The sequence below is a fragment of the Brevundimonas sp. C43 genome, from assembly GCF_030732185.1.
GTDB lineage: Bacteria > Pseudomonadota > Alphaproteobacteria > Caulobacterales > Caulobacteraceae > Brevundimonas > Brevundimonas diminuta_C.
Genome location: NZ_CP132231.1, coordinates 446,080 through 559,564 on the forward strand (window position 1 = coordinate 446,080; position 113,485 = coordinate 559,564).

General features: G+C 67.0%; 104 protein-coding genes and 1 tRNA gene (2 of these 105 running past the window's edge). 68 read left to right on the forward strand and 37 right to left on the reverse strand.

What is annotated here, in order from left to right; all coding sequences use genetic code 11:
- Together Q9R14_RS02250 and Q9R14_RS02255 are read right to left on the reverse strand one after the other, a co-directional pair.
- On the reverse strand, positions 1-1,638 hold the 5' portion of the coding sequence (locus Q9R14_RS02250) for a glycoside hydrolase family 15 protein (protein WP_306003342.1). It extends 210 nt beyond the left edge of the window; only the first 1,638 of its 1,848 coding nucleotides appear in the window; its start codon is at positions 1,636-1,638; its stop codon lies off the left edge, out of view.
- On the reverse strand, positions 1,635-2,624 hold the full coding sequence (locus tag Q9R14_RS02255; protein ID WP_306003343.1) for an SDR family oxidoreductase: 990 nt from the start codon (positions 2,622-2,624) through the stop codon (positions 1,635-1,637). The genes Q9R14_RS02250 and Q9R14_RS02255 overlap by 4 nt, the downstream gene beginning before the upstream one ends.
- A gap of 295 nt (positions 2,625-2,919) precedes the next feature.
- On the opposite strand from Q9R14_RS02255, the gene Q9R14_RS02260 reads away from it, so the two are divergent.
- The 3 genes from Q9R14_RS02260 to Q9R14_RS02270 are packed head-to-tail and all read left to right on the forward strand — an operon-like array spanning position 2,920 to position 7,801.
- On the forward strand, positions 2,920-4,431 hold the full coding sequence (locus tag Q9R14_RS02260; RefSeq protein WP_306003344.1) for a TolC family protein: 1,512 nt from the start codon (positions 2,920-2,922) through the stop codon (positions 4,429-4,431).
- A complete protein-coding gene (locus Q9R14_RS02265) occupies positions 4,428-5,489 on the forward strand; it encodes an HlyD family secretion protein (protein ID WP_306003345.1) in 1,062 nt (353 codons plus the stop codon). Before Q9R14_RS02260 ends, Q9R14_RS02265 begins: the two co-directional genes overlap by 4 nt.
- Positions 5,474-7,801 carry an ABC transporter permease gene (locus Q9R14_RS02270; RefSeq protein ID WP_306003346.1) on the forward strand — a complete coding sequence of 776 codons (2,328 nt, stop codon included), beginning with the start codon at positions 5,474-5,476 and terminating at the stop codon, positions 7,799-7,801. Before Q9R14_RS02265 ends, Q9R14_RS02270 begins: the two co-directional genes overlap by 16 nt.
- A 30-nt stretch (positions 7,802-7,831) precedes the next feature.
- Here Q9R14_RS02270 and Q9R14_RS02275 read toward each other — a convergent pair whose 3' ends face one another.
- The 3 genes from Q9R14_RS02275 to Q9R14_RS02285 form a co-directional block, all read right to left on the reverse strand.
- The gene (locus Q9R14_RS02275) at positions 7,832-10,303 is read right to left on the reverse strand and encodes a TonB-dependent receptor (RefSeq protein ID WP_306003347.1); all 2,472 of its coding nucleotides are present in this window, start codon (positions 10,301-10,303) and stop codon (positions 7,832-7,834) included.
- Positions 10,290-11,246, reverse strand: a complete 957-nt coding sequence (locus Q9R14_RS02280; protein WP_306003348.1) for a FecR domain-containing protein — start codon at positions 11,244-11,246, stop codon at positions 10,290-10,292. Before Q9R14_RS02280 ends, Q9R14_RS02275 begins: the two co-directional genes overlap by 14 nt.
- Positions 11,247-11,355: 109 nt before the next feature.
- On the reverse strand, positions 11,356-11,883 hold the full coding sequence (locus tag Q9R14_RS02285; RefSeq protein ID WP_306003349.1) for an RNA polymerase sigma factor: 528 nt from the start codon (positions 11,881-11,883) through the stop codon (positions 11,356-11,358).
- Between the two features lie 196 nt (positions 11,884-12,079).
- Between Q9R14_RS02285 and Q9R14_RS02290 the strand changes: the two genes are divergently transcribed.
- Complete coding sequence (locus Q9R14_RS02290; protein WP_306003350.1) at positions 12,080-13,045, forward strand: hypothetical protein; 966 nt, start codon at positions 12,080-12,082, stop codon at positions 13,043-13,045.
- A 3-nt stretch (positions 13,046-13,048) separates the two neighbouring features.
- Positions 13,049-14,200: a glycosyltransferase family 4 protein gene (locus tag Q9R14_RS02295; RefSeq protein WP_306003351.1), complete on the forward strand. Its 1,152-nt coding sequence runs from the start codon at positions 13,049-13,051 to the stop codon at positions 14,198-14,200.
- A 16-nt stretch (positions 14,201-14,216) separates the two neighbouring features.
- On the opposite strand, the gene Q9R14_RS02300 is transcribed toward Q9R14_RS02295, so the two are convergent.
- Positions 14,217-14,813: a class I SAM-dependent methyltransferase gene (locus Q9R14_RS02300; protein ID WP_371929751.1), complete on the reverse strand. Its 597-nt coding sequence runs from the start codon at positions 14,811-14,813 to the stop codon at positions 14,217-14,219.
- Between the two features lie 118 nt (positions 14,814-14,931).
- On the opposite strand from Q9R14_RS02300, the gene Q9R14_RS02305 reads away from it, so the two are divergent.
- The 5 genes from Q9R14_RS02305 to pyk all read left to right on the forward strand — a co-directional run bounded on the left by Q9R14_RS02305 (position 14,932) and on the right by pyk (position 22,642).
- Complete coding sequence (locus Q9R14_RS02305; protein ID WP_306003353.1) at positions 14,932-16,965, forward strand: TonB-dependent receptor; 2,034 nt, start codon at positions 14,932-14,934, stop codon at positions 16,963-16,965.
- Between the two features lie 163 nt (positions 16,966-17,128).
- Positions 17,129-18,337, forward strand: coding sequence for an LL-diaminopimelate aminotransferase (locus Q9R14_RS02310; RefSeq protein WP_306003354.1), 1,209 nt, complete (start codon positions 17,129-17,131; stop codon positions 18,335-18,337).
- 2 nt (positions 18,338-18,339) lie between these two features.
- A complete protein-coding gene (locus tag Q9R14_RS02315) occupies positions 18,340-19,284 on the forward strand; it encodes a DUF808 domain-containing protein (protein ID WP_306003355.1) in 945 nt (314 codons plus the stop codon).
- 72 nt (positions 19,285-19,356) lie between these two features.
- Complete coding sequence (locus Q9R14_RS02320; protein ID WP_306003356.1) at positions 19,357-21,060, forward strand: alkaline phosphatase family protein; 1,704 nt, start codon at positions 19,357-19,359, stop codon at positions 21,058-21,060.
- A 136-nt stretch (positions 21,061-21,196) separates the two neighbouring features.
- Entirely contained in the window at positions 21,197-22,642 is a 1,446-nt protein-coding gene (gene pyk, locus Q9R14_RS02325; RefSeq protein WP_055753148.1) for a pyruvate kinase, read from the forward strand.
- Here the strand turns inward: pyk and Q9R14_RS02330 are convergent.
- From Q9R14_RS02330 to Q9R14_RS02340, 3 genes are read right to left on the reverse strand one after another with little or no spacing between them, the layout of a single operon-like run.
- On the reverse strand, positions 22,639-23,676 hold the full coding sequence (locus Q9R14_RS02330) for an oxidoreductase (protein ID WP_306003357.1): 1,038 nt from the start codon (positions 23,674-23,676) through the stop codon (positions 22,639-22,641). The genes pyk and Q9R14_RS02330 overlap by 4 nt on opposite strands.
- A gap of 7 nt (positions 23,677-23,683) precedes the next feature.
- Positions 23,684-25,120: a short-chain fatty acyl-CoA regulator family protein gene (locus tag Q9R14_RS02335; RefSeq protein ID WP_306003358.1), complete on the reverse strand. Its 1,437-nt coding sequence runs from the start codon at positions 25,118-25,120 to the stop codon at positions 23,684-23,686.
- Positions 25,113-25,250: a hypothetical protein gene (locus Q9R14_RS02340; RefSeq protein WP_306003359.1), complete on the reverse strand. Its 138-nt coding sequence runs from the start codon at positions 25,248-25,250 to the stop codon at positions 25,113-25,115. Before Q9R14_RS02340 ends, Q9R14_RS02335 begins: the two co-directional genes overlap by 8 nt.
- Here Q9R14_RS02340 and Q9R14_RS02345 point away from each other — a divergent pair.
- The 8 genes from Q9R14_RS02345 to tdh all read left to right on the forward strand — a co-directional run bounded on the left by Q9R14_RS02345 (position 25,249) and on the right by tdh (position 36,087).
- Positions 25,249-26,784 carry an acyl-CoA carboxylase subunit beta gene (locus tag Q9R14_RS02345; RefSeq protein ID WP_306003360.1) on the forward strand — a complete coding sequence of 512 codons (1,536 nt, stop codon included), beginning with the start codon at positions 25,249-25,251 and terminating at the stop codon, positions 26,782-26,784. The two genes, Q9R14_RS02340 and Q9R14_RS02345, sit on opposite strands and share 2 nt — an antisense overlap.
- Positions 26,785-26,792: 8 nt before the next feature.
- Entirely contained in the window at positions 26,793-28,772 is a 1,980-nt protein-coding gene (locus Q9R14_RS02350; protein WP_306003361.1) for an acetyl/propionyl/methylcrotonyl-CoA carboxylase subunit alpha, read from the forward strand.
- Positions 28,772-30,154, forward strand: coding sequence for a methylmalonyl-CoA mutase family protein (locus Q9R14_RS02355; protein WP_306003362.1), 1,383 nt, complete (start codon positions 28,772-28,774; stop codon positions 30,152-30,154). The genes Q9R14_RS02350 and Q9R14_RS02355 overlap by 1 nt, the downstream gene beginning before the upstream one ends.
- On the forward strand, positions 30,151-32,310 hold the full coding sequence (gene scpA / locus Q9R14_RS02360; RefSeq protein ID WP_306003363.1) for a methylmalonyl-CoA mutase: 2,160 nt from the start codon (positions 30,151-30,153) through the stop codon (positions 32,308-32,310). Before Q9R14_RS02355 ends, scpA begins: the two co-directional genes overlap by 4 nt.
- Complete coding sequence (mce, locus tag Q9R14_RS02365; protein ID WP_306003364.1) at positions 32,307-32,729, forward strand: methylmalonyl-CoA epimerase; 423 nt, start codon at positions 32,307-32,309, stop codon at positions 32,727-32,729. Before scpA ends, mce begins: the two co-directional genes overlap by 4 nt.
- A gap of 52 nt (positions 32,730-32,781) precedes the next feature.
- Positions 32,782-33,696, forward strand: a complete 915-nt coding sequence (locus Q9R14_RS02370) for a DUF4232 domain-containing protein (RefSeq protein ID WP_306003365.1) — start codon at positions 32,782-32,784, stop codon at positions 33,694-33,696.
- A 42-nt stretch (positions 33,697-33,738) separates the two neighbouring features.
- Positions 33,739-34,929: a glycine C-acetyltransferase gene (locus Q9R14_RS02375; protein WP_306003366.1), complete on the forward strand. Its 1,191-nt coding sequence runs from the start codon at positions 33,739-33,741 to the stop codon at positions 34,927-34,929.
- Between the two features lie 117 nt (positions 34,930-35,046).
- On the forward strand, positions 35,047-36,087 hold the full coding sequence (gene tdh, locus Q9R14_RS02380) for an L-threonine 3-dehydrogenase (protein ID WP_367269514.1): 1,041 nt from the start codon (positions 35,047-35,049) through the stop codon (positions 36,085-36,087).
- 17 nt (positions 36,088-36,104) lie between these two features.
- Here the strand turns inward: tdh and Q9R14_RS02385 are convergent, their stop codons facing one another.
- Both Q9R14_RS02385 and Q9R14_RS02390 read right to left on the reverse strand, forming a co-directional pair.
- Positions 36,105-37,127: a DNA topoisomerase IB gene (locus Q9R14_RS02385; RefSeq protein WP_306003367.1), complete on the reverse strand. Its 1,023-nt coding sequence runs from the start codon at positions 37,125-37,127 to the stop codon at positions 36,105-36,107.
- Positions 37,127-37,471: a hypothetical protein gene (locus tag Q9R14_RS02390; RefSeq protein ID WP_306003368.1), complete on the reverse strand. Its 345-nt coding sequence runs from the start codon at positions 37,469-37,471 to the stop codon at positions 37,127-37,129. Before Q9R14_RS02390 ends, Q9R14_RS02385 begins: the two co-directional genes overlap by 1 nt.
- 91 nt (positions 37,472-37,562) lie before the next feature.
- On the opposite strand from Q9R14_RS02390, the gene rlmJ reads away from it, so the two are divergent.
- The gene (gene rlmJ, locus Q9R14_RS02395; RefSeq protein ID WP_306003369.1) at positions 37,563-38,378 is read left to right on the forward strand and encodes a 23S rRNA (adenine(2030)-N(6))-methyltransferase RlmJ; all 816 of its coding nucleotides are present in this window, start codon (positions 37,563-37,565) and stop codon (positions 38,376-38,378) included.
- A 22-nt stretch (positions 38,379-38,400) separates the two neighbouring features.
- Entirely contained in the window at positions 38,401-39,132 is a 732-nt protein-coding gene (locus Q9R14_RS02400; RefSeq protein ID WP_306003370.1) for a type 1 glutamine amidotransferase, read from the forward strand.
- Here Q9R14_RS02400 and Q9R14_RS02405 read toward each other — a convergent pair.
- Complete coding sequence (locus Q9R14_RS02405) at positions 39,129-40,187, reverse strand: YeiH family protein (protein ID WP_306004109.1); 1,059 nt, start codon at positions 40,185-40,187, stop codon at positions 39,129-39,131. The two genes, Q9R14_RS02400 and Q9R14_RS02405, sit on opposite strands and share 4 nt — an antisense overlap.
- A gap of 79 nt (positions 40,188-40,266) precedes the next feature.
- Here Q9R14_RS02405 and Q9R14_RS02410 point away from each other — a divergent pair, with 79 nt between their 5' ends.
- Entirely contained in the window at positions 40,267-41,142 is an 876-nt protein-coding gene (locus Q9R14_RS02410) for a LysR family transcriptional regulator (RefSeq protein WP_184277428.1), read from the forward strand.
- Here Q9R14_RS02410 and hemF read toward each other — a convergent pair.
- Positions 41,139-42,020, reverse strand: a complete 882-nt coding sequence (gene hemF, locus Q9R14_RS02415; protein ID WP_306004110.1) for an oxygen-dependent coproporphyrinogen oxidase — start codon at positions 42,018-42,020, stop codon at positions 41,139-41,141. The genes Q9R14_RS02410 and hemF overlap by 4 nt on opposite strands.
- 103 nt (positions 42,021-42,123) lie before the next feature.
- Here hemF and Q9R14_RS02420 point away from each other — a divergent pair, with 103 nt between their 5' ends.
- Positions 42,124-43,383 (forward strand): dipeptidase, encoded by a 1,260-nt coding sequence (locus Q9R14_RS02420; RefSeq protein ID WP_306003371.1) that lies wholly within the window; start codon positions 42,124-42,126, stop codon positions 43,381-43,383.
- On the opposite strand, the gene Q9R14_RS02425 is transcribed toward Q9R14_RS02420, so the two are convergent.
- Positions 43,374-43,829: a tRNA (cytidine(34)-2'-O)-methyltransferase gene (locus tag Q9R14_RS02425; protein WP_039245600.1), complete on the reverse strand. Its 456-nt coding sequence runs from the start codon at positions 43,827-43,829 to the stop codon at positions 43,374-43,376. The two genes, Q9R14_RS02420 and Q9R14_RS02425, sit on opposite strands and share 10 nt — an antisense overlap.
- Before the next feature lie 194 nt (positions 43,830-44,023).
- Here Q9R14_RS02425 and petA point away from each other — a divergent pair, with 194 nt between their 5' ends.
- From petA to Q9R14_RS02450, 5 genes are all read left to right on the forward strand, one after another.
- The gene (gene petA / locus Q9R14_RS02430) at positions 44,024-44,581 is read left to right on the forward strand and encodes a ubiquinol-cytochrome c reductase iron-sulfur subunit (protein ID WP_039245599.1); all 558 of its coding nucleotides are present in this window, start codon (positions 44,024-44,026) and stop codon (positions 44,579-44,581) included.
- Positions 44,582-44,597: 16 nt separating this feature from the next.
- Positions 44,598-45,902: a cytochrome b/b6 gene (locus Q9R14_RS02435; protein WP_306003372.1), complete on the forward strand. Its 1,305-nt coding sequence runs from the start codon at positions 44,598-44,600 to the stop codon at positions 45,900-45,902.
- A gap of 5 nt (positions 45,903-45,907) precedes the next feature.
- A complete protein-coding gene (locus Q9R14_RS02440; RefSeq protein WP_200918537.1) occupies positions 45,908-46,783 on the forward strand; it encodes a cytochrome c1 in 876 nt (291 codons plus the stop codon).
- A 152-nt stretch (positions 46,784-46,935) separates the two neighbouring features.
- On the forward strand, positions 46,936-48,603 hold the full coding sequence (locus tag Q9R14_RS02445) for a M28 family metallopeptidase (protein ID WP_371929752.1): 1,668 nt from the start codon (positions 46,936-46,938) through the stop codon (positions 48,601-48,603).
- A gap of 72 nt (positions 48,604-48,675) precedes the next feature.
- Positions 48,676-50,316 carry a M28 family peptidase gene (locus Q9R14_RS02450; RefSeq protein WP_306003374.1) on the forward strand — a complete coding sequence of 547 codons (1,641 nt, stop codon included), beginning with the start codon at positions 48,676-48,678 and terminating at the stop codon, positions 50,314-50,316.
- 3 nt (positions 50,317-50,319) lie between these two features.
- Here the strand turns inward: Q9R14_RS02450 and Q9R14_RS02455 are convergent, their stop codons facing one another.
- Complete coding sequence (locus Q9R14_RS02455) at positions 50,320-51,750, reverse strand: short-chain fatty acyl-CoA regulator family protein (protein ID WP_306003375.1); 1,431 nt, start codon at positions 51,748-51,750, stop codon at positions 50,320-50,322.
- A 156-nt stretch (positions 51,751-51,906) separates the two neighbouring features.
- Here Q9R14_RS02455 and aceA point away from each other — a divergent pair, with 156 nt between their 5' ends.
- A complete protein-coding gene (gene aceA / locus Q9R14_RS02460; RefSeq protein WP_306003376.1) occupies positions 51,907-53,187 on the forward strand; it encodes an isocitrate lyase in 1,281 nt (426 codons plus the stop codon).
- Positions 53,188-53,206: 19 nt separating this feature from the next.
- A complete protein-coding gene (locus Q9R14_RS02465; RefSeq protein ID WP_045810109.1) occupies positions 53,207-53,416 on the forward strand; it encodes a hypothetical protein in 210 nt (69 codons plus the stop codon).
- A 71-nt stretch (positions 53,417-53,487) separates the two neighbouring features.
- On the opposite strand, the gene Q9R14_RS02470 is transcribed toward Q9R14_RS02465, so the two are convergent.
- Both Q9R14_RS02470 and Q9R14_RS02475 read right to left on the reverse strand, forming a co-directional pair.
- On the reverse strand, positions 53,488-54,621 hold the full coding sequence (locus Q9R14_RS02470; protein WP_306003377.1) for a hypothetical protein: 1,134 nt from the start codon (positions 54,619-54,621) through the stop codon (positions 53,488-53,490).
- A gap of 83 nt (positions 54,622-54,704) precedes the next feature.
- Positions 54,705-55,640 carry a ribose-phosphate pyrophosphokinase gene (locus Q9R14_RS02475; protein WP_039245590.1) on the reverse strand — a complete coding sequence of 312 codons (936 nt, stop codon included), beginning with the start codon at positions 55,638-55,640 and terminating at the stop codon, positions 54,705-54,707.
- Positions 55,641-55,830: 190 nt separating this feature from the next.
- Between Q9R14_RS02475 and Q9R14_RS02480 the strand changes: the two genes are divergently transcribed.
- Both Q9R14_RS02480 and recN read left to right on the forward strand, forming a co-directional pair.
- Entirely contained in the window at positions 55,831-56,685 is an 855-nt protein-coding gene (locus Q9R14_RS02480) for an outer membrane protein assembly factor BamD (protein ID WP_039245588.1), read from the forward strand.
- 76 nt (positions 56,686-56,761) lie between these two features.
- Positions 56,762-58,462 (forward strand): DNA repair protein RecN, encoded by a 1,701-nt coding sequence (recN, locus tag Q9R14_RS02485; protein WP_306003378.1) that lies wholly within the window; start codon positions 56,762-56,764, stop codon positions 58,460-58,462.
- A 9-nt stretch (positions 58,463-58,471) separates the two neighbouring features.
- On the opposite strand, the gene Q9R14_RS02490 is transcribed toward recN, so the two are convergent.
- The 4 genes from Q9R14_RS02490 to Q9R14_RS02505 all read right to left on the reverse strand — a co-directional run bounded on the left by Q9R14_RS02490 (position 58,472) and on the right by Q9R14_RS02505 (position 61,813).
- Positions 58,472-59,377 carry a cobalamin biosynthesis protein CbiG gene (locus Q9R14_RS02490; RefSeq protein WP_306003379.1) on the reverse strand — a complete coding sequence of 302 codons (906 nt, stop codon included), beginning with the start codon at positions 59,375-59,377 and terminating at the stop codon, positions 58,472-58,474.
- 88 nt (positions 59,378-59,465) lie between these two features.
- Positions 59,466-59,981 carry a hypothetical protein gene (locus Q9R14_RS02495; RefSeq protein ID WP_306003380.1) on the reverse strand — a complete coding sequence of 172 codons (516 nt, stop codon included), beginning with the start codon at positions 59,979-59,981 and terminating at the stop codon, positions 59,466-59,468.
- A gap of 5 nt (positions 59,982-59,986) precedes the next feature.
- Complete coding sequence (gene xth, locus Q9R14_RS02500; RefSeq protein ID WP_306003381.1) at positions 59,987-60,772, reverse strand: exodeoxyribonuclease III; 786 nt, start codon at positions 60,770-60,772, stop codon at positions 59,987-59,989.
- Between the two features lie 102 nt (positions 60,773-60,874).
- Positions 60,875-61,813: a hypothetical protein gene (locus tag Q9R14_RS02505; protein ID WP_306003382.1), complete on the reverse strand. Its 939-nt coding sequence runs from the start codon at positions 61,811-61,813 to the stop codon at positions 60,875-60,877.
- Positions 61,814-61,939: 126 nt separating this feature from the next.
- Between Q9R14_RS02505 and Q9R14_RS02510 the strand changes: the two genes are divergently transcribed.
- The 6 genes from Q9R14_RS02510 to Q9R14_RS02535 are packed head-to-tail and all read left to right on the forward strand — an operon-like array spanning position 61,940 to position 66,801.
- Positions 61,940-63,025, forward strand: coding sequence for an MBL fold metallo-hydrolase (locus Q9R14_RS02510; RefSeq protein WP_306003383.1), 1,086 nt, complete (start codon positions 61,940-61,942; stop codon positions 63,023-63,025).
- A complete protein-coding gene (locus tag Q9R14_RS02515; protein WP_306003384.1) occupies positions 63,022-63,795 on the forward strand; it encodes an enoyl-CoA hydratase in 774 nt (257 codons plus the stop codon). Before Q9R14_RS02510 ends, Q9R14_RS02515 begins: the two co-directional genes overlap by 4 nt.
- 60 nt (positions 63,796-63,855) lie before the next feature.
- A complete protein-coding gene (locus Q9R14_RS02520; RefSeq protein WP_306003385.1) occupies positions 63,856-64,350 on the forward strand; it encodes an N-acetyltransferase in 495 nt (164 codons plus the stop codon).
- Positions 64,351-64,388: 38 nt separating this feature from the next.
- Positions 64,389-64,934 carry a DUF1285 domain-containing protein gene (locus Q9R14_RS02525; protein ID WP_306003386.1) on the forward strand — a complete coding sequence of 182 codons (546 nt, stop codon included), beginning with the start codon at positions 64,389-64,391 and terminating at the stop codon, positions 64,932-64,934.
- Positions 64,931-65,593, forward strand: a complete 663-nt coding sequence (locus tag Q9R14_RS02530; protein WP_306003387.1) for a CoA pyrophosphatase — start codon at positions 64,931-64,933, stop codon at positions 65,591-65,593. Before Q9R14_RS02525 ends, Q9R14_RS02530 begins: the two co-directional genes overlap by 4 nt.
- Positions 65,590-66,801, forward strand: coding sequence for a CCA tRNA nucleotidyltransferase (locus Q9R14_RS02535; RefSeq protein ID WP_306003388.1), 1,212 nt, complete (start codon positions 65,590-65,592; stop codon positions 66,799-66,801). Before Q9R14_RS02530 ends, Q9R14_RS02535 begins: the two co-directional genes overlap by 4 nt.
- On the opposite strand, the gene Q9R14_RS02540 is transcribed toward Q9R14_RS02535, so the two are convergent.
- Positions 66,776-67,732, reverse strand: coding sequence for an endonuclease/exonuclease/phosphatase family protein (locus tag Q9R14_RS02540; protein ID WP_306003389.1), 957 nt, complete (start codon positions 67,730-67,732; stop codon positions 66,776-66,778). The two genes, Q9R14_RS02535 and Q9R14_RS02540, sit on opposite strands and share 26 nt — an antisense overlap.
- A gap of 68 nt (positions 67,733-67,800) precedes the next feature.
- Here Q9R14_RS02540 and Q9R14_RS02545 point away from each other — a divergent pair, with 68 nt between their 5' ends.
- From Q9R14_RS02545 to Q9R14_RS02640, 20 genes are all read left to right on the forward strand, one after another.
- A complete protein-coding gene (locus Q9R14_RS02545; RefSeq protein WP_017504140.1) occupies positions 67,801-68,262 on the forward strand; it encodes a DUF4112 domain-containing protein in 462 nt (153 codons plus the stop codon).
- A gap of 143 nt (positions 68,263-68,405) precedes the next feature.
- Positions 68,406-69,842 carry a DUF2793 domain-containing protein gene (locus Q9R14_RS02550; RefSeq protein WP_306003390.1) on the forward strand — a complete coding sequence of 479 codons (1,437 nt, stop codon included), beginning with the start codon at positions 68,406-68,408 and terminating at the stop codon, positions 69,840-69,842.
- On the forward strand, positions 69,839-69,994 hold the full coding sequence (locus Q9R14_RS02555; RefSeq protein WP_306003391.1) for a hypothetical protein: 156 nt from the start codon (positions 69,839-69,841) through the stop codon (positions 69,992-69,994). The genes Q9R14_RS02550 and Q9R14_RS02555 overlap by 4 nt, the downstream gene beginning before the upstream one ends.
- Complete coding sequence (locus tag Q9R14_RS02560) at positions 69,991-70,260, forward strand: hypothetical protein (RefSeq protein ID WP_306003392.1); 270 nt, start codon at positions 69,991-69,993, stop codon at positions 70,258-70,260. Before Q9R14_RS02555 ends, Q9R14_RS02560 begins: the two co-directional genes overlap by 4 nt.
- Positions 70,257-70,640 carry a M15 family metallopeptidase gene (locus Q9R14_RS02565; RefSeq protein WP_306003393.1) on the forward strand — a complete coding sequence of 128 codons (384 nt, stop codon included), beginning with the start codon at positions 70,257-70,259 and terminating at the stop codon, positions 70,638-70,640. The genes Q9R14_RS02560 and Q9R14_RS02565 overlap by 4 nt, the downstream gene beginning before the upstream one ends.
- Positions 70,637-71,257 carry a hypothetical protein gene (locus Q9R14_RS02570; RefSeq protein ID WP_306003394.1) on the forward strand — a complete coding sequence of 207 codons (621 nt, stop codon included), beginning with the start codon at positions 70,637-70,639 and terminating at the stop codon, positions 71,255-71,257. Before Q9R14_RS02565 ends, Q9R14_RS02570 begins: the two co-directional genes overlap by 4 nt.
- Positions 71,258-71,475: 218 nt before the next feature.
- Positions 71,476-72,297 (forward strand): flagellin, encoded by an 822-nt coding sequence (locus Q9R14_RS02575; protein WP_306003395.1) that lies wholly within the window; start codon positions 71,476-71,478, stop codon positions 72,295-72,297.
- Between the two features lie 286 nt (positions 72,298-72,583).
- Complete coding sequence (locus tag Q9R14_RS02580; protein ID WP_306003396.1) at positions 72,584-73,402, forward strand: flagellin; 819 nt, start codon at positions 72,584-72,586, stop codon at positions 73,400-73,402.
- A gap of 111 nt (positions 73,403-73,513) precedes the next feature.
- Positions 73,514-74,341, forward strand: a complete 828-nt coding sequence (locus Q9R14_RS02585; protein WP_306003397.1) for a flagellin — start codon at positions 73,514-73,516, stop codon at positions 74,339-74,341.
- Positions 74,342-74,425: 84 nt separating this feature from the next.
- Positions 74,426-74,707 (forward strand): hypothetical protein, encoded by a 282-nt coding sequence (locus Q9R14_RS02590; RefSeq protein WP_306003398.1) that lies wholly within the window; start codon positions 74,426-74,428, stop codon positions 74,705-74,707.
- 134 nt (positions 74,708-74,841) lie between these two features.
- On the forward strand, positions 74,842-75,720 hold the full coding sequence (locus Q9R14_RS02595; RefSeq protein ID WP_306003399.1) for a flagellin: 879 nt from the start codon (positions 74,842-74,844) through the stop codon (positions 75,718-75,720).
- Positions 75,721-75,780: 60 nt separating this feature from the next.
- Entirely contained in the window at positions 75,781-78,489 is a 2,709-nt protein-coding gene (locus Q9R14_RS02600) for a transcriptional regulator (protein ID WP_306003400.1), read from the forward strand.
- Between the two features lie 81 nt (positions 78,490-78,570).
- Entirely contained in the window at positions 78,571-79,242 is a 672-nt protein-coding gene (locus Q9R14_RS02605; protein WP_306003401.1) for a hypothetical protein, read from the forward strand.
- A complete protein-coding gene (locus Q9R14_RS02610; protein WP_306003402.1) occupies positions 79,242-79,664 on the forward strand; it encodes a hypothetical protein in 423 nt (140 codons plus the stop codon). The genes Q9R14_RS02605 and Q9R14_RS02610 overlap by 1 nt, the downstream gene beginning before the upstream one ends.
- Before the next feature lie 168 nt (positions 79,665-79,832).
- Positions 79,833-80,330: a single-stranded DNA-binding protein gene (ssb, locus tag Q9R14_RS02615; protein ID WP_017504124.1), complete on the forward strand. Its 498-nt coding sequence runs from the start codon at positions 79,833-79,835 to the stop codon at positions 80,328-80,330.
- A 10-nt stretch (positions 80,331-80,340) separates the two neighbouring features.
- On the forward strand, positions 80,341-80,796 hold the full coding sequence (locus tag Q9R14_RS02620) for a thiol-disulfide oxidoreductase DCC family protein (protein ID WP_306003403.1): 456 nt from the start codon (positions 80,341-80,343) through the stop codon (positions 80,794-80,796).
- Complete coding sequence (locus Q9R14_RS02625) at positions 80,793-82,094, forward strand: SDR family oxidoreductase (RefSeq protein ID WP_306003404.1); 1,302 nt, start codon at positions 80,793-80,795, stop codon at positions 82,092-82,094. The genes Q9R14_RS02620 and Q9R14_RS02625 overlap by 4 nt, the downstream gene beginning before the upstream one ends.
- Positions 82,091-82,561, forward strand: a complete 471-nt coding sequence (locus tag Q9R14_RS02630) for a DUF2269 domain-containing protein (RefSeq protein WP_306003405.1) — start codon at positions 82,091-82,093, stop codon at positions 82,559-82,561. Before Q9R14_RS02625 ends, Q9R14_RS02630 begins: the two co-directional genes overlap by 4 nt.
- Positions 82,562-82,625: 64 nt before the next feature.
- Positions 82,626-83,564, forward strand: coding sequence for a DMT family transporter (locus Q9R14_RS02635; protein WP_199060327.1), 939 nt, complete (start codon positions 82,626-82,628; stop codon positions 83,562-83,564).
- Between the two features lie 29 nt (positions 83,565-83,593).
- Positions 83,594-84,127, forward strand: a complete 534-nt coding sequence (locus Q9R14_RS02640; protein ID WP_306003406.1) for a DUF1003 domain-containing protein — start codon at positions 83,594-83,596, stop codon at positions 84,125-84,127.
- A gap of 39 nt (positions 84,128-84,166) precedes the next feature.
- Here Q9R14_RS02640 and Q9R14_RS02645 read toward each other — a convergent pair whose 3' ends face one another.
- Entirely contained in the window at positions 84,167-84,742 is a 576-nt protein-coding gene (locus Q9R14_RS02645) for a superoxide dismutase family protein (protein WP_045810201.1), read from the reverse strand.
- 122 nt (positions 84,743-84,864) lie between these two features.
- On the opposite strand from Q9R14_RS02645, the gene gyrA reads away from it, so the two are divergent.
- The 5 genes from gyrA to Q9R14_RS02670 are packed head-to-tail and all read left to right on the forward strand — an operon-like array spanning position 84,865 to position 90,833.
- Complete coding sequence (gene gyrA, locus Q9R14_RS02650) at positions 84,865-87,642, forward strand: DNA gyrase subunit A (protein ID WP_306003407.1); 2,778 nt, start codon at positions 84,865-84,867, stop codon at positions 87,640-87,642.
- 34 nt (positions 87,643-87,676) lie between these two features.
- Entirely contained in the window at positions 87,677-88,516 is an 840-nt protein-coding gene (locus Q9R14_RS02655; protein ID WP_306003408.1) for an aminotransferase class IV, read from the forward strand.
- 53 nt (positions 88,517-88,569) lie between these two features.
- The gene (gene coaD, locus Q9R14_RS02660; protein ID WP_017504115.1) at positions 88,570-89,055 is read left to right on the forward strand and encodes a pantetheine-phosphate adenylyltransferase; all 486 of its coding nucleotides are present in this window, start codon (positions 88,570-88,572) and stop codon (positions 89,053-89,055) included.
- Positions 89,056-89,068: 13 nt separating this feature from the next.
- On the forward strand, positions 89,069-89,932 hold the full coding sequence (locus Q9R14_RS02665; protein WP_306003409.1) for a peptidylprolyl isomerase: 864 nt from the start codon (positions 89,069-89,071) through the stop codon (positions 89,930-89,932).
- A gap of 25 nt (positions 89,933-89,957) precedes the next feature.
- Positions 89,958-90,833, forward strand: a complete 876-nt coding sequence (locus Q9R14_RS02670) for a peptidylprolyl isomerase (RefSeq protein ID WP_306003410.1) — start codon at positions 89,958-89,960, stop codon at positions 90,831-90,833.
- Here Q9R14_RS02670 and Q9R14_RS02675 read toward each other — a convergent pair whose 3' ends face one another.
- Complete coding sequence (locus Q9R14_RS02675; RefSeq protein ID WP_306003411.1) at positions 90,834-91,934, reverse strand: Ppx/GppA phosphatase family protein; 1,101 nt, start codon at positions 91,932-91,934, stop codon at positions 90,834-90,836.
- A gap of 145 nt (positions 91,935-92,079) precedes the next feature.
- Between Q9R14_RS02675 and hspQ the strand changes: the two genes are divergently transcribed.
- Together hspQ and phhA are read left to right on the forward strand one after the other, a co-directional pair.
- Positions 92,080-92,388: a heat shock protein HspQ gene (gene hspQ, locus Q9R14_RS02680; protein ID WP_017504111.1), complete on the forward strand. Its 309-nt coding sequence runs from the start codon at positions 92,080-92,082 to the stop codon at positions 92,386-92,388.
- Positions 92,389-92,443: 55 nt separating this feature from the next.
- A complete protein-coding gene (gene phhA / locus Q9R14_RS02685; RefSeq protein ID WP_306003412.1) occupies positions 92,444-93,319 on the forward strand; it encodes a phenylalanine 4-monooxygenase in 876 nt (291 codons plus the stop codon).
- Positions 93,320-93,325: 6 nt separating this feature from the next.
- Here the strand turns inward: phhA and Q9R14_RS02690 are convergent, their stop codons facing one another.
- The 5 genes from Q9R14_RS02690 to Q9R14_RS02710 are packed head-to-tail and all read right to left on the reverse strand — an operon-like array spanning position 93,326 to position 99,625.
- Positions 93,326-94,612 (reverse strand): MFS transporter, encoded by a 1,287-nt coding sequence (locus Q9R14_RS02690; protein ID WP_306003413.1) that lies wholly within the window; start codon positions 94,610-94,612, stop codon positions 93,326-93,328.
- Between the two features lie 7 nt (positions 94,613-94,619).
- Complete coding sequence (astB, locus tag Q9R14_RS02695) at positions 94,620-95,957, reverse strand: N-succinylarginine dihydrolase (protein ID WP_306003414.1); 1,338 nt, start codon at positions 95,955-95,957, stop codon at positions 94,620-94,622.
- Positions 95,954-97,369: a succinylglutamate-semialdehyde dehydrogenase gene (astD, locus tag Q9R14_RS02700; RefSeq protein WP_306003415.1), complete on the reverse strand. Its 1,416-nt coding sequence runs from the start codon at positions 97,367-97,369 to the stop codon at positions 95,954-95,956. Before astD ends, astB begins: the two co-directional genes overlap by 4 nt.
- The gene (locus tag Q9R14_RS02705) at positions 97,366-98,373 is read right to left on the reverse strand and encodes an arginine N-succinyltransferase (protein ID WP_306003416.1); all 1,008 of its coding nucleotides are present in this window, start codon (positions 98,371-98,373) and stop codon (positions 97,366-97,368) included. The genes astD and Q9R14_RS02705 overlap by 4 nt, the downstream gene beginning before the upstream one ends.
- A 1-nt stretch (position 98,374) precedes the next feature.
- Entirely contained in the window at positions 98,375-99,625 is a 1,251-nt protein-coding gene (locus Q9R14_RS02710) for a hydrolase (RefSeq protein WP_306003417.1), read from the reverse strand.
- Between the two features lie 96 nt (positions 99,626-99,721).
- Here Q9R14_RS02710 and Q9R14_RS02715 point away from each other — a divergent pair, with 96 nt between their 5' ends.
- Together Q9R14_RS02715 and arsC are read left to right on the forward strand one after the other, a co-directional pair.
- Positions 99,722-100,264, forward strand: a complete 543-nt coding sequence (locus Q9R14_RS02715) for a hypothetical protein (RefSeq protein ID WP_306003418.1) — start codon at positions 99,722-99,724, stop codon at positions 100,262-100,264.
- Positions 100,264-100,605: an arsenate reductase (glutaredoxin) gene (arsC, locus tag Q9R14_RS02720; RefSeq protein ID WP_306003419.1), complete on the forward strand. Its 342-nt coding sequence runs from the start codon at positions 100,264-100,266 to the stop codon at positions 100,603-100,605. The genes Q9R14_RS02715 and arsC overlap by 1 nt, the downstream gene beginning before the upstream one ends.
- Before the next feature lie 21 nt (positions 100,606-100,626).
- Here arsC and Q9R14_RS02725 read toward each other — a convergent pair whose 3' ends face one another.
- From Q9R14_RS02725 to Q9R14_RS02740, 4 genes are all read right to left on the reverse strand, one after another.
- Positions 100,627-104,865 carry a translocation/assembly module TamB domain-containing protein gene (locus Q9R14_RS02725; protein ID WP_306003420.1) on the reverse strand — a complete coding sequence of 1,413 codons (4,239 nt, stop codon included), beginning with the start codon at positions 104,863-104,865 and terminating at the stop codon, positions 100,627-100,629.
- Complete coding sequence (locus tag Q9R14_RS02730; RefSeq protein WP_306003421.1) at positions 104,862-106,652, reverse strand: autotransporter assembly complex family protein; 1,791 nt, start codon at positions 106,650-106,652, stop codon at positions 104,862-104,864. The genes Q9R14_RS02725 and Q9R14_RS02730 overlap by 4 nt, the downstream gene beginning before the upstream one ends.
- 44 nt (positions 106,653-106,696) lie before the next feature.
- Positions 106,697-106,960: a hypothetical protein gene (locus Q9R14_RS02735; RefSeq protein ID WP_306003422.1), complete on the reverse strand. Its 264-nt coding sequence runs from the start codon at positions 106,958-106,960 to the stop codon at positions 106,697-106,699.
- 73 nt (positions 106,961-107,033) lie between these two features.
- On the reverse strand, positions 107,034-108,116 hold the full coding sequence (locus Q9R14_RS02740) for a CaiB/BaiF CoA-transferase family protein (RefSeq protein ID WP_306003423.1): 1,083 nt from the start codon (positions 108,114-108,116) through the stop codon (positions 107,034-107,036).
- Positions 108,117-108,210: 94 nt separating this feature from the next.
- Between Q9R14_RS02740 and Q9R14_RS02745 the strand changes: the two genes are divergently transcribed.
- Positions 108,211-108,287, forward strand: a tRNA-Lys gene (locus Q9R14_RS02745).
- Positions 108,288-108,332: 45 nt separating this feature from the next.
- Here Q9R14_RS02745 and Q9R14_RS02750 read toward each other — a convergent pair.
- Positions 108,333-110,762 carry a PAS domain-containing protein gene (locus Q9R14_RS02750; protein ID WP_306003424.1) on the reverse strand — a complete coding sequence of 810 codons (2,430 nt, stop codon included), beginning with the start codon at positions 110,760-110,762 and terminating at the stop codon, positions 108,333-108,335.
- 112 nt (positions 110,763-110,874) lie between these two features.
- Between Q9R14_RS02750 and Q9R14_RS02755 the strand changes: the two genes are divergently transcribed.
- Positions 110,875-111,414 carry a hypothetical protein gene (locus tag Q9R14_RS02755; protein WP_306003425.1) on the forward strand — a complete coding sequence of 180 codons (540 nt, stop codon included), beginning with the start codon at positions 110,875-110,877 and terminating at the stop codon, positions 111,412-111,414.
- A gap of 3 nt (positions 111,415-111,417) precedes the next feature.
- Here the strand turns inward: Q9R14_RS02755 and tgt are convergent, their stop codons facing one another.
- The 3 genes from tgt to Q9R14_RS02770 all read right to left on the reverse strand — a co-directional run.
- The gene (gene tgt, locus Q9R14_RS02760) at positions 111,418-112,530 is read right to left on the reverse strand and encodes a tRNA guanosine(34) transglycosylase Tgt (RefSeq protein ID WP_306003426.1); all 1,113 of its coding nucleotides are present in this window, start codon (positions 112,528-112,530) and stop codon (positions 111,418-111,420) included.
- Complete coding sequence (locus Q9R14_RS02765) at positions 112,531-113,004, reverse strand: hypothetical protein (protein WP_306003427.1); 474 nt, start codon at positions 113,002-113,004, stop codon at positions 112,531-112,533.
- Between the two features lie 63 nt (positions 113,005-113,067).
- On the reverse strand, positions 113,068-113,485 hold the 3' portion of the coding sequence (locus tag Q9R14_RS02770) for a tRNA1(Val) (adenine(37)-N6)-methyltransferase (protein ID WP_306003428.1). The gene runs 341 nt beyond the window's last position; only the last 418 of its 759 coding nucleotides appear in the window; the start codon falls outside the window, past its right edge; the stop codon is at positions 113,068-113,070.

Consider the following 113,485-nt stretch of genomic DNA (forward strand, 5'->3'; position numbering starts at 1 on the left):
CGGTTCGCCGAGCGTCGCCCAGGCTTCGGCGATCCAGAAGGAACAGGCGATGAAGCAGCCTTCCTCGGCCTGCATGCCGGAATAGCGATAGTGGAAGGCGCCGGCGCCGAGATGGCGATCCAGCGCTTCGAGGGTCGCGCGCAGTCGATCCTCGCCATCGAACCGGAACCGCACGGCCAGGGCCAGGGCGGCGTCCAGCTTGTCGCTGCCCGGATACATGACGAAGGCCTGAAGGCTTTCGGACCAGCAATGGGTCTCGACCCAGTCGAAAATCCGGTCGCGCTCTCGCCGCCAGCGGTCCCGGCATGTCGTCGGCAACTGTCCGGCGTCCGCCAGTTCGACGGCGCGGGCCAGGGCCTGCCAGCAGCTGATCTTGGACATGGTGTAGTGCTGCTGATCCTCCAACTCCCACATGCCCGCGTCCGGCTGTCGCCAGGCGTCCGCGCACTGGTCCGCCAGTTCCGAGAGCTGCTGGGCACTGGCGCTGTCGAGGATGTTGCCGCAGCCGACGAAGCGCGAGGCGGTCTCGAAAATGTCGCCGAACACGCCGTGTTGGGCCTGCTCTGCGGCCCGGTTTCCGGTGACGACCGGACGCGAGCCTTGATAGCCCGGCATGTCCCAGTGCGTTTCCGGCGGCACGAGCGCGCCGTCCAGGCTGTAGCAGACCTTGGCACCATGGCGCTTCAGCTGCATCAGCAGCCAGCTGAAGGCGGCCTTGGCCTCCGCCTGAGCGCCCGCCGCCAAGAAAGCCTCGATCGTATAGCCGGCGTCGCGCAGCCAGGCGTAGCGATAGTCCCAGTTCTTGTCGCCGCCCAGACGCTCGGGCAGGGACGTCGTGGCCGCCGCGGCGATGGCGCCCGATGGGGAGTACAACAGCAGCTTCAACGCCAGGGCGCTGCGAATGAAGTCGTCGCGATACAGGCCGGGACAGTTCAGGCGCGCCGCCCAGTCCCGCCATTCCTGATCCGACAGGTCGATGCGGGCGTCGATCTCTTCGATGGACGGCACGACCAGCGGCTCGTCCCGCCCGGCGACGATGGCCACCGTGCGCCGCTCGCCCGCGCCGACAACGATGGTTCCGACAATGCCCTCATCGGACCACTCGCATGAGATGCGCGGATCATGGACGAACAGGCCAAGAACCCGTTCGACATGGAAGACGGTGTGTTCGCCGATCTTGGAATGATACGGATTGGCCGTGTCGCCCCGACGCCCCAGACGCATGTCCAGGGCGAAGGTCACTTCGCCCTCCAGGCCATCAATACGGCGGGCCAGTTCGCACCAGGGCAGGCGGCCGGCCGTGCCGCTGTTCAGGCTTTCGGTCAGACGCGCGCGGCCGGTGGCGGTGGCGAACTCCGTCTCCAGCACATTGCTGTCCGGGCGATAGCGGCGGGTCGCCGTGAAGGCCCCGGTCGGCGTGATCGAAAACCGGCCGCCCTCCGGATCCAGCAGGCGGTCAAAAAGTGGCGGCGCATCGATCGCCGGCACGCACCACCAGTCAATGCCGCCATCCAGCGCTGACAGGGCCACCGTTCGGCCCTCGCCCAGAACGCCATAATCTTCGAGGGCGACGTAGCCATCGGGACGGAGCGCTTGCGACGAGCGCGCTGGATGGGGCGTGAAGGTCGTCTCTGTCATCGTTTGGACGATCCGATCGCAAGGCCAGCCGTTACGGCAAGGCCCGAGAGCACGCCGACCGCCGCGACCTTAAGCGCCGCGATCTGGCGGCTGGACACGAAACCGATCAACGGTCTGATCACCCGTTCGGTGTCCGGGCCGTCGATCGCCGCCGGACCGTCTTCGGGTTGATCGAGATTGCCGAGACGCGGCAGTTGCGGGTCGCCCTGCTGCGCTGTGATCATCCTGGCGGCCTGCCGATCCGCCAGCGCCGGTGCGAACTGTTGCGCCAGCGCCATCAGCCATGTCGTGCGACCCACGAAAACCTTGCGGCTGGGGCGCTGCACGGCCGACCAGACGGCGTCTGCACACAGGCGGGGATCGAACAGGGGACCTGGAATGACCTGCGCCCGGTCGGTCCGGTTGCGTGACCACAAAGGCTGGGGCGTGTTGACGGCCGGCAGATAGACTGTGGTCAGGGTGACGTTGGAGGCTGAGGCGATCAGTTCGGCCCGAATGGCTTCGGTAAACCCGTCGACGGCCGTTTTGGCGCCGCAATAGGCGGCCTGCAGCGGGGCGGGGCGCAGCGCCAATCCCGAGGAAATCTGGATCACCGCCCCTTTGTCCGCCGGCCGCATGACCCGAAGCGCCGCGCGCGTTCCGTAGACCTGAGACAGATAGGTCGTCTCGACGACGCGGCGGTAATCGGCGTCGGTCAGGTCTTCATCGCGTCCGATGACTGTGGACATCGCGTTGTTGACCCAGACATCGATGCCGCCGAAAGCGTTCACGACATCGCGGCCAACCTGCTCGACGAACTCCGGATCGGACACATCACCCGCCATGCCGATCACTCGGTCGGCCGAACGCTTCAGCTGTTCGACGGCGTTGGACAGCCGTTCAGCTTGTCTGGCGATCACCACGACCTGCCATCCGGCTCGGGCGAACCTATCGGCGATCGCGAGACCGATGCCGGCGCTCGCGCCTGTGACGACGATGACCGGCATGGCGATCTCTCTGATTTGGATTGCGGAATGACGATCGCGGTTGCGGCCGAAGGGAAGAGGCTCTGACAACGACACGTCCGGAGGAAGGTTGCCGTCTTTCCGGCGACCGGCGCTTAAGTCGCTAGTCAGCATTTTGATGCTGGCGCAAATCTTCGCCCATAGAGATGGACGGGCACGAGCATGCGAGAGGGCGGCAAACACAGTGCAACGTCATTCGCCGTCGAGCGGTGCGGTGCTGCTGGACCGAGCGGCTAAGCTTCGGATAGTTTCTCTCTGCTGAAGGCGGGGTGAAACGATGCGTGCAGCTTGGATCGGGGCGGTTGCTGTGGGCATTTTGGCCGGATCAGCGTCGAACGCCCTTGCGGCGGTCTCCCAAGTTCAGGCGGCGGCCCAAGGCGACGCTACAGTCGCTCTGACCTATGCGGCCGCTCAACAACGTGTTCGCTCCAATTCCAGTCTCGGTCGCGCTGCGGGCTATGGGATGCAGGCCGCCAGGGCCCAGGCGGATGTGGCTGCCGGGCTGAATCGGCCGACCGTAGCGCTCGATGCTCAGTTGATCCGTTATCGCAAGACATTCGATCTCTCGCTGGGCGACACGCTGGACCGCGCACAGGCCGAGCTCGGCGCCGCCATTCCTGGGCTCATCGCGGATTTGCCCGGTGTGCCGGGTGAGGTGTTGCAGAGTGTCGGCCAGCGGCTGGAAGCGGCGCTTCCCGAAATTTTCGCCGCCTTGCCGCAAGACGTCCGATTGCAGGTCGACGACACGACCTTTCGCCCCACGGTGACGGCGCTTCAGCCGATCTATACCGGCGGCGCAATTCCAGCCTTACGACGAGCGGCGGCGGCCAATGTGGATCTGGCGCAGGCGAAGCAGCAGGAAGCGGTCAGTCTGGAGGACGTAAATCTGGCGCGGGCGTACTTTGGCCAGGTGCTGGCCGCCGAAGCGCTGAAGATCGCACGCGAGACCCGTGACGGCTTCGATCTGCATTTGCGCAACGCTCGACTGTTGGAATCGCAAGGCGTGCTCAGCCACGCCCAGACGCTTCAGGTCGAAGTCGCCCGCGATGCGGCTCAGCGGCAGGTCAACAGGGCTGAACTGGAGCACGACAACGCCGTGGCGTCCCTCGCCAGGGTTGTTGACACCAATGGCCCCGTCGTTCCAACCACGCCCCTGTTCGTAAACCGTGACCCAATCGGTCCAGCCGGCGTGTTTCTTGACCAGGCAAGCCAGGCGAACGCTCGCCTTGCGCAGGCTCAAGCGGGGCGCGATCTGGCCGAGGCAGGCGCCGATCTCGCGGCGTCACGAATGAAGCCGTCCGTCTATGCATTCGGAACCTACAACCTGAACCCAGACGACGCTCTGCCGACCGAGCCGGATTGGGCGGTTGGGATCGGCGCCCGTTACACTCTGATTTCGACGGTGGATCGACGACGTATGCTGGGGGCCGCACGCGCCCAGGCCTCGGCTGCTGCGGAGGTGGAAAGACAGGCCCGAGACGACGCCCGATTGCTGGTCACGCGAGCCTATAATCAGGCGGAGTTGGCGCGTCGTCAGTTTCTGAGCATGGACAGCAGTCTGGAGGCCGCCAGCGAGAATCTTAGAGTTCAGGAGGTTGGGTTCCGTGAAGGCGAGGCCACAGCCGCCTCGGTCGTGGACGCCCGCAATCTTCTGGGGGCCGCGCGTTTGCAACGCGCAGCAGCAGCTTACGAATATGATCTCAGCCTGGCCGCCTTGCTGGCGGCGTCGGGAAGCGATCTGACCTTGAACGACTATCTGCAACGCGAAGACCGGATAAGCGCGCCATGAGCGAGACGCCTCCTTTTGCCGATGCCCCGACAAACGGTGCGCCAACCATCGCGGCCAGTCGTACGTCTGCACGGCGACGTATTCTGCCTGTGATCGTGGGCGTCGGCCTCGTGCTGCTGATCGGCTTCATCATCGTGGGCCTCTTCCTCGCGGCCCGTCCTGCCAGGGATCAGGTTCAGGGCATGGTCGAGGCGGAGACCTTCACTGTTGCGACCAAGGTGCCCAGTCGCGTGGAGCGCTTCCTGGCTTCAGAGGGCGATCAGGTGAAGGCAGGTCAAGAGTTGGCTCTGATGAGCAGCCCGGAGGTTGCAGCAAAGGAGGCTCAGGCCCGGGCCCTGCTTCAGTCGAGTGAGGCCATTCAGTCGATGAGCCGCGAAGGCGCTCGCCGCGAGGATGTGCAGTCGGTCGAGTCCGTCTGGCGCGCCGCCCAGGCGACGGCTCGTTTGGCGGACCAGACTGCGCGGCGGGCGGAGACCCTGTTCGCCGAAGGCGTGATTTCCGCCCAACGCCGTGACGAAGCCGTGGCCGCTCGCGCTGCTACAGCCTCGCAGTCCGAAGCCGCCCGTCAGCAGTATCTGAAGGCGTTGGCAGGGACACGGCCGCAGGAAAAATCAGTTGCCGACGCCAATGTGCAAGGCGCGCAGGCCGCCGTCGCCGAGGTCCAAAGCCTCCAGGGTGAGACACGACTGCTTGCGCCAAACGACGGCGAGGTTGCGGAGCGTTTCGCCAATGTCGGCGAGCTCGTGCTCACGGGCGTGCCAGTCTTCACAATCGTGGACATCGGCGACCCGTGGGTTACCTTCAGTGTGCGCGAGGATCAGTTTCGCGATCTGAAAATCGGCGCGATCGTGCGTGGCGACGTGCCCGCACTCGGCCTCGCTGACGTCGCCTTCCGGATCACCGCCATCAATCCTCAGGGCGAGTTCGCCACCTGGCGCTCCACCCGGCAGTCCAGCGGCTATGACGTGCGAAGCTTTCAGGTCAAGGCCAAGCCTGTTCGACCTGTCAGCGGCCTGAGGCCTGGCATGAGCGTGCTGTTCGATTGGTCCGCACGGTGAGACGCCTCGCGGCCGTCTTCGTATCGGCCGTTCGGGACGAGGCGCGCGTCCTGATGACCCGACGGTGGGACGCGTTCGTCGCTTTTGGCCTGCCGCTGCTCCTGCTGATGGTCATCGCGGCGATGCTGGCCCCTGGAGTGATCCGTCAGGCCCCGGTCGCCGTGGTCGATCAAGACAATTCGGCCTTCAGCCGCGCCGCAATTCGCAACATGGAGGCGAGCGCCGGTGTTCGCGTGACCCATGCTCCGGCGACGATGACGGAGGCCATGGCCTTGATGCGACGGGGCGAGATTTACAGCGTCGCTCATTTTCCAGCAGATTTTTCTGACGGGGCGTTTCGTCGGCCGGAACAGGTGACCGTGTCGTTCAATGGCGCCTTCCAGACGGTCGGCGCCTTGTCGGCCTTGGGGCAGAGCGCGGCCATCGCATCAGCGGCCGGCCAGCAGTTGCAAGAACGCGCGCGCCAGAGAGGATTGCCCGAAACCGCATTGCAACTCCCGGCTGTCCAGGTGTCGATCGTCGGCAATCCGCAGCTCAGCTTCGAGCTTTTTCTCGGCGGACTTCTGGCGCCGGGGGTCCTTCATCTGCTGGCGGCTTGTTCCGCGGTGTTGGCGGTTGGTCGGCAAATGCAGGGCGGCTCTTTCAAGCGCTTCAAGGCCGAGACGGGCGGCTTCACGACAACAGCTCTGATCGGGCGACTCATTCCGCACTTCGTGGTCTTCAGCCTGTGGGGGTTGGCCTGGATCGCTTGGCTCAGCGGCGTCCGGGGCTGGGGTGTAGCAGGCTCTCTCCCTTTGCTGATCCTTGGCATACTCGCCTTGATGGCGGTGAGCGTTGTCTTGTCGGCTTTTCTGGTCGCCGCGCTTGGCGAGGTGGATATGGCGTTCTCGGCCACCGCCATATATTCGGGTGCGGCTATCGCCTTTTCCAATGGCACTCTCCCGCTGGACCATGGGCCGCGCTTCGCCCGGATCTGGAGCGATATCCTTCCCTATACGCACTATCTACGGCTGCAGACGGGTCAGCTCGTCACGGCAGCGACTTCCGCATCGGCATGGCGAGACTTGATGATTCTGAGCGGCGTCACCGTGCTCGGTCTGATCGTTTCGGCGCTTTTCATCCGGGTACGAGCGCGTCTTGTCCCCAAGCCGGAGAATTTGAACTTTCCGCTCCCGCAACAGGGCGTTATCGCCGCCTTCGCCGCGACGTTCCGGAACCTGCCGCGTGCGCGGCCGGTCAGCAGCCTGCTGATCCTGGCCGTCGTCCTTTACGCCTTTTACTATCCGGCCGCCTATGCCGGACAGGCCGCGACGGGACTGCCCATCGCCATAGCGACACCGACGCAGACAACGCTGACGCGCACTCTTGTCGAAGACCTGAATGCGTCGCGCGAGATCGAGGTCGCCGCCGTGATTTCATCCCCTACTGAGGGCTTTGAACTGATGCGGCGCGGCGTGGTCGACGGGGTCGTCGTCCTGCCTCAGCGTTTTGAGGCCGATCTGTTGAGGGGGGCGCCGACGGGCGTGGCCATCTGGCTGAACGGCGGCTATCTGGTTCGTGTCACGGCTGTAGGCAAAGCCGTCGCCGCCGCAACAGCGCAGGTCGCCGAGGCGCAGTTGAAAGGGCTGCCTGATATCGCCCGCGCCGTCAGATTGGCGCCGACCCTGAAGCAGGTTTCCCTCTTCAACCCGACGGAGGGCTACGGCGGTTACGCCGTGCCGGCGGTCAGTCTTATCATCTTGCAGCAGACGCTATTGCTGGGAGCCGGCGTGATCACAGCCGTGCGTCGAGAAACCGGCGCACCTAGGCTGAAACGCAGCGCGCGCTTGGGTCTGTGGCTGGCGCTTACGGCGATTGGGACAGCCTCCAGCCTCTTCTATTTCGGTTTCGTGTTCTGGTTTCAGGACTATCCCCGCGCGGGCAACCTGATCGGCGTCCTACTGCTGGCGCCCATATTTTCAGCGGCGGTCGCCGCTGTGGGTCTGCTTCTAGGCGCGCTTTTCGATCGCCATGAACGGGTCTTGCAGGTTCTGGTCGGCACTTCCGCGCCCTTGTTCTTCCTGTCAGGCGCTGCGTGGCCGCATTTCATGATGCCTGAAGGTCTCGTCTGGCTCGCGCATTTTTCACCGTCCACCGCTGCCGTTCAGGCCTTTGTTCGCCTGAACGCCATGGGCGCCAGCCTTTCAGAAGTCTCAGGTTTGGCAGCCATTTTGACAGGCCTTGCCTTCGTCTACGGCGGCCTGTGGGTGGTGTGCGGCTCTCTGCGCGTGACGGCGGGGGCGTCATTGTCGCAAAGCGCAACACGAGAATAGAGACCAACTGAAGCGCAGGGGTGGGTTTGGCTATCGAGACGTCCACCTCAGCGTCAGGCCGATCGTGCGAGGACGCAGAGGTGTGATGGCCTGGGCGTCGGGGAGGCGGAAAGGGTCGCTGTAGGCGAAGGTGTTGGCTTCGGTGTCGAACAGATTGTCCACGAAGACCGTCGCGGTCCATGCCGACGCTTCCACGCCAAAGGCCAGTCTTCCCGTGCCGTAATCGCCCATTCGATATTGCTGACGTCCGTCGAACGTCAGGCGCGACGCACCGACGTAGGACAGGCCGCCGTCGGCCAGCAGTTGAAGACGCTCGCCCAGCGGACGATGCCAGCTGAAGCCGACATTCGCCGAAGCGCGAGGCACCCCGGGCAAGCTCGCGTCGCGACGGGAATCAAACCGCGCGCTGGGCGAGGTGATGCGCGGGTCGGCGACGAGCCCGTTGGCGAAAAGCTCAAGCGTCTCGGTGGGACGCCAGTTGGCCTCGACCTCGAAGCCCTTGTCCGCGCCATCGCCGACGTTGACGACATAGGCCAGGCCGCTGGGCAGAAACTGGTCGCTCTGCACATTGCGCCAGCGCGCGGCGTAGACGGCGGCGCGGAGGCGGGCGCGGCCGTCCGCCGATCGGTACTTGGCCCCCAACTCGGCATTCCACAGGCTATCCGGCTTGTACTGGCGCGCGGGTGAATCTGCCAGGCCGCTGAAGTCCTGACCGATGACGCCGGCGGTGTTGAAGCCGCCGGCCCGGTGGCCACGACTGACGAGGGCGGACAGGTTCAGGCGATCGCTGGGCTGCCAGACGAGGGCGATCTTGGGTGTGAAGCCGGCGGATTCACCGCGTCCGTCGAAGGATCGCGATCGGGTGAACTGTCGAACCAGGGAGGTGGTGTCGTATTCAAGGGCGTAGTAGCGGGCCCCGGCGGTCAGGGTCAGGTCGTAGGGCAGGTCCAGCGACGCTTCGCCATAAACGGCGGCCTCGTTCAGCCGGTCGCGCCGCGCCTCGGAATAGATGGCGCGAGGCTCGGGCGTCAGGGCGGACAGGACGGGATTGGTGCGTGTGGTGTTGGACGATACCAAGCCGCCGGCCAACCAGCGCCAGCGACCGATGTCGGGAGAGGCGAAGTTGGCCTCGCCGACGATCAGATGGATGTCCTTGCCTTCGTCCAGCGCGCCGATGCGCCAGCCCGATCCAAAGCGACGAAGGGCGCTGGAGGCATCGTAGCGGCTCTTGAAGCCATGCTCCACGACCGAGACCGATGCATTTAGCCGGCCCCAGGCACCACGTCCCTCGATCGAGGCCGAGCCCTGGTCGAAGCGGTTCTGGTGCGGTTCTCGGACCAGATTAGCGCGCCTCAGTGGGCCGAGGCCGCGATAGACGTAGTGGGTGTCCTCTGTGACGATGGATTGGTGGACGACGCCGGCGCGCGCCGTCCAGCCGGGCGAAATCTCCAGCGCAGCGGACAGCCGGCCGCCGCGCCGCGTGCCGTCGTTGACTCGCCGCAAGTTCAGTTCGACGTCGTTGATATAGCCGCTGTAGGTCTCGCCATAGAGGGCCGCGCGGATCGCGGCGCGGTCGCCGGCGATCGGCAGGTTGGCGACCAAGCCATAGTCGGAGTTCCAGCCGCCGCCGTCGGTGCGCGACCGGGTCGCCGAGAGCGACAGCGATTCTTCGCCCATCGCCGGAGCCCGCGTGACGATGCGTACGACGCCGCCGATCGGGCCGGTGCCGTAAAGCGTGCCTTGCGGTCCGCGCAGCACCTCGACCCGGTCGATGTCGATCAGCTTCAGATCCGGGTCCGGTGCGGCGTATGTCACCGGCGTCAGGTCGAGGTACAGGCCGACGGTGGATTGGGTCAGGCCGGTGAAGACGCCGTCCGATATGCCGCGTAGAAGGATCTTGTTCCGGCCGGGGCCGAGATTGGTCACCGTCATGCCGGAGACGAGGCTGTCCAGTCCCTGCATGCCCGTGACCCCAGCACGAGTGATGCGTTCGGCGCCGACCGCCGTCATGGCCGACGACGAGGACTGGATCAGTTCGGGGCGGCGCGGGGCGGTCACGACGACTTCGCTGACCTGCGCCACGTCTTCGGGCGGCGTCACGGGAGCGGGGCGTGGGGCGACCGGGCGAGCGGGAGCGGGCGGCGCGCTCGAGTGCCTGCTGATGATTACAGCGCCATCCTGGCGAATGGCGTGGCGACATCCGCTGCCCGCCAGCAATCGCGTAAGGGCTGCGTCCAGCGACATCCGGCCGCTGATCGCGGGGCTGACGCCGACGCACGAGGTGAGGTTGCCGCCCAGTGAAACGCGGGCCTGAAGCGCCAGGTCGAGCAGGGCGTCGTCCACGGATTGGCGGGGGATATAGATGTCGAGCAGGCGCGCATCCGCCTGCGCCGGCGTGCTTAAAGCCGTCGTGGCGAGCAGAAAGAGACTGGGAAGAAGGGCGGCGGCGTGTGGCTTGGACAGGGCGAGGCGTTGGGGCCGCCCGGCCTTAACCGGCCTCACGGGCGTTGACGCGGACTTCGCGCGTCGAGGCGTCCACGCGGACGGGGGCGAAATCCTGCAACTGCTTCAACATCACGGCCTCGTCGCCAATGCGAAGGGCGCCGGTGAACCGCAGCGCCCGAGCCGATGTCGATAGCACGACAGGCTTGTCGAGATAACGTGAAAGATCGTCCGCGACATCGGTCATCGGGCGGTTGCGATAAACGAGAACGCTTTGTCGCCAGGGCGAAGTCTGGTCCGGCAAAACCTGAGACAGGGCCGGGGTCTGCTCGCCGCTCTGCGCCAGCGCCTGACCGGCCAGCAGTCGAACCTTGGGTGCGTTGACGGGGGTTACGGCGACGACGCCCCGTTCGACGGCGACGGCGAAACGGTCGCCGTGGTTCAGGACATTGAATGCGGTCCCCAAAACCTCGACCTGATGATCGCCCGCGGCCACGATGAAAGGATGGGCCGGGTCGTGGGCGATGTCGAAGGCGGCCTCGCCCTCGGTCAGCGAGACCGAACGTTTGTCGCCGTCGAACCGGACGTCCAAGGTGGAATGGCGGTTCAAATAGACGTACGAACCATCCTCGAGCGCGACCGTCAGGGGGGCGTCGTTGGTGGCGTAAACCTGCGAGCCCGGCGTCAGCCACAGGAACAGACCAACCGCCAGCGTCACGCTGGCGGCGATGCCGATCGCCGTGCCCAGCCAGGGCGAACGCGGCTTGGCGCGGCGTGCACGCGCGGCGGCGAGATCGATGACCGGGGTCTCTGTTGCTGCGGGCGAGGCAGGGGCGTCCAGATCGACCCACAGACGCTCGACGGCGTCATAGGCGGCGGCGTGTGCCGGCGACGCCTCCAGCCAGTCCTGGAATTCCAGCCAGGCGGATTCGGGCGTCTCGTCGTCACGCAGGACGACGAACCAGTGGAGCGCCTTTTCCTCAATGTCGGTTTGTGCGGTCATCCGATCCCAGCCTGGAGGAACGTCGTGCAACGCGCCTCCTGATAGCAAGACGGCGCCGCCAAGCTTTCACCTTCAGACAAATTCCCCCAGGGCGTGAAAAGAACGGGCATCACGGTTGAACCTTGCGGGAAAGAACGCGCAGCGCGTCCATCATGTGCTTCTCGACCGAACTGCGCGAAATGCCCATTTGGACCGCGACATCGGCATAGCTGACCCCATCGAACTTGTGCAGGCGAAAGACTGTCTGCGTCTTGGGCGGCAGGGTGTCCAGGGCGGCTAGAAGGCGCGCCAGCTTCTCGCGCCCGGCCACGACCGCCTCTGCCGAAGGCGCAGCATCGAGATCTTCGGCGGCGCCGGTTTCATGGTTCAGTTGTCGCCATTGGGCGTCGCGGTTCGCCGACCGTTGCCCGGATCGCCAGCGGTCCATCAGCAGGTTGGAGGTCAAGCGAAATAGAAAGGCGCGAGGATTTTCGGGCGGCGGGTCGGGGTCGAGCGTCGAGATCTTCAGATAAATGTCCTGCAGCACGTCATCGACATCGCCCGACGCGCCGCCCAGCCGCGCGCGGCAGAACCGGGCCAGATCCTCGCGCTGCTCAAGATAGGCGGCGATCAGGGGATGCGCGGAAGGCGCGGTCAAACGGGCGAAATCCTCTCGTGCAGCCACACGGCCAAGACCTTCAATGCCGTGACGATTTTCCTGAGGCAAGGGCCGGTCGGCGGCGTCCTTGTCATGAAGGCGCCGTGTCGCGGCGACGAGCAGGACCCAGATGCGCGCGTTTGCAGGACATGACGGCACGACGGCCCCGGTTCTTCCGGTCGGCTAGGGCGTCATCATGTTCGATATCTGGCGCTCGGGCTTCATTCGCCGTCCCTTAAGCAGCTTCATTGACCATGAGCCGCGCGCGGACGAGATCGTCTGGCTGCCGGACTGCGGCCCGCATGCCTATGTCGCGGACCCGTTCGGCATCACGCGCGACGGCGTGCTGACCGTCTTCGTCGAGGCGTTCGACTATCATGTACGCCGCGGCGAGATTCACTATCGCCAGTATGACGCCGACGACCGGCTGGTGGGGCAGGGCGTGGCCCTCTCCGAGCCCTGGCACCTGTCCTATCCCAGCCTGATCGAGGACGGCGGCGAACTCTACATGCTGCCGGAAGGCTACAAGAGCGGCGGGCTGATCCTGTATCGCTGTGACCGCTTCCCGGATCAGTGGGAGGCGGTGGCCCGCATCGGCGAGGCGGCTGCGATCGACGCGACGGTGGTCAAGCACGACGGCCGGTGGTGGATGTTCCATGCGCTTCCCGGACCGGACGACCGGGCGATGCGCGAACTGCATGTCGCCTGGGCCGACAGCCTGACGGGGCCTTGGACGGCGCATCCCGGCAATCCGGTGCTGAGCGGTTTTCAGACCTCGCGGCCGGGCGGGTCGGCGTTCCTTCACGACGGCGCGCTTCATCTGCCGGTTCAGGACTGCGCCGCGACCTATGGGGCGGCCATCAATCTATTGCGGATCGATGCGCTTTCGCCGGAGGCGTTTTCGGCCGTGGTCGTCAAGCGGTTCGAGCCGGGCCGTCTGCTGGACGGATACGGCGACGGTTTTCACACCCTGTCCGGTCACGGCGACGTCACCTTCATCGACGTGAAGAGCATCCGCCAGTCATCGGCAGAGCCTTGGCTCAAGGCCGGGTTCAAGGCGCGTCGCCTGCTGGGCCTGAACGGGCCGCGCGGTCGCCGCGCCACCGGCGCCGCCGTTCATCCCAAGATTTTCGAGACCGCTTCCGTTCGGAAGGAAGGCTAGACCATGCGTATCGCCGTCGTTCTGCCGCGAGGCTGCACCTTCTGTCCGGACAAGACCAACTCGATGGAGACGGTGGTGCGCACGCTGTCGGCGCACAGCCGTTTGAACCGGCTGGTGACGATGATCGCCGACGCCGGCGGGCCGACCCCAGCGGGCGTGCAAATGGTGACGGTGCCGGCCGGACTAGGCCGCAAGGCGCGAAATGCGGCGGTGGTTGACGTTCTGAAGAAACTGTCGCCGGACATTGTGGAATACCATCAGCAGCTGAAGGCGGCGTCGGAGTTGGCGCGGCACTCGCCGGACGCGATCCACGTCCTTTATCGCCACACGCGGATCAAGCCGTCGCGCAACCTGATCGAGCGCTTCCGCTATGGCCGTCGCCTCTCGCGGTTCGACCGTCTGGTGTTCGTCAGCCGGGCGGCAGGTGAAGAGTTCGCAACGGATTACCCGCGTCTGGCCGGGCGTGTTTCGTCGGTCTGCAATCCGATCGAAAGCGACGCCTGGCGCGCATCGCCCGAGCAGCGCGAGAACCTGATCCTGTTTTCGGGCCGGGCGATGAAGGACAAGGGGCTGGATCTGTTCTGCGCAGCCCTGGCCGAGACGTTGGATCGTCATACCGACTGGCGCGGCGCACTGATGCTGGGCGACTGGGACAAGCATCAGGATTGGGCCACGCCGCAGGTGCAGATGCTTGAGCGGTTCGGCGACCGGGTCGAAATCCACAAGTCGGCGTCGCTGGACGCGGTGCGAACGATGACGCAGCGCGCCGCCATTGCGGTCACGCCGTCGCGCGTGCGCGAGGCCCTGGGACTTGCCGCGCTGGAGGCCCATGCGGCGGGCGCGGCGCTGATCTCGTCGGGACGCGGCGGCTTGCGCGAAGCCAGCGGCGAATATGCGCTTTATGTCGACGTCGAGGAGGCCGGGTCGCTGACAAGCGCCATGATGCGTCTGGTCGAAAATCCCGATGAACGTCGGGCCCTGGCGCGTGGCGGGCAGGCCTATGTCGAGCGGGTGCATTCGCCGGCCGCCCGCGCCGCCGAGCTGGACGCCTTGCGCGAGGCCTTGGTCGACAAGGCGTTCGTCACGCCGAAGCCGACGCTGCGCCGGCGTCCTCTGTTCGGGCCGGCGGCGTCGCTGACCCGGCTTCAGGGCTAGGGCTTAGGGTTAGGCTTCAGCCCCTTCGGATGAGGCTGTCGTAAACGTGGGTGACCGCGTCGAACCGCACGCGCGTCGGTTGGTCGCCTAGGGGTGTGGCTTGGAAGTCGGCGTCGGTCAGGCCGGCGGCGACGGGATCGGCGATCTTGTCGGTGTTCCAGCCCAGCAGCAGGCGGCCGCCCGGGCGTAGGATGGCCGCCAGCGCCTTCAAGGCGCGCTGCTGCTGGGCGGGACTGTCGACGCCATAACCCAGCACCCCGTTACAGACGATGGCGTCGAAGGTTAGGTCCGAGAACAGCCGATCCGCCTCGCAAACGTCGCCGGTGCGGTGGTGCCCCTCGCGGCCCCAGCGTGCGGCGGCCGGATCGATGTCTGTGGTCCAGACCTCGCCGCCCTGCGCCTCCAGCAAGGCGTAGTCGTCCAGCGTGTATTCGCGGCATCCGACCCACAGGATGCGCCCGCCGTCGGCCGCCAACGCGGGGACATAGCTGTCGGCCATCACCCGTCGGTCGGGCAAGGCGCGGATTCTGACCGCCTTGGCGGATCGTCGCCTGCGGTCGGCGTCCTTGCCGAAGATCAGGCCCCTGACGAGCGTTCTCAGACCCACGCGCATTCCCCTCGGACTGTTCGATACGGTTGTTATCGAGGGGGCGGCGATCTGTCTCGCGCTTTTCCGGGCGTTTCCGGTCGCCGGGCTTTGATGTGGTCGAACGACCGCCTACTGACGGCGCATGATCCAGGACGTTCCTCCCCCCGTCACGCCCACCGCCTTGCCCGAGATCGTCGTCACAGCCGCGCGTCTGCCGCCGGCAGCGGCCGATGCTGCGTTTTCGGTGGTGCGGATCGATGAGACGGTGCTGTCGCGGTCGTCTCGTCTGGATGAGGCGTTGCGATCCGTGCCCGCGGTGTCGCTGTTTCGGCGCACCAGCAGCGCAGCGGCCAATCCGACGACGCAAGGGATTTCGCTGAGGGCCATCGCGCCGTCCGGGGCAGGACGGACGCTGGTGCTGCTGGACGGCGTGCCGCTGAACGATCCGTTCGGGGGCTGGGTCATCTGGTCCCAGGCGACGCCGGAATCCCTGGAGGGCCTGGACGTGATCCGGGGGGCGGGGGCGGGCCCCTATGGCGCGGGCGCTTTGACGGGCACGATCACCCTGCGTGAACGCGCGAAAGGCGGCGCGCTGGATGTGTCCGCGTCCGAGCGGGGCGGTTTGCGGGCGGCGGGGTCGGCGTCCACGCGTGTGGGGCGGGTGGCGGTGACGCTGAGTGGGTTGCGCGAAGTGAGCGACGGCTATGTGCCGGTGCGCGGGTCGGCGGCCGGAGCGGCGGACACTCCGCTTGATCTCGATAGCCGAAGTGCGGCGCTCCGGGTCGATACGGCCTTGGGACAGGCGAACCTGTCGGTGCGGGCCGCGACCTGGGAAGAGGATCGCGGATCGGGTCTGGCCGGAACGCGCGCCAACGCCAGCGGGCACAGCCTGAGCGCCACGGCGGCGCAGACGCCGACCGCGAACGGCTATGGATGGCGGCTGCAGGCGTGGCGGATCGACAGTAATCTGGCCAACAGTTCGGCTTCGGTATCGGCCGACCGCTCCACCACGACGCCGGCCAACGATCAGTTCAAGACGCCCGCGACGGGGTGGGGGCTAAATGCAGCGCTGCGCCGCCGCATGGCGGATTTCGCGGGCGGACGACTGGAATGGGAGTTGGGCGCCGATGCGCGCTTCAACGACGGCGAAACCAACGAACTGTTCAGCAATCCGACCGGGGCGGGCTTCACCCGCATTCGGCGTGCGGGCGGGGAGACAACAGTGGCCGGGGCCTATGGCGATGCGTCCTGGAGCGCGGCCGACTGGCTGGTGGCCGGCGGACTGCGGGTGGATCGGTGGGAGAACACGGGAGGATTTCGTCAGGAGAACACCCTGGCGACCGGCGCCGTCCTGCTGAACGAAAGCGACACGGATCGGTCGGGCGAGGTGGTCAGCGCGCGTCTGGCCCTGCGGCGTGATCTGGGCGGCGGCTATGCGGCGCGAGCGGCGGCCTATTCCGGGTTCAGGCCCGCCACGTTGAACGAACTGCATCGGCCGTTCCGTGTCGGCAACGACATCACCGAGGCCAACGCCGCCCTGACGCCCGAAACGCTGAAGGGCGTGGAGACGGGCCTGGCCTTCGACCGCGAGGGCGTGCGCTGGGGCGCGTCGGTGTTCTGGAACCAGATCGAGGACGCCATCGTCAATGTGACGATCGGCGCCGGGCCAGCAACCTTCCCCCGCGCCGGGTTCGTGCCGGCGGGCGGGGTGCTGCGGCAGCGCCAGAACGCGGGAACGATCGACGCCTGGGGCGTGGAACTGACGGGGGCGCTGGATCTGTCGTCCGCCGTGTCGCTGAACGCCGCTGCGTCCTGGACAGACGCCGAGATCGACGGCGGATCGTCCGCCGCGCAGCTGACCGGCCTGCGTCCCGCCCAGGCGCCGGAATGGAGCGCGACCGCTGGGTTGGATTGGCGCGCGACCGATCGACTGACCCTGGCCCTGGCGGCGCGTTATGAATCGAGCCGGTTCGACGACGACCTGAACAGCCGGGTGCTGGACGCCGCCGTGACGCTGGATGCGCGTGCGGAGTGGGCCTTCACGCCGAACGCGACCCTCTGGATGGCGGCGGACAATCTGTTCGACGAGGATGTCGAGGTGTCAGAAACGGGCACGGGCGTCGCCGGGTACGGCCCGCCCCGAACGGTTAGCGTCGGTTTGCGATTGAGCTATTGAGACCGCTGACCGGCGGTCTTATCGACCAGGTTTTTGCGCGACGCACAGATTTCGTCCGCCCAAAGGGTGAAAATGACCTTCAATGCTGTTGCGCGCGGCCGCTGGCGCGCTAAGCGCTAAGGGCGGTCGATCCACGGCCGCAGATCCCAACGACGAGCCTGTCATGTCCGAAGAATTCTACCGCATGAAGCGGTTGCCGCCCTATGTCATCGCCGAAACCAATGCGATGCGCGCGGCGGCCCGTGCGGCAGGCGAGGACGTGATCGACCTGGGGATGGGCAACCCCGACCTGCCGCCGCCGCAGCATGTGATCGACAAGCTGATCGAGGTGGCCAGGAAGCCCGACGCCCACGGCTATTCGCAGTCCAAGGGCATCCCGGGGCTGCGCCGCGCCCAGGCCAACTATTACGGTCGCCGCTTCGGCGTCGATGTGGATCCCGAGACCGAGGTAATCGTCACCATGGGCTCCAAGGAGGGCTTGGCCAGTCTGGCCACCGCCATCACCGAGCCGGGCGACGTGATCCTGGCGCCCAATCCGTCATATCCGATCCACACCTTCGGCTTCATCATCGCCGGGGCCGCGATCCGCAGCGTGCCGACCACGCCGGACGAGAAGTATTTCGAGGCGCTGGAGCGGGCCATGGCTTTCACCGTGCCGCGGCCCAAGGTGCTGGTGATGAACTATCCGTCGAACCCGACGGCGGAGACGGTCGATCTGGCCTTCTACGAACGGGTCGTGGACTTCGCCAAGGCGAACGATCTGTGGATCATCAGCGACCTGGCCTATTCGGAGCTCTATTACGACGGCAAGCCGACGGTCTCGATCCTGCAGGTGCCGGGCGCCAAGGACGTGGCGATCGAGTTCACCTCCCTGTCCAAGACCTACAGCATGGCCGGCTGGCGGATGGGATTTGCGGTCGGCAACAAGAAACTGATCGCGGCGATGACGCGGGTGAAATCCTACCTCGACTATGGCGCCTTCACGCCGATCCAGGCGGCGGCGTGCGCCGCGCTGAACGGGCCGCAGGACATCGTCGAGCAGAACCGCAAACTCTATCACCGCCGTCGCGACGTGCTGGTTGAGAGCTTCGGCCGCGCGGGCTGGGAGATTCCCAAGCCGGCCGCCTCCATGTTTGCCTGGGCGCCCTTGCCGCCGGCGCTGAAGCATCTGGGCAGTCTGGAGTTTTCCAAGCAGTTGCTGACCCACGCAAAGGTCGCGGTGGCGGCGGGCGTCGGCTATGGCGAGAACGGCGAGGGCTTTGTGCGCATCGCCATGGTCGAAAACGAGCAGCGCATCCGCCAGGCCGCGCGCAACATCAAATCCTATCTGAAATCGCAGGGCGTCAACGTGCCGCCCAGCCGGGAAGACTGACTATGCCGTCTGGACTGATCGCGCTGCTGGACGACGTCGCCGGCATCGCAAAGCTGGCGGCCGCGTCGCTGGATGACGTGGGAGCGGCGGCCGGCAAGGCCTCGACCAAGGCCGCCGGCGTGGTGGTGGACGATGCGGCGGTGACGCCGCGCTATGTCGTGGGCCTGTCGCCCAGCCGCGAACTGCCGATCATCAGCAAGATCGCGCTCGGGTCGTTTCGCAACAAGTTGATCTTCATCCTGCCGGTAGCCCTGGTGCTCAGCGCCTTCGCGCCCTGGGCCATCACGCCGATCCTGATGTGCGGCGGCACCTATCTGTGTTTCGAGGGGGCGGAAAAGCTGCTGGAGGCGATGGGGCACGGCGGGCATGAGGATGCCGCGCCGGTCGCGCGCGATGCGGCGGCGCTGGAGAAGACGACCGTGTCGGGCGCGGTGCGCACCGATCTGATCCTGTCAGCCGAGATCATGGCCATCGCCCTGGCCGATGTGGCGGCGCAGCCGATCCTGACCCAGGCCGCTGTGCTGGCGGTGGTCGGCATCGCCATGACCGTGGTCGTCTATGGCGCGGTCGGCCTGATCGTGAAGATGGACGACATCGGCCTGCATCTGGCTCAGCGGCCCAATGGCGGGGTTCGCGCCTTGGGGCGGGGGCTGGTCAAGGGCATGCCGATGGTGATGAGCGCCCTGTCGGCGATCGGCACGGCGGCCATGCTGTGGGTCGGCGGCGGCATTCTGCTGCACGGTTCCCATACGCTGGGGCTGCACTGGCCGGCGGTACCGGTCGAGCATCTGTCGCATGCCGTCGGCGCACTGTTCGGGCCGCTGGCGGGGGTCATGAGCTGGCTGACCACGGCGGTGGCCTCGGCCGTGATCGGGCTGATCGTCGGCGGGGTGGTGGTGCTGGTCCTGCATCAGGTCTCGCGCCTGCGGTCCAAGGAATCGCACTAGGAGCGAGCCGGGCTGTCACGCGGGCGCCATCCGCTACGGCTAGAGGCCGCACGGCCGTTGTTGGAGTTGTTCATGTCCCTGTCGCGTCACGTCGCCGCCGCGTGTCTGGCCATCTTGTCGATCACGGGCGCCGCCTGTGCGGGCGCGCCGGTCGCCCAGCCGGCGGTTCAGGGGGCCGCGCCTCAGGCATCGGCTGCGGCCCTGACGCCGCCCAAACTGATCGTGACCATCGTGGTCGATCAGTTCAGCGCCAACCTCTTCAACCAGTATCGCAGCCGCTACAGCGGCGGCCTGCGCCGGCTGGCCGACCAGGGGCTGGTGTCGATCAACGGCTATCAGACCCACGGTCTGACCGAGACCTGCCCCGGGCACTCCACCGTTCTGACCGGGATGCATCCGGCCGAGACCGGCATTCCCGCCAACGACTGGATCGACGGCAAGACCGGCAAGGAGGTCTATTGCCTGGCCGCGCCGCAGAACCACCTGGCGCACGGGCGCGACGACACCGATAACGGGCCGGTGGGGCCGGATCAGCTGCGCGCGACGACGCTGGGCGACTGGCTGAAGAACGTCAGCCCGGACAGCAAGGTGATGGCTGTGTCGGGTAAGGATCGCGGGGCGATCAATCTGGCCGGTCATCAGGGGCAGGCCTTCTGGTTCACCGACGGGTTTGGACTGACCACCTATGTCGAGCCGGGTCAGACGGCCGAGGCGAAACTGGCGCCGGTCGCTGCGTTCAACGGTGACTTCAACGCCTGGACGGCGGCGACGCCGACAACCTGGGACTATCAGAATGCGGACTGCCGGGCGCTGGCGGGCGACTGGACCATTCGCGGCCAGACCTTCCATTCGGTGCTGCCGCCGGCGGGGCTGAAGTTCGACACCTCGCCATTGCTGGACGAGCAGACGCTGAAGGCGGCGGAATATCTGCTGGACAGCCAGAAGCTGGGGCAGGGGACGGCGACCGACATGCTGGGCGTCAGCCTGTCGGCCACCGACCGGATCGGCCATATGTACGGCACCCAGGGCCCGGAAATGTGCGAGCAGATGCACCGGCTGGATGCGGCGCTGGGCACCTTCTTGGACAAGCTGGCCCAGGTTCCGGGTGGGGCGCTGGTCGTTCTGACGGCTGATCACGGCGGTTCGGACTTCGTCGAGCGGCTGCACGAGCATGGCTATCCGCAGGCGCACCGCGCCGACACCGATGCGATCAAGGGCGTCAACGCCGCGCTGAAGGCGCGCTTCAACCTGCGCGCCGATCCGCTGCAGTCCGGCGGAAGCGGCTGGATGGTCGCCGATGCGGATCACAAGTCGCTGCCCGATCCGTTGCGGACACAGGTGGCGGAGGCGGCGGTCGAGATGCTGCGCGCCCTGCCGGACGTGGCCTTCGCCGAGACGCGCGACCGGCTGCTGGCCGAGCCTCTGCCGGACAGCCGTCAGCCCGAGATGATGACAGTGCGCGAGCGGATGCGGCTGTCGACCGTCGCCGAGCGATCGCCTGACATCCAGTTCGCCTGGACCCAGAACACCACCTCGGGCGGCCGCGTCGGCTCGACCCTGGCCGGCCACGGTACGCCGTGGGAATATGACCGGCGCGTGCCGATCATCTTCTGGTGGCCGGGCGCCAAGGCCGAAGAGCGGTTCCTGCCGATCCGGACCGTCGATATCGCCCCGACCCTCGCCCATGTGATCGGCGTCCCGGCGCCCCAGGTCGAGGGCCGATGCATTGATCTGAACGGGTTTGCCGTGGCGGCTTGCGGGGCGGCGGCCAGATAAACTCCTGTTTCCGGCCGTCAACTCATGTTTCCTGAGAGGAAGGCGGCCTTACGCAGCGCGGGTTTCGTTGGCAGAAGAGGGCGAAATCGCCCAGGCGGCCCCGTTTTGCCGTCCGAGAGAGCCAACAGGAAACGTCATGAACCGAGCCCGTCGCGCGCGCATCGTCGCCACCCTGGGACCCGCCAGCCGTGCGCCCAGCACCGTCAAGGCGCTGGCCCAGGCGGGGGTGGACGTGTTCCGTCTGAACTTCAGCCACGGGTCGCATGAGGATCACGCCGCGGCATTGAAGGCGGTGCGCGGCGCTGAGATGGCCCTGCAGCGTCCGCTGGGCGTACTGGCCGACCTTCAAGGGCCGAAGCTGCGTCTGGGCCGGTTCAAGGACGTCGAGATCTCGGTCAAGCCGGGCCACACCATGCGCTTCGACCTGGACCCGACGCCCGGCGACGAGACGCGGGTGCAGATGCCACATCCGGAAATCTTCAAGGCGCTGCGCAAGGGCATGCTGCTGCTGCTGGACGACGGGCGGGTGCGTCTGCGGGTCGGCGAGCGGACCGATGAGTGGGCGGATGTGACGGTCGAGAGCGGCTCGAAGCTGTCGGACCGCAAGGGCGTGGCGGTGCCCGAGGCGGTGATCCCGGTCTCGGCCCTGACGCCGAAAGACCGTGAGGACTTGGCCTTCGCCCTGCGGATGGGCGTGGACTGGGTGGCGCTCAGCTTCGTGCAGAAACCCGAGGACATGGCCGAGCTGAAGCGGATCGTGAACGGGCAGGCGGCCTGCCTCGCCAAGATCGAAAAGCCGGCGGCCCTGGCCGATCTGGAAGCCATCCTGGACTATTGCGACGGGGTTATGGTGGCGCGCGGCGATCTGGGCGTCGAACTGGATCCCGAGGATGTGCCGGTGGCGCAAAAGCAGATCGTGCGCGCAGCCCGCAATCGCGGGGTGCCTGTGATCGTGGCCACCCAGATGCTGGAATCGATGACCAGCGCCCCGGCCCCGACACGCGCCGAGGCGACCGATGTGGCCAATGCTGTCTATGAGGGCGCGGACGCCCTGATGCTGTCGGCCGAGACGGCGTCGGGCGACTATCCGCTGGAATCCGTCGGCATCATGAGCCGGATCATCGAGCGGGTCGAACGCGATCCGATGTGGCCCAGTCTGATGGGCGCCGAACATGCCGGCATGGATGAGCATGATGTGGACGCCCTGGTCGGGGCGGCGCGGATGGCGGCGAATGCGCCCTCGACCGGCTGTCTGGTGGTGTTCACGACCCTGGGCGGCACGGCGCGGCGGATGGCGCGCGAGCGGCCGTTGAAGCCGATCCTGGTGCTGACGCCCAATCCCAACACCGCGCGCCGGCTCGCCCTGGTATGGGGACTGGAGCCGCGTCTGGGCGAGCAGCCGGACTCGCTGGAGGCCGTGACGGACGACGCCGTCAACAGCGCGGTCAAATATGGTCTGGCCGAGCCGGGCCAGCGCATCCTGATCCTGGCCGGCACGCCGTTCGGAGCGCCCGGTGCGGCCAATCTGCTGCGACTGGCCCACGCGCCTGCGGCGACGTCGAAGGGACGTAAGAAGAGCTAGAAGGCGATCTCGCGACGCTCCGCCGCGCTGCGCAGACCGGCGTCGAGGATGCGCATGACGGTCAGGGCCTGATCGGCGGGGACGGGCGGCGGTCCTTCGCCGAGGATCGCCTCGCGCATGGCGGCGTAGAAGGCGGGATAGTCGCCGCGTGCGGGCGTCGGCGTGGTGCGGACGGTGTCGCCGTCGATCTGCTTCGTCAGCTCGCCGGGCGAAGGATCGAGGCCCCAGTCCGCGTCGCCGGGACGCAGGCCGGCCTTGGACTGGCCCTCCTGGGCGTCGAGACCGTGTTTGATGAAGCTGCCGCCTATGCCGTGGACGGCGTAGCGGAGGCTAGCCTCGGCGGCGAGGTGGCTCATGTTCAGGATGACGCGCAGCCGGCCGTAGCGCAGCAGGACGTGGGCGTAGTCGATGGCCGTGGCGCCGAGACGTTGGGCCTGGAGATCGGCATAGATGGCCAGCGGCGGCCCAAACAGCTGGACCGCCTGGTCGATCAGGTGCGGGCCCAGGTCGGCCCAGACGCCGCCGTCGCGTTTGTCCTTCCAGCGATCGGTGACGGTCGGGCGGAAGCGGTCGTAGTGGCTTTCGAACACGGCGATCTCGCCGAGTTCGCCCTGGTCGATCAGGCGGCGCAGGGTCAGGAAGTCGGCGTCCCAACGGCGGTTTTGGAAGACGCTGAAAACGCCGGGCGATGACGCTGCGACGGCGGCGACGGCTTCGGCGTCAGCCAGGGTCGCCGCGAAGGGCTTGTCCACCACCACCGACTTGCCGGCCTTCAGCGCGGCGATCGACTGTTCGGCGTGCAGGGCGTCCGGTGTGGCGACGACGATCAGGCCGATGTCGTCACGGGCCAATGCGGCGTCCAGGTTCGGCAGCACCTCCACATCGGGCAGGTCGGCGTGGACCGCTTCGGGTCGGGACGAGACGACGGCGGCCAAGCGCAGGCCGGGGGTGGCGGCGATCAGGGGGGCGTGGAAGGTCTGGCCCGCCAGGCCGTAGCCGACGACGGCGACGCCGATGGGTGCATGTGAGGTCATGCCCCGATCAATAGCGGTCGGGGCGCGGGCCATCCAGCACATAGGGCACCACGCCGCGCTCGTTCTCGGGCACGTGCAGGGTTCGGTCGAGGGGTGGGAAGGCGCGTTGGGTGCAGTCGGTGCGCTCGCAGATGCGGCAGCTGACGCCGATCCGCGCGGCGGGGCCGTTCAGATCGAGGCCGGCGGCATAGACGAGCGCGCCCGCATGTTCGACCTCGCATCCCAGGGACAGGGCGTAGCGGCGGTCGTTGGCCAAGTAGGAGCCGCTGGGCTTGGACACGCTGCGGGCGATGGAGATGTAGCGCGAACCGTCCGGCATCTCGGCCAACTGCACCCCGATCCGGTCGGGCGCCGCGAAGGCTTCGTGGACGTTCCACAGCGGGCAGGCGCCGCCGAAGCGGGCGAACTGGAAGCGGGTGGCGCTGTGGCGCTTGGTGATGTTGCCGGCCATGTCCACGCGGGCGAAATAGAAGGGCACGCCGCGCCAGCCGGGCCGTTGCAGGGTCGAGAGCCGGTGGCAGACCTGTTCGAAACTGACCTGGAACCGGGTCCGCAGCCGGTCGATGTCGTGCTTCTCCTCGCGCGCCGCCTCCAGAAAAGCGCGGTAGGGCAACAGCAGCGCGCCCGCCGCATAGTTGGCCAGACCCACGCGGGCCACGTCCCGCGCGGCGTCGGTGCGGAAGGCGGCCTGATCCAGTTCGGCCTCGATCAGGTCGCGGAAGGACAGCAGGGCCAGCTGATGCGCCAGCTGGAACGACCGCGTCGCGCCGGGCTGCCACGCGTCGAGCGTCAGGACGCGGCTGGCGGGATCGTAGCGACGCAGGGCCTCCTGACCGGCGACATAGGCGACGCGGACGCCGTGCGCCTGGCTCAGCGCGGCCTCCAGCGCCCGCTCGATCTGGCCGTCCTGCACCAGCGTTGCCGCCAGCGCCTCGGCCGCGGTGTCCAGCGTGTCGATATAGTTGTCCCGATAATGGAAGAAGTCGCGCACCTCCTCGTAGGGCAGCAGGGCGACACTGGCGCCGTGTTCGTCCCGGCCCAGGGTGTCGTCCAGCGCCTTCACCCGCTCTTCCAGACGACGGAAGGTTTGGTGCAGGGCCAGGAACTGGCGGGCCAGGCGCGGGGTGTTGGCGACGGCCTGTTTCAGCTCGGCGGCCGTGGGTGGTTCGGCCTCACCCATCATCGGGCCCGCAATGTCGGTGGTGGCTTCGCGCAGGTCGGCGATCAGGCGGGCGTCGCCCTCCAGATCGAACAGGCTGGCGTCCACATGAAAGGCGCGGGTCAGGGCGATCAGGACACGCGCGGTCGCCGGGCGCTGATTGGTCTCAATCTGCGACAGATAGGACGGCGACAGGCCCAGCCGCTCGGCGCAGGCCTCCAGCGTCCAGCCGCGGGCCTCGCGCAGCTTTCGCAGTTTGGCGCCCAGGAAAAGCTTCTCAGCCATTCGCAACTTTGCAGATCATATTGCCATCCTTTGCAAGCCCGCGCAGTTCCACACTTTTTGCAAAGTTGCGTTTGCCATTTTGCGATGAAGGCGCCACGCGTTCTTTGAACGAGAGGCGAAGATCCATCATGACTCAAGCCATCCTTGAAGAACTGGAGCGCCGTCGCGCCGCCGCCAAACTGGGCGGTGGGGAAAAGCGTATCGCCGCCCAGCACGCCAAGGGCAAGCTGACGGCGCGCGAACGCATCGACGTGCTGCTGGACGAGGGCTCCTTCGAGGAGACCGACATGTTCGTGGAGCACCGCAGCCACGACTTCGGCATGCAGGACCAGCGCATCCCCGGCGACGGGGTGGTGACGGGTCGCGGCACGATCGGCGGACGGTTGGTCTATGTCTTCTCCAAGGACTTCACGGTCTTCGGGGGATCGCTGTCGGGCGCCCATGCGGCCAAGATCGTCAAGCTGCAGAAGATGGCCCTGACCACCGGCGCGCCGATCATCGGTCTGTTCGACGCCGGCGGCGCGCGTATTCAGGAAGGGGTGGAGAGTCTGGCGGGTTACGCCGACATCTTCCTGCAGAACACGCTCGCCAGCGGCGTCATTCCCCAGATCAGCGTGATCATGGGCCCGTGCGCGGGCGGAGACGTCTACTCGCCCGCCATCACCGACTTCATCTTCATGGTGAAGGACACGAGCTACATGTATGTGACCGGCCCCGACGTGGTGAAGACCGTCACCAACGAGGTCGTCAGCCACGAGGACCTGGGCGGCGCCCGCGTCCACGCCGGCAAGTCGGGCGTGGCGGACGGGGCGTTTGAGAACGACCTGGAGGCCCTGTCGGAGGTGCGCCGCCTGATCGGCTTCCTGCCGCTGTCGAACCGCGAAAAGCCGCCGGTGCGCGAAAGCTATGACGAGCCGGAGCGTGACGAGCCGTCGCTGGATACCCTGATCCCGGCCAATCCGAACCAGCCCTATGACATGAAGGAGTTGATCCTGAAGGTGGTCGACGAGGCCGACTTCTTCGAGATCGGCACCGACTTCGCCAGGAACATCATCTGCGGCTTCGGCCGGCTGGACGGCCAGACGGTCGGGATCGTCGCCAACCAGCCCCAGGTGCTGGCGGGCGTGCTGGACATCGATTCAAGCCGGAAGGCCGCGCGGTTCGTGCGCTTCTGCGACGCGTTCGACATTTCGCTGGTGACGCTGGTGGACGTGCCGGGCTTCATGCCGGGGACCAAGCAGGAATACGGTGCCCTGATCAAACACGGGGCCAAGCTGCTGTTCGCCTATGCCGAGGCGACGGTGCCGAAACTGACCCTGATCACGCGCAAGGCCTATGGCGGCGCCTATGACGTGATGAGCTCCAAACACCTGCGTGGCGACGTCAACTACGCCTGGCCCACCGCCGAGATCGCGGTCATGGGCGCCAAGGGGGCGGTCGAGATCATCTTCCGCAAGGAGGCCGGCGATCCCGAGGCCCTGGCCGCGCGCGAGGCTGAGTACAAGGACCGGTTCGCCAACCCCTTCGTGGCGGCTGGTCTGGGCTATATCGACGACGTCATCATGCCGCACGGCACGCGGCGGCGGCTGGTGAAGGCGCTGCGGACGCTGAAGAACAAAGTCCAGGAGAACCCCTGGAAGAAGCACGACAATATTCCGCTGTAGGCTCAGACATGTTCTCCAAAATCCTCATCGCCAACCGGGGCGAGATCGCGGTTCGGATCATCAAGACCTGCCGCAAGATGGGCATCCAGACGGTGCAGGTCTATTCGGAGGCCGACGCCGGGTCGCTGGCGGTCGAGATGGCCGACGAGGCGGTGCTGATCGGGCCGGCGCCGGCGGCGCAGTCCTATCTGCTGGCCGACAAGATCGTCGAGGCGGTGCGCCAGACGGGGGCGCAGGCGGTGCATCCGGGCTTTGGGTTCTTGTCTGAGAACGCGGGGTTCGCGCGGCGGCTGAGGGACGAGGGGATCGCCTTCATCGGCCCGAACCCCGAGGCGATCGAGGCCATGGGCGACAAGATCAGCTCCAAGAAGCTGGCGGCCGAGGCGGGCGTCTCGACCGTGCCGGGGCATATGGGCCTGATCGAGACGCCGGAGGAGGCGGTCAAGATCGCCAACGAGATCGGCTATCCGATCATGATCAAGGCCTCGGCCGGCGGCGGCGGCAAGGGCATCCGCGTGGCCCATTCGGACGCCGACATGGCCGAGGGGTTTGCGGCGGTGAAGGCCGAGGCGCTGAACGCCTTCGGCGACGACCGGGTCTTTTTGGAAAAGTTCATCGTCGATCCGCGCCATATCGAGATCCAGGTGCTGGGCGACAAGCACGGCCACGTCGTCCATCTGTTCGAGCGCGAATGCTCGATCCAGCGCCGCAACCAGAAGGTCATCGAGGAGGCGCCGAGCCCCTTGCTGGACGAGGCGACCCGCATGGCGATGGGCGCGCAGGCCGTCGCCCTGGCGCAGGCGGTCAACTATGACTCGGCCGGCACGGTCGAGTTCGTCGCCGGTCAGGACAAGAGCTTCTACTTCTTGGAGATGAACACCCGGCTGCAGGTCGAGCATCCGGTGACGGAGCTGATCACCGGCGTCGATCTGGTCGAACAGATGATCCGTTCGGCTTGGGGCGAGACGCTGGCCTTCGAACAGAAGGACTTGAAGATCGACGGCTGGGCCATCGAGAGCCGCATCTATGCCGAGGATCCCTATCGCGGCTTCCTGCCGTCCATCGGGCGGCTGGTCCGCTACGAGCAGCCGGAAGAGGGCGATCAGGAGGACTATACGGTCAGGAACGATTCTGGCGTCCGCGAGGGCGACGAGATCAGCATGTTCTACGACCCCATGATCGCCAAACTGTGCGCCTGGGGTGAGACGCGAGAGGCGGCGGTCGAGGGCATGGCCCGCGCGCTGGAGGACACCCACCTGTCGGGCCTGGGCCACAATGTGCCCTTCCTGGCGGCGGTGATGGATCAGGACCGGTTCAAGTCGGGCAATCTGTCGACCAGCTATATCAAGGACGAGTTCCCGGACGGCTTCCACGGCGTGAAACCAACGCAGGACCAGGAGCGGATTCTGATCGCCTCGGCCCTGGCCATGCACGAGGTCATCGCCGAACAGGACGGCGACCCGTCGGACCGGACCGACTGGATCGTGATGATCGACAAGACGCCGCACGGCGTCGGCCTGTCCTATGACGAGGACGAGGAGATGATCCTGACCCTGACGGGCGGGGGCGACATCCGACTGTCCGACATCGACTGGCGGCCGGGCCTGGCCCAGTTCAAGGCCGATCTGAACGGCGAGCCTTTCACCGCCGAGGTCAAGCGCGTCGCCGACGGCTTCGACATCCGCCACCGCGCGGCCAAGGCGCGGGTGCGGGTGCTGAGGCCGCACGTCGCCGAACTGTATGCGCGCCTGCCGGAAAAGGTCGCGGCGGACACCTCCAAGATGGTGCTGTCGCCGATGCCGGGTCTGGTGGTCTCGATCCCGGTGGTCGTCGGCCAGGAGGTCAAGACCGGCGAGACGGTGGCCATCATCGAGGCCATGAAGATGCAGAACATCCTGAAGGCCGAGCGCGACGGGGTGGTGAAGGCGGTCGGCGCCAAGGACGGCGATCCGGTGGCGGCGGACGACGTGCTGGTGGAGTTCGGGTGATGACGGGCTTTCCCGCGCCCACGCCGCTGGAATGGCGCGAGGCGGCCCAGAAGGCGCTGAAGGATCGACCGATCGAGTCGCTGATGCATCTCGACGCCGATCAGCTGGTGACGCGGCCGTTGTATGCGGGCGCGACTGGCGTGCAGCCGATCTTCGCCCCGCGTCCATCCGACTCCGAAGGCCGGGCCTGGGATCTGCGGACGCTGGTGGAGGGCGACGATGCCGAGGCGGTCAACGCCGCCGTCCTGACCGATCTGGAGAACGGCGCGGCGTCGGTGGTGCTGAAGGGGCGGGTGCTGGCGGATTCCGCGCCGCTCAGCCGGGCGCTGGAAGGCGTGGCGCTGGAGCTGGCGCCGGTCGCGCTGGACGCCGGGATTGACGGGCCGGATGCGGCCAATGCCCTGGCGGTCGTCGCCAAGGGCTCGCCGCGCGCCAAGCTGCGATTTCATATGGACCCGGTCTCGGCCTTCGCCGAGGCGGGCGGGGCGCCGCGTTCGGTGGAAGAGCATCTTAGCCTGGCGGCCAATACGGCGGCGCGCCATGCGGGCGCCTATCCCGACGCGACCTTCTTCATGGCCAGCGGGCGTGTAGCGCACGAGGCCGGCGGATCGGCGGCGCAGGAGCTGGCCTTTGCGGCCTCCAGCATCGTGGCCCATGCGAAGGCGGCGGTCGAGGCCGGGATGTCGGTCGAGGCGGCGTTGCGCGGCACGGTCGTCGGCCTGTCGGTCGATGCGGAATATTTCGACAGCCTGGCCAAGATGCGGGCCATGCGGCTGATCTGGGCCAGCCTGACCAAGGCGTTCGACTTGGATGTTCCGGCGGTTATCGAAGCGCGCTCGTCGCGGCGGATGCTGTCAGCGCGCGATCCCTGGCCCAACTTGCTGCGTTTGACGGCGGCGGGGTTCGCCGGCGCGGTCGGTGGGGCGGACGTGGTGGTGCTGGACGGCTTCACCCGCGCCTCCGGGACGTCGGACGTCTTCGCCCGGCGTCAGGCGCGGAACACCCAGCTGGTTTTGATGGAAGAGGCCAATCTGGGTCGGGTCGACGATCCGGCGGCCGGCTCCTGGTATCTGGACGCCCGCACGCGGGACCTGGCCGAGGCCGGCTGGGCCGAATTCCAGATGATCGAGGCCGAGGGCGGCCTGGTCGAGGCTTTGAAGGGTTCGGTCATCCAGCCCCGCATCGCCCGCGCCCGCGCCGTGCACGAGGCCGCGCTGACGAACGGCGCGGCTCAGATCATCGGCGTGACCAAATATGTCGATGCGGACGTCCGCTCCGCGCCGGTCGAGGCGGCCGACGCCGCGCCGTCGTCGGTGCAGCGCGTCTGCGAACCCATGACGCCGATCCGGTTCGCCGCGTCCTTCGAGGAGGCGGGCCAATGAGTTTCCCGGACTTCAGCAAGATCGCCCTGAGCCTCGACGCGACGGGGCAGGGGCCGACGCGCGATCCGTGGCTGACGCCCGAGGGGCTGACGGTCGAGACCGCCTATGGTCCCGACAGCACGGACGCGCTGGATCACCCGCATGGTCTGCCGGGGTTCGCGCCGTTCGTGCGTGGTCCTTATCCGACCATGTATGCGGGCAATCCCTGGACGATCCGGCAATACGCCGGCTTCTCGACCGCAGAGGAATCCAACGCCTTCTATCGCCGCAACCTGGCGGCCGGTCAGAAGGGGCTGAGCATCGCCTTCGACCTGGCGACGCACCGCGGCTATGACAGCGACCACCCGCGGGTGAAGGGCGACGTCGGCATGGCGGGCGTGGCCATCGACAGCATCTATGACATGCGCACCCTGTTCGGCGGGATCCCGCTGGACCAGATGTCGGTGTCGATGACGATGAACGGGGCGGTGCTGCCGATCCTGGCCCTCTATGTCGTCGCGGCCGAGGAACAGGGCGTGCCGCACGCCAAGCTGACCGGAACCATCCAGAACGACATTCTGAAGGAGTTCATGGTCCGCAACACCTACATCTATCCGCCCGAGCCCTCGATGCGGATCATCGCGGACATCTTCGCCTGGACCGCGCAGGAGACGCCGAAGTTCAACTCGATCTCCATCAGCGGCTATCACATGCAGGAGGCGGGAGCCTCGGCGGATATCGAGCTAGCCTACACCCTGGCGGACGGGATCGAATATCTGCGCGCGGGCGTCGCGGCGGGCATGCCGATCGACCGGTTCGCGCCGCGCCTGAGCTTCTTCTGGGCCATCGGCATGAACTATTTCATGGAGGTAGCCAAGATGCGCGCCGGCCGCCTGCTGTGGGCCGAGGCGGTGCGCAAGGAAGGCGGGGTCGATCCCAAGTCGCTGTCGCTGCGCGCCCACTGCCAGACGTCGGGCTGGTCTCTGGCGGCGCAGGACGTGTTCAACAATGTGCCGCGCACCATGGTCGAGGCCATGGCGGCGGCGGGCGGTCAGACGCAGAGCCTGCACACCAATGCGCTGGATGAGGCCTTGGCCCTGCCCACCGACTTCTCGGCCCGGATCGCGCGCAACACCCAGATCCTGTTGCAGCAGGAGACGGGTCTGACGCGGGTCATCGACCCCTGGGGCGGCAGCTTCTATGTCGAGCGGCTTACCCACGAACTGGCCGAACGCGCCCGCGGCCACATGGCCGAGGTCGAGGCCCTGGGCGGCATGGCCAAGGCGATCGAAGCCGGCATCCCCAAGCTGCGGATCGAGGAGTCGGCCGCCAAGACCCAGGCGCGGATCGACACCGGCCAGCAGACGGTGGTCGGGGTGAACAAATATCTGAACCCCGTCGTGGACGACATTCCGATGCTGAAGGTCGACAATGCGGCGGTGCTGGCCGCCCAGATCGACAAGCTGCAACGCCTGCGCGCCGAGCGGGATCAGGCGGCGACCGATGCGGCGCTGGACGCCCTGACAAATGGCGCACGCGGGAACGCCAACCTGCTGGAGCTGGCGGTTCAGGCCGCCCGCGCCAAGGCGACGGTGGGCGAAATCTCCGATGCGCTGGAGGCTGCCTTCGGCCGCCACGTCGCGACGGTCCAGACCGTGTCGGGCGTTTATGCCAAGGAGGCCGGCAAGGACGCCCGCTTCGCCCGCGCCCGCGAGATGGTCGCGACCTTCGTCGAGAACGACGGCGGGCCGCCGCGCATTCTGATCGCCAAACTGGGCCAGGACGGGCACGACCGGGGCCAGAAGGTCGTCGCGACCGGATACGGCGATCTGGGCTTCGACGTCACGGCCGGCAGCCTGTTCCAGACGCCATCCGAGGCGGCCCAGGAAGCGGTCGAGAAGGGCGTTCACGCAGTCGGCGCATCGTCGCTGGCGGCCGGCCACCTGACGCTGGTGCCCGAGCTGAAGGCCGAGCTGGAGAAGCTGGGCCGGCCCGACATCATGATCGTGGTTGGGGGCGTAATCCCGCCGTCCGACGTTCAGCCTCTGCTCGATATGGGCGCGGCCGCCGTCTATCCGCCCGGTTCGGCCATCGCCGACACGGCGGTCGATCTGATCGAGAAGCTGAACCAGCGTCTGGGATACGCCCAGCCCGCCCCCGACAAGGACAAGTCATGATCGGCGCCCTGAACCACGTCGGCGTCGCCACGCCGTCCATCGCCGACTCGATCAAATTGTATCGCGATATCCTCGGCGCGACGAAGATCGGCAAGCCGTTCGACCTGCCGGCGCAAGGGGTGAAGGTCTGTTTCGTCGATACGCCGACGGCTCAGATCGAGTTGATCGAGCCCTATGACGAGAACAGTCCTATCAACGGCTTCCTGGCCAAGAATCCCAAGGGCGGACAGCACCACGTCTGTTTCGAGGTCGCTGACATCCACGCCGCCATCGCCGAGATGCGCGCCAAGGGGGTGACGATCCTGGGCACAGGCGAGCCGCGCATCGGGGCGCACGGGACGCCGGTGGTCTTCCTTCATCCCAAGGAGATGGGCGGCGTGCTGATCGAACTGATGGAGACGCCGAAAGCGGGGCATTAAGCGGAGCCTTTGGTCAGGTTGGGCCGTTGAAGGCGAAACCAGAGGACATGACATGATGTCGCACCGCCTGACCGCCTTCGTCGCCATCGCCGCCCTGACCGGCGCCGCAGCCTGCTCGCGCACCGAACCCGAACAGCCCGCCGCGCCGGTCGAGCCAGCGGCCGCGCCTGCATCCGACGCGCCCTCGGTCGGCTATGCCTGCGAAAGCGGCGCGACGCTTCAGGTCCAGTATGTCGACAGCGACAACGCCAGGCTGACCCATCAGAACCAGACCTACGCCCTGCGCGCGGTGCAGGCCGCCAGCGGCGCGCGCTATATCGGCGGCGGGGTGGAATGGTGGACGGCGACGCGCGATGGGCAGGAGAGCAGCACGCTGAGTCGATTGGGGCCGGACGGCACGACCAGTGTCGCGGTGCTGGAGCGCTGCTCGCGGCCGATTCCCGGGGCGGATGCGATGCCCGGACCGCTGCCAACGCCGGGTCAGACGCCGACCGAGGCGGCCGGCGGGGTCGTGCCCGCTGCGCTGCCCTGCAAGGGGCCGCAACTGACGCTGGCGACCGGCGACGGGGATGCGGGCGCCGGAAATCGGGTCACCAATTTCAGTCTTCAGAATATCGGAACCCAGGCCTGCAGCCTGACCGGCTATCCCACAGTGACCCTGCAGGACGCGCGCGGGCGCACCCTGTCGTCCATCCGCGCCGAACAGAGCCCAGGCAGCTATTTCCGCCAAGGCCAGGCCCCGACCCCGGTGCAACTGGCGCCCCGGGCCAAGGCTTATTTTGAAATGGCCTGGAGCGTCGTGCCCAATGAAGCGATGCAAAAGACGTGTCCCGACGCGGCCACGATAAAGGTCACCGCGCCCAGCGATACGGCCGCCGTCAGTCTGCCATTCTCGTTCAGCCCCTGCGGCGGTCGCATTCGCGTCAGTCCGATCCGGGCCGAGGCCAACCCGTCTCCGGCGACCTGAGGCGGGTGGAAACCGATCGAAAATCGGCGTAGGTCGCGGCCCATGACCCAGAGCTTCTACGACCGCGTCGCCGGCGAACTGTCCGAGATCGACGCCCAGGGCCTGACCAAGCCCGAACGCATCATCGCCTCGCGCCAGGGGCCTGTGATCCAGGTCGCCGGACGCGACGTGCTGAACTTCTGCGCTAACAACTATCTTGGCCTGGCCGGCGACGAGCGCGTGACCCAGGCCGGGATGGCGGCGCAAGCGAAGTGGGGCGCGGGCACCGCGTCCGTGCGCTTCATCTGCGGCACGCTGGAGATCCACAAGGAACTGGAAGCGACGATCGCCGCCTATCTCGGTTTCGAGGACGCCATCCTGTTCGCCGCCGCCTTCGACGCCAACGGCGGTCTGTTCGAGCCGCTGCTGGGCGAGAACGATGCCATCGTCTCCGACAGCCTGAACCACGCCTCGATCATCGACGGAGTTCGGCTGTGCAAGGCCAAACGCTATCGGTTCGCCAACTCCGATATGGACGAGCTGGAGAGCCGTCTGAAGGAGGCCCGCGCGGCCGGCGCACGCGACATCATCATCGCCACGGACGGCGCCTTCTCGATGGACGGCTATATCGCCAAGCTGGATGAGATCCGGGTGCTGGCCGACAGATACGACGCCCTGATCATGGTCGACGACTGCCACGCGACGGGCTTCCTGGGGCCGCAAGGCAAGGGCTCGTTCGCCCATCACGGCGTCGAGGTGGATTTCGTCACCGGCACCTTCGGCAAGGCCCTGGGCGGCGCCATGGGCGGCTTCATCTGCGCCAGGAAGTCGGTAGTCGAACTGCTGAAGCAGCGGGCCCGGCCCTATCTGTTCTCCAACGCCCTGGCGCCGGCCGTGTGCGGGTCCAGCCTGGAGGCGATCCGCATCGCCCAAGGGACGGAAGGCGATGCATTGCGCACCCGCTTGTCGGCCAACGCCCATCGCTATCGCGGGGCCATGTCGGACGCAGGCTTCACCCTGCTGGACGGCGAACATCCGATCATCCCGGTCATGCTGGGCGACGCCAAGCTGGCGCAGGATTTCGCGGCGCGGGCGCTGGAGCTGGGCGTCTATGTGATCGGGTTCAGCTTCCCGGTGGTTCCGCGCGGCCAGGCTCGCATCCGCACGCAGATGTCGGCGGCCCATACCTTCGACCAGATCGACCGGACGGTCGAAGTGTTCACCCAGGCGGGACGTGAACTGGGCGTCATTTAGCCCCGTTCGCCCGCCATCGGCGAAGACCAAGCGGCGAGGAGGCGTGGGGCCTCAGCCGCAGGTTTCGGGATGAACCCGGAGCCGTGATTTCAGGGAGTTGAGACTATGACCGACACGATGAAAGCCCTGGCCAAGACCGCGCCCGGCGTCGGCCTGGAACTGATCGACGCCCCGATCCCCGAGGCGGGACCGGAAGACGTGCTGATCCGGGTGCATCGCACCGCCGTCTGCGGCACCGACATCCACATCTGGAACTGGGACGAATGGTCCCAGAAGAACGTCCCGACCCCGATGATCACCGGCCACGAGTTCGCCGGCGAGATCGTCGCCATCGGCAAGGACGTCGATCGTCCGCTGAGGATCGGCCAGCGCGTCTCGGCCGAGGGCCACGTCATCGACCTGAACTCCGAAGCGGCCCGCGCCGGACATTTCCACCTGGACCCCAAGACGCGCGGCATTGGCGTGAACCGCCAGGGCGCCTTCGCCGAGTTCGTGGTGGCGCCAGCCTTCAACGTGATCGAACTGCCGGACGACGTGCCCTATGAGATCGGCTCGATCCTCGATCCGTTCGGCAACGCGGTTCACACCGCCCAGCAATTCGACCTTCTGGGAGAGGACGTGCTGGTCACCGGCGCCGGCCCCATCGGCATGATGGCCGCCGCCGTGGCGCGTCATGCGGGCGCGCGGACCGTGGTCCTGACCGACATCAACGACTTCCGGCTTGAGCTGGCGCAGAAGGTGGCGCCGGGCGTTCGCACCGTGAATACGACCAAGGAAGACATCCATGATGTCATGAAGGAGCTGGGCCTGAAGGTCGGCTTTGACGTGGCGCTGGAGATGTCGGGTTCGCCCATCGCCTTCAAACAGTGCGTCGACACTCTGATCATGGGCGGCGGCATGGCGCTGCTGGGCATTCCCGGCAAGCCGATGGAAACCGACTGGGGCGCGATCATCCTGAAGGCCCTGACGATCAAGGGCGTCTACGGCCGCGAAATGTTCACCACCTGGCGTAAGATGCTGGGCCTGCTGAAGGCCGGTCTGGACCTCAGCCCGCTGATCACGCACCGCCTAGGCTACGCCGACTACCGCGAAGGCTTCGAAGCCATGAAGTCGGGCCAGTCAGGCAAGGTCGTGCTAGACTGGGACAAGGCCGCCTGAGAGACGAGCGCCGCTGATCAGACAGCCAGCAACTGTTTGATCAGCGCCTTTTCGAACCCCTTGGTCTCCGAGCCCGGCAAAACCTCGCTGATTTCGCCGCTTTCGAACAAGGCGAAGACCTTGGGGTGGACGTAGGAGGCGCGGCAGACGGTGGGGGTGTTGCCCAAGAGGCCGGCGACGGCCTTCACGCAGACGGTGATCTTTCGCTTGGCGTCGGTGGGCGAGGTCGGGGCCTCGGTGTCGCGCAGCGCCCGCGCCGCCGAGACGGTGCCGGCCCAGGTGCGGAAGTCCTTGGCCGAGAACTGCTCGCCCATCGCCCCGCGAATGTAGGCGTTCACATCATCGGAATCGACCGGGCACAACGTGCCGTCGGCCGCGCGGTATTTGAACAGTTGCTGGCCGGGCAGGCCTTCCAGCTGCCGTACGACCTTGGCAAGGCGCCGGTCCTTGACGCTGACGCTGTGATCCTTGCCGCTCTTGCCGCGAAACTCGAACGTCAGGGCCGCGCCGTCCACGTCGATGTGGCGTTTGTGCAGGGTCGTCAGGCCGTAGCTGCGGTTCTGTTTGGCGTAGATGGAGTTGCCGACGCGGATCAGGGTGATCTCCAGCAGGCGCACGGCGGTGGCCAGCACCTTGTCGCGACAGACGCCGCGAAGGGCCAGGTCATGTTCGACCTTGTCGCGCAATTTCGGCAGATTGCGCGAGAAGGCGGGCAGCTTGTCGAACTTGTTTTCGGAGCGGGCCGTGCTCCAGTCGTTGTGATAGCGGTATTGCTTGCGGCCCTTCACGTCCCGGCCGGTCGCCTGGATATGGCCGTTGGCCTTGGGACAGATCCAGACGTCGGTCCAGGCGGGCGGAATGGCCAGGGCGCGGATGCGGTCCAGGGTCTTGGCATCGGTGACGGTCTTGCCCTTGGCGTCGCGATACGACCAGCCCTTGCCTGCGCGGCGGCGGGTCAGGCCCGCGAACTCGTCGCTGCAATAGCTGAGGCCTTGGGGGACTTCGGCGGCGATGTCGAAGGCGTGTGATCCGTCGGCCATCACCCGTTCGCCTTTTCGAGGCGGTCATGAAGGCGTTTGATCCACCGCTCTGCGGGATCGCCGCCCCAAAGCAGCCAGGCGATGTAGCCGGCCGAAGGATCGGTGCGGCTGCCCCAGCCCTTGCCGTCCTTGTACACGGTGTGGCGGGCGAAGTAGCTGTAGATATCCTTGATGTCCTTGTCCGAGACGGGCTTCTGATCCGCCAACTGATGGGCGCGGCGTACGCCGACCTCGGTCCCGCCCCGGTCGTGCTCGTCGCGCAGGTCGAGACCGCGTTTGGCCTGGGTCGCGACTCCCTTTGGCGGGGTGCGTTGCGCGTCGGTGAGAGTGGTTTTGGCGGCCATCGCATCTTTCCGTACAAGGACTTGGGCCGAACGCCGTGTCTGGCGCGCGAGTTCCGCTTGACCGCGCGGGCCGGGCGCGAGACGAGGCGGCATGAACTATCGCCACAGCTTTCACGCCGGAAACTTCGCCGACCTGGTCAAGCATGCCCTGGTGCTTTGGTTGGTGAAGGCTAGGCAGGCGGCGGGGCCGCTGACGGTTTTCGACACCCACGCGGGGGCGGGGCTTTACGATCTGTCGGGGGATGGCGCGCGGTCGAAGGAGGCCGAGGCCGGCGTGGCGCGGCTGATGTCCGCGGAGGGGCGGACGCCCCTGATGGACGCGCTGGCGGACGAGGTCGCGGCGCTGAATCCTGTGGGCGGGGCTCGGTTCTACCCGGGGTCGCCGTTGTTGATTGCGGACGCGCTGACGCCCGGCGGTCGCTATGTCGGGTTCGAGCTGAACTCGCCGGTGCGGGCCATGCTGGCCGAGGCGCTGGCGGGGCAAGCGAACGCCGAGGCGCGCGAGGGCGACGGCTATGCGGCGGTGGCGGTTGAGGCGGCGAAGGCGCGCGGTCCGCTGGTGCTGATCGACCCGCCGTTCGAGAAGCCCGACGACTATATCCGTTCGGCCGAGACCGCGATTTCGGTGGTGAGGCGCGATCCAACGGCGACGGTGGCCATCTGGACGCCGTTGAAGGATATGGAGACCTTCGACGGCTTCATCCGGCGGCTGCAGGGCAAGGCGGGGCCGACCCTGGTCGCCGAGGCGCGGCTGAGGCCGTTGACCAATCCGATGAAGATGAACGGCTGCGCCATGGTGGTGGTCAATCCGCCGGCGGGCGCGGAAGCGGCTGCGACCGAGATCTGCGGCTGGGTCGCGGGGGCGCTGGGCGAAACGGGCGGACGGGGCGAGGTCTGGACCTTCTGACGCTAGTCACTAGGTTGGGTGCATGACGCGCATCGCCATTCTGGAAACCGGACACCCGCCGGAGCATCTGAAGGACGATTTCGACGACTATCCGGCGCGGTTTCGGGCCTTGCTGGGCGAGGGCGTGCCGACGACGCGGTTCGACGTGCAGTCGGGCCAACTGCCGGGCGATCCCTCGGCGTTTCAGGGGGCCATCGTCACGGGGTCGGCGGCGGGGGTCTATGACGAACTGCCGTGGATCCCGCAGTTGATTGACTGGCTGAGGGCGGCGCGGGGTCAGACGCGGCTGGTCGGCATCTGTTTCGGGCATCAGGCGCTGGCCCATGCGTTCGGCGGCGTGGTGGAGAAATCGTCCAAGGGCTGGGGCGTGGGGCTGCACCGCTATGACGTGCGCGAGGATGCGCCGTGGATGCATCCACGGGCGCGGACGATCGCCATTCCCGTGTCGCACCAGGATCAGGTCGTCGCGGTTTCGGACGATGCGCGGGTGATCGCCTCCAGCGGCTTTACGCCTTACGCCGGTCTGGCCTGGGGCGACGATGCGATCTCGTTCCAGTGCCACCCGGAGTTTCAGCCGGACTACGCGGCGGCGCTGATAGAGGGGCGGCGTGGGGCGCGCATCCCGCATGATGTGGCGGATCAGGCGATCGACAGTCTGAAGCGGCCCAACGACCGGGCGGTGCTGACCGCCTGGATCCGCGCCTTCCTGCTGCTGACCCCGCCGCCGGTCGAGGATGACGGCAGCGGGATCTAGAGGCCCAGCAGCCGGATCAGCGCCAGCGTCAGCGCTACAAGGGCGCCCAGCGACAGGATGACGGCGGCGACGACGCGGCCGCCGGCGCGGGCGACGGCGCGGATGTCGGTCTGGAGACCCAAAGCGGCCATGGCGACGACGGTCAGCAGGCTGGAGGCGGCGGCCATAGGCGCCAGCGCGGCCTGCGGGATCAGGTCAAACGAGCGCAGGCCGATCATGACAAGGAAACCGATGATGAACCAAGGCAGCAGGCGCGACAGGCCGGGCTTTGCAGCGCCGGGCGCACGCTCGCGGAAGATCAGCGACAGGGCGAGGATGACGGGGCCGAGCATCAGCACTCGCACCAGCTTGACCACCGTGCCGGTTTGCGTGGCGACGGCGCCGAAGGGCGCAGCGGCGGCCAGAACCTGCGGCACCGCATAGACGGTTAGACCGGCCAGGGCGCCGTATTGCAGGCCGTTTAGATGGATTAGCCCGCCCAGCAGGGGCAGGGCCAGGACAACGATCACGCCGAGCACGGCGGTGAAGGCGATGGAGGCGGCGACCTCTTTCCCGTCGGCGTCGATGACGGGGGCGACGGCGGCGATGGCGGAGTTGCCGCAGATGGCGTTGCCGCAGGCGACCAGCAGGGCCATGCGCGTGTTCAGGCCCAGTGCGCGGCCGACGCCGAAACCGACGACGATGGCGAGCGCGACCAGGGCGAAGATGCCTGGGACGAAGCCGACGCCGAGCGACGACAGGGTGGCGGCGCTGACCGAGGCGCCCAGCAGGACAACCGCAACCTCCAGCAGGGTCTTGGCCGAGAAGTCGATGCCGGCCTTGAACCGCGTATCGGGCGTCCAGGCGGTGCGGACGGCGGCGCCCAGCAGGATGGCCAGCACCAGCGGCTCCAGCCAGACATGGCCGATCACGTCGCGCTCGATGCTTGTCAGGCCGATGGCCGCCAGCGTCACCAGCAGGCACAGCATGACGCCCGGCCGGATCGTGCGCCCGAACGCCGTCGCTGACGCCGTGGGCGGTGTGTGCGCGGACGCGGGCAGGGCGGCGGACTTCATCGTCAAGCGTGATGCGCCAACCCTCGACGGCCGTCCAACGGATAGTTATGCTCGTTTCAATCCGATTTGGAGATTGATCGTGACCCTGGAACGCCTGCGTATCTTCGTCGCTGTCGCCGAGCGTGACCACGTGACGGCGGCGGCGCGGGCGCTGAATCTGACCCAGTCGGCCGTGTCGAACGCTCTGGCGGCGTTGGAAGCCGAGCATGACGTGCGGCTATTCGATCGGGTCGGGCGGGGCGTCGTGCTGAACGAAACCGGTCGCGCCTTCCTGCCCGAGGCCAAGGCGGTGCTGGCGCGAGCGGCGGCGGCCGAGGCGGCGCTGGCGGACATGAGCGCCCTGCGGCGTGGGCGGCTGGCGGTGTTCGCCAGCCAGACCATCGCCAGCTACTGGCTGCCGCGCCGGCTGGTGGATTTCCATACGGCCTATCCCGGCGTCGAACTGGCCGTCGAGATCGGCAACACGCGCGAGGCGGCGCAGGCGGTGCTGAGCGGCGCCGCCGAGATTGGCCTGGTCGAGGGGGCGGTGGACGAACCGGCCCTGTCGCAAGTTCAGGTGGGGTCGGACCGGCTGGCCGTGCTGGTGACGCCGGACCATCCGTGGGCGACGCGACGTCGGCTGGAGGCGAAGGATCTGGCGGGCCAGCCATGGGTGTTGCGCGAAGTCGGATCGGGCACGCGATCGACGCTGGAGGCTGCGGTGCGGGACATGGGGGTCGATCCCGCGACCCTGTCGGTGTCGATGACCCTGCCGTCGAACGAGGCCGTGCTGGCGGCGGCCGAGGCGGGGGCAGGAGCCACGGCCCTGTCGGAAAGCGTGGCCTATGCGTCGGTGGCCGCAGGGCGGCTGGTGACAGCACCCTTCACCCTGCCCGAGCGACCGTTCCGCCTGTTACGACACAGGGAACGGTATCGCAGCCGGGCCGGCGACGTGTTCGTCGAAGCGATGGGCTAGGGCCACTTCACCACCGGCGGCATGGACGACAGGATCGAGTCGACGTTCCCGCCCGTCTTCAGTCCGAACATGGTGCCGCGGTCGTAGAGCAGGTTGAACTCGACGTAGCGGCCCCGGCGAATCAGCTGTTCCTCGCGCTCATCGGCCGTCCAGGGCTCGGCCATGCGCGCGGCGACGATGCGAGGATACACGTCCAGGAAGGCCAGGCCGATGTCGCGGGTGAAGGCGAAGTCGCGGTCATAGTCGCCGCTGTCGTGATGGTCGTAAAAGACGCCACCGGTGCCTCGGGGCTCCTTGCGGTGGGGCAGATAGAAATACTCGTCGCACCAGGCCTTGTATTTGGCGTGCCAGGTCGGGTCGTGGGCGTCGCAGGCGGACTGCATGGCGGCGTGGAAGGCGACGGTGTCGGGGTGATCCTGACGACGATCCGCCATCAGCACGGGCGTCAGGTCGCCGCCGCCGCCGAACCAGCTTTTTGTCGTGGCGATGAAGCGGGTGTTCATGTGAACCGCGGGAATGCGCGGGCTGACGGGGTGACAGATCAGGCTGATTCCCGTCGCGAAGAAGCGCGGATCGACGTCGGCGCCGGGCACGTTCTTGGCGTAGTCCGCGGGAAAGGCGCCATGCACCGTCGAGACGTGGACGCCGACCTTTTCGAACAGGCGGCCGTGCATCATACCCATGACGCCGCCGCCGCCCTCGGGCCGTTCCCATGCGGTGCGGACGAAGCGGCCGGGCTCGCCGGGGAACAGGTCGGCGGGGGCGGCATCCTCCAGCGCCTCGAAGGCGGCGTGGATGCGGTCGCGCAGATGTTCGAACCAGGCGCGGGTCTCGACCTTCTTCAGGTCGAGCGGATCGGAGAAGACGGCGTCGCTCATGGCGCGCTTGAACCACGTCGCGGCGGCGGCGTCATCCGGACAGGTTGTCATAAGCAGAATCGCGGGCGCTAATGGCCGCCTGCCGTTTTCAGGAAGCCCGCCCATGATCCGCCGTCTCGTCTTCGTCGCCGTCGCCTCATTCGCGCTGGGAGGGGCGGCCCACGCTCAGGACGCCGATGAGGCGAGAGTGATGGAGATTCTGAAGACCACGCCGCTGATCGACGGGCACAACGACCTGCCGTGGGCGCTGCGACAGCAGTACGGAAACGACGTTTACGCCGTTGATCTGACGAAGAATCTGGCTGTGTCGACCAAACTGCATACCGACATCGCGCGCCTGCGGGCCGGGGGTGTCGGAGGGCAGTTCTGGTCCGTCTATGTGCCCGCCAGCCTGACGCCGCTGGAGGCGGTCGAGGAAACCTTTGAGCAGATCGATACGGCCAAGCGAATCATTGCCGCCCATCCCGATTCCTTCGGCCTGGCGACCACGGCGGACGAGGTGGATGCGGTGTTCAAGTCCGGCCGGATCGCCAGCCTGATCGGGATGGAGGGCGGCTATTCGATCGACGATTCCCTGGCCCTGCTGCGGGAATTCTACCGGGCCGGCGCGCGCTACATGACCTTGACCCACTCCAAGACCACGACATGGGCCGACAGCGCGACGGACGCGCCGAAATGGGGCGGGCTCAGCCCGTTCGGGGAAGCAGTGGTCAAGGAGATGAACCGGCTGGGCATGATGGTCGACCTGAGCCACGTCTCCGAGGAGACGATGCTGGACGCCATGCGCGTGTCCGATGCGCCGGTGATCTTCTCCCATTCGTCGGCGCGGGCGGTCACGGATCATCCGCGCAACGTGCCGGATCGGGTGCTGCGGATGATGCCGCAGGACGGCGGCATCGTGATGATCAACCTCGCGCCCGGCTTCGTGTCCGAGGCGGTGCGGGCCTGGAACGGGGCCAAGGCGGGCGAGGAGGCGCGGCTGAAGACCCTGAACCCCGGCGATCCCGGCGCGGTCGAGGCCGGGCTGACGGCCTGGACCGCCGCCAATCCGACGCCTCAGGCGACCCTGGCCGACGTCGTGGCGCACATTCAGCACGTGCGCGAGGTTGCGGGCATCGACCATGTCGGCCTGGGCGCCGACTTCGACGGGATCGGCAGCCTGCCGGAAGGCATGGGCGGGGTGGACGCCTACCCCCGCATCCTGGCGGCCCTGATGGCGGCGGGCTGGACCGAGGCCGACATCCGCAAGATCGCCGGCGAGAACCTGCTGCGGGTCATGCGGGCGGTCGAGGCCGTTGCGGCGTCAAAGGCGGGTGAACGGCCGTCCATGGCGCGGCGGGAGCCCGCGCCGGCTCAGAACTGACCGACCCCGCCCGTCTGCCGCAGGCCCTCCCACAGGGCGATGCCGGCGGTGACCGACAGGTTCAGCGAGCGGGCGTCGGGTCGCAGCGGCACGACGACACGGGCGTCGGCGGCGGCGTGGACATAGTCGGGGGCGCCGGCGCTTTCCTTGCCGAACAGCAGGGTGTCGTCAGGCTGGAAGACGAAATCGGGCAGCGGCGTCGCGCCCTTGGTCGTAAGCAGCACCAGCCGCCCGGCCGGACGATCCGCCTGAAACGCATCCCAGTCGGCGTGGCGGGTCATGTGCGACAGCGGGCCGTAGTCGAGGGCAGCGCGTTTCATGGCGCGGTCATCGAAACGGAAGCCCGTCGGCTCGATCACATGCAGATCGACGCCGAAACAGGCCGACAATCGGATGCAGGCTCCGACGTTCTGAGGAATGTCCGGTTGAAAAAGGGCGAGACGCATTCTAAGGCCTGACATACGCGCGGCGAGGGGGTTTGTCGCGGTCTGTTTGCGAGCGTTTCGCAAGAAACGTCAGCAGCTTGCGTCCAAACCGGCGCAAGTCACGGGCCGTCGGGGTTTCCCGGCGTCTTTTGTTGGTTCGTGCCGTGGCTCGGGACGCCCTTGGGGGTCTTCTGCGGCGTTCGAGAGGTGGAAACGTGGCCGAATCGGTCGTGCATACGGAAGACGGTCACAGCCCTGAGGGCGGTGATCCCAATCGTCGGGACTTTATCTACATCGCGGCGGGCGCCGCAGCGGTCGGCGCGGGCGCCATGATCGCCTGGCCGCTGATCAACCAGATGAATCCGGCGGCCGATACGCTGGCGCTGGCATCGATCGAGTTCGACCTGACCAAGGTTCAGGAAGGCCAGCAGGTCGTCATCAAATGGCAGGGCAAGCCGGTGTTCGTGCGTTACCGCACCCCGGCCGAGCTGCAGAAGGTCATTGCGGACGACAACGCGCCTGACCTGAAACAGCCCCAGACCGACGCCGAGCGCACCAAGCCCGGTCACGAGAAATATCTGGTCGTCATCGGTTCGTGCACGCACCTGGGCTGCGTGCCAACCTTCGGCGCGGGTGATTACGGCGGCTGGTTCTGCCCCTGCCACGGCTCACACTACGACGCCTCAGGCCGCATTCGTAAGGGGCCGGCGCCTCTGAACCTGGTGGTGCCGGAATACGATTATCTGTCCGACACCCGCGTCAAGATCGGCTGAGGACCAAGGGGGAATCATGAGCGATCACGAGAGCACCTACGTCCCGAAGACGGGCGTCGAGAAGTGGCTGGACACCCGGCTGCCGATCATCCGTTTCGGCGCGGACTACATGTCCCTGCCGACGCCGCGGAACCTGAACTATTGGTGGACCTTCGGCGGCATCCTGGCCCTGTGCCTGATGACGCAGATCGTCACCGGCATCGTTCTGGCCATGCACTATACGCCCAACGTCGACCTGGCTTTCGCCTCGGTCGAGCGCATCATGCGCGACGTGAACGGCGGCTGGCTGATCCGCTACGTCCACGCCAACGGCGCGTCGATGTTCTTCATCGCCGTTTACCTGCACATGCTGCGCGGCCTCTACTACGGCTCGTACAAGGCGCCGCGCGAGATGATCTGGATCATCGGCTGCGTGATCTTCTTCCTGATGATCGCCACCGCCTTCCTGGGCTACGTCCTGCCGTGGGGCCAGATGTCGTTCTGGGGCGCTGAGGTCATCACCAACCTGATCGGCGCCATCCCGGTGCTGGGCGAGCCGATCCTGATCTGGCTGCGCGGCGGCCCGGCGATCGACAATGCGACGCTGAACCGCTTCTTCTCGCTGCACTATCTGCTGCCGTTCGCCATCTTGGGCTGCGTCGTGCTGCACCTTTGGGCGCTGCACTCGGCCGGTCAGAACAACCCGGTCGGCATCCTGATCCCGAAGGATCGGGAGAACAAGGACACGCTGCCCTTCCACCCGTATTTCACGGTCAAGGACGGCTTTGCGATCATCCTGTTCCTGATCCTGTTCGCCATCTTCGTCTTCTATCAGCCGAACGCTCTGGGCCACGCCGACAACTACATCCCGGCCAACCCGCTGCAGACGCCGGCGCACATCGTGCCCGAGTGGTACATGCTGCCCTTCTACGCGATCCTGCGCGCCATCCCGGACAAGTTCGGCGGCGTGGTGGCGATGTTCAGCGCCATCGGCGTGCTGTTCGTCCTGCCCTGGCTGGACACGTCGAAGGTGCGCTCGATGCGCTATCGCCCGACGATGCGGACCTTCTTCATCATCTTCCTGGTGGTGGGCGTGGGCCTGGGCTGGTGCGGTGGTCAGCTGCCTGACGCGCCGGTGATCGGGTCGTTCAAGACCTTCACCCTGATCGACGGCGACCTGAACTCCTACCTGTGGCTGACGCGGGTCTTCACCCTCTACTACTTCGTCTTCTTCCTGATCATCATGCCTTTGGTCGGGTTGAAGGAGCAGCCGCTGCCGATCCCGGCGACGATCTCCGAGCCGGTCCTGACCGGCCCGGGCGCCGTCGAGCACAAGGTCTGAAAATCATGACGATTGGAATGAAGACCGTGTCGTTCAAGACGATCATCGCCTCGGCCGCCATCGCGCTGGGCCTGTTGAGCGCGGCCGCTCCCGCCATGGCGGCAGGCGCTGCGGCCCATCCGCGGTCTGGCGGGTTCAGCTTCGAGGGGCCGTTCGGCACCTATGACCAGGGCCAGCTTCAACGCGGTTACAAGGTCTATCACGAGGTCTGCGCCGCCTGTCACAGCATGAACCTGATGCACTATCGGAACCTGGGCGACCGTCATGGGCCGTTCTGGAATCCGAAGTACCCGAACCCGAACGACAACCCCGTCGTGAAGGCTCTGGCCAAGGAAAATCAGGTCGGCGACATCGACAGCGAGACCGGCGAGGCCATTCAGCGCGACGCCACGCCCGCCGACAAGTTCCGCGCCCCCTATCCGAACGCCACGGCGGCGGCGGCAGGCAACGGCGGCGCTGCGCCGCCTGATCTTTCGGTCATGGCCAAGGCCCGTCACGACGGCGCCAACTACATCTATTCGCTGCTGTCGGGCTACAAGGCCGCGCCGGCCGGCCTGCAGATCCGCGAAGGTCAGCACTACAACCCCTATATGGCCGGCGACCTGACGCCGTTCTGGACGGGCGACCACAAGGACGTTCCGCCCGGCGGCTTCATCGCCATGCCGCCGCCGCTTCAGAACGGTCAAGTGACCTATGACGACGGCTCGCCGCAGACGGTCGATCAATACGCCAAGGACGTCGCGGCCTTCATCGCCTGGACGTCCGAGCCGAAGATGGTCGAGCGCAAGCAGGCCGGTCTGGGTGTGATGATCTATCTGCTGCTGTTCGCCGGCATCACCTATGTCGCCTACCGCCGCATCTGGAAGGGCGTCGCCCACTAAGGGCATCGCCGCCGGATCGAAATGGTAAGCCCGCTGAGGTTCACCTCGGCGGGCTTTTTCGTTTGCGACGAAAGGTCCGGGACGCAGCATCGACAGGGCGAAGTTCGCCCCCTAGGGTCGCGTATCGTTTCTGGCTGTGGGGCCCTCAGTTCATGCGTCTTGTCTCTTCTTTTGCCGCCGTTCTTCTGGCGAGCGCCGCCTTGTCCGCCTGCGCCACGGCGGCCAATCCCGCTGCGGGCCACACCTTGCCAGCCTTCGATGCGGCGCGCATCTCGCAGGACATCAAGACCCTGTCGGACGACAGCTTCGAGGGCAGGGGCATCGCCACCCCGGCCGAGGAAAAGGTCATCCGCTATCTGAGCGAAGGCTACGCCGCCGCCGGGTTCGAGCCGGGCGGGCCGAACGGTCAATGGACGCAGGACGTGATCCTGAACCGCTTCACCCAGTCCAATGTGCGCGCTTCGCTGAAGTTGGGCGACTGGACCCTGCCGATGACGCAAGGGCGCGAGGTCGCCATCTCGACCCGCCGCCCGGCCGAACACGTCAGCCTGAAGGACGCCCCGCTGGTCTTCGTCGGCTATGGCATCAATGCGCCCGAGCGGCAGTGGAACGACTTCAAGGGCCAGGACCTGCGAGGCAAGATTCTGGTGGTGCTGGTCAATGACGCCGACTTCGAGGAGCCGGCGCTGAACACCTTCGGCGGTAAGGCCATGACCTATTACGGCCGCTGGACCTACAAATACGAAGAGGCGGCCAAACAGGGCGCGGCGGGCGTGCTGATCGTGCACGAGACGGCGCCGGCGTCTTACGGCTGGCAGACGGTCGCCAACTCCTGGGGCGTGTCGCAGTTCGACATCCTGCGCCAAAATGCGGCGGCGGAGCGCGTGCCGATGGAGGGCTGGATCCAGCGTGATGTGGCGGTCGACCTGTTCCGTCGCGCGGGTCTGGATTTCGACGCGCTGAAGGTCCAGGCGCGCAGCCGTGACTTCCAGCCGGTCGCCTTGCCCGGCGCATCCTTCTCGACCGACTTCGACGTGGCCACCAATCAGGTCACCAGCCACAACGTCATCGCCCGCCTGCCGGGCACAACTCATCCGGACGAGACGATCCTCTATACCGCCCACTGGGATCACATCGGCATGGGCGAGCCGGATGCGACCGGCGACCGGATCTTCAACGGGGCGGTGGACAATGCCTCGGGCACGGCGGGTCTGCTGGAGCTGGCGCGCATGTTCGGTCGCGCGCCGCGCACCGAGCGCTCGATCGTGATGATCAGCTTCACCGGCGAGGAAAGCGGCCTGCTGGGCTCGGAATACTATGCGGTGAACCCGGTCTATCCGCTGGCCAAGACGGTGGGCGGGTTCAACATGGACTCCATGAATGTCTATGGCCGCGTCACGGGTCTGGGCGTCACCGGATATGGCCAGTCGGACTTCGACGAACGTCTGGCGGCGGCGATTCAGCCGCAAGGGCGGTCGCTGGTGCCGGACTACGAGAATGCGGCCGGCACCTATTATCGTTCGGACCACTTCCCGCTGGCCAAGCGCGGGGTGCCGATGGCCTACGCCGGCAGCCGGGGCGAATTCCGCGACGAACCGATCGCCGCGCGCGAGGCGGCGCGGTCGGAATACGGCGCCAAACGCTATCACCAGGCGGCGGATGAATGGTCGCCCGACTGGGACTACAGCGGCATGATCGAGGACCTGACAGTCTTCTACGATGTCGGTCGCGCCCTGGCGAACGGTCGCGACTGGCCGCAGTGGAAGTCGGGTTCCGAGTTCGCGCCGGTGCGCGCCACGACCGCGTCCGAACGCCGCTAGTCTTTTTACAAATCGAGATGGGGCGGGGAGGGATCTCCGCCCCTTTGCCATTCCGCCTGTCGAGTCAGTTCAATGATCCATCGCCGTTCGCCCCTGATCGCCCTCGCGGCGCTCGCGCTCGCCGCCTGTGCGACGACGCCGGTCGCATCTCCGGCGCCGAAGCTGGACGCCTTCGGCGTCGCCTCGGCCGCGACGCCTCAGTTCAGCGCCCAGCGCCTGTCGGACCACATCAAATATCTGGCGTCGGACGAGTTGGAGGGACGGTTCCCCGGCCTGATCGGCGAGCGGCTGACCCTGGCCTATCTGCAGGCGCAGTATGAGGCGATGGGGCTGGAGCCGGGCGGGCGCGACGGATCGTGGCTGCAGCCCGTCGATCTGGTGCGGTTTACGCCCGCGCGTGCGCCGATGGCGTCCTGGACCGGGGCGGACGGCGTGGCGCATCCGCTGGTTTCCGGGACGGACATCACCCTGCGGGCCGGGTCGGCGGAACCGCTCGTGACGGCCGAGGCGCCGCTGGTCTTCGCCGGTTACGGCATTTCGGGCCCGACCTGGGACGACTATGGCAATGCGGACCTGACCGGCAAGGTCGTGGTCATTCTGCGCGGCCAGCCGACGGTGATGGGCGAGGATCCCAACTTCTACGGCTCGACCACGCACAAGACCCAGGAGGCGCTGAAGCGCGGAGCCGTGGGCGTCATCACGCTTCAGGACCAGGACAACCGCTGGCGCCGCGCCGTGGGAGGCGCGACCCGGCCGCAGATGACGGTCAAGGGCGCGCAGGACCCGCGATTCAGCGGATCCATCAACATGGCCACGGCGACAGCGATCGGCGGCACCGACTTGGAAACCGCCGTCGAGCGGGCGAAGACGACCGCCTTGGGGGGCGTTCTGGATCTGGGCGCGCGTCTCAGCGTCGATATCGCGGAGACCACCGAGGTCATCCACTCCAACAACCTGCTGGCCAAGATCCCCGGCACTGAGCGGCCTGACGAATACGTCTTCTATTCCGCCCACTGGGATCACGTCGGCAAGGCCCGGACGCCGAACGCCGAGGGCGACGACATCTTCAACGGCGCCTGGGACAATGCGTCGGGGACGGCCGGTCTGATCGAGATGGCGCGGGCGTTCAAGGCTGGACCGGCGCCGAAGCGCACCGTGGTCTTCCTGCACGTCACGGCCGAGGAGCAGGGGCTGCTGGGGTCGGAGGCCTATGCCGCCGATCCGGTCTATCCGCTTGCCAAGACGGCGGCGGACATCAACATCGACATGCTGCCCTTCACGCCGGCGACGCGCGACGTGGCGGTGTTCGGCGTTGGCAAGTCCGAGTTGGAGGACATCCTGGGCCGGTTTGCGGCCGTGCAGGGGCGGGTGGTGACGGGCGACGGCTATCCGGAGGAAGGCTTCTACTATCGCTCCGACCACTTCAATTTCGCGGCCGGCGGGGTGCCGGCCCTGATGCCGTGGACAGGCCGCGATTTCGTGGAGGGCGGGATCGAAGCGGGCAAGCCCTATTACGAGGGCGCGATGGCCAAATATTATCACAAGCTGACCGACGAATGGCGGGCCGACTATGACTTTACGGCCGCCCTGCAGAACCTGGATCTGCTGTATCGGCTGGGGCTGACGGTGGCCGACAGCGAGAGCTGGCCTGCGTGGAAGCCGACGGCCGAGTTCAACGCCATCCGCGACCGTACGGCGGAGCAGAGGCGCTAGGCCTCAGGCCGCGCCGAACGGATAGGGGCTGACGGACTTGGACCAGTCATCGACCGCCAGCGGGCGGTCGATGGGGGCGGCGGCGCGTTCGGCGCAGGGGTGACGGTGACACAGGCGGCAGGCCGGGCCGATGGGCGTGACCTCGGGGTTCTGCAGGTCGATGCCGTGCGCGTAGGCCAGACGATGCGCATGACGCAGTTCGCACCCCAGGCCGACGGCGAGGTCGTGGCGCTCATCATAGCCGTCGTGGCCTTGCCGCTCGACCGTGCGGGCGAAGGTGAACCAGCGGCCGCCGTCTGGAGTCTCGATGATCTGGGTGACGATGCGGCCCGGCGTGCGGAAGGCCGAATGCAGCCGCCAGCGCGGGCAGGCGCCGCCGAAACGCGAGAAGGGAAAGGCGCCCGCCGCATAGCGTTTGGAGATGTTGCCCGCCTGATCGACCCGCATCAGGAAGAAGGGCACGCCACGCGCCGTGGGGCGTGACAGGGTCGTCAGGCGGTGCGCGGCCTGTTCATAGCTGACGCCGAACCGGGCCTGGAGCCGGGCCAGGTCATAGCGCGTCTCTTCCGCCGCCCGCTGGAAGGCGACGTAGGGCATCAGGGTCGCGGCGGCGAGGGTGTTGGTCAGGGCGACCTTCAGCAGCGATCGAGTGGGCCCGTCCGGGGCGTTCGCGGCCTCTGCCAGCGCGTTGAGCGCCGGCCCCTGCTCGGCCAGGGCCAGTTGATAGGCGATGGCGAAGGCGCGCGAGGACGGCCCCAGGGTTTCCGACAGCAGCAGACGGCGGCGGTGCAGGTCGTAGCGGCGGGTCCACTCCACCATCACCTCGGCCGGCAGGGTACGGACGCCAAGGTCGTGTTTGGCCGCCAGCCGATGGCGGGCGGCGGGTTCGAAGCCGTCGGCGTGGGCGGGCGTCTCGGCGGACAGGGCGTCGGACAGGGCTTCGCCCATCTGGTCCAGTTCGGGAAAATGGTTGCCGCGCGACTGGATGTATTCGCGCACCCATTCGGCCGGGCTGGTCTCGATCGGGCTTTCGCCCGTCTCGGCGGCGGCGCGGGCGCGCGTGCGGCCGTCGTCGAAGGCCTGATAGAGGCGCAGCAGGGCGTCGGCCACGCCGGGCGCCTCTTCCAGCAGTTGCACCAGTTCATGCCGGGGCGCGGACAGACCCTTGAACAGGGGGTCGGTCAGGATTTCCGTGAGCCGCGCCTCGTCCGCCGCCCCGCCCTGGTTCAGGGCGCGCAGATCCACGTCATAGGTGTCGGCCAATCGCAGCAGCAGCTGGGCTGAGACCGGGCGCTGGTTACGCTCTATGTGATTGAGGTAACTTGGAGAAACGTCCAGATCGGCGGCCATCGCGGTCTGGGTCAGGCCCAGATCGCGCCGCAGCCGCTTGAGCCGGGCGCCCAGAAACAGCTTGCGATCAGCGGCGGTGTTCATCCCTGCATGATGTCACAACGTGACTAATTAAGCAAAGTCATATTGTGACAAGATGACCCTGTTGATGGGCTTAGATCGGTACAAGTTTTGACCGGCGCGTGTTCTTATCCCTGAGACGGCGGCTGCGGCCGCGCCCTTCAGAGACTGAGTTCGACCATGACCACCTTCGCCGATCTGGTGCCTTCGCCCGCTGGCCGTTTTGACGGCATCGAGCGGCCCTACACCCCTGAAGACGTCCTGCGCCTACGGGGATCGGTGCCGATCACCCATACGCTGGCCGAGCGTGGCGCCAACCGCCTGTGGCAGTTGCTGCATGACGAGCCCTTCATCAATGCGCTGGGCGCCGTCACCGGAAACCAGGCCATGCAGATGGTCCGCGCGGGTCTGAAGGCCATCTATCTGTCAGGCTGGCAGGTCGCGGCGGACGCCAATACGGCCGGCGCCATGTATCCCGACCAGTCGCTGTACCCGGCCAACGCCGCGCCGGAACTGTGCCGCCGCATCAACCGCACCCTGCAACGCGCCGATCAGATCGAGCATGCCGAGGGCGGGGCCAAGCGCGACTGGTTCGTTCCTATCGTCGCCGACGCGGAAGCCGGTTTCGGCGGGCCGCTGAACAGCTTCGAGATCATGAAGGCCTTCATCGAGGCGGGTGCGGCCGGCGTGCACTTCGAAGACCAGCTGGCGTCCGAGAAGAAGTGCGGCCACCTGGGCGGCAAGGTTCTGATCCCGACGCAGGCGCATGAGCGCAATCTGGTCGCCGCGCGTCTGGCCGCCGACGTCATGGGCACGCCGACCATCACGGTCGCCCGCACCGACGCCGAAAGCGCGCAGCTGATCACCTCCGATATCGACGAGCGGGACCAGCCCTTCATCGATCGCGACAATCGCACGCCTGAGGGGTTCTTCCGCCTGAAGGAAGGCACGGGTCTGGACCACTGTATCGCGCGCGGTCTGTCCTACGCCAATATCGCCGACTTGCTGTGGTGGGAGACGTCGCACCCGGATCTGGAAGACGCCAAGAAGTTCGCGGAAGCCGTCCAGAAGGCCCATCCGGGCAAGCTGATGGCCTACAACTGTTCGCCGTCGTTCAACTGGAAGGCCAAGCTGGACGACGCCACCATCGCCAAGTTCCAGCGCGAGCTGGGGGCCATGGGCTACAAGTTCCAGTTCGTGACCCTGGCCGGCTTCCACAGCCTGAACAACGCGATGTTCGAGCTGGCGGACGGTTATCGCGACCGCGGCATGGCGGCGTATTCGGAGCTGCAACAGCGCGAGTTCGCCAACGAGGCCATCGGCTACACCGCCACGCGTCACCAGCGCGAAGTCGGCACCGGCTATTTCGATCAGGTCGCCACCGTCATCTCCAACGGCACGTCCTCGACAACAGCGCTGAAGGACTCGACCGAGACCGCCCAGTTCACCCACGCGGCTTAACCCGGAAAGGAACCCGCAAATGGAACCGCTGACCCGAACCGAAGCCATCATCGACTTCTGCCTGGCGCCCCTGGCGCTTGATACCGGCACGGAGGCCGAGCGTGAGGTGCGTCGTCGTCTGACGCACGTGCTTCGGACCTATCAGTCCAAGACCGCAACGCCTGTCGCCGTGGACTTCTCGTCCATGCCGTCACAGGTCATCAACGAAGCGGCGCACGGCTACGAATAGGCCAGCCGCCCAAGAAAAAGGCCCGCTCCGATCGCTCGGGGCGGGCCTTTTGTCGATCAGGGCAGGAAAACCTAGCGTGTCGTCGGGCCGGTGTTCAGCGATTGGGTGGTCGCAACCGCCGGGGTCGGAACAGGCGTCGCTTGCGGGACGGTGACCGAGATGGGCGTGCGCGTCGGCGCGGCTCCGGTTTCCTGAGGATCGCCGACGACGATGGTGGTGATCTGCGTCGCCTCGGTGGTGCAGGTCGCCAGGTCGCGGGTGATGTGGCGGCCCAGGCAGAAGATGTCCTCATAGCTGGGGCGCGAGGCGGCCAGGCACTGGAACAGCATCAGCTTGGACATATCCATGCAGAACTCGCTGTTCGGCTCGTGCGTCAGAGCCTCTGTGTTGACCCGGGCCTCGTCGCCGCCGGCGCCGAGCGCGCCCAAAGCCGCGATGGCCAGAGAGCGGACGACGGCGGGGGTGTAGGGCGGGCCCTTGCGCGAAGGCTCCAGCCCCAGTCCCGTGCCGCTGTTGGCGGCGGCGAACAGGCGGCTCGATTCCTCCGGCGACGGCAGCATCTTTGCAGCGGACAAGGTCTTTGCGCTTTCCAGCCGCACTTCGCGGTTCGGGATCGGCGTAATGGCCCAGCGGCGGCGAGGATCGCTGCGGCCCTGGATGGTGTAGGCGTCCTGCTCGATCGCCTCGGCGATGGCGCGCATGGCGATGGCGTCCTTGCCGACGGTCGCCGAGATCAGGCCGGCGGCGGCGTCGGCGCCCGGCAGGGTGGCGGCGTAGGCTGGATCGGCGACGATCTGGGCCACCATGCGCTGCCGTTGGGCCGGATCGATCGCATACTGCTGCACGCCGGCGACGAACTCTGGCGACTGCAGGGCGATGATGGCGCCGTAAGCGATCAGGCCGCGCGACAGCTGGTCGGCGTCATAGGCCGAACCCTTGCGCAGGGCGGCCTGGATCGATTCCGCATCTGGGAAGCCGCCCGGCTGGATCGTCTGGGCTTCGCGCAAGTACGCGACGTAGATCGCGGCGGCGTCCGCCACGCCCTGGTTCAGCGACACGGGGGGCGGCTTGCGGGCGGCCAGTTCGGCCGCCAGACGCTGGGCTTCCAGCTCGGCCTTCGAGGGTCCGCTCTCGCAGCTGGCGAGCAGGACAGCGGCGGCGAGGGCGGCGGCCGACAGGCCGCGGCTCAGTAGGGCCGTTTTCATGGAGACTTCCTCAGGCGATCACGCGCGCAAAAAGCGCCAACACTGTTGGCGCTTATAAGGCGGGCCTTATGGTTATCCGAAGGTTAATCGAACAGTTTCGAGACCGATTCTTCGTTGGCGATCCGTCGGATAGCCTCTCCGACCAGCGGAGCCACCGAAACCGCTCGGATTTTCGGGCAGTTCAAAACTTCGTGGGGTTGCTCGATGGAGTTGGTGATCACCAGCTCCTTCAGCGGGCCGTCGGTGATGCGCTGGACGGCGGGGCCGGACAGGACGCCGTGGCTGATATAGGCCGAAACCTCCGTCGCGCCTTGGTCGATCAGGGCCTTGGCGGCGTTGACCAGGGTGCCGCCCGAATCGACGATGTCGTCGAACAGGATGCAACGGCGGCCCTGAACATCGCCGATGATGTTCATGACCTCGCTCTCGCCGGCCTTGGGGCGGCGCTTGTCAACGATGGCGAGATCGGCATCCAGGCGGCTGGCCAGTGAACGCGCGCGCACCACGCCGCCGACGTCGGGCGAGACGATCATCAGGTCGTCGCCGCGGGCGTAGTTTTCCTTGATGTCCTGCGCCAGTACGGGGGTCGCGACCAGATTGTCGGTCGGAATATCGAAGAAGCCCTGGATCTGACCGGCGTGCAAATCCATCGTCAGGACGCGGTCGGCGCCGGCGCGGGTGATCAGATTGGCCACCAGTTTGGCCGAGATCGGCGTGCGGCCGCCGGTCTTACGATCCTGACGCGCATAGCCGAAATAGGGGATGACGGCCGTGATCCGTTTCGCCGAGGCCCGCACCAGGGCATCGGTGATGATCAGCAACTCCATCAGGTTGTCGTTGGCCGGATAGGAGGTCGACTGCAGGATGAAGACGTCCTCGCCGCGGACGTTCTCCTCGATGATGGCGAAGACTTCGTTGTCGGCGAACCGCTTGACCTGGGCCTTGGTCAGGGGCGCATCCAGGTGGTCGGCGATCGCCTGGGACAGTGCACGGTTGGAGTTGCCTGAGAGCAGCTTCATCGGCCGGTCATCCTTTCGCCGTCATCCGCCCCCCATGAACGGCGGTCGGTTGGCGCGCTCTTTACCAGTGGAGCCGGGCAGGGCAAGTCGTATGCTGAGTTTTCCTCGGCATGGCGCGGCTCGGTCGCGGGTGCTAGAGGTCGCCGCGTTGGTTTCCGGGGAACGGCTTCAGGGCCGTCCTTCACACGTCATGGGGTCGTCCTTGTCCGCTTCTAAGTTCCGTTCCGGCATGGTGCTGATGGCCGCGGCGCTCGCCGCAGTGACGATTTCAGGCTGCTCGGGCACCAAGCGTCCCAAGCTGGCCTATGAGGAACGTCCGGTCGAGGCGCTGTACAACACCGGCTATGATCGGCTGCAGCAGCGACGCTGGTCCGACGCCGTCGATTATTTCCAGGAAGTCGAACGCCAGCATCCCTATTCAGACTGGGCGCGTCGTTCGATCCTGATGCAGATCTACGCCTACTATCAAAACAACGCCTATGCCGACGCCATCGCGGCGGCGGACCGGTTCATCCAGCTGTTCCCCGGCAATCCGTCGGCCTCCTACGCCTTCTACATGAAGGCCGTCTGCAACTTCGAGCAGATCACGGATGTGGGACGCGACCAAGGTTACGCCACCGCCGCCCTGGCCGGGCTGAAGGATGTCTCGCGCCGCTATCCGGGCACGCCCTACGCGTCGGACGCCGCCGTCAAGATCGACATGGTCAACGACCAGCTGGCCGGCAAGGAAATGAACATCGGCCGCTACTATCAGCGCGCCAACCAGCCGCTGGCGGCCCTGAACCGTTACAAGGCCGTGATCGCCAACCCGGATTTCCAGCGCACTTCGCATACGCCAGAAGCCCTGTATCGCTTAGTCGAGGTCAACCTTCAGCTGGGTCTGAAGGAAGAGGCGACGCGGAATGGCGCCGTGCTGGGCTACAACTATCCGGGCAGCCCCTGGTACGCCGAGGCCTATGCGCTGCTGACCGAAAACGGCCAGACGCCGGACAAGGCGCCCGAGGGCAAGCGTGAGAGCTGGCTGCAGCGGATCATTCCGGGCTGATCACGCGACGGCTTGTGCAATCCGGCGGGGATCGGGATTCTGTCGGTCATGATTCGTTCCGCCGGCGCCTGACGCGATGCTGACCGCCCTTTCCATTCGTGACGTCGTCCTGGTGGACGTGCTCGATCTCGAGGTCGAGAACGGCCTGACCGTGCTGACCGGCGAAACCGGAGCCGGCAAGTCGATCATCCTTGATGCGCTCGGCCTAGCTTTGGGCGGGCGCGGCGACGCAGGCCTGGTGCGCAAGGGCGCCAAACAGGCCGTGGCCACTGCCGTCTTCTCCGCTCCCGACGATCCTGAGTTGCTGGCCCTGATCGCCGACAAGGGGTTCGAGGTCCAGCCGGGCGAAGAGCTGATCCTGCGCCGCGTGCTTGGCACCGACGGCCGCAGCCGGGCCTATGTCAACGATCAGCCGGCCGGGGTGACGGCTGTGCGCGAGATCGGCGCGGCCCTGGTCGAGGTGCACGGACAGCATGAGACGGTGGGCCTGCTGGACTGGCGCACCCACCGGGCGTCGCTGGACGCCTATGGCGGTCTGCAGCCGCAGTTGTCGGCGGTCGCATCGGCCTCCGCCAAGCTCAAGGGCGCCGAGGCCAAGCTGGCGGAGCTGAAAGCGCAGGCGGCGGACGCCGATGCGCGGCGCGAAGAGATCAGCCTGAATCTCTCCGAACTGGATGCGCTGGATCCGCGCGCCGACGAAGAGACGGAACTGGCAGGCGAACGCGCCCTGTTGGGCGCGGCCGAAAAGGCCATCGCGGATCTGGGCGACGCCCGCACCCAACTGGGCGGCGACAAGCTGAGCCAAAAGCTGGGCGCGGCGCTGAGGGCCGTCGAACATGCGCGTCAGAGGGCAGGGCAGGCGGGCGCCGAGGGCGATCATCCGGTCATCGTCAAACTGTCGGCCGCCGTGGAGGCGATCGACCGCACCATGGTCGAGGCGGCGGAAGCCCTCGCCGCCGTGGACGCCGCCGCCGACGCCTTCGACTATGAGCCCGGCCGCCTGGACAAGGCCGAGGAGCGATTGTTCGCCCTGCGCGCCGCCGCCCGCAAGCTGCACACCACCGTCGACGCCCTGCCGACCCTGCGCATTCGCCTGCGCGAGCAGCTTCGGCTGATCGAGGATGGCGAGGAGGCGCTGACGAACGCCGGGCGCGAGGCGGCCGAGGCGGCGGAGGCCTATGATCTGGCGGCCACGTTCCTGACCTCGGCGCGGGAAGCCGCCGCCGAACGCCTGACCGCCGCCGTCATGGCAGAGCTGGGCCCGCTGAAGCTGGAGCGCGCGCGGTTCCGCGTGGCTCTGGAGCCGATCGAAGGCCGACGCGGGCCGGACGGCGTCGAGACGGTGCGCTTCCAGATCGCCACCAACGCCGGAACCGACTTCGGCCCGCTGGACGCCATCGCCTCGGGCGGCGAGCTGGCGCGTTTCGCCCTGGCGATGAAGGCGGCCCTCGCCAGTCGTGAGGACATGCGCCAGCCCGTGATGATCTTCGACGAGGTCGACCAGGGCGTCGGCGGCGCGGTGGCCGAGGCCGTCGGTTCGCGCCTGAAACGCCTGTCGAACGGCGCCCAGGTCCTGGTCGTGACCCACAGCCCCCAAGTCGCCGCCCGCGGCCACGCCCACTGGAAGGTGATGAAGGCCGATCGCGACGGTCTGACCACCACCACCACCGTCGTCGCCCTGGACGATCAGCGCCGCCAGGAGGAGATTGCGCGCATGCTTTCCGGCGCCGAGATTACCGACGAAGCCCGCGCGGCGGCGCGGGCCTTGATCGGCTGACTGAACCTTTTAGACGCCCAGGATCCAGCCCTCTTCCTGCTCGACCTGGGCGATCAGTTCCGGCGTGGCGTCCTTGGGCGGAGCGAACGCCTTGGCGAGGTCGCCGGTCTCGTCCATGCGGGCCAGGGTCTCAGCAGTCGTGCGAACCTGGGCTTGGTCCTTGAACTCGCCCGGCTGCAGCTTGGTCTCGAAGATCGACGGCCAGACTTCGACGAGCAGAGCCGACAAGGGCTCCACGTCATCGGGCGTCAGCGCGCGCCAGCCGGTGCCGTAGGGCCAGACGGCGCCTGACGGGCCGAGGCTTTCCAGCAGCCGGCGCACGGCCGGGATGCCGACCAGGGTCTGGCCGCCCACGGCGCCCGCGCCGTGCATCTGCCACACGCTCTTGGGTTGAAGCCGACCCTTGCGAGCGGCGTTTTCGGTGGCGCGGAACTCGGGGATGTCGGCACCGGAGCCTGCGGGCGGTTTCGTCGTGGTCAACCAGCGCTGGGCTTGTTTGGCCGGCGCACCCCACAGTGGCCAGGCCTCGTCGGTCATCAGCCGGTTCATCTTGGCCGCGACCTGATAGCGGTTGTTGGTGTTGTCGGCCTTGTCCACGATGTTGGAGGCGATGAATTTCCACATGGCTTGCCACGGGGTTCCGTCCAGCTTCAGCCGCGCGGCCGTGCCAACGGGATAGCCGAAGTTGAAGTCCAGCCCGACCAGCACCCGGTCGCCGCGCTTTCTGTGGTCCGCCAGGATCGAGGCCAGCAGGGCTTCGCCCTCCGCCCGGGTCGCGACATTGTGCGTCTCGGTATAGAGGCGGAAACGCACATCGCGCTTGGCCACGCCGATCCACAGCGAGGTGTCGCCGAGCTTCTTGGTTTCGGCGGCGGTCCAGTCGGCGACGATATAGGCGTCGAAAAGGCGGGCCAAGGCGGCCTCCCTGATAAAGGCATGTCGGTTAGGAGTGAGCCGGGCTTCTAACGCCGCATCGCGGCGACTGAAAGGCCCATGCGCCGTCTCAGCTCTTCAGCAGGGCTTCCAGATGCGACAACCAGCGGCGGCCGAGACGAAGCGCCTCGCCAGGGGAGCCGGTCTGGACGGGCAGGGCGGCGTCCCACAGGGCCAGTTCGAACTCAGGGTGTCGGGCGTCGGCGAACATCAGCCGCAGCACGACCTGTTCGGCATCGGGGGCCAGCACGTCCAGGGACTTGCGCGCCTCGCCCCGGCGGATGCGGGCGACGACGTGGCCGTCGACGATGATCTCGCCTCCCTCGACCTCATCGAAGGCGTAGACCAGGCCATGGGCGCCGTTGGCCCACAGCACGACCACCTGTTCGACGTCGAAGTTCAGGGCGCAGGCGCGACCTTCGCCCGGCGAGAGGGCCTCGACCTCCGGCGCGGCGCCCAGGGTTTTGAGCATGGCGCGGTGCAAGCGGCGCGGCGGCTCCATCCACCACGACAGCGCCAGGGCCAGGGTCGTCAGCAGGGCCGCCGCGAGGGCGATCAGCAACACCACCCGCAAGACGTCGGCCATGGTCGTCAGGCCTCCAGATCGAGATCGACCACCACGGGGACGTGGTCGCTGGGTTTTTCCATGTCGCGCGCGTCGCGATGGGTCTCGATCCCCCGGAACCGGTCGGCGGCCTGGGGCGACAGCAGGGCGAAGTCGATGCGGATGCCATGGTCCCGCTGCCAGGCGCCGGCCTGATAGTCCCAGAAGGTATAGGTTCCCGCAGGTTCGCCGCCAATCTCGTGCGCATCGGCCAGACCCAGGTTCCTGAGCGCGCGGAAAGCCTGGCGACTCTGCGGCTGGAACAGGGCGTCGTCAGTCCAGGCGGCCGGATTCTTGGCGTCTTCGGCTTCCGGGATGACGTTGTAGTCACCGCAGAGGGCCAGCGGCTCCTCGAACGCCAGCAGATCTTGGGAATGGCGGTTCAACCGATCGAACCAGGCCAGCTTGTAATCGAACTTCTCGGTCCCGATCGGATTGCCGTTCGGCAGATAAATGGCGCCGACGCGAATGGGCCGGGGCGCCTCGACCAGGGCTTCGATATAGCGCGCCTGCTCGTCAGTCTCGTCGCCTGGCAGCCCGCGCCGGATGTCGGACAGCGGATACTTCGACAGCAGCGCGACGCCGTTGTAGCTCTTCTGGCCGTGGGTCTCGACATTGTAGCCCAGGCTCTCGAAGGCCTCGCGCGGGAACTTCTCGTCCACACATTTGATCTCCTGGAAACAGGCGACGTCGGGGGCGGCCTGCTCCAGCCACGCCAGGACGGTGGCCAGGCGGGCGTTGACGGAGTTCACGTTCCAGGTGGCGATGCGCATGACGGCGACGCTAGGCTGCGTCTCGGTTTTGGAAAAGAGGGCGCAAAAGAAAAGGGCCGCCGGATCGCTCCGACGGCCCCTTCGTCTAGTCTAAAGGGTCGCTTACGGACGACCGCCGGCCGGAGCGGGGGCAGCAGCCGGCGCCGTCGTCAGCTTGCAACCGCCGCCGATCTGCTGGGCCGTCGCGCAAGGATAGATTTGCTGGACTGCGTTTTCAGGGTTCAGGCGAGCGATGACGCCATCGGCGCTGTCGCACTTGGCCTCATAGAAGACGCCGTTGGCGTTCTGACCCATCAGGCGGGCTTCGGTGACGTTGCAGGACGCCGCTTCCGAACCGGCCAGCAGGGTCTTCACGAAGGCGGCGTTTTCAGCGGATGTCGTGAACTCGCACGTTCCGCGTTCGGCAAGAACCTGGATGCAAGGGGTCTTGGTCCAAGTTGCGCCTTGCTGCTTGATCCAGAAGCCAGGCCCATCCGAGCAGCCAATTTCATAGACGACTGCGCCGTCGTTGGATTGGCCGCGCAGTTTGGCCTGATCCACCGTGCAAGCAACGCCGGCGTCCTTGGCGTACTGACGAAGGAACTTCTGGATATCCGTGTTTGCGGCGAGTGTGCATTGGGCCGGCGTTGCGGTCGGGTCGGCGGCCCGCGCAACATCGGCGGAATGCGCCAGGATGATGCAACTCAGCGCCTCCGGCGGCGTCTTGGTTTCGACGATATAGCCCGGCGCGGTTCCGCAGGCGACTTCGTAGACCGTCGTATCGGTGGCAGTCTTGCCCAGAAGCTTAGCCTCGCTGACCTGACAGCCTGTCGTCGTCAGCGCCATCTGCGCCTGAGCGGCGGCCAGGATCTGTTCGGGTGTCGGCGCGGCTGGCGCCCGTTCGCGGCGCTGGCGACCGGCGGCGGCGCGGGATGTGCCCTGCGTGACTGCGGCTTCGTTGCCGCTGCTGCCGGGTTGCTGTCGGTCTTGGGCCATGGCCGGCGCGACGGCGAAGGCGCTGAACACAAGCGCCGCAAAGGCGGCGGCGAGGCGGGACTTCATGGAAACACCTTGGGTTTCTGAATGCATGGCTGCTTCGTGGCGGTGTATTTGGGCGGGGTCAAGGCGGGTGTGGACGGCGGCGCGGGACACGGGCTAAGTATCTGCGCGTTTCGATTGGAGACTGACTTGGCTGATGGAACGGCGCCGACGACGGCCGCGAAGGATGGGCGGGGGCTGATCTATCCGTTCGACGCCATGCCCGGCGCGGGCGAGGCGATCGAGGTCGCGCGCGGCGTGCTGTGGTTGCGGTTCGCCCTGCCGTTTCAGCTGGATCATGTGAATGTCTACGCGATCCGGGACGGCAACGGCTGGGTCGTCGTCGATACGGGGTTGAAGACATCGGCCACCGTCGCGGCGTGGGAGACTGCGTTGGATGCGGCGCTGGGCGGCAAGCCCGTGACGCGGCTGATCTGCACCCATATGCATCCCGATCACATCGGACTGGCGGGCTGGCTTTGCGAGCGGTCGGGCGCGCCATTGCTGATGTCGCGACTGGAGTATGTGACGGCGCGGATGCTGATGGCCGAGGAGGCGGGCGACGCGCCGGCGGACGGCGAACGCTACTATCGTGCGGCGGGTTGGAACGATGATCAGATCGCGCGCTGGCGTGCGGACTACGGCGGCTTCGGCAAGGGCGTGGCGACGATGCCGCGCAGCTATCTGCGACTGTCCGACGGCGACAGCCTTCAGATCGACGGCGACGACTGGAGCGTGGTCGTCGGGTCGGGCCATAGTCCCGAGCACGTCTGCCTGTGGCGACGGTCGGACGACGTCTTCATCGCCGGGGATCAGATCCTGCCGCGCATTTCGTCCAATGTTTCGGTCTGGCCGACGGAGCCTGAGGCCGATCCGCTGGGCGACTGGATGGACTCGCTGGATAAGCTGAGGGCGCTGTTGTCGGAGGGCGCATTCGTCCTGCCGGCGCATGGCGAGCCCTTCTATGGCGTTCATGCGCGGCTCGACGCTCTGAAACGAGGGCATGAGGTCGCGCTGAAACGGCTTGAGCGGACGTTGCGTCAACCGTCTAGGGTAATCGACGGCTTCCCCGCCGTCTTTGGTCGAGCGGTCGGGGACGGGGTGCTGGGCATGGCCACAGGCGAGGCCCGGGCGCACCTGAACTATCTGGAACGACGCGGCCGCGCGACACGGACGCGGGACGAGAACGGCGTCGACTGGTGGAGCGCCGTCGCACAGGACGAGGAAACGACGTGAGCGAACATATTCGCAGTGAACTGGCCGACGGCGTCCTGACCGTCACCCTGGATCGGGCCGACAAGAAGAACGCCATCACCCAGGCCATGTATTCGGCCCTGGCCGAGGCGACGGAACGGGCGCGCACCGACGATGCGGTGCGGGTGCTGCTGCTGCGCGCCGAGGGCGACAGCTTCTCGGCCGGCAACGACATTCAGGACTTCATCGCCCTGGGCTCGCAAGGGGCGGGGCCAGGCGATATGCCGGTGTTTCGTTTCCTGAAGGCGCTGGCGGATCTCGACAAGCCGGCTGTGGCCGCCGTGAAAGGGCGGGCGGTCGGGATCGGCCTGACCATGCTGCTGCACTGTGATCTGGTGGTGGTCGCCGAGGATGCGCTGCTGTCCGTGCCCTTCGTCAATCTGGCCTTGGCGCCCGAGGCGGCGTCCAGCCTGCTGTTGCCGGCCGTGATCGGTCATCAGCGGGCCTTCGAACTATTCGCGCTGGGCGAGCCGCTGGATGGCCGGACGGCCCTGGCGTGGGGTATCGCCAATCGCGCGGTCCCGGCCGATCAGGTTGAGGCGACGGCGGCGGAACTGGCGGCCAAGGTGGCGGCCCGCGCGCCCAACTCGATCCGCAAGACCAAGCGGCTGATGCGCGACGCGGAAGGTCTATGGGCGCTGATGCAGCGCGAGGGCGAGGCCTTCGGCTCACAGATGAAGAGCCCCGAAGCGATGGAGGCCTTCATGGCGTTTACGCAGAAGCGGGCGCCGGACTTTTCGAAGGCGGGTTGAGCGGTCGTCACAAGGCCTTGCCTTGATTTGGCGCAGCTTTGCTTCTAGGTGCGCGCGCCAATGTCGCACGCCCTATCCATACCTCCGGCCATAAGCCGTATCGAAGCCGAGAGTCCGGCCGACGCCAAAGGCGTGGATGCGCTGGTCATGGCCGCCTTCGGGCCGGGACGGTTCGCCAAGACGGCCGAGCGTCTGCGTGAAGGCTCGCAGCCAAGTTCGGGCTTTGTCGTAAAGCGCGACGGGGAAGTGGTCGGCTCGGTGCGGCTCTGGCCTGTCGTGATTGGCGAAACCTCGGCCCTGTTTTTGGGGCCGATCGCCGTGGACGCCGGCTGCCGGAGCGACGGTCTGGGCGCTGAACTGGTTCAGGCGTGCGTGGATCATGCACGGACGCTGGACGTCGGCGGCGTGCTGCTGGTCGGGGATGCGGCCTATTTCGAGCGGTTCGGGTTCGCCCCTGCGCCCGAGGCGATCCTGCCTGGACCTGTGGATCGTCGCCGCGTCCTGTGGCTGGCGACCCGGGTGGATCAGGTTTCGGGTTCGGTACGCATCGGCTGACCCTTTCCCGCGCGGTTCGCGGGGCCTAAGTCAGGGGGATGGATAATCCCAAGTCAGGACTGAACGCCGTCGCCGAGGCGGCCAAACAGGCGCCCGGCAACGGGCTGCCGCCAGTCCACCTGTGGCATCCCGAGCATTGCGGCGACATCGATATCGTCATTCGGGCGAACGGTGTCTGGATGCATGAAGGCTCGCCCATTGGCCGCAAGGAATTGGTGCGACTGTTCTCGACGGTGCTGAGGAAGGACCCGGACGGCTATCACATGGTCACGCCGGTCGAAAAGCTGAAGATCACCGTCGAGGACTTGCCGTTCCGGGCTGTCGCGATGCGGCGGGACGGCGACGCCCTGATTTTCACCACCGATGTCAGTGATGAGGTGAGGGCCAGCGAAGCCGATCCCATCGTCGTCGAAACCGATCCGACGACGGGCGAGCCGGCGCCGCGCATCCATGTGCGCCGCGATCTGTGGGCGCGCATCGCGCGGTCGGTCTTCTATGAAATGGTCGAGATGGCCCAAGAGGTCGATGGACGACTGGTCGTTCGGTCGGGCGGCCAGATCTTCTCGCTGGGCGCAGTGACGTGAGCCTGGAGACCTTGAAGGCCCGGCTGGTCGATCGGCTGGCGCCGGTCGAGACGTGGCGGCCGGAACTGGTCGCGGCGCGGTCGGACTTCGACCTGAATCCGCAGGCGACAAGGACGGCCAAGGAGCTTCGGCCGGCGGCGGTGCTGATTCCCATCGTGGCGCGGCCAGAAGGTGCGACGGTGCTGCTGACGCGGCGCGCCGACACCCTGGCGCGCCACACGGGGCAGATCGCCTTCCCGGGAGGTCGGCTTGACCCCGGCGAGACCGCGATGCAGGCGGCGCTGCGTGAGGCGGACGAGGAGGTGGCGCTGGACCCGGCGTCTGTCGAGGTGCTGGGGCTGTCGGACGCCTATGAGACGGGGACCGGATTTCTGGTGACGCCGGTGATCGGCTGGCTGAGCGAGGCGCCGGTTACGACGCCGTCGCCGGACGAAGTCGCCGAGGTGTTCGAGACGCCTTGGGACTTTCTGATGGACGCCGCCAACCATCGTCGCGACTTTTACGATCTGGATGAGGGGTTGCGGCGCTGGTTCTGGGCCATGCCCTGGGGCGAGCGCTACATCTGGGGCGTGACGGCGGGGATTCTGAAGGCTCTACACGTGCGGCTGTATGGCGACGAGGCTGCGCCAGAGTCGGCGGCCGACGAGGACGCGGCATGAGCGTCTCTGTGAAGGGACAGCCCTGGCTGGAAAGCCAGGCGACGCGGGCGGTGATGCAGGCGCTCGAAGTGGCGGGCGGTGCGGGCTGCGCGCGGTTCGTGGGCGGCTGCGTGAGGAACAGTCTGCTGGGCCAGCCGGTGGACGACATCGACATCGCCACGCGCTTGCGGCCCGAACAGACCATGGCAGCGCTGAAGGCGGCGGGGTTGAAGGCCGTGCCGACGGGCGTTGAGCACGGCACGGTGACGGGCGTGTCGGAGCGGCGACCCTATGAGATCACGACCCTGCGTCGCGATGTGGAGACGGATGGACGCCGCGCGGTGGTCGCCTTTACCGAGGACTGGGCCGAGGACGCGGCGCGGCGGGATTTCCGGCTGAACGCCCTTTACGCCGATGCGGCAGGCACGGTGTTCGATCCGACCGGCGGCGGGTTGGAGGATGCGGCGGCGGGACGCATCGTTTTCGTCGGCGAGGCGGAGACGCGCATCCGCGAGGACTACTTACGCATCTTGCGCTTCTTTCGCTTCTACGCCTGGTACGGGCGGGGAGAGCCGGACGCGGTCGGGCTGGCGGCGTGCGCGGCGCTGAAGGGCGGCATGGCGCAGCTGTCGGCCGAGCGGGTGTCCAAGGAGGTGTTGAAACTGCTGGCGGCGCCTGACCCGCGTGCGGCGGTGCGGGCGATGGCCGAGACCGGCGTGCTGGCGCAAGTGCTGCCGCAAGCGCAGCCTTTGCCGTTGTTCGAGGCGATGTGTGACCTCACCGACGATCCTGTGATGCGGCTGTCGGCCTTGCTGCCGGCCGATGCGGCAGGTGTGATGGAGATCGCAGGTGGTCTGAGATTGTCGAACGCGGTGCGTGATCGGCTGGCGGCGGTGGCGGACGGGCCTGCCGTTTCGCCGACGATGAGCGACGCCGAGGCGCGGGCGGCGATCTATCGTTTGGGACGCAGGGCGTTCGAAGATCGGCTGATACGCGCCGAAGCGGCCGGCGGGGGCGATGGGGCGCGGCTTAGGGCGCTGGCCGCCGACTGGACCCCGCTCAAGATGCCGGTCGGCGGGCGCGATCTGGCGCGTCTGGGCCTGAAGCTGGGGCCGGAGACAGGACGGTTGCTGAAGGCGTTTGAGGACGGTTGGGTTGCTGACGACTTCCCTGCCGAGGGGCATGAGAGGCGGCTGAAGACCCTTATCGCGGCGGCTGAACGCGGGTGAACTCGGTGACGACGGGGCGGTGGTCGGATCCCGTCGGTTCGCCCAGGCGGCGCGTGACCAGGGCCAGATCCGGCGAACGATAGACCTGGTCGATGTTGATGCCGGCGAAGGCGGGAAGCTGGCTGGGCCAGGTGCCGGGCCAGCCGGGCGCGGGGATCAGGCCCAGGTCGGACTGGATCTGTTTGCCGATCCGGGCGCTGGAGACGCTGTTGAAGTCTCCGGCGGCGATGACGGGATGGGCTGGCGCGGCCTTCATCCGCTCGGCCAAGGCCATGACCTGGGTGATCTGACCCCACTGATACTGATAGGGCCAGGGTCGGGTCAGGTGGACGCCGAAGACGTTGATCAGGCCGATGGGCGTCTGAACCGTCGCGCCCACGGCGCTGAGGCCGTCGGGCCGCTCCGGCAGGCGTTGCAGGATCGGATAGCGCGAGGCGATGATCGAGCGCGCGTGGTCGCCGGCGCGCGCCTGGCCGATCAGAACGCGGTGAGGATAGTCCGGCAACAGCTGGTCCAGCCGCGACGCCGGCGCCTGCCCCAACTCGACCAGCACCAGGATGTCAGCATCGGCCGCCGAGATGGACCGGCGCATGGCAGCGATATCGGTGTTGAACACATACAGGTTGGCCGAATAGACCCGCACGATCGGCTGATCTGGAACGGGCGCGCCCTTCGCCGGCGTCCATTGCGGCCAGACCGAGAGGGCCAGCACCACACACGCCAGTCCACCGACGATCGAGGCCGGCCATAGGCGAACGAGCAGACACACCACGGTCACGCCGACGGCCGCCAGCAACGCCGGCGATGTGAACTGCGCCAGTATATCCACCCAACGATGGCCGATGCCGCTGAGCGCCGCTGCGCCGAACGCCGCCAAGCCCAACAGCAGGGCGCTCGCCATCACATTCGCCGCCAGCTTGATCAGGGTCATCGAAGACGTATCTCTCGGATTGAACAGGAAGCCTCGCCCAGCGTTAAGGCGACGCTTTGGAGGGCGACATGGCCAGACGGTCGATCCGGGATATCGAGAACATCTGGTCCAATGTCGAGGGCGTCAAGAAACTGTCGGACCGCGTCATTGGCATCGGCCCGTTCGGCATGGGGCTGGACGCCATGCTGACCTGGGTGCCGGTCGTCGGCACGGCCTATACGGTCGGGACCGGCGGCTGGCTGATGCTTCAGGCCGTGCGGGCCAAGGCGACGCCGGCGACCCTGGCGCGCATGGGGGCCTATATGGCCATCGACACCGCCACCGGGACGGTGCCGATCGCAGGCGACATAGTCGACACCTTCTTTCCCGGACAGCTGATGGCGGCGCGGGCGCTGCAAAAGCACATCGAAAGCACCCACTGGGTCGAGGACACCGAGGCCAATGCGCGCGCCACTGGCGACCACGAGATGCACGAAGCCCGCGTGCAGAACGACAAGACGCTGAAGCGGATCATCTATCTGCACGATTGAGATGCGCTGGCTGAGGCAGCCTAGCCATCGTTTTTCCCGCAATGAAGCCGCCTGAAATCAACAGTCTGATCCAAATGACCGACCGTCTCCCGGCCTGAGGAAGGGCTGCGCCCAGACTGATCTCCACAACAACGGAGAGAAGAATGAGCGACGATTTCAGCGCGCGTCTGAACCTGCCCTATCTGGCAGCGGGGCAGATGCAGAAGCATGTGACCCTGAATACGGCTCTGACCCGGCTGGACGCCATGCTGCAGACGGCGGTGGTCAGTCGCACGACCGCGATCCAGCCGGCCGATGCGTCGGACGGCGATCTTTACATCCTGCCGGGAGAGGCCGAAGGCGCGGTCTGGGCCGGGCGGCCGGCTGGCGTCCTGATGCGGTTCGAGGGCGGCGGCTGGACCACCGTGACGACGCCGGACGGCATGATCGCCTGTGTTCTGGACGAAGGCGTCGTGATGGTGCGGGCCCGTGCGGGCTGGATTGCACTGGGGCAGCGACTGGGCGAGGTGCAGGGCCTGACGCGGCTGGGTCTCGGGACATCCGCCGACGAAGCCAATCTCCTGGCGGCCAAGATCAACGCCGCCCTGTTCACGGCGCGCGGCGAGGATGAAGGCGGCGACGGCGATCTTCGCCTGACGCTGAACAAGGCGACTGCGGGCGATGTCCTGTCGCTGCTGTTTCAGAGCGGATACGCCGCTCGCGCAGAGCTGGGTCTGATCGGCGACGACGATCTGGGCCTCAAGGCCTGCGATGACGCTGGGACATGGCGGTCGGTGTGGCGCGTGGATCGCGCGACGGGGCGTATCGGCTTCGATCAAGGCGCGGTCCGGCGCGAGACGACGCTGTTCACCAGCGATGACGACTATGCCTTGCCGGCCTGGGCGCGCTGGGTCGAGGCGACCTGCGTGGGTGGCGGCGGCGGCGGGGCCGCAGGATTGGCGGGTCCGGCTGGTGCCCCACGCCTCGGTGGCGGCGGAGGCGGCGCCGGCGGGCTGAGCCTCGCGCGATGGTCGGCGGACGATCTGGAGGGCGTCCTGACGATCACGGTCGGCGCCGGCGGGATCAGTGGCGTTTCGGGCGGCGATAGCGAGGTCGCGACAGACGACATGGTCCTGTTACGCGCGACGGGCGGCGCCGCAGGCGGCTCTGGCGTGGGTGGAGCAGGCGGTATCGGTCAACGGCTCGCCAACCCCGGCGGAAGCTCTTCGACGACCGCGACGGCGACGATGGGCGCGGAAACCCTTTGCTCGGACGGGCCGGGCGGCGGCGGGGGAGGGGGCGGTCTGAGTGCAGCGGATGTCGCCTATGCCGGAGGCGCGGGCGGTGTGGGAGGCTGGTCGGGCCTTCGCGCGGCCGGCGGCATTGCGGGCGCTGCAGGACAGGCCTCGCCCAAGCCGCTGTTGTGGATCGGCGGCGGCGGCGGCGGGGGCGGCGACGCATCAGCGAGCGGCGCGGGCGGTCCCGGCGGCGCTGGTGCTCACTTCGGGGCCGGGGGCGGAGGAGGCGGCGCTGGTCTGACCTTCGGCGGCCAGGGCGGTTCGGGGGCTTCGGGCGCGGTTCTGATCACGGTCGTCGGATGAGCCGGCGCGGACATCCGGTTGAGCCGGTCGAAGTGCTGGAAGCCGAAGCGTGGGAAGCGCCCGACAGCCTCAGCGCCGGGGAGTGGCGCGCGCAGTCCGGCTGGGACGGCCGCTGCGCCATCGAAACCTATGACGAGGAGGACGAACGATGACCCGACTCAAACAGGGGGCGATCCCCTTGGCGGAGGGGCGGTGGCTGTTTCGTCGGCTCTACGCCTTCGCCGTCAGCGCGGGGCTGTGGGTGCTGTTGATGCGCACGGTCGGGCGGATGCCGGCTGAGATGCTGCCCAGGATCACGGACGGGCTGATGGGCCTGCTGGCCTTGATCCTGGTGCTCTATCTGGTAGCGCCGACCGCTCAGCAGTTGATCACCCTGATCGCCACAGCGCGGCTGCGGATCAGCGGAGGCCGACCATGAGCTTTCGTCTGTCCAGCCGGTCGCGTGCGCGGCTGATCGGCTTGCATCCGGCCCTGACTGCGGTGGTTGAGGCGGCCATCACCCGCACGCCGGTGGACTTCATGATCACCGAGGGTCTGCGTACGGCCGAACGTCAGGCGGCCCTGGTCAAGGCCGGCGCCAGCCGCACGACGCGCTCGCGCCATCTGACGGGTCACGCCGTCGATGTCGCCGCTCTGGTCGAAGGCCAGGTGCGGTGGGACTGGCCGCTGTATGGCCGGATCGCCCAGGCGTTTAAGGCGGCGGCGCTGGATCTGAAGACGCCGCTGATCTGGGGCGGCGACTGGAAGACGCTGCGGGACGGTCCGCATTTCGAGCTGGATCGGGAGGCCTTTCCATGAGCGCTCGATCTATACTGCGGGCGCTGACACCGCTCGGCTGGTTGGCGGCCGCTGCTGCAGCGTTGGCGCTGGGATTCGTGCTGCTGGGCGGGCTCGGCTTTCGCTGGGATCCGCTGAACTTGCAGCACAAGCGTCTGGAGGCCGCGCGCATTCAGGCGCGGGATGCGACCGCCGTGGCGGCGGCGCAGGCCGACGCCCGGCGGATTGAAACCGAAGGCGCGGCGGCTCAGGCCCAGCGCGTCGACCACTATCACCACATGACGGGGACGGCGGACCGGGCGACCACGGCCGCCGTCGCCCAGGCCAGGAGCGTCGAAGATGCCGATCAACCCTTGGAGAACCGCCGCGCTGATCGCCTGCGCGACCATGACGGCGAACTGTGCCGCATCGCCCCCGATCTCGACGGTTGCGCCGGCGCGGCTGGTCTTGCCGGAGGCGGCGATACGCCCGTGCGGCTGGCGACCCTGCCGGCTGAACCCACGGCCGTCGATCTGGACGCGGCCTATCTGCTGCGCGGCGCCCAGATCGTGGCCTGCGATGGGGCTCGGCGGCTCGCGGTCGAGACCTTGTTGGCCGAACGCGCGATGCAGGACGCGCAGGTGCGACGCCGCGACTGACGCCCTGCAAAAACGACTCGGCAACTTCTGCCGCCTGGTGTGCAGGCTTGCCGGGTTGTTTCGCAAACCATCGAGATAAGTTCAATGAAATCAGTGTCGACGTCTGGCCGACATCGCATTTTGGACTGGCCCCGCCCTTGCTCTCCTGAAGACCGAGCAAAACGCTCCTGATGCCAAAATGGCGTCGGACATCACACGAAGTGAACAGGAAAGCCAAAATGGCTACGAGCATCAATACGAACTACGGCGCAGCTGTCGCCCTGCAGAACCTCAATGCGACCAACGCTATGTTGGAGCGCACGCAAAACCGTGTCTCGACGGGCCTGAAGGTGGGCTCGGCCAAGGACAACGGCGCGATCTACGCCATCGCGACGACCCAGCGCGCCAACATGGGCGCCATGGATGCGGTTCGGAATTCACTCCAGCGCGGACAGTCGATCGTCGATGTGGCCTTGGCCGCCGGCGACACCATCACCGCCGCCCTCGAAGAAATGAAGTCGCTGGCCGTCAGCATTCAGTCCTCCGTCGCCGGCTCGGCCGCCGAAACGTCTTATCTGGCCGATTTCAAAGCCCTGGGTAAGGAAATCGACGAGGCGCTAAAGGGCGCAAGTTTCGACAGCGTCAACCTTTGGACTGAGGCGACGCCGACGGCGCTTGTCTCGGACATCGCTGGCGGAACGACGTCGGTCGGCTTCACCGCCACTGGTGGAATGGCCGCAGACACGGACATCGCTGCGGTCACAGATCAGTCGATCTCAGCGGCTGATGTCACAGTTGACTTGGTGGATGACGCTATCGCGAAGGTTACATCCTCGCTCTCCACTCTAGGCACCCAGTCCAAGTCGGTCGGGCGTCAACTGACCTTCGTGAACAAGCTGCAGGACTCGACCGAAGCCGGCATCGGCAACCTGGTCGACGCCGATCTGGCCAAAGAAAGCGCCAAGCTGACCGCCCTGCAAACCAAGCAACAGCTGGGCGTCCAGGCGCTGTCCATCGCCAACCAGGGCAGCTCGATCCTGCTGAGCCTGTTCCGCAACTAAGCCCGCTACAGGGCTGAACGCTTCGCCTTTCGCCGTGTGGTGACCCGCGCAGGCGCAGACCAACTCGACGCGGACCCGGCAAATCTTGCCCTGTGCGCGGATCAGCCCGGCAAGAGCTGCCGGGTCGGAAGGAGGGTAAATCAAAGGTAAACCAGTAAAATCAGTCAGTTGTCGGCTTTTGCGCGGATTAGAAATGGCCCGGCAATTGCTTCTTACTCACCGAGCAAAAAGCTCCCAGCGGCAAAACGCCGCCGGAAATCACTGAAGTGAACAAGGAGGGCCAGAAATGCCCAGCATCAATACGAACTACGGCGCCGCAGTCGCACTGCAGAGCCTGAACAAGACCAACGCCCAGCTGGAAACCACCCAGAGCCGGATTAACACCGGCATGAAGGTGTCTTCGGCCAAGGACAATGGCGCGATCTTCGCGATCGCCACAACGCAGCGCGCCAACGTTGGGGCGCAAGACGCCGTGCGCAACTCGTTGCAACGCGGTCAGTCCATCATCGATGTGGCCCTGGCTGCTGGCGACACGATCACTTCCGCTTTGGAGGAGATGAAGTCGCTCGCCGTCAATATCGCGTCATCGGCTACTGGCAGCACCGCCTTGGCTTCGTATCAAGCGGACTTTTCAGCGCTCGGAGCGGAAATCAAGGCGGCGATCGACGGAGCTTCTTTCGATAATGTCAATTTGCTGACGACAGATTCTACAGGCGGCACCGCAGTGAACGTGCAAACGGGAACGGGTGCCACCGAAACGAAGACGATTGGCACGGCTAACGCGCTCAAAGATGAAACTGCTCTTGCGAAATATTTAGGAACCACAGTTACAGACTTCACGAGCACCAACGTCGATGACGCTATTAAGGAGGTCACCACAGCGTTGGCAACGCTTGGCACGCAATCGAAGTCGGTAGGACGGTCAATAACCTTCGTCAACAAGCTTCAGGACGCGATGGAAGCTGGCGTGGGCAATCTGGTGGACGCCGATCTGGCCAAGGAAAGCGCACGACTGACCGCTCTGCAAACCAAGCAACAGCTGGGCGTGCAGGCGCTGTCGATCGCCAACCAGGGCAGCTCGATCCTGCTGAGCCTCTTCCGCTAAGGCCCGGAGACCTCGCCGTCTCGGCGGCGGGGGCGTGGTCTTGAACCCCGAGCAAAACGCTCACCCCGGCAAAACGCCGGGGAACTCACGAAGTGAAAAGGAGGGCTAGAAATGCCCAGCATCAACACGAACTACGGCGCTGCAGTCGCTCTGCAGAGCCTGAACAAGACGAATGCCCAGTTGGAAACCACTCAAAACCGGATCAACACCGGCATGAAGGTTTCATCGGCGAAGGACAATGGTGCGATCTTCGCGATCGCCACCAGCCAACGCTCCAACATGGGCGCGCAGGATGCCGTCAGGAACTCGCTTCAGCGGGGACAGTCCATTATCGATGTCGCGCTTGCAGCGGGGGACACTGCGGTTTCTGCCTTGGAAGAAATGAAGGCGCTGGCGGTCAACATCGCCTCGTCTTCTGGGGATGCCCAAAACGCCTATTTGGCCGATTGGAATGCCTTGGGCCAAGAGGTCGATAAGGCGCTTAAGGGCGCAAGCTTCGACAGCGTAAATCTGTGGAACACGACCACGGCGACCACCGTCACGACATCGACGGCCGCGACGGGGAACACGTTCCAGATTGGTTTCGGAACAACGGCCAAGGCTGCGGCGACGGCGATCACCGATATTACCACCGCCGCGACTGCGCCCGCCGATGCTACGGCAGCCTCTGCTTTCGCCGACAAGGCCGATGCAGCCATCAAGGCCATGACGTCGGACCTAGCCACCCTGGGCACCCAGTCCAAGTCGCTGGGCCGTCAGATCACCTTCGTCAACAAGCTTCAGGATGCTCTTGAAGCCGGCGTGGGCAATCTGGTGGACGCCGATCTGGCCAAGGAAAGCGCCAAGCTGACCGCTCTGCAAACCAAGCAACAGCTGGGCGTGCAGGCGCTGTCGATCGCCAACCAGGGCAGCTCGATCCTGCTGGGCCTGTTCCGCTAAGACGCGCGGCCGGAGCGGTTTCGCGACCGCTCCGGCTGATCGTTTGTTTCTCTAGAGGGCGTGGGCCGACCTGCGCGTGGAGCCATGACAGACAATGTCGCGAGATCAGTAAGCGTACCTCAGATTTCTCCCGTCGCTCCGATCGCCGTGCAGCAGGCGACGCCTGCGCCGGTTGCGAAAAACGACAACAACGACGCCAGCCGCTTTCGCCTGACCATCGAGGCCGTGGGCGACAACCGCTTCGTCTACAAGGTCTTGGACCGGGTGACGGGGGAGGTGATTCGTCAGTTGCCGCGCGAGGATGTCGAAAAGCTGAACAGCGACCCGACCTATCGCGGCGGTCGTCTGGTCGATACCGCCGTCTAAGCACAGGCGAGGCTCAGACTCTTTAACGCCGCCGGCTCGCCGGACGGCGCAATCATGGTTTCCGGCGCGTTAACCATGTGATTACGACTGATGGTTAATCCTGTAGCCCACAGAACGTCCGGGGGCTTGAAGCCATGACCACCAGCATCCACACCAACACCTCGGCGATGATCGCCTTGCAGAATCTGAACCGCACCAACGACCAGTTGGCGGCGACGCAGAGCCGGGTGAACACGGGGCTGAAGGTTCAAGGTGCGCGCGACAACGCCGCAGTCTGGGCGGTGGCTCAGGGACAGCGCGCAGACCGGGGGTCGCTCGAAGCCGTCACCACCAGCCTGAACCGCGCGACGTCCATCGCCGACGTGTCGCTGGCGGCCGGCGAGCAGATCTCGGACATCCTGCTCGAGTTGAAGCAGAAGGCGACCGCAGCGGCGGACCCGAGCGCCAGCGATGCGACGCGCAAATCGTATGATCAGGAGTTTCAATCGCTTCTGTTGTCGATCCAATCTTTTGCAGACAACGCCATTTTCGATGGTGAGAACATTCTCGCGGGACGCACTGACGGCGCGACACCTCCTGCGCCGCTTGGGGACTTGAACTTTATCGCTAGCGCGGACGGCCAGGAAAACATCCAGCTGAAGCGTCAAAACCTGACACTTTCAGGCTTGGGGCTTGCGGCCGACGCTTCGGCCACGCCTGCTGTTACCGCGCCAAGCTTATTGGTTGAAGCCGATGCCAAAGCCGCGCTAGACCGGATCAACGACGCGATCGCGACCTCAAGCTCCCGTCTTTCCGAACTGGGCGCCCAGTCCAAGCAGATCGAACGTCACACCACCTATGTCGGCAAGCTGTCGGACGCGCTGGAAGCCGGCATCGGCAATCTGGTCGATGCGGACCTAGCCAAGGAAAGCGCCCGCCTTCAGGCCCTGCAGGTTCAGCAGCAGCTCGGCGTTCAGGCCCTGTCGATCGCCAACCAGGCGCCGCAGGTCATCCTGTCGCTGTTCAAGGGCTGATCCGACAGCTTAACGGTTCCTTATCGACGCCCGCCGCACGATAGGGTCGGAGCCGTCTGAATGATCAACAACAGCTATCTGCTGGGTCTTTTCGGAACGACGACGGGGACGTCGTCGTCAGGCGCCGCCACGACCGCCAGCGCGGCCGTCAAAACCAAGAAGACCCAACCGACAGCCCCGTGGTCGTCCACGGCGACACCGGCGAAGGCGAGCGATCTGGTCCGCGCGGCTCTTGGCGGTCGCCGCCTGATCGACGAGGGCAATGTCAGCCTGGATCTGGCCGGCGCCTCCACCGACTACCGCAAGATGTTCGCCCTGTATCAGGGCCTGAACACGCTGGGCGCCCTGGCCGACCGTGCTGGCGTCAAGGGGCTGAGCGCGTCGGAAGCCGCTCTGGTGTCCAAGCGGTTCGGCGAAGGCTTGGCCGAACTGTCGACCTATCTCAGCACAGCCAGTTTCGAAGACATGCGACTGGTGCAGGGTGTGGCCCAGACCTCGGTCAAGAGCACCTATGCGCTGGAACGGGCGCCGACCAGTTTCGTCACCGCCCCCATCCACGACGGCGACCCCACCGCCTCGGTCAAGGCGTTCGAGGGTGACGTGAAGTTCTCCGTAACCGTCAAGACGGCGGCCGGGGAGCAGGCGATCGCCATGGACCTGTCCGAGATGGGTGCGACCGATCGGTCGTTGGCCAATGTCACCGCCTATATGAACGGCAAGCTGGAGGACGCGGGCGTCGCGACGCGCATCAGCGCTCAGTTGATCCCCGCCGAGCCCAAGACGGTCAAAAGCGGGACAAAGACCATCACCCTGCCGGCCGGACCGGATCAGTGGGCGTTGAAGGTCAATGGCGGGACCGGCGAAGCCATCAGCTTCCAGGCTGTCGACACCTCCGACGCCGTCTATGTGACGCAAGGGGTCGGCAAGACCGGCACGGCGGGCCAACTGCTGAAGTTCCAGGCCGACGGCGGCGCGGCGCCGGCCGCCCAGCAGGGCGTCGACGATCCGTTCTGGGTCGAGGGCAGGGTGGGGCACGCCAACCTTCCCGACGGGGTCGCCGCGGTGAAGGCCAGCGCCGTGGCGCCGGATGGCTCCGTCTGGGTCGTCGCCGAACTGACGACGGGCGACGCCAGTCAACCGATCAAGGGCGCGCGCGATGTCGCCCTGATGAAATACGATTCCGCCGGCAATCTGATGCAGACAAAGCTGCTCGGCGCCGCCTCCAGCGCCAACGGCTTCTCCATCGCTATCGACGACGACGGCCGGGTCGCACTGGCCGGATCGGTGACCGGGGCGCTGGAACCTGGCAAGAGCGGCGACAACGCGTCTGTGGCCGACAGTTTCGTCTCGGTGTTCGACAGTTCGGGGCAGGAGTTGTGGACCCAGCGGCGCGGGGCCAAGGCGGCCGACGAGGCGACCGAGGTTCGCTTCGGCGCTGACGGCATGGTCTATGTCGCCGGACGGTCGAAGTCGGCCATGCCGGGCAATGCGGCCCTGGGCGGCTGGGATTCCTATCTTCAGGCCTTCCAGGAAAAGCCGATCAAGATCAACGGCCCGGACGTGGGCGTAAACGTCGCGACCGTGCAGTTCGGCACCAGCGGCGACGATTCCGTTCAGGCCATGACCGTGTCAGGAAACGACCTCTACACGGCTGGCGTCGAGAACGGGAGGGCGGTCGTGCGACGCTTCACCCTGGACGCCGAGGGCGTACCGAGCCTAGCCTCGACCCGTGACCTTGGCTACGCCAGCGGCGCGATCGCCGGCATAGCGGTCGAGAACGGCAAGGTCGTGGTGACCGGCCATACCGAAAACACCGCCCTCGACATCGGCACGGTGACCAACGCCCATGCCGGCGGCAGCGACGTGTTCATCGCCACCTTGTCGATTGACCTTCAGGCCTCGGCCAGCGACCAACTGACCTATTTCGGCGGGGCGGGCGCGGACACCGCCGCCGACGTCGCCATCAAGGACGGCAAGGTCTGGATCACCGGCACGAACCGGGCGGAAGGCGCCGGCAAGGACGACACTACGTCCGGCTATCTGGCCCAGATCGATCTGGCCACGGGACAGGTTCAATCGAACCGAACCTGGCGCGCGGACGGCGATCAGGCCAAGCCGACCAGCCTGAGCTTCGCAGCGGGCGGGGCCAGCGTGCTCGACCGCCTCGGCCTGCCTCAAGGCCAGATCATGCAGGCGGATTCCAAGCTGCTGACCGTCGCCACCTCGGCCCGCGTCGGCGATCAGTTTTCAATCAGCCCCGCAGCCGGCGGCCGCGCCGTCACAGTAACCATCGACGCCAAGGACACGCTGGAAAGCCTGGCCAAGAAGATCAACGCCGCCTCTGGCCGTCAGTTGGAAGCCAAGGTCATCACCGACCTGAAGGCCAAACCCATCGTCCAGCGGCTGGAAATCAAGACGGCGGCCAACAAGGACGGCGCCGTCATCTCCGCCGGGGCGATCGGCAAGGACGCGCTGGGCGCGCTGGGCCTGACGCCCGGCTTCGTCGGTCCGGTGAAGCCGGACAAGGACGCGATCAAGACCTATGGGCTGAACCTGTCGAACAAGCTGAACCTGAACGATCCCGCCTCGATAAAGGCGGCCATCGATTCGCTGGCCCAGGCGATGACGGCGGTCCGGTCCTCCTATCGCGCCTTGGCGCCGTCGACCGGCGGCATAACCAACACCCAAACCGGCAACGGCTCCTCGACCGCCTATCAGCAGACGCAGCTGGCGAACTATCAGGCTGCGCTGAGCCGCCTGACGGCTTGATCGGGGTCGTGACCGGTCAAGGCGGTTGACGCCCGAGGCCGGGTCGGAGTTATTGACCTCCTCATCCGCGAAAGCCCGTTCATGGCCCTTCCGAAAGACAACCGCGTCATCCTGTTGGTCGGCGCCGGCGTGGCGATCGTCATCGCCGTCGTGCTCGCCCTGATCTTCACGGGCGGCGGCGACAAGACGACGGAAGCGCCGCCGGCGTCCAAGGGCGGCCTGGTCGTCAATCTGGCCGAGGCGCCCACGCTGGAGCCGACGCGGGAACTGCGCTGCTTCGTCGATGGTCAGTTCGTCGGCATGGCGACCCTGGCGGTCTGCGCCCAGCGCAATGGTCTGGCGACGGACGCTCTGGACGTCGGTCTGGACGCCACCGGCGCTTTGGCCGCCGCCCCGACCGCCGCCTTCGCCCCGCCGCCCGAACTGCCCGAGGTGGAGATGGCCCAGACCCCGCCGCCGGCCTCCGTCGAACAGACGCCTGCGCCGCGCCCCACGCCTGTGGCCAGCGGCAGCCCCTGCCTGCGCCACACCGGCTCGGACTGGCGGACCCTGTCGCCAAGCATGAGCCTGAACGCCTGCGTTCAGGCGCTGTACGCCGGAACCTGCGTCGGGCCGGGCGACGCCCAATACGGCCGCTGGGGCGATACGACCCTGCGTCTGGTGCCGCGCCGGGTGGAACAGTCCAATGACAACAACCGTTTCAGGACCCTGGCCGAGCAGGATCGCAACTGCCAATTCACGGGAATGAACTGATGCGTTTCGTCGCCCTCGCCGCCATCGCCGGGACCGTTCTGCTGGGCGCCTGCTCCAACGAACCCAAATATGAGTTCGCCGATGGCGCCTGCTACTTCGTGGCGACGCCGGACAATGCGCCGCCGCGCCTGCAGAAAATCGCCGACGACCAGCCCCAGCTCGAACAGTGCGCCGCGCGGCTGGAGGAGATGCGCCTTCGCTTCCTGCGCATGGGCGGATCGAACCAGGAAATCGCCGGCGCCTATCAGGGCCGCTTCATCTTCGTGGACCGCGAGGGGGTCAAGATCGGCAAGAGCCTGAACGGCAGCCGCTTCTTCGCCATGGCCCGCACCGGCGACGGCCGTCTGGCCATCCCCGGGGCCATCCAGCGCGACGAGACGGGCCGTCCCGTCGCCATCGCGGCCGACCCTGCCGCCAAGTAAGGCTTGCGCGACCAGAACGAAAGTGGAACATTCGGCTAACGCTTATCCACTGATTTAGCGGGTTTGCAGCCGAAAGGGCTGGCGATGAGCCGTCGCCCCGGTCAGACATCGGACTGAATTGACGAGGCGGGCGAAGTCGTCGCCGCCTCACACGAGAAGGAAGTTTCCATGGCGGGCAGCGTCAATAAGGTCATTCTGGTCGGTAACCTGGGTCGCGATCCCGAAATCCGCTCCATGCCCAACGGCGACCGCATCGCCAACCTGTCCATCGCCACTTCGGAAACCTGGCGCGACAAGTCCTCGGGCGAGCGCAAGGAAAAGACCGAGTGGCACCGGGTCGTCATCTTCAACGACAACATCGTCAAGGTGGTCGAGAACTATGTGAAGAAGGGCTCGACGGTCTACATCGAGGGCGCGCTCCAGACCCGCAAATGGACCGACCAGCAAGGCGTCGAGAAATATTCGACCGAGATCGTGGTCAGCCGCTTCAAGGGTGAACTGACCATGCTGGGCGGCCGTTCGGAAGGCGGCTCGTCGGGCGGTGGCTACGGCGGCGGCGGCGGTCGCGGCGATGACGACTATTCCTCGGGCTTCTCCACCGGCGGCGCCAACAAGCCGAGCGGCCCCAAGGAAAGCTACGACCTGAACGACGACATTCCGTTCTGAGGCCAGACCGTTGGGGCCGGGGCCTTACAGCTATCGTGAGGATCCCGCCGTACCGGACTTTCCGGACGATCGGCCGCTGGTGCTGTTCGACGGAGATTGCGCGCTGTGCTCCGGCTCGGCGCGCAAGATCCTGAAGCATGACCGGGCAGGCAAAGTCCGGCTCGCGCCGACGCAGTCGCCGCTGGGGCGGGCGCTTCTGATCCATTACAGCGTCGATCCCGACGATCCCTATACGATGCTGCTGATCCAGGACGGCGTGGCGCGCGAGCGGTCCGACGGCGTTCTGGGCATCGCGGCCTTGCTGCCGCCGCCCTATCGACTGGCGGTCGTCGGACGCATCGTGCCGCGAATCGTCCGCGACACCCTCTATGACTTCATCGCGCGCCGCCGCCGCCGGTTTCCCGGCGCGGCCTGGTGCGCCATGCCGCCAAAAGGCGTTGATCTGACGGATCGGGTGCTGGGATGAGCGGACGCGTTCTGGTGCTGGGCGCCAATGGCTTCATCGGATCGCATGTGGCGGCGGCCCTGTCGTCGGCCGGATGGTCCGTTCGCGCCGGGGCGCGCCGCATCGCCGACCCTGCCCGTCGCGCGCCGACATTCGACTGGGTCGTCGCCGACTTCGCCAAGCTGACGACACCCCAGGCCTGGGCGCCGCTGCTGGTCGGCGTGGATGCGGTGGTGAACAGTGTCGGCGTGCTTCAGAATGGGGCGGGCGACAGCACCCGCGTCGCCCATGTCGACGGCCCGCGCGCCCTGATTGAGGCCTGCGAAGCGGCGGGCGTTCGCCGGCTGGTGCATATCTCCGCCGTCGGCGCGGACGACGAGGCCAGCACCGACTACGCCCGCACGAAGGCCGAGACCGAGCGGATGATCGAGGCCAGCGGCCTGGACTGGCTGACCTTACGGCCATCGTTGGTGGTGGACCGCGCGGCGTTCGGCGGCACAGGCTTGATCCGGGCTCTGGCGGCGTTTCCCCTGGTCAGCCCGGTTGTCGGCGGCGACCAGATTTTCCGCCCGATCCCGCTGGGCGACCTGTCCGCCGCCGTCGTGGCGGCGCTCAAGCCCGGCGCGCCGTCGCGTCAAACGTTGGATATGCCGGGACCCGAGTCGGTGACCATGGTCGATACGGTGCGTCTGTATCGCGGCTGGATGGGGTTGAGCCCGGCGCCGGTCGTTCGCGTGCCGCGCGCCCTTGCCGCGCCCGCCCTGGCGATAGGCGATCTGCTGGGACGGCTGGGCTGGTCCTCGCCGATCCGCACGACGGCGATCAAACAGATGGACCATGACGTGTCCGGCCGCGATAGCGGGTGGGCGCAGGCGCTGGGCGTCCCGTCGCGCGGGTTCACACGTTTTCTGGCCGAAACCCCGGCCTCGGTTCAGGATGTCTGGCACGCGCGGCTGTGGTTCGTGCGGCCGGTCTCCATCGTGACTCTGGGTCTGTTCTGGCTGATCACCGGCCTGATCAGCTTCGGCCCGGGTTGGGACCGCGCCGTCGCCATCCTGCATGAGGGCGGTTACGGCCGCATGGCCGGCCCCATCGCCTGGTGGGGTGCGCTGCTGGACGTGGTGCTGGGGCTGATGCTGTTCGTGCGGCCGTGGACGGCGCGTGTGGCGATCTTCATGTGTCTGGCCACCGTCGGCTATCTGACGGCCGCGACGCTCAGCCTGCCGCACTTCTGGATCGATCCGCTGGGGCCGTGGCTCAAGGTCCTGCCGATGATGGCCCTTTGCCTGTTCGTGGCGGCGACGGACGCGCGTCGATGACCGCCTATGTGCTGCTGAAGATCGTTCACATCCTGTCGGGCGCAGTGCTGTTCGGCACGGGCGCCGGGATCGCCTTCTTCATGCTGCGCGCGCACGCGACCAAGGACGCCAGGACCGTCGCCGAGGTCGGGCGGATCGTCGTCCTGGCTGATTTCGTGTTCACCGCGACCGCCGTTGTTATCCAGCCGATCACCGGCCTGGGTCTGATCCATCTGCAGGGTTGGTCCCTGACCAGTCCGTGGCTGTTGGCGGCTTATGGCCTCTATGTCCTGATCGGCCTCTGCTGGCTGCCGGTCGTGTGGATCCAGTACCGGATGATGAAGCTGGCCAAGCAGGCGGCAGGGGAGGGCGCCGCCCTGCCTTCCGCCTACCATCGCCTGTTTCGCTGGTGGTTCGCCCTGGGCTGGCCCGCCTTCGCCGGAGTCCTGGCCATCTACTGGTTGATGGTCGCCAAGCCGGATTTCTGAGTGCGAAACCTGGGGTCATCCAAAGTGAGCCGACGCGGCGGGCGCGCCGTGGCATAGGGCGGTCATGACCGATGTCCGTTCCGAAGTCGCGCCTGCGCCCGCGCCCCTGCCCAAGAGGCCTCACGCCCTGACGGGGCTGGAGATCGCCGCCATCGTGGCGATCATCGTCGTGTGGGGCGTCAACAACGCCGGGGCCAAGCTGGCGACGCAGGAGCTGTCGCCGCTGCTAGTCGGGGCCATCCGTTTCGGCATCGCCACCGCCTGTCTGATCGCCTTTGTGCGGCCGCCGTTTCCAGACTGGAAGAGCCTGATGCTCATCGTAATCATCGGCGGGCCCATCCAGTATGGACTGGCCTACACGGCCTATTGGCTGGCGACGGACGTCAGCCCGGTGACCGTGGCCAACCAGTTGTGGATCCCCTTCACCACCCTGTTCGCCTTCCTAATCCTGGGCGAGCGGCTGTCCAAGGCGGCCTTGGTCGGCATGGGCGTGGCCTTCGTCGGCGTGGCCTGGATGACGCTGGACGCCCATGCGCTGCAGGACTGGAAGGCCATTCTGGTCGCCATCGCGGCCGGCGCCGCCTGGGGCGTGACCACGGTGGTCGCGCGCCGCACCACCTCCATCCCCCCGCTGAAGATGCAGGGTCTGCTGGCGCTGGGGGCCTTTCCCGTCATGGCCTTCGGCTCGGCGGTGTTCGAGCATGGCCAGTGGGAGGCGGTGAAGCGCGCCACGCCCATGGTCTGGGCCTCCTTGTTGTGGGCGGGCGTGGTATCGTCCGTACTGGCGACCACCCTGCTGTTCTGGCTGGTCCAGCGGCGCGAGGCGGGGCGGGTGACGCCCTATCTGCTGGTCACGCCCGTGGTGTCGATGTTCATCGGCTGGAGCTTCATGGGCGACATCCTGACGCCGCAGATTCTGACGGGATCGGCCATCACCATGGGCGGGGTCGCCCTTGTGGCCCTGGCCGAACGGGGCTTGCGCGCGGGGGCCGCCAAGGCTTGATCTGTTCCTGACCGTTTCAGGAGCCCGTCATGCACCACGCCCCGCTAGACGCCGACCACGTCTCCCGCCGCTGGCTGGGCAAGGCCAAGCACGATCTTGCGGCGAACGAAGCCGTCGTGGTTCAGAGCGCCGCCGATCGTCGCCCTGTTTCCGAAGACATCAACGAGACCTTCGACGACCGTCAGACCTTCGGTGAGCGGCTGGCCGATCGGGTGGCGGCCTTCGGCGGTTCGTGGCCGTTCATCATCGCGTTCGGCGTCTTCCTGGCGATCTGGACCGGGCTGAACCTGCTGCTGCGCAATGACGCCTTCGACCCCTATCCCTTCATCTTCCTGAATCTGGTCCTGTCGATGCTGGCGGCGATCCAGGCGCCGGTCATCATGATGAGCCAGAACCGCCAGGCCGCGAAGGATCGGCTGGATGCGGGCAACGACTATCAGGTCAATCTGAAGTCCGAGATCGAGATCATGGCCCTGCTGGAAAAGGTCGAACACCTTACCGCACGGCAAGAGGAGCAGACCGAACTGATCCGCCATCTGCTCGCGCAAGAAGAGACCCGCTGAACGCTGTCCAGCGGGCCACTTTCCGTTTCGGAGAGAAGATCAGCTAGCGCTGAGCGCCGCGCAGGCCACCCGGTCGCCCGCGCCGCCGATGGGCTGGGTCGAGTGATCGTCGGGGTTGGCGTGGATGATGATGGCCGAGCCGTCGGCGTCCCACAGCCATTGGCCGGGGCCTTCGGACGAGATCCGGGCGCGGGTCGTGAACAGTTCGGCGTTCACCTTGCCGTCCGCACCGGCCCAGACGTTGGGCAGGTCGCCGTCGTCCGGCCCGGCGGCGTTCAGCAGGCCGTGCGGGGCCTTGGGCTCGCCGTGGTTGATGTGAGCGCCGGACGAGGTGAAGGGGGCGGCGCATTCGCCGGTCGCATGGATGTGGATGCCGTGCCAGCCGGGCGTCAGGCCCGAAGCCTCGATCTTCATCAGCAGGCCCGTCGGTCCCTGACGCAGATCGACGCGGCCGATATTGGCGCCCGAGGCGTTGATCAGAACGGCCTGTCCCGTCGCGCCGACGGGCGCGCGTTCGACGGCCGCCTGGGGCGCGTTTCCGGTCGCGGCGCAGGCGGTTGTCAGGGCCAAGGGCGAGGCGAGGAGAAGGGCGGCGGCGAGGCGGGTGGCGCGCATGTCGAAAGTCCTTTCAGAGACGGGCTTTCACGGCGACGTCGCTTTGCCACCGAGGCCCTGGAATGCTAGAAATCGTCACAGCGGATCACGTTCCGATTCCGGCCGCATAAAGCCACGCTTCATTGACCGACGACAGCTACGAAAACGCCGCATCTCCGATCGTTCCGGGAGGCGGCGGCTCCGACATTTCCACGATCACGATCGAGGACGAACTGAAGCGTTCGTACCTCGACTACGCCATGAGCGTGATCGTCTCGCGCGCGCTTCCCGACGCCCGGGATGGGCTGAAGCCGGTTCACCGTCGCATCCTGTATTCGATGCACGACCTGAACATGACGCCGGAGCGCAGCTATTCGAAATGCGCCCGCGTCGTCGGTGACGTGCTGGGCCGGTTCCACCCCCACGGCGACGCCTCGGTCTATATGGCCCTGGTGCGGATGGCGCAGCCGTTCTCGATGGGGCTGATGCTGGTCGACGGCCAGGGCAACTTCGGTTCGGTCGACGGCGATATGCCTGCCTCGATGCGTTACACCGAGGCCCGGATGGCCCCGGCCGCCGTCGCCCTGATGGCCGATATCGACAAGGACACGGTCGATTTTCAGCCGAACTACGACGAGAAGGAGCTGGAGCCGGTCGTCCTGCCGAGCCGGATTCCGAACCTGCTGGTCAACGGCGCGGGCGGCATCGCCGTCGGCATGGCGACCAACATCCCGCCGCACAATCTGGGCGAGGTCGTCGATGCGGCCCTGGCCCTGCTGGATGATCCCAACGTCACCGACGACACCCTGCTGGACATCGTGCCCGGTCCAGACTTCCCGACCGGCGGCGAGATCATGGGCCGCACCGCCCCGCGCAACGCCCTGCGAGATGGTCGCGGCTCGGTCGTCGTGCGCGGTCGCGCCTCGGTGGAGGAGATCCGCAAGGACCGCGAGGCCATCGTCGTCACCGAACTGCCCTATCAGGTCAACAAACAGACGCTGATCGAGCGCATCGCCGAAATGGTGCGCGAGAAGCGGCTGGAAGGCATTTCCGACGTTCGCGACGAATCCGACCGCCAGGGCATGCGGATCGTGATCGAGCTGAAGCGCGACGCGTCCGGCGACGTCATCCTGAACCAGCTGTGGCGCTATACCGCCATGCAGAGCTCTTTCGGCGTCAACATGCTGGCGCTGAACCACGGCCGACCCGAGCAGATGGGCCTGCGCCAACTGCTGCAAATCTTCCTCGACTTCCGCGAGGAAGTCGTGGTTCGCCGCGTCAAGTTCGAGCTGAACAAGGCCCGCGACCGGGGCCACGTCCTGGTCGGTCTGGCCGTCGCCGTCGCCAATATCGATGAAGTGATTCACATCATCCGCTCCTCGGCCGATCCGACCGAGGCGCGCGAGCGGCTGCAGGCCAAGGCCTGGCCGGTCGGCGACATGATGGCCCTGGTCGAGCTGATCGCCGATCCGCGCACCGTTATCGTCGAGGGTGACAAGATCCGCCTGACCGACGAACAGGCCCGCGCCATCCTGGCCCTGACCCTGTCGCGTCTGACCGGCCTGGGCCGCGACGACATTTTCGGCGAGGCGCACGGCCTGGCCGACACCATCCAGGGCCACCTGACCATCCTGTCCGACCGCAAGAACGTCCTGGCCATCATCCGCGACGACCTGATCGACGTGAAGGATCGGTTCGCCGTTCCGCGCCGCACCCTGATCGGGGAAGGCGACGGCGAGATGGAGGATGAGGACCTGATCCCACGCGAGGACATGGTCGTCACCGTCACCCACGGCGGCTACGTCAAGCGTGTGGCGCTGAACGCCTATCGGACCCAGCATCGCGGCGGCAAGGGCCGCAGCGGCATGTCGATGAAGGACGAGGACGCCATCACCGGCGTGTTCAGCGCCTCGACCCACACCCCGGTCCTGTTCTTCGCCACCAACGGCAAGGCCTACAAGCTGAAGACCTGGCGTCTGCCGCTGGGCAACCCGCAATCGCGGGGCAAGGCCTTCGTCAATCTGCTGCCCATCGAGCCGGGCGACAGCATCATGAACGTCCTGCCTCTGCCCGAGGACGAGACGACCTGGGGCGACTACGACATCATGTTCGCCACCTCGAGCGGCGACGTGCGGCGCAACAAGCTGTCGGACTTCGCCACGGTCAACCGCGCCGGCAAGATCGCCATGAAGCTGGAAGGCTCTGACCGCATGGTCGGTGTCGGCCTGTGCACGGCGGACGACGACGTGCTGCTGACGACGGCGCGGGGCCGCGCGATCCGGTTCAAGGCCGAAGACGTGCGCGTCTTCAAGGGGCGGGATTCGACCGGCGTCCGGGGCGTGCGCCTGCAGGACGGCGACGAGGTCATCTCCATGGCCATTCTGGGCCGCGTGGACGCCACCCCGGAAGAACGCGCCGCCTACGTCAAACACGCCAACGCGATGCGCAAGGCCTTGGCCGGTGCGGATGCGGAAGAGGAAGCGCCTGTTGTCGAGGCCGATGACGAGGCCGCCAGCGACGCCGTTCTGTCGGTTGAGCGGATCGCCGAACTGGGCGCCGCCGAACAGTTCATCCTGACGATTACTGAAACCGGCTTCGGCAAGCGATCCTCGGCCTATGAGTATCGTCGTACGGGTCGTGGCGGCCAGGGTTTGACGGCCCACGGCCTGGGCGGTCGCGCCGGCACGCGTCTGGCGGCGGCCTTCCCGGTTGAGGAGACGGACGACCTTCTGCTGGTCACTTCGGGCGGTCAGATGATCCGCACCCGCATCGACCAGGTCCGCATCGTCGGCCGCTCCAGCCAGGGCGTCACCATCTTCCGCACCGCCAAGGACGAGAAGGTCGTCTCGGTCGAACGCCTGCCGGAAAGCGGTGGCGCGGATGATGCCGATGTCGGCGGAGAAAACGGCGGCGAGGCCTGATCCGCCTCCGCCCAGAGGGCAAGGGGAGGGGCGTTTGATCGCGACGATTCTGATCGACGGCCTTCCCGCCACGCCTGACGACCTGGCCCATCAGGCCTTGGTCAACTACGGCGCCTACACCTCCTTCCGCGTCGAGAACGGCGCCGCGCGGGGCCTCGATCTCCACCTCGCCCGTCTAGGGCAGGCCGCGGTCGAACTGTTCGGAGAAAGCCCCGGTGAGGTCGAGTTCCGGCGTCTGATGGCGCTGGCCGTCGCCGGTCGTGAGGCCTGCTGGCTGCGCGTCAGCCTGTTCTCGCCCGAGATCGGCCATCGCAACCCGGTTTTCGTCGGCCGACCGAAGGTGATGACCAGTGTCTCCCCTGCGCCGCCGCCGCTGGCGAACCGGGTGCGGGTCACCTCCGTGCCCTACGAGCGCGAAGCGCCGCATCTGAAGCATCTCGCCACCTTCGGCCTGGTCCGAGCCCGCCGCGCCGCGCGCGCCGCCGGGTTTGACGACGCCCTGTTTGTCGATGGGGCAGGGCGGGTGTCAGAGGGCACGCTGTGGAACATCGGCTTCGTTCAAGGCGACCGGATCGTCTGGCCCCAGGCCCCGATGCTGGCGGGCGTGACCCAGGCCTTGATCATGCGCGGTCTGCCCCAGGTCGGGCTGACCAGCGAAATGCGGCCGATCCGTCTCGACGAGGTCGGCGCCTTCGACGCCGCCTTCCTGTGCAACAGCGCCACGCCCGTCTGTCCGATCACCGTCATCGACGATGTCGCCTTCGCCAATGACCCGGCCCTGCTCGCCAAGGTCGAAGCGGCCTGGAGCGTCCAGGCAGCCCAGCCCATCTTGGATCATGACGATGACGAAGGCGTCAGCCGGCTAGGCCGCTGATTTCGCACCTGCTAAACGACGCTGACGCCACGCGACAGGCCGGGGAGACACGCATGCGCATCGGACTTTATCCGGGCACCTTCGACCCGGTGACGAACGGGCATACCGACATCATCAAGCGGGCGCTGAAGTTGGTGGACCGGCTGGTCATCGGCGTCGCCCAGAACGACGACAAGGGGCCGCTGTTCTCGACCGCCGAACGGGTCGAGATGCTGAAGGCCGAGATGGCGCCCCTCGGCGGCGACATCGTGGTCCAGCCGTTTTCGACCCTGCTGATGCATTTCGCCGAAGAGCTGGACGCCAGCGTGATCATTCGGGGGCTGCGCGCCGTCGCCGACTTTGAATACGAGTTCCAGATGACGGCCATGAACCAGCGCCTCAATCAGGACATCGAGACCGTATTCCTGATGGCCGATCCGCGCCATCAGGCGATCGCCTCGCGGCTCGTCAAGGAGATCGCCCGACTGGACGGCGCGATCGACAGTTTCGTCAGCCCCGCCATCGCCGAGCGCGTGCGGGCCAAGGTCAAGAACGGTTAGGGTAGACAAGACCATGCGCAAGGCCATCATCGCAGCGACCGTCGCCGCTCTTCTCGCGGCGGGCGCGGTCCAGGCGCCAGCTGTGGCGCAAACGGCGCCGGCGGCGTCCGACTGGCGCGCCATTGCGCCGGAAAATCTGCTCGTTATCGATACGTCGAAGGGCCGGGTGCTGGTCGAGCTGATCCCCGTCGCCGCGCCCAACCATGCGGAACGCATCCGCACCCTGGCCAATCAGGGCTTCTATGATGGTCTGAAGTTTCATCGCGTCATCCCTGATTTCATGGCGCAAACCGGCGATCCGAAGGGGACGGGCGAGGGCGGCAGCGAGCTGCCGGACCTGAAGGCCGAGTTCAGCTTCCGTCGCGGTCGCGACGCCGGCTTCGTCGCCGTGCCCAGCGTCGGCGCGGGCGTGCGCGGCCTGGTCGGCGATCTGCCGGTCCAGACCCAGCCCGACGCCCAGATGATGGTCACCGCCGACTTCAAGGTCGACGCCCACGGCCTGTTCTGTCCCGGCGTGTTGGGCATGGCCCGCTCGGGTTCGCCCGACAGCGCCAACAGCCAGTTCTTCCTGATGATGGGCGCGCGCGAACAGCTGGACGGCATCTACACCGCCTTCGGCCGCGTGGTGTCCGGCCTGGACGTGGTCGGCAAGCTGAAGAAAGGTTCGGACGCCGAGGACGGCAAGGTGACCGATCCCGACACCATGACCCGCGTCCGCATGGCCTCGGCCCTGCCCGAAGCCGAACGTCCGACGGTGCGCGTCCTGAACGCCGGCAGCGCCGCCTTCGCAGAACGGATCGCTGCGGCGCGCGCCGCGCGCGGCACGGCCTTCAGCGTCTGCGACATTCAGCCGGTCGCCGAAGTGACGGGCGGCTGACGCTTCGCAAACGGGGGAGGGGACGATGACGATACGGATTATGGCGATGGCGGCGGCCGTGCTGGCCGCCACGGCGGGCGCCGCCCTGGCGCAGGACACGACGCCCGTTCCCGCGCCCCCGCCGCCGCCCGGCGAATGGCGCACGATCGCGCCCGAGAACCTGCTGGTGATCGACACCAACAAGGGGCGAGTGCTGGTCGAACTGGCGCCCGAGATCGCGCCCGCCCATGTCGAACGCATCAAGCTGCTGGCGTCGCGCGGCTTCTTCGACAACCTGGTCTGGCACCGGGTGATCGACTGGTTCATGGCTCAGACCGGCGATCCGCTGGGCACTGGGGAGGGCCAGAGCTGGTATCCCGACCTGAAGGCCGAGTTCACCTTCCGCCGTGGGGCGGACATGGCCTTCACGCCGGTGGCGGCCCCGGTCGGCGCCTTGGTCGGCTTTGTCGATTCCATCCCGGTCCAGAGCCAGCCCGACGCCCTGATGTCCGGCACCAGCGACAAGAAGGTCCACGGTTGGGCGCTATATTGCCCGGGCGTCGCGGGCATGGCGCGTGACGAGGGCAACGACACCGCCAACAGCCAGTTCTTCCTGATGCGCCAGGCCTATCCGGCGTTGGACAAACGCTACACCGTCTGGGGTCGGGTCGTGTCCGGCCTTGACGTCGTGCGATCCCTGAAGGCCAGCGACACGCCGGATGGTCTGGTTCAGGGACCGGATCAGATGACCCGCGTCCGCGTGGCGTCGGATCTGCCCGCCGCCGAACGTCCGACGGCGGCCGTCCTGAACACCAACTCCGCCACCTTCCAGACCCTGGCGCAGCAGGCGCGTCAGGCGCGCGGCGCGGATTTCTCAGTCTGCGATATCGAACTGCCGGTGCGCGTCACGCCCGCCGCCTGATCAGGCGGCGGGGGCCGGCCGCCCCCGTCCGCGCCGACGACGCCGTCCTCTCGGCGGCTTCTTGTCTTCGCGCATCCTTTGCAGCAGCAGGCCTTCGCGCAGGCCCCGATCCGCGACCCGCACGCGTTCCGACGGCCAGGCGCGCTGCACCGCCTCCAGGATGGCGGCGCCCGCCAAAACGAGATCCGCCCGATCGGGACCGATGCAGGCCTCGCGCGCTCTCCCATCGGGCCCCAGCGCCTTTAGGCGATCCGCCGCGGCCTCGCAGTCCGCGCGCGTCATCCACAAACCATCGACGCGGTCGCGATTGTAGCGCGGCAGATTCAGGTGGATGCCCGCCAGGCTGGTGATCGCGCCCGAGGTGCCGACCAGATGCGCCCGGTTCTGCCGGAACAGGTCCAGCATCGGTTCGTCGACGATCCCGCCTGCTGCAATGGCCGCCCCCATATCGGCGACCATCGCCTCGTACCAGGCCTCGCCAGAGTTTGCGGGCTCGGGATGCCGCTCGGCCAGGGTCACGACCCCCACCGGCGCCGACATCCAGGCGGTGGTCGTCCAGTCGGTCCCGCTGCGCTTCAGCCACGACATCTCGGTCGAGCCGCCGCCGACATCGATGACCAGCACGGCCTCGGCCTTGGGGTCGATCAGGTTCAGGCATCCCTCGACCGCCAGACGCGCTTCTTCGGCGGGATCAATGATCCGCAAGCGCAGCCCCGTGCCCTTGCGCACCCGGTCGATGAAGTCGGCGCCGTTCTCGGCTGCGCGGCAGGCCTGGGTGGCGACGGCGCTCAGTCGCGCCGAATCGACGCCCTTGCGCACGATCCGCTCGGCGCACAGGGCCAGGGCGTCATAGGCCCGGTCCATGGCGCGCGGGTCCAGAAGGCCCGTCCGCGACAGCCCTTCGCCCAGCCGCACGATGCGGCTGAAGCTATCGACCACGCGAAAGCCTTCGCGTGACGGCCGCGCGATCAGCAGCCGGCAGTTGTTGGTCCCCAGATCGAGCGCGCCATACAGCGGCGCATCTCGACCCGACGCATCCCGCGAACGGGAAGGCTGGGACCGCTCGTCGCGCCGTCGGGGCGCGCCGTGGGTCTCCGGCATGGGCCGTCATCCGTTGTGGGCGGTCCAAAGCGGCGCCCGTCCTGATCAGCCTAACCCGCCAGGATCGTCCGCGCCAAGCCATTCTGTCAGGAAGATGAACAGACCGGCAGGCATTGGGGTCATGCGCTGAATCGTATGAAGCGCGATGACCCGCATTCAGACCGCCCGTTTCGCCATCGGCCAGATCGTACGCCACCGCGACGACGCCTTTCGTGGCGTCGTGATGGATGTCGATCACGCCTATGAGGGACCGGCCGGTGAAAGCGGCCTGGTCAGACCGGACCAGCCCTTCTACCGCGTCTTCGCCCTGGGCGAGGATGGCGGCTTTGTCGCCTACGCCGCCGAGGGCGCTCTTGAAGACGGCGATTCCGTCCTGCTGCCCGATGACGCCGAGCGGTGGTTCACCACCGACGGCATGGGCCACCACGCTCCGCTGGACGAACGTCTTCACTGACGGTTGGAAGCCGTGGCGGCGCCGGGCTAGGATGGCAGCAAAAGAGGAATACGCCATGTCCGACTTCGAACACGTCTTCGAACAGCCGCCAGAGGGCGCGGCTGCCGACTGGACCATTCCCCAGAACTGGGCCGCCTATACCGAGGTCGAGCACCGGACCTGGGACACGCTTTACGCCCGGCAGATGAAGATCCTGCCCGGTCGCGCCTGCGACGCCTTCATGCGGGGACTGGACGCACTGGATCTGAACGCCGGCGGGATTCCCGACTTCGACGTGATCAATCCCAAGCTCCAGGCACTGACCGGTTGGACCGTCGTCTGTGTGCCGGGCCTGGTCCCGGATGAGGTCTTCTTCGACCATCTGGCCAATCGCCGCTTCGTCTCGGGCCAGTTCATCCGCAAGCCGGACCAGCTGGATTACCTGCAGGAACCCGACATCTTCCACGATGTCTTCGGCCACGTGCCGATGCTGACCGACCCCGATTTCGCCGCCTATATGGAGGCCTATGGCAAGGGCGGGCAGCGGGCGGCCAGCCTGGGCATGCTGCCGAACCTGGCGCGCCTGTACTGGTATACGGTCGAGTTCGGCCTGATGAAGGAGGCGGACGGCCTTCGCATCTATGGCGCCGGCATCGTCTCCTCGGCGACCGAGAGCGTTTTTGCTCTGGACGATCCGTCGCCCAACCGCCTGGGTTTCGATCTGGAGCGGGTGATGCGGACCCTGTACCGGATCGACGATTTCCAGCAGGTCTATTTCGTCATCGACAGCCTGGAAGCCCTGAAGGATGAGACGCTCAAGGACTTCGGGCCGGTCTATGCGGCGCTGAAAGGCAAGGACGACCTCGCCATCGAAACCGTCCTGCCGACCGACCACGTCTTCACCCGCGGCACCCAGGCCTACGCCCAGCGCGGCGGGCGGTTCGCGGCCTGATCGGCGTCAGGTGTGCGTGATCAGGCTGTTGTGCTTGGTGTCGCGCATGCGGACGAAGGTCAGCAGCGACAGTCCAATCATGCCGGTCACGTACCAGAAGAAGACGCTCTCGACGCCCGCGCCTTTCAGCCAGAGCGCCACATATTCCGCCGTGCCTCCGAACACCGCGTTGGCGATGGCGTAAGGCAGAGCGACGCCGAGGGCGCGGATGTGGGCGGGGAACAGCTCGGCCTTCACCACCGCATTTATCGCCGTATAGCCCGACACGATCACCAGCCCAGCCAGCGCCAGGAGGAAGGCGACGAAAGGGCTCTCGACCGTCGATAGGGTCGTCATGATCGGCACGGTGCACAACACCCCCAGCACGCCGAAAGCGATCATCACGGGACGGCGTCCGACCCTGTCCGAAAGCGCGCCGACCGCCGGCTGAAGCAGCATGAAGACGAACAGGGCCGCCGCGCTGATTTCTGTCGCCGTGTTCTTGGAAAACCCGCTCGTATTGACCAGGAACTTCTGGAGATAGGTCGTGTAGGTGTAGAAGGCCAAGGTGCCGCCGGCGGTCAGGCCCAGCACCATCAACGCCTCTTTCGGGTGTTTCAGGATCAACTGAACGGCGCTGGATTTCGGGGCGTCCTTGGCCTCGGTCGCCTTATGGGTCTCGTCCAGCCGACGACGCAGCCAGAAGACGACGACCGCCAAGCCCGCGCCGACGAAGAAGGGAATGCGCCAGCCCCAAGACGCCAGCGCCGTCTCGCTCAACGTATTTTGCAGCACGATCAACAGCAGCAGGGCGATCAACTGACCCGAGATCAGGGTGACGTACTGGAAGCTGGACCAGAAGCCTCGGCGATGCGGCTCGGCCATTTCGGACAGGTAGGTGGCGCTGGATCCGTATTCTCCGCCGACGCTCAGCCCCTGCAACAGCCGCGCGAACAGCAGCAGCGCCGGCGCCGCCAGGCCGATCGTGGCATAGCCGGGCGTCACGCCGATGATCAGAGAGCCCGTGCACATCAGCGTCACCGAGAGGGTCAACCCCGCCTTGCGACCTTTGCGGTCGGCATAGACCCCCATGATCCATGCCCCGATGGGCCGCATCAAGAAGCCCACCGCAAAGACGGCGGCGGCGCTCAGCAGTTGCGCCGTCGGGTCTTCGCTCGGGAAGAACACGGGCGCGAAATACAGGGTGAAAGCCGCATAGGCGTACCAGTCGAACCACTCCACCAGATTGCCGGCCGATCCGCCGACGATATTTCTCAATCGGCGGGCGGGGCTCATGGGCGCTGCGGTCGTCATGGCCGGATCAGCCTCTCTGGAAGGGGTAGAAGTCGGTTCCGAGGTTCAGGATCGTCGTCAGTTCGTCCAGCGCGCTGCGGCTTTCCGTGAGCAGGTCAGGTTCGGCCAGATCGGCGGGGCGTAGTTCGTCGCGGTACCAGCGCCCGGCCCAATCCGACAGACGCGCATGCAGGTCGTCCGTAAGGCGCATGGCCGGGTTCGTCGCCGCCAGCTCGGTCTCAGTCAGCACGACGCGCAGCCGCAGGCAGGCCGGTCCGCCGCCGTTGCGCATCGACTGGCGCACATCGACATACTGCACCCGGCCGATCGGACCATTGGAGGCGGCTAATCCTTGCGCCACCGCATGGCTGCGCGAGTTGTCGCGCGTCTCGGTCGGACAGATCAGGGTCAGGCGATCCTCGCCCGGCACCTGGATCAGCATGGAGTTGAACAGATAGCTCGAGATCGCATCGGCCAGCGGCAGGTCGGCGGACGAGATCTCGACGAAGATCGGGTCGAACAGACCATCAGCTGCACGGCGAATGGCGGCCTGGGTTGCGGCCGTGTCCTCGAACGCCAGCTCGTGGAAGAACAAGGTGTCCAGCGACCCGACGCAGACCACATCGTTGTGGAAGGTGCCGCCCGCGATGGCGGCGCGGGATTGCTGGGCCAGGACCGGCCGTCCGGCTTCGTGGCGGCGCACGATGGCTTCCGACGCTTCGCGCGTCTGGCGGGCGGGGAAGGGGCCGTCCCACGGCTCGAACGCCTCGCGACCCCAGACCAGCAGATTGACGCCGCGGCCGCCATGTTGGGCGCACAGGCGGACGTGGTTTGCGGCGCCTTCGTCGGCAAGATGCGCGACCGCGGGCAGGGCGTCATGGACGGCGAACCGGCTGGCGTCGGGAAACAGGGCGTCCAGCGCGCGCTTCGTTTGCCGGTGCTCCAGGCTGCGGTGAAGATTGGTGTGCAGATTGGCCGGCGTGAAATGCACCCGGCCATCGGCGGCGTCGGCGCTGGGCGTCACGGTCGCGGCGTTGGCGGCCCACATGGGCGAGGCGGAGCAGGCGGCGGCGGCGAACGAGGGCGCGATCCGCCAGGCCCGCTCCAGCACCTGGGCGTCCGATCCAGCGAAGCCCAGGGTCCGCAGGAAGGGAATGTTCGGCCGCTCATGCGGCGGCAGGACGAACTGGGGCAGGCCCAGGTCCGCCAGGGTCTTCATCTTGTCGAGGCCCTGAAGCACGGCCGCACGCGGGTTGGACGCCTCGCCCTTGTTCAGGCTGGACGCCAGATTGCCCGGCGACAGACCGGCGTAGGAATGGGTCGGTCCGATCAGACCGTCGGCGTTGGCCTCGACAGCGCTGATCATCGCAATCCCTTGATCTCGCCTTCAATGTTGGCGACGGCGTCGGCCTCGAAACTGGCGACCGGATAGGCGCAATAGTCGGCGGCGTAATAGGCGCTGGGGCGGTGGTTGCCGCTGGCCCCCAGGCCGCCGAACGCCATGTCGCCGGCGGCGCCCGTCGTCGGCCGGTTGAAGTTGACCACGCCAGCCCGGATACGGCGGATGAAATGGTCCCAGTTCTTCGGATCATCGCTGACCAGACCGGCGGACAGGCCGTAGCGGGTGGCGTTCGCCGCCTGGATCGCCGCGTCGAACGAGCCAACGCGCGTCACCGACAGGAAGGGGGCGAACATCTCTTCGTCCGGCACGTCGACCCCCGTCACGTCGATGATGGCCGGCTTGACGAAGGCGCCGGGCAGGTTAGCGACCGGCCCCGAGGCGCGGATGACCTTGGCCCTCATGTCGATCCGTTCCTGCAAGGCCTTCAGCGCCGCCTCGGCCGCACGCGCCGAGATCAGCGGGCCGGCATAGGGTTCGGGATCGCTGTCCCACGGGCCGAAGATCAGCCGGTCGGACAGGGCGGCGATGGCTTCGATGATCGCATCGCCCTGCGGTCCTTCCGGCACGATCAGGCGACGCGCGCACGAGCAGCGCTGGCCGGTGGTGATGAAGGCGGACTGCACCGCGATGCCCGCGACAGCTTCGGCGTCCGCTGCGTCCCAGACGACCAGCGGGTTATTGCCGCCAAGCTCCAGCGCCATGATAACGTGGGGGTCGTCGGCGAACTTCCTGCGGAAATGCGCGCCCGCTGCACCCGAGCCGGTGAACATCAGGGCGTCGATGCCGGCGTCCAGCAGGGCCGCGCCGGTCTCACGCCCGCCCTGGACCACATTGACCACGCCGGTGGGCAGGTCGGCGGCGGCGAAGGCTTCGGCCATCACCTGACCGACCAAGGGCGTTTCTTCCGACGGCTTGAAGACGACCGTGTCGCCGGCCAACAGGGCCGGGACGATATGGCCGTTCGGCAGATGGCCGGGGAAGTTGAACGGGCCAAGCACCGCCGCCACGCCATGCGGACGGTGCCGCAGGGTCGCGCGGCCGAACGCCGTGTCGCTGGTCCGTTCGCCGGTGCGCTCGTCATAGGCGCGGATCGAGATGTCCACCTTGCCGATCATGGCGGCGGCCTCGGTCTTGGTTTCCCACAGCGGCTTGCCGGTCTCGCGCGCGATGGCCTCGGCGATCTGGGACGCGCGGTCTTTCAGGTCGGCTTGATAGCGCTTCACCGCGTCGATCCGGTCGGCGCGCGGCGCATCGGCCCAGGCAGGGAAGGCGGTGCGGGCGGCGTCGACGGCGGCCTGGACCTGCGCCGCGCTGGCGGCCTCGCCCTCCCAGTTGGTCGCTTCGGTGGCGGGATCGGTGGAGGTGAAACGGGTCATGATTTTACTCGCACAATGTCTCCGCTGCGCACCTTGAGCGCGGCGGCGGTTTCGGCCGTCAGGCGCACGGCGTCGCCATCAATGTCGGCCTTGGCGCGGACGGCGCGGAAGGCGGCGACGCTGTCGGTCGAGATCAGGGCCGGCAGTTCGGCCTCAACCCCCTCGACGATCTGAACCGTCAGGCGCCGGGCGTCGCGCACGGTCCGGATATTGTCGCGCCCGCATGCGACGGTCGGACCGGCGTCGAAGATGTCGACCAGACCATTGGGCCGGAAGCCCTCGCTTTCCAGCAGGGCCATGGCCGGCACGCCTTGCGGATGGACCTTGCCGATCACCGCGCGGGCCGGTTCGGGCAGCAACTCGGTATAGATCGGGTGGCGCGGCGCCAGGTCGAGGATGAATTGCTTATCCGTCGAGCCGGTCATCCGGTCGGCGTGGTCGAACTCCATCGGGAAGAACTTGTGCGCCACATGGTCCCAGAACGGGCAGGCGCCGTCGGGCGTGAAGACCCCGCGCAACTCGGCCAGTACATTGTCGGCGAACAGCTCGGGCTGGGCGCCGATCAGCATATATCGCGACTGGCTGAGCAGACGGCCCGCGCCGCCCTTTCTCCGATCCGCCTTCAGGAACAGGGACCCGACCTCAGTCCAACCCGTGCATTCATTGACCAGAACCAGCGTCTGATGATCCAGCTTCACCCCCAGCGAGGGCGACTGGACGGTGTTGTTGACGACGCGGAACGAGAAGAAGGGGCGTTTCAGCCCCACCGTCGCCTTCACCGAGCCGACGCCGTCGATGTCCCCCGTGTCGCCGTCTTCCAGCATCAGGGTGTACCAGGCCTCTTGCCAGGGCACGCGACCTTCGAAGCTGGCCTGGCTCAGCTCCAGCCGATCGGCCAGGGCGTCGGGGTCTTCGGGCAGGCTGGTGAAGCCGGGGCCGGACAGGATGGCCAGTTCCAGCAGATGGTCGAGATCGGCGGGGCCGGCGGGACGGACGACAAGCATTCTACAGGGTTTCCATCCGCAGGGATTTCAGTTTGGCGGCGTCGATTTCACCCGATGCGATCTTGCACAGGATCAGAGCGCTGAGCTGGGCGCGTTCGACGAAGCTGTCGGGCCAGGCAAACTCCTGATCCGAATGGATGTCGCCGCCGCGCACCCCCAGGGTGTCGATATTGGGCAGGCCGGCCGCGTGCAGATTGTTGCCCTCGCACACCCCGCCCGACGGTGTCCAGGCGATGGGCTGGCCCAGCAGGGCTCCCGCTTCCTTCACCGCTTCGAACAGGGCGGTCTGGGCGGCGTCCATCGGTTTGGGCGCACGGGTGAAGCCGCCGTGCAGATCCAGCGTCAGGCCCTCGAACGGCGGTGTCGCGGCGATGGCTCGCACGGATGCGTCGATCCAGTCGGCCGCCGCCTTGTCCGGCACCCGGACGTTGAATCGCACCACGGCGTTGTCGGCGACGACGTTCAGCGCGCCCCCGCCCGAAATCTTGGCGACGTTGACGGTGACGCCCTCGTGCTGACCGTTCAGTCCGTGCAGGGCGGCGGCGATGATGGCGGCGCCGGCCACCGCATTTCGGCCTTCATCGAAGGCGCGGCCGGCGTGAGCGGCGCGACCCGTCACGATCAGATGATAGTTGCCGCTGCCCTTTCGCGCGCCCGCCAGCGTGCCATCCGCCAGCGCCGGCTCGTAGGTCAGGCCGACATGGCCGCGCGCGCCCAGTTCGGCCAGCAGCGGAGCGGAAGCCGGCGAGCCGATTTCTTCGTCGGGGCTCAGCAGCACGGTCCAGCCGACGCCGTGTCTGTCAGGATGGGTCTCGAACGCCTCCAGCGCGGCCAGAAGCACGCTGATCCCGCCCTTCATGTCGGCGACGCCCGGCCCGTTGAGAGCGCCGTCGGCCCGCGTGGTCACGGTCTGGAACCGGCTGTCGGCGGGGAAGACGGTGTCATAGTGGCCGGTCAGCACGACCTGGATCGGCGCATCCGGTCGGGCGGTGATCTTCAGCGCGTCGGCATGGGCCTCGGTCCGCACCGATCCGTCGTCGGCGACGGTTGTCGAGCCCTGTGTCGGGAGGCGTTCGACGGTGGCGGGCAGGGCGCTCGCCGTCGCTGCCAGCGCATCCAGCACAGCATTCAGCCCGGCGGCGTTGCGGCTGCCGGAGTTGATGTTCGCCCAGTCGATGGTGCGGCCGATGATCGTCTCGCGTCGCGCGGCGACGTGGTCGAGGACGGCCTGGTCCGAGGTCAGAATCCGCATCGGCCGGACCCTAGACGCCTCGACCCCAAAGGTGAAGGTCGGGGCCTGTAAGTCATCGCCGATCACCGCTAGGTTCCGCTCGAAACGAGGGCCCCAATGCAACGCAACAAGATCGACCTCTGGCTCCGCGCCATGAACCCGCTGAAGCTGCCGCGCGGCATGGCCGAGGCCCAGCGTTCGGCGCGGTCGATGGTGATCGGCCTGGTCATCGCCCTGATCGTCGGCCTGATCCCGACCTGGTGGATGTTCACCTCGGGCTGGTTCGAGACGGCGATGAGCGCGGAGTACGCCAAGATGGGTCTGTCGGCGGATCAGTTGGCCATGCAGCAGGAGATGATGAAGGTCATGTGGCCGTTCGCTATCGCCTCGGGCGCGATCTTCTCCGTCCTGTTCTATGGCGTCGTGGCGGTGGTTCAGTGGCGCATGATGACGCGCGCCATCCCGATCATCATGCTGGCGCTGATCGCCTACAGCGTGGTGGCCAATCTGGGGATGCGGCTGCTGGGGACCATGCCGTCGCTGGACCTTCCGCTGTGGATCAACCTGACGACCTGGCCGGCCATGATCGTGTCAGGCGTGATCTATGTCGCGTCGCTGCAGGGCGCCATGCTGCTGCATCGTCTGAAGCAGGAGGCGTGATGTCGGTCGTCCTCTACCACAATCCGAAATGCAGCACGTCGCGCAACGCCCTCGCCCTGCTGCGCGAACAGGGCGTCGAGCCGACGGTCGTCGAATATCTGAAGACCGGATGGGATCGCGAGACGCTTCAGCGATTGGCGTCCAAAATGGGCGTCGGTTTGTCCGGCCTGTTGCGTAAGAAGGAAGCCGACGCCAAGGCGCTGCTGGACGCCGGCGCAGATGACGAAACCTTACTGGCCGCAACGATCGCTCAGCCGATCCTGATCGAACGTCCGATCGTCGAAACCGATAAGGGCGCGGTCATCGGACGTCCCGTGGAGCGGGTGCTGGACGTTCTCTAGCGACAGATCCGATGGGGCGGCCTAGCGGTTGCGGCCGCCCCGGTTCGGACGACGGTCGCCCGCCTCGCGGCTTTCGTGACGCCAGCGGATCGACAGGCTGGTCTGGCCCTGGCCGCCGAACTGCGAGGCGATGGCGACGTTGCGCCGAGGCTGCCATTCGACCTTGACCGCCGCGCCGTTCTGACCGCCGCCGATGACCTCCAGATAGACGTCGTCGGTGATGTAGCGACCGCCTGCAACGGTGACCGCAGACGCGTCGCCGCCGAACGACAGCCGGTCCAGACCCGCCAGTTCGCGCAGGTTGCCGATCACGTCGAACCCGCCGCCGCCCGCCAGGGCCGCGACCCCGGCCGCCAGCTGCGCCGCCTCGAAGGCCGACAGCTGTGACGCCGAACGTCCGAACAGCACCTGCGACAGGATTTCGTCCTGGGGCAGGGACGGGGTCGAGGTCAGGGCGATCTTGGGTTCGGCGGCCGTCCCGGTGACGTTGATCGAGGCGGTCAGGGCCGCGTCCTCGCGCGTCGCCGCCAGGTTCAGACGGATCTGCTTGGGATCGGTCGATAGGGTGACGCGACCGGTGTCGTCGAACACAAACCGCTTGCCCGCGAACTCATAATCGCCGCGCACCACATTGGCCGTACCGGTCAGTTGCGGCTGGGCGATGGTGCCGCGCACCCGGGCGTTCACGTCCAGGATCACGTTCAGGCCGCGACCGTTGACCCGCACCTTGCCGCCGCTGGAACGCAGGACGATGTCCATGCCGATCTGCGGGCCGCGCGCCTTCTGCTCCGTCTCCTCCGGATCGCCGCCGGGACGATTGATCTCGACCACATCCATCGAGACGATGCCGGTCGCGCCGGGCAGTTCCGGTTCGATCTTGGCCTCGTCGATGTCGATGCGGCCGCCCAACTGGATATTGCCGTCGGCGCCGCGAACGATGGTGATCGGGCCCGAGGCGCGCGCCTCGGCGATATCGTTGTCGATGACCCGGAAGCGGTTCAGCATCAGTTGTGCGTTCGATCCGGAGCCTTGGCGCAGGCCTATGCGGCCCTGACCGAACACGGTGCCGCCCTTGCCGTCATTGGCCGTGAAGGTTTCGATCTGGGCGGCTGTGTCGTCGAACCGGGTCCGCAGCGTCAGGTCGCTGAGCACCAGACCGACCGCGTTCTCGCGATAGGAGCCTTGGCTCAGATCGAACCGGCCGTTCAGACGCGGTGCGTTCAGCGTCCCGCCGATCGTCGCCTGACCCGCCACCTGACCCGCCAGGCTGCGGTCGCCGCCCAGGAACAGGTCCCAGATCGGCTGGATCTGCCCGTTGATCGACACCCGGCCCGACATTTCGCGCGTCCGGGCGATGGCTAGGCGCAGCGGCGCGGCCGAGGCCTCGACCGGCAGGACGACATCGGCGGACGCCTGAACCGCGCCCTCGTCGACCGCCGTCGCCTTGATGCTCAGCCGGTCGCCCGCCAGGGTGGCGTCCACGCGTCCGTCGACGGCCAGGCCGCGCGGCGCGTCGATGCTGCGCACGTTCTGGAGCGCGATATTGGCCGTACCTGACAGGTCGCTGCCGGCGCCGCGCAGGGCGACCTGACCCGTCACGCTGCCGCGCAGTTCGGGCGAGATGGAGCCCAGATCCACACGGGTCAGGTCGGCCTGGATCGCGGCGCCGCGCGCATCCTGACGCAGGTCGGCCAGCAGCACGCCGCCGCCCACGCCCAGATCCAGATGCGCTGTACGCGTGGCGCCGTTCAGGGTGATCGAGGCGGGACTGCGGGTCGTGAAGGCCACCTCGCGCACCCGGCCGCCGCCGCGAAGCGTCAGGCCGTGCGTCGTGTTCTGCCGGGAATAGACGCCCGTGCCGTTGAACTGGGCCGGGCTGGGGCCGCCCACGTCCAGCGCCAGGGTGAAGGGCAGGTTGTTCAGCGTTCCGCGTCCGTCCAGATCCAGATTGCGAATGATCCAGCTCTGACCCGCCAGCCGGACATTGCGACCGCTGACATCCAGAATGGCGCTGTCCGATCCGCCGCCGTCGGTCAGCCGCACTCGTCCATTGGCCTCGCCCGACGCCAGGAAGGCCCCGGCGCGCGCCGAAAAGGTCAGGTCCGCGCTGGAAGGAATACTGTCGGACAGGGCGATGGCGCCCCTGGCCGTCACGCCGCCGGCGTCCACGTCCAGATCGCTCAATCGTATGCGCTTGCCGCCCAGGAAGAAGTTGCCCGACGCGCGCGCCGGACCATAGTTCGAGCCGCTGACCACCGAAATCCGGCCGTCCGACGCATCCGCGCCCTTGCGGAAGCTCAGCGTCAGGTCGGCGTTGTTCAGCGTCAGCGCGCCGGCCGTGACCTGTTGGAAGCCGGCGGTCAGATCGACGCGCGGTTGGGCCAGGGTGCCGGTCAGGGCGCCGCGTCCGTTCATGTCGCCGCCGATCTCGACCGGCCCGGCCGCGAACGGCCCGCGCGCGTTCCAGTCCAGCGCCAGCCTCAGCTTGCCGGCGGTTTCGATGATGCCCTTGGCCCCCGCGCGCCCGGCCGCGCCGGTCAGTTCGCCGCGCTCGACCTCGATGCGTCCGCCGTTCAGCTTGCCGGCCAGTTGCAGGCGCGGCGTCTTGCCGAGCAGGCGATCCAGCTCGTGCAGACCCACGGTCAGATTGCGGCCCCGTCCGTCGAAGTTCAGCACCCACGGCGCGCCCGCCCGCGCCGACGAGGCCCGGATCGAGCCGCCGAAAGCGCCGCGCGCGTCAGGCAGCACGCGCCTGGCGTCGGTCAGCTGCGCCTCGCCGCGGAAGCTCATCCCGCCCAGCAGATTGCGCGAGCCCGAGCCGTTCAGCGTCAGGCCCTGGCCCTGCAGATCGACCTTGGTCAGCAGGATGGCGCCGTCCTTCATCCGCGCCGCCTTCATCTGCACGCGCGGGGCCGGACCCAAGAGGCCCCCGATGATGCCTTCGCCCGATCCGCCGTTCGCACGAATGTCGCCGTCCAGATCGATGCGGCCGTTCTTGACCGCGACGTTCAGCGGTCCGGCGATGCGCGTGGCGCGATAGCTGGCGACATTGGCGTTCAGCAGGGTGACCTGGCCGTCCAGCGTCCAGGTCTGGGCGTCGCCCTTGAACAGGCCGGAATAGGCCGCTGGTCCCGCCACATCGGACCCGACCAGCCGGCTCAACGAGGCCGTCTGAATATTGAGGCTGATTCCATCGGGCGAACTGCGGTCGGAGTTGCGGATCAGGCCGCGCGCCTCGGACTGGACGTTGTCGGAAATCAGTTTCCACGCGACGCCTTGGCTGGCCTTGTCCGGCGTCGGAACCATGGCGAAGCCGAACCGCGCGGTGCGGCCGATCTTGGTGACGAAGGGCGCCAACAGGTCCGAGTTGCTGAAATCGGCGAAGCCCGCGACGCGAGAGCCCTTGTCGCCGAAATGGCCCTGGACGATCAGGGGGACGAACTGTCCCGTCTGGACCCGCGCATTGACGACATCGGCGTTCAGAACCGCAACCGCCGAGAATGGCTGATCCGGCGAATAGCCCAAGGCGCCGGCCAGCGGTCCGCCCTGAGCCTCATTGGCGCGCAGGTTCAGGCGCGTGTCTTCCAGCTTGCCGCCGAAGGTCGCCGCCAGACGCAGGAAGTCGCCCGGTCGGTTCAGGCTGTCTGCGTTGACCGTCGCGCTCTTGGCCCCGGCGCGCGGCAGGCTGGCGTCGCCCGACAGGCTCCAGCGGCCGTACTCCTTGGAGAAGCCCTCCAACAGCTCGACATTGGCCGCGAACTTGTCGATCCGAACCGAGATCGGCTGCGGACTGGGCGGCTCTCCGGTCGGCGGCTCGACCACGGGTCGGCGCAGGACGCGGATGGTCTCGGCCTTGATATCGTTCGCATGGAAGCTGCGGCCCAGCAGGGCCAGATACGACCAGTCCATGCTGAGGTTGTTCGCCTCCAGCCAGATGCCCTGACTGTCGGCCAATGTGATGCGGTCGATGGTGAAATCGCTGAGCAGATCGCCCTGCAGCCCATAGACCTTCAGCCGGCCGTAGCGGCTGATCTTCAGGTCCTGAAGCCGTTGCAACACCATGTCGCGACCGCCGTCCGAGGCGATATAGGCGCGCCCTCCGACCAGTGCGGCGGCGATCAGCACCAGCAGTCCGGCCAGCACCACGCCCACGCCCAGGGCGATGCGTCTGACCAGCCCGCGACGCGGCTTTGCGGGCCGCGCGGCCTTGGCCGGCGTCGTTGCGCTTTCAGGCGTGGCTTCGGGCGGTGTATCGGTCAAAACGCCTGCCCGATGCTGATGTAAATCTGGAAGGCCGAGTCGCCCTCACGCTTGTTGAGCGGCATGGCGACATCCGCCCGGATCGGTCCGAACGGCAGCATGTAGCGCACACCCACGCCCGCGCCGTAGCGCATGTTGGTCAGGTTCGGCGTCTCCTGGAAGCCTACGGACCCGGCATCGACGAAGGCGACGGCCTGGAAGCTCTGACCGATCGACTGGCGCACTTCGAAAGAGGTTTCAAACAGCGACAGACCGCCCCGCGGCGTGCCGTCCGGCAGCTGCGGATTGACGTTCTGGTACGAATAGCCCCGCACCGAACCCCCGCCGCCGGAATAGAACAGACGGTCGGCCGGCACGTTCAGCTCGCTGCCGCCGACGATGGAGCCGATCTTCATGCGCCCGGCCAGGATGGTGCGATCACCCGCGACAGGGAAGTAGGCCGTGCCTTGCGTTTCGGTGCGCAGGAACAGGATGTTGCTCTCGCCGGTCACCGCCGTCGGCTGAACCGCCAGATTGACCCGCCAGCCCTTGGTGGGATTCAGCGGATCGTTGGAATGGTCGATGTAGGCGCTGGTCCGCGCGGTGATGATCGCCAGATCACGGTCAAAGGTCACGCGCTGAGGGGGCAGGGTGGTGAAATCATAGCGGGTCTCGCTGTAGCGCCCGGCGTCCAGCCCGATTCCGTAGTTGAAGTAGGAGGTCTTGCCGATCCGCTGCTGGAGGTCGGCGTACAGAACCACGGCGGTGCGCAGATAGGCGTCTGTATCCTCGTTGACGACCGCCGCGCCCAGCTTCAGCGTCCGGCCGGGCCGACGCCAGTGAGGCAGGGACAGGTCGGCGCCGATCCGGCTGTCGATGTCAGCCAGTCGCGCTTCCAGCCTCAGCGTGTCCGCGCGGCCGAAGCGATTGTAGCGGGTCTGGATCACGTCCACGCCCGCGCCCTCGGCTGTCGACCAGGTGGCGCCGGCCTCCAGCACGCGACGGGGGCGGTCTTGCAGGCTAACCACGACGGGGCGATGACCATCAGCGGTGATCTGATCCAGCGGCGACAGCGCGACGCTGACGCCGTCATAGACGCCGGTGTCCAGCAGCCGGCGTTCCAGCTCCGCGACCATTTCGGGATCGTAGCGATCGCCCTCGTTCCACGGCGCCAGGCCCGCGACCCAGGCGGGATTGGTGCGGCCCTGGCTGGTCAGACGCACGCCGTCCAGACGCACCAGCGCGCCGGAGGCGATGCGATACTCCGGCGCGACAGTGAAGGCCGCGTGATCCACCACGACACGGCGCGGATTGGCCTTGGCGTCGGCATAGCCGTCACGCACCAACGCCGCCACGGCCCGACCTTCGCCCGATATGACGTCCGCCGCCCGCCCCGGATCGCCGGCCTTCAGGGCAATGGCGTCTTTGGCCTTGTCCGCCGCCTCGGCCTCCGGGGCGGGATCGGCCCACTGGATCGTCGGATCGGTCAGCAGGAAACGGCGCCCCGGTTCGACCGAGACCACCGCGATCGGCGTCTCCTCGCCCTCGACGATGTCTTCGACGACCGGTTGATAGTAGCCTTCGGATCGCAGCAGGGCGGTCGCCGAGGTCACGGCGCTTTCGGCGCGACGACGCGCCTCAAAGCGGCTGGCCGGCGCGCCATCCACCTCGCCCACGGCCCGCTCCAGCGCCCGCCGCAGATCGCCGTCCATGTCGCCCCGGATTTGGGCGCGGGGTTCCGCCGCAGCTGCATGGGCGCAGGCCGAAAACGCCGCGAGGGCGACCAGCAGGGTAGGCCTGAACGTCAAACTCGATCTTTCGTCAAAAGGACGCCCCCCGGCATACCTGTTCGTCAGTAGAACAGGGTCTCGCTCTCGGGCTGGACTGACTGTTCCGACGTGCGTTCCTCAGGCGGAAGCGTCGTTGACGGAGGGGGCGTGGGCGTCGGGTCCTGAACCTCTGGCGCGGGCGGGGGGGCTTCTTCCTTGACCGGCGGGGGCGCCGGCTCGACCGACATCTCGCGATAGTCGTCGTTCGAACGCGAAGGACGGTCGTCGCAGGCCGACAGCGCGAGCACGCTTGCGGCGGCGGCCAAGACAAAAATCGAGCGTGTCATGAAAGTCCCCGGTCTCCGCCGACCAAACGCCTGTCGCGCTAAGCTGTTCCCTTAGCGCCGAAATCTGCGTCGGTCATCCTGCGGGATCGGACCATTTTGTGACCATTTGATCCAGGGTCAGTTCGAACTTGGGGGCGGGCGCAGCACTTGCGCCGTCGAATCGGGGCGCGGCTTGCGGCAGGCCATCGTGGAATGTTCCACGCGCCTGATTGTGCGGATGATCCGGCGCCTCGGCCAGGCTCAGCACCGGCGTGACACAGGCTTCGGTCCCGGCGAAATGGGCGCTCCAGTCGTCACGGTCTCGGCTTGCGAACAAGGCGGCAAGCCGCGCCTGCAGGGTCGGCCAGGCGGCGATGTCGTATTGAACCGCTTCGGCCGGATCGATCTCCAGGCCGGCCAGCAGCGCGGCGTAGAAGCGCGGCTCCAGCGCCGCCACCGCCACGAACCCGCCGTCGCGACAGGCGTAGCAGCGATAGAAGGGCGCGCCGCCGTCCAGCAGGTTGGATCCGCGCCGGTCGCTCCACAGTCCCCGGCCCCGCAAGGCCTGGAACAGGCCGCTCAGCAGGGCCGCCCCATCCGTCATGGCGGCATCCACCACGCGTCCCTTGCCCGTCGTCCTGGCCTCCACCAGCGCGGCCAGCACCCCGACCACCAGCAACATGGCCCCGCCGCCGTAATCTCCGACCAGGTTCAACGGCGGGGAGGGCGGACGATCCGCCTCTCCCATGGTGTGCAGCACGCCCGACAGGCCGATGTAATTCAGATCATGCCCCACCGCATTCGCCAGCGGCCCCGTCTGGCCCCATCCGGTCACACGTCCGAACACAAGCGCGGGCTTTCGCGCCTGGAGCACGTCGGGGCCATAGCCCAGCCGCTCCATGACGCCGGGCCGAAATCCCTCGATCACCGCGTCGGCCCCATCGATCAGCTGCAGGATGCGCTCGCGATCAGCCGGTGATTTCAGATCGACCGGAACGGCCGCCCGTCCCCGATGCAGGACCTCGCCTCCGACCTCGTCGAAAACCGCCGGTCCGGCCGAGGCGTCGCGCGTCAGACGCACCACCTCCGTCCCCAGGTCCGCCAGCATCATTCCGGCGAAGGTGACCGGCCCCAAGCCGTCGAATTCGATGATGCGGACGCCATTTAACGGTTTCATGCCCAATGAGTAGCAGACCGGGTCTTGACCGGAAGGCCGGATTACAACAGAAGGCGCCCTTCGACGGTTCGGGCCAGCCCGGACGTCGCGCGGTGCGTCCTTAGCTCAGTTGGTTAGAGCATCTGACTTTTAATCAGAGGGTCCTCGGTTCGAGCCCGAGAGGACGTACCATTTAAAGCCCGCTTCGGCGGGCTTTTTGCTGTCTAGGCCTTGCCTTCAGTGTGTCGCGAAACGACCGGGCGCAGTCGCATCTGCCGCGATCGGAGCGTTCGATTTGTCGAGATATTTCGACAGGGTGGCGACCAGGGCAGGCAGTTGCAGCGGCTTGGCCAGATGGTCGTCCATGCCGGCGTCGCGACACAACTGGATCTGGTCCGGCTGAACATTGGCGGACAGGGCGATGATCGGCAGCCGGCGTCCGCCGCCCTGCTCGAGGCGGCGAATCTCGCGCGTGGCCGTCAGGCCGTCCATGACCGGCATCTGCATATCCGTCAGGACGAGGTCGTAGACTTCGGACTGCACCGCATGCACCGCCTCGGCGCCATCGCTGGCGGTGGCGACCTCTAGTCCCATGCCGACAAGGATCACGCTGATCAGTTCGCGGTTGGCCGGTGCGTCGTCGGCGATCAGCACGCGGCCCTCGGGCATGACGCTGAGGCGCGGCCCTTCGTCTTCCGATCCGCCCTCGGCGATGTGCAGCGGGACGGTCACCTTGAACTTCGATCCCAGGCCCGGCTGGCTCGTGACGACGATATCGCCGTCCATCGCCCGCGCCAGTCGCCGCGAGATCGCCAGCCCCAGGCCGGTGCCGCCGTAGAGCCGTGTCGTCGACCGATCCGCCTGCGAGAAACGTTCGAACAAGTGGGCTTGGGTCTGTGGGCTCATGCCGATGCCGGTATCGGTCACCTCGGCCGTCAGCCGCCATGCGCCGTCTGCCTCCAAGGCTCCGCCGACCGACAGGCTGACCGAGCCCTGGCTGGTGAACTTCACCGCATTGCCCAGCAGGTTCAGCAGAATCTGCCGAAGACGGGCCTGATCTCCCATCAGGCGATCCGGCATGTCCGGCGCCAGATCGACGTGCAGCGCCAGACCCTTGGCCAGACACTGGGCCTCCATCATCTGGACCGTCTCGTGCGCCAGGGCGGCCGGGTCGAAACGCTGGGGCTCCAGCTCAATCATGCCGGCTTCGAGCTTGGAATAGTCCAGCACGTCGTTGATGACCGACAGCAGGGCCTCGCTGGCCGTGGCGATGCGCGCGACATAGCCCTTCTCGGCCTCGGGCAAGGCCTCGCTGGCCTTCAGCAGGTTGGAAAAGCCGATGACGCTGGTCAGCGGCGTGCGCAGTTCATGGCTCATGTTCGCCAGAAACTCGCTCTTGGCCGCCGCCGCAGCCTCGGCCCGGTCGCGCGCGGTGACCAGTTCGTCCGCCAGGATTTTGCGATCCGTCATGTCGCGGATGACCACCACCACCTCCGACGGCTTGCCCGCCTCGGCGGCCAGGGCGCGGAAGGTGCATTCGACCCAGACGATCGAACCGTCGCGATGAAGGGCGCGGTGCTCCAGCCGGCACGGCTCCTTGGTGTGGATGGTGCCCAGCACGGCCCGGGTCACCATTTCCCGGTCATCGGGATGGACATAGTCCATGGGCCGGCCGTTCATCTCTTCGCTGGTCCAGCCGAGCAGGCTTTCGATCGCCGGCGAGATGTATTTGCTGGTGCCGTCCGGGCGAACGCGGGTGATCACATCGCCCACGTTTTCGGCCAACAGCCGATAGCGCGCCTCGTCACGCTGAGCGCGGGCGATCTGGGCCTGCTGGTCCGTGATGTCCTGAAACACGCCGTAAAGGACCTTCACGACTCCGACGTCGTCACGTTCGGCGCGCGCCTGGGTCAGAACCGCACGCTCCTCGCCATCAGCGCGGATCAGCCGGAGACGCATTTTGTAGCCATCGCCGGTCTCGGCCGAGTGTGCGATCGCCGCCAACAATCCGGGCCTGTCGTCGGGGTGGTAACGGTCGATGGCCGAATCGACCGGGGGATCGAAGGTCTTGCGATCCAGACCGTGGATGCGGAACACCTCGTCGGACCAGTGGACCTTGCCGCTGGCCAGTTCCAACCGCCAATGACCGACCCCGGCCATGTTTTCGATCAGCTCCAGCGTGCCGTGGCGTTCCTCGCTGACGCGACCGACTTCCAACGACGCGATGATGTCTTCAGCCATGGCGCCCAGCGTGCGCAGCGTCGCGATCTGGGCGTCGGAGGGATGAGGGCGGGGTTGGCGATCCATGACGCCGAACGCCCCCAGCGGCTGACCGTCCGGGCCGCAGATCGTCACGCCGGCGTAGAAGCGCAGATTGTAGGGGGCCGCCACCAGGAAATGATTGCGGGCTGCGGGGTCCGCCAGGCCGTCTTCGACCACTAGGACGGCGCCCTTGCCCTGGCGTAGCAGACGGTCGCCGAGGGTGCGTTCGCGCGGCAGGCTTCGAACCAGTTCGCGATCGCTGCACCACAGCACGGCGTTGTCGCCGCTGACCAGGGTGACGACGGCGGCGGGCGCATCGAAAACCGTGCAGGCCAGTTCCGTAAGACGTTGGAACGGACCGGCAGGGGCGTCCAGGGCTTCCAGGCTCTTGGCGATGTAAGGCACGACCGAACTCCAACGACCGGTCAAAGTGACCTAAAATCAGAGAATTCTTCGTTACCGACCGCTTCCGCCGCTACGCTTTAATCGCCAGCCTAGGCGTGGTCTAAGCCAACCCATGAAACGCCTTCTTCTCGCAGTTAGTCTTGTTGCGCTTTCCGGTTGCAATGCCGGTCGGTCTGCGTTGGGTGGCGCCGAACAGGTCGGGGCGGGCTTTGCGGCGGCGGCGACGGCTCCGCTGGAGGACTTCAACCTGCGTCGTCAGATGATCCCGACGGTGCTGCTTCAGGCCGAATCCAATCCCTACGACCTACGCAATCTGAATCAGTGCACGACCATCGGCGCAGAGGTCGCACGGCTCGACGAAGCGCTGGGACCCGACACGGACGAACCGCCGCGTCAGGACGGCTCCTATCTCAGCGAGCGGGCGGCGGACGCGGCGGCCAAGGCGGCGCTGAACGCCATTCGCGACACGACGACCGACTTTATTCCCGGCCGGAACTGGATTCGTCGACTGAGCGGCGCTGAACAGCACTCAAAGCACGTTCAATCGGCCATCCAGTCCGGCCGGATGCGCCGCGCCTTCCTGAAGGGGATGGGCATGCAGCGGAACTGCGCGCCGCCGGCGGCGCCCAGCTGGTTCAGGCCGCACCCCTAGTCGTCAGCCGTTCGACGTGTGGCGGGCGTGGAAGTCGCGCCTGAACTGCTCGAACCGACCCTCGGAAATCGCCGCGCGCATGGCCGCCGTCAGCGCCTGATAGAAGGCGATGTTGTGCCAGCTCAGCAGCACCTTGCCCAGGATTTCGTCGGCGCGGATCAGGTGGTGCAGATAGGCCTTCGAATACTGCGATGACGGGCCGTCGATGGTCGGGTCCAGCGGGTCTTGGTCCTCGGCGAAGCGGGCGTTCTTCAGGTTCAGAGGCCCGTCCCAGGTCCAGGCCTGACCGTGACGGCCGGCGCGCGTCGGCAGGACGCAGTCGAACATGTCCACGCCGCGATACACCGCCTCGACCAGATCGACAGGTTTGCCCACGCCCATCAGATAGCGCGGACGGTCGGGCGGCAGCATTTCGGGCGCATAGTCCAGCACCTCGCACATGGCCTGATGGCCTTCGCCGACCGCCAGACCGCCGATGGCGTAGCCGTCGAAACCGATTTCTTGCAATTTCTCCGATGACTGGCGGCGCAAGTCCTTGAAGGTAGACCCTTGCTGGATGCCGAACAGGGCCTGGTTCTCACGCTGGCCGAAACGGGCCTTGGAGCGCGCGCCCCAGCGGATCGACAGCTCCATCGCCTTTCTGGCTGCATCCTTCTCGGCCGGATAGGCGACGCACTGGTCCAACTGCATCGAGATGTCGGCGCCGATCCGGTCGGCCTGGATTTCGATGGACCGCTCGGGCGTCAGAACGTGTTTGGAGCCGTCGATGTGGCTGGAGAAGGTCACGGCCTCCTCCTTCACCTTGGAGATGCCGGCCAGGGACATGACCTGGAACCCGCCACTGTCGGTCAGGATCGGCTTGTCCCAGCCCATGAACTTATGAAGGCCGCCCAGCCGCTCCATCCGCTCGGGGCCGGGGCGCAGCATCAGGTGATAGGTGTTGCCCAGCAGGATGTCGGCGCCGGTCGCCTTGACCTGATCCACCGTCATCGCCTTGACCGTGGCGGCGGTGCCGACCGGCATGAAGGCGGGGGTGCGAATGTCGCCGCGCGCGGTCTTCAGCACCCCGGTGCGGGCGCGGCCCTCGGTGGCGGAAATCTGGAAGGGGAAAGGCATTCAGGCGATCAGTCGTTCAAGCTGTTCGACGCGCGCCAGATCCTTGGGGCGGCCGAACAGGCGATACAGGGCGATGTGGTCCCGGATGTCCGGGACGAACAGGGGCGTGTCCTCGACGAAGACGCGGCGGCGCGAGCCGAAGGCGACCGGCGTCCAGTCGCCGCCGTCGCGGGTCTCCAGATCGGCCATGACCTCGACCAGGATCGGCTGATCCGGCGCGCGCCCGAAGACGGCGGAGCGGAACAGACCTTCGCCCGGATCGGGTATCACCACGCCGCCCAGCGCGCCCAGCAGGCTGCGCGCATCGCGCGGCGCGCACAGCACGTCGATGTCGGGCACATGGATGTCGGTCAGGCCATAGAGCGCCATCGCCGCTCCGCCAAAGATCCACCACGGCTCGCGCAGGTCGCGCGCGGCCTCGCCGACGGCGATCAGGCCGTCTTGAAGATCATCGGGAAGGTCGTCGGATGACACGGGGCGGGCTCGATTTCGTCAGGAGGCGGCATTTAGGCGTTCCGGTCGCGATTGACCACCCGATCACCAGCCCAGCGACGCCTCGCCGCGCAGGATCGCCTCGGCCTGGGAGGTGTGTTTGCCGCCCTCGCGGTCGTGCAGGATCAGCGGCGGCAGCAGCCGCAGCGGCGCGCGCCCGGTCTTGATGGCGTGCACCAGCACACGCTTGGCCGGCTCGTCCGCGAAGGGATGGATGGGCCGCACGGCGAAGGAACCCGCCTTTACGCCCAGCAGAGCCAGCAGATCGGCCAGTCGGTCGGCGCGGTGAACGACCACGATGCGCCCGCCTTCCTTCACCGCCTTCAACAGGAAATCCGTCCAAGCCTTCAGTCCGTCGTCGGCCATCCAGGCGCCCCGCTTGCCTTCGGCCGGAGCGCGCAACGCTGTGGCGTCATCGAAGAAGGGCGGATTGGATATGGCCCAGTCGGCCGGCGCTACGCCC

Coding starts and splice junctions, on each gene's coding strand:
- Q9R14_RS02255 (WP_306003343.1), bottom strand. CDS start 2,624: ATGCCGGTCATCGTCGTCACAGGCGCGAGCGCCGGCATCGGTCTCGCG.
- Q9R14_RS02260 (WP_306003344.1), top strand. CDS start 2,920: ATGCGTGCAGCTTGGATCGGGGCGGTTGCTGTGGGCATTTTGGCCGGA.
- Q9R14_RS02265 (WP_306003345.1), top strand. CDS start 4,428: ATGAGCGAGACGCCTCCTTTTGCCGATGCCCCGACAAACGGTGCGCCA.
- Q9R14_RS02280 (WP_306003348.1), bottom strand. CDS start 11,246: ATGACCGCACAAACCGACATTGAGGAAAAGGCGCTCCACTGGTTCGTC.
- Q9R14_RS02290 (WP_306003350.1), top strand. CDS start 12,080: ATGTTCGATATCTGGCGCTCGGGCTTCATTCGCCGTCCCTTAAGCAGC.
- Q9R14_RS02295 (WP_306003351.1), top strand. CDS start 13,049: ATGCGTATCGCCGTCGTTCTGCCGCGAGGCTGCACCTTCTGTCCGGAC.
- Q9R14_RS02300 (WP_371929751.1), bottom strand. CDS start 14,813: ATGCGCGTGGGTCTGAGAACGCTCGTCAGGGGCCTGATCTTCGGCAAG.
- Q9R14_RS02305 (WP_306003353.1), top strand. CDS start 14,932: ATGATCCAGGACGTTCCTCCCCCCGTCACGCCCACCGCCTTGCCCGAG.
- Q9R14_RS02310 (WP_306003354.1), top strand. CDS start 17,129: ATGTCCGAAGAATTCTACCGCATGAAGCGGTTGCCGCCCTATGTCATC.
- Q9R14_RS02315 (WP_306003355.1), top strand. CDS start 18,340: ATGCCGTCTGGACTGATCGCGCTGCTGGACGACGTCGCCGGCATCGCA.
- Q9R14_RS02320 (WP_306003356.1), top strand. CDS start 19,357: ATGTCCCTGTCGCGTCACGTCGCCGCCGCGTGTCTGGCCATCTTGTCG.
- pyk (WP_055753148.1), top strand. CDS start 21,197: ATGAACCGAGCCCGTCGCGCGCGCATCGTCGCCACCCTGGGACCCGCC.
- Q9R14_RS02330 (WP_306003357.1), bottom strand. CDS start 23,676: ATGACCTCACATGCACCCATCGGCGTCGCCGTCGTCGGCTACGGCCTG.
- Q9R14_RS02335 (WP_306003358.1), bottom strand. CDS start 25,120: ATGGCTGAGAAGCTTTTCCTGGGCGCCAAACTGCGAAAGCTGCGCGAG.
- Q9R14_RS02345 (WP_306003360.1), top strand. CDS start 25,249: ATGACTCAAGCCATCCTTGAAGAACTGGAGCGCCGTCGCGCCGCCGCC.
- Q9R14_RS02340 (WP_306003359.1), bottom strand. CDS start 25,250: ATGATGGATCTTCGCCTCTCGTTCAAAGAACGCGTGGCGCCTTCATCG.
- Q9R14_RS02350 (WP_306003361.1), top strand. CDS start 26,793: ATGTTCTCCAAAATCCTCATCGCCAACCGGGGCGAGATCGCGGTTCGG.
- Q9R14_RS02355 (WP_306003362.1), top strand. CDS start 28,772: ATGACGGGCTTTCCCGCGCCCACGCCGCTGGAATGGCGCGAGGCGGCC.
- scpA (WP_306003363.1), top strand. CDS start 30,151: ATGAGTTTCCCGGACTTCAGCAAGATCGCCCTGAGCCTCGACGCGACG.
- mce (WP_306003364.1), top strand. CDS start 32,307: ATGATCGGCGCCCTGAACCACGTCGGCGTCGCCACGCCGTCCATCGCC.
- Q9R14_RS02370 (WP_306003365.1), top strand. CDS start 32,782: ATGATGTCGCACCGCCTGACCGCCTTCGTCGCCATCGCCGCCCTGACC.
- Q9R14_RS02375 (WP_306003366.1), top strand. CDS start 33,739: ATGACCCAGAGCTTCTACGACCGCGTCGCCGGCGAACTGTCCGAGATC.
- tdh (WP_367269514.1), top strand. CDS start 35,047: ATGAAAGCCCTGGCCAAGACCGCGCCCGGCGTCGGCCTGGAACTGATC.
- Q9R14_RS02385 (WP_306003367.1), bottom strand. CDS start 37,127: ATGGCCGACGGATCACACGCCTTCGACATCGCCGCCGAAGTCCCCCAA.
- Q9R14_RS02390 (WP_306003368.1), bottom strand. CDS start 37,471: ATGGCCGCCAAAACCACTCTCACCGACGCGCAACGCACCCCGCCAAAG.
- rlmJ (WP_306003369.1), top strand. CDS start 37,563: ATGAACTATCGCCACAGCTTTCACGCCGGAAACTTCGCCGACCTGGTC.
- Q9R14_RS02400 (WP_306003370.1), top strand. CDS start 38,401: ATGACGCGCATCGCCATTCTGGAAACCGGACACCCGCCGGAGCATCTG.
- Q9R14_RS02405 (WP_306004109.1), bottom strand. CDS start 40,187: ATGAAGTCCGCCGCCCTGCCCGCGTCCGCGCACACACCGCCCACGGCG.
- hemF (WP_306004110.1), bottom strand. CDS start 42,020: ATGAGCGACGCCGTCTTCTCCGATCCGCTCGACCTGAAGAAGGTCGAG.
- Q9R14_RS02420 (WP_306003371.1), top strand. CDS start 42,124: ATGATCCGCCGTCTCGTCTTCGTCGCCGTCGCCTCATTCGCGCTGGGA.
- Q9R14_RS02425 (WP_039245600.1), bottom strand. CDS start 43,829: ATGCGTCTCGCCCTTTTTCAACCGGACATTCCTCAGAACGTCGGAGCC.
- Q9R14_RS02435 (WP_306003372.1), top strand. CDS start 44,598: ATGAGCGATCACGAGAGCACCTACGTCCCGAAGACGGGCGTCGAGAAG.
- Q9R14_RS02440 (WP_200918537.1), top strand. CDS start 45,908: ATGACGATTGGAATGAAGACCGTGTCGTTCAAGACGATCATCGCCTCG.
- Q9R14_RS02445 (WP_371929752.1), top strand. CDS start 46,936: ATGCGTCTTGTCTCTTCTTTTGCCGCCGTTCTTCTGGCGAGCGCCGCC.
- Q9R14_RS02450 (WP_306003374.1), top strand. CDS start 48,676: ATGATCCATCGCCGTTCGCCCCTGATCGCCCTCGCGGCGCTCGCGCTC.
- Q9R14_RS02455 (WP_306003375.1), bottom strand. CDS start 51,750: ATGAACACCGCCGCTGATCGCAAGCTGTTTCTGGGCGCCCGGCTCAAG.
- aceA (WP_306003376.1), top strand. CDS start 51,907: ATGACCACCTTCGCCGATCTGGTGCCTTCGCCCGCTGGCCGTTTTGAC.
- Q9R14_RS02465 (WP_045810109.1), top strand. CDS start 53,207: ATGGAACCGCTGACCCGAACCGAAGCCATCATCGACTTCTGCCTGGCG.
- Q9R14_RS02470 (WP_306003377.1), bottom strand. CDS start 54,621: ATGAAAACGGCCCTACTGAGCCGCGGCCTGTCGGCCGCCGCCCTCGCC.
- Q9R14_RS02475 (WP_039245590.1), bottom strand. CDS start 55,640: ATGAAGCTGCTCTCAGGCAACTCCAACCGTGCACTGTCCCAGGCGATC.
- Q9R14_RS02480 (WP_039245588.1), top strand. CDS start 55,831: ATGGGGTCGTCCTTGTCCGCTTCTAAGTTCCGTTCCGGCATGGTGCTG.
- recN (WP_306003378.1), top strand. CDS start 56,762: ATGCTGACCGCCCTTTCCATTCGTGACGTCGTCCTGGTGGACGTGCTC.
- Q9R14_RS02495 (WP_306003380.1), bottom strand. CDS start 59,981: ATGGCCGACGTCTTGCGGGTGGTGTTGCTGATCGCCCTCGCGGCGGCC.
- xth (WP_306003381.1), bottom strand. CDS start 60,772: ATGCGCATCGCCACCTGGAACGTGAACTCCGTCAACGCCCGCCTGGCC.
- Q9R14_RS02505 (WP_306003382.1), bottom strand. CDS start 61,813: ATGAAGTCCCGCCTCGCCGCCGCCTTTGCGGCGCTTGTGTTCAGCGCC.
- Q9R14_RS02520 (WP_306003385.1), top strand. CDS start 63,856: ATGTCGCACGCCCTATCCATACCTCCGGCCATAAGCCGTATCGAAGCC.
- Q9R14_RS02525 (WP_306003386.1), top strand. CDS start 64,389: ATGGATAATCCCAAGTCAGGACTGAACGCCGTCGCCGAGGCGGCCAAA.
- Q9R14_RS02535 (WP_306003388.1), top strand. CDS start 65,590: ATGAGCGTCTCTGTGAAGGGACAGCCCTGGCTGGAAAGCCAGGCGACG.
- Q9R14_RS02540 (WP_306003389.1), bottom strand. CDS start 67,732: ATGACCCTGATCAAGCTGGCGGCGAATGTGATGGCGAGCGCCCTGCTG.
- Q9R14_RS02545 (WP_017504140.1), top strand. CDS start 67,801: ATGGCCAGACGGTCGATCCGGGATATCGAGAACATCTGGTCCAATGTC.
- Q9R14_RS02550 (WP_306003390.1), top strand. CDS start 68,406: ATGAGCGACGATTTCAGCGCGCGTCTGAACCTGCCCTATCTGGCAGCG.
- Q9R14_RS02555 (WP_306003391.1), top strand. CDS start 69,839: ATGAGCCGGCGCGGACATCCGGTTGAGCCGGTCGAAGTGCTGGAAGCC.
- Q9R14_RS02560 (WP_306003392.1), top strand. CDS start 69,991: ATGACCCGACTCAAACAGGGGGCGATCCCCTTGGCGGAGGGGCGGTGG.
- Q9R14_RS02565 (WP_306003393.1), top strand. CDS start 70,257: ATGAGCTTTCGTCTGTCCAGCCGGTCGCGTGCGCGGCTGATCGGCTTG.
- Q9R14_RS02570 (WP_306003394.1), top strand. CDS start 70,637: ATGAGCGCTCGATCTATACTGCGGGCGCTGACACCGCTCGGCTGGTTG.
- Q9R14_RS02575 (WP_306003395.1), top strand. CDS start 71,476: ATGGCTACGAGCATCAATACGAACTACGGCGCAGCTGTCGCCCTGCAG.
- Q9R14_RS02580 (WP_306003396.1), top strand. CDS start 72,584: ATGCCCAGCATCAATACGAACTACGGCGCCGCAGTCGCACTGCAGAGC.
- Q9R14_RS02585 (WP_306003397.1), top strand. CDS start 73,514: ATGCCCAGCATCAACACGAACTACGGCGCTGCAGTCGCTCTGCAGAGC.
- Q9R14_RS02590 (WP_306003398.1), top strand. CDS start 74,426: ATGACAGACAATGTCGCGAGATCAGTAAGCGTACCTCAGATTTCTCCC.
- Q9R14_RS02595 (WP_306003399.1), top strand. CDS start 74,842: ATGACCACCAGCATCCACACCAACACCTCGGCGATGATCGCCTTGCAG.
- Q9R14_RS02600 (WP_306003400.1), top strand. CDS start 75,781: ATGATCAACAACAGCTATCTGCTGGGTCTTTTCGGAACGACGACGGGG.
- Q9R14_RS02605 (WP_306003401.1), top strand. CDS start 78,571: ATGGCCCTTCCGAAAGACAACCGCGTCATCCTGTTGGTCGGCGCCGGC.
- Q9R14_RS02610 (WP_306003402.1), top strand. CDS start 79,242: ATGCGTTTCGTCGCCCTCGCCGCCATCGCCGGGACCGTTCTGCTGGGC.
- ssb (WP_017504124.1), top strand. CDS start 79,833: ATGGCGGGCAGCGTCAATAAGGTCATTCTGGTCGGTAACCTGGGTCGC.
- Q9R14_RS02625 (WP_306003404.1), top strand. CDS start 80,793: ATGAGCGGACGCGTTCTGGTGCTGGGCGCCAATGGCTTCATCGGATCG.
- Q9R14_RS02630 (WP_306003405.1), top strand. CDS start 82,091: ATGACCGCCTATGTGCTGCTGAAGATCGTTCACATCCTGTCGGGCGCA.
- Q9R14_RS02635 (WP_199060327.1), top strand. CDS start 82,626: ATGACCGATGTCCGTTCCGAAGTCGCGCCTGCGCCCGCGCCCCTGCCC.
- Q9R14_RS02640 (WP_306003406.1), top strand. CDS start 83,594: ATGCACCACGCCCCGCTAGACGCCGACCACGTCTCCCGCCGCTGGCTG.
- Q9R14_RS02645 (WP_045810201.1), bottom strand. CDS start 84,742: ATGCGCGCCACCCGCCTCGCCGCCGCCCTTCTCCTCGCCTCGCCCTTG.
- coaD (WP_017504115.1), top strand. CDS start 88,570: ATGCGCATCGGACTTTATCCGGGCACCTTCGACCCGGTGACGAACGGG.
- Q9R14_RS02665 (WP_306003409.1), top strand. CDS start 89,069: ATGCGCAAGGCCATCATCGCAGCGACCGTCGCCGCTCTTCTCGCGGCG.
- Q9R14_RS02670 (WP_306003410.1), top strand. CDS start 89,958: ATGACGATACGGATTATGGCGATGGCGGCGGCCGTGCTGGCCGCCACG.
- Q9R14_RS02675 (WP_306003411.1), bottom strand. CDS start 91,934: ATGCCGGAGACCCACGGCGCGCCCCGACGGCGCGACGAGCGGTCCCAG.
- hspQ (WP_017504111.1), top strand. CDS start 92,080: ATGACCCGCATTCAGACCGCCCGTTTCGCCATCGGCCAGATCGTACGC.
- phhA (WP_306003412.1), top strand. CDS start 92,444: ATGTCCGACTTCGAACACGTCTTCGAACAGCCGCCAGAGGGCGCGGCT.
- Q9R14_RS02690 (WP_306003413.1), bottom strand. CDS start 94,612: ATGACGACCGCAGCGCCCATGAGCCCCGCCCGCCGATTGAGAAATATC.
- astB (WP_306003414.1), bottom strand. CDS start 95,957: ATGATCAGCGCTGTCGAGGCCAACGCCGACGGTCTGATCGGACCGACC.
- astD (WP_306003415.1), bottom strand. CDS start 97,369: ATGACCCGTTTCACCTCCACCGATCCCGCCACCGAAGCGACCAACTGG.
- Q9R14_RS02705 (WP_306003416.1), bottom strand. CDS start 98,373: ATGCTTGTCGTCCGTCCCGCCGGCCCCGCCGATCTCGACCATCTGCTG.
- Q9R14_RS02710 (WP_306003417.1), bottom strand. CDS start 99,625: ATGCGGATTCTGACCTCGGACCAGGCCGTCCTCGACCACGTCGCCGCG.
- Q9R14_RS02715 (WP_306003418.1), top strand. CDS start 99,722: ATGCAACGCAACAAGATCGACCTCTGGCTCCGCGCCATGAACCCGCTG.
- arsC (WP_306003419.1), top strand. CDS start 100,264: ATGTCGGTCGTCCTCTACCACAATCCGAAATGCAGCACGTCGCGCAAC.
- Q9R14_RS02735 (WP_306003422.1), bottom strand. CDS start 106,960: ATGACACGCTCGATTTTTGTCTTGGCCGCCGCCGCAAGCGTGCTCGCG.
- Q9R14_RS02740 (WP_306003423.1), bottom strand. CDS start 108,116: ATGAAACCGTTAAATGGCGTCCGCATCATCGAATTCGACGGCTTGGGG.
- Q9R14_RS02755 (WP_306003425.1), top strand. CDS start 110,875: ATGAAACGCCTTCTTCTCGCAGTTAGTCTTGTTGCGCTTTCCGGTTGC.
- tgt (WP_306003426.1), bottom strand. CDS start 112,530: ATGCCTTTCCCCTTCCAGATTTCCGCCACCGAGGGCCGCGCCCGCACC.